126 protein-coding genes, 1 pseudogene, 1 riboswitch and 1 other annotated feature (2 of these 129 running past the window's edge) are annotated in these 115,343 nt (G+C 47.5%); of the genes and pseudogenes, 118 read left to right on the top strand and 9 right to left on the bottom strand.

Annotation, left to right across the window (positions count from 1 at the left end; translation table 11 throughout):
* The 7 genes from ctaD to HNY42_RS11695 all read left to right on the top strand — a co-directional run.
* Positions 1–63, top strand: the final stretch of a protein-coding gene (gene ctaD, locus HNY42_RS11725; RefSeq protein ID WP_026827913.1) for a cytochrome c oxidase subunit I. The gene continues 1,806 nt to the left of window position 1, outside the view; only the last 63 of its 1,869 coding nucleotides appear in the window; its start codon lies beyond the left edge, outside the window; its stop codon occupies positions 61–63.
* A gap of 1 nt (position 64) precedes the next feature.
* A complete protein-coding gene (locus tag HNY42_RS11720; protein ID WP_012370856.1) occupies positions 65–694 on the top strand; it encodes a cytochrome (ubi)quinol oxidase subunit III in 630 nt (209 codons plus the stop codon).
* Position 695: 1 nt separating this feature from the next.
* Positions 696–1,025 carry a cytochrome C oxidase subunit IV family protein gene (locus tag HNY42_RS11715; RefSeq protein WP_131972474.1) on the top strand — a complete coding sequence of 110 codons (330 nt, stop codon included), beginning with the start codon at positions 696–698 and terminating at the stop codon, positions 1,023–1,025.
* Between the two features lie 130 nt (positions 1,026–1,155).
* Positions 1,156–2,061 carry a cytochrome c oxidase assembly factor CtaG gene (gene ctaG / locus HNY42_RS11710; RefSeq protein WP_114595413.1) on the top strand — a complete coding sequence of 302 codons (906 nt, stop codon included), beginning with the start codon at positions 1,156–1,158 and terminating at the stop codon, positions 2,059–2,061.
* A gap of 18 nt (positions 2,062–2,079) precedes the next feature.
* Positions 2,080–2,541 carry a DUF420 domain-containing protein gene (locus tag HNY42_RS11705; protein ID WP_114595414.1) on the top strand — a complete coding sequence of 154 codons (462 nt, stop codon included), beginning with the start codon at positions 2,080–2,082 and terminating at the stop codon, positions 2,539–2,541.
* 12 nt (positions 2,542–2,553) lie between these two features.
* Complete coding sequence (locus tag HNY42_RS11700; protein ID WP_114595415.1) at positions 2,554–3,159, top strand: SCO family protein; 606 nt, start codon at positions 2,554–2,556, stop codon at positions 3,157–3,159.
* Between the two features lie 8 nt (positions 3,160–3,167).
* Positions 3,168–3,425 carry a hypothetical protein gene (locus HNY42_RS11695; RefSeq protein WP_114595416.1) on the top strand — a complete coding sequence of 86 codons (258 nt, stop codon included), beginning with the start codon at positions 3,168–3,170 and terminating at the stop codon, positions 3,423–3,425.
* A gap of 157 nt (positions 3,426–3,582) precedes the next feature.
* Here HNY42_RS11695 and HNY42_RS11690 read toward each other — a convergent pair whose 3' ends face one another.
* Positions 3,583–3,933, bottom strand: coding sequence for a YugN family protein (locus HNY42_RS11690; protein ID WP_012370850.1), 351 nt, complete (start codon positions 3,931–3,933; stop codon positions 3,583–3,585).
* A gap of 110 nt (positions 3,934–4,043) precedes the next feature.
* Entirely contained in the window at positions 4,044–4,811 is a 768-nt protein-coding gene (locus HNY42_RS11685; RefSeq protein ID WP_255508341.1) for an ATP-grasp domain-containing protein, read from the bottom strand.
* A 101-nt stretch (positions 4,812–4,912) separates the two neighbouring features.
* On the opposite strand from HNY42_RS11685, the gene HNY42_RS11680 reads away from it, so the two are divergent.
* Genes HNY42_RS11680 through HNY42_RS11660 form a run of 5 tightly spaced genes read left to right on the top strand, consistent with a single transcriptional unit; the run spans position 4,913 to position 7,746 of the window.
* Entirely contained in the window at positions 4,913–5,353 is a 441-nt protein-coding gene (locus HNY42_RS11680) for a YlbF/YmcA family competence regulator (protein WP_131972476.1), read from the top strand.
* Positions 5,354–5,378: 25 nt separating this feature from the next.
* Positions 5,379–5,636, top strand: a complete 258-nt coding sequence (locus tag HNY42_RS11675; RefSeq protein WP_114595418.1) for a YlbG family protein — start codon at positions 5,379–5,381, stop codon at positions 5,634–5,636.
* Positions 5,637–5,690: 54 nt separating this feature from the next.
* Positions 5,691–6,260, top strand: a complete 570-nt coding sequence (gene rsmD / locus HNY42_RS11670; RefSeq protein ID WP_131972477.1) for a 16S rRNA (guanine(966)-N(2))-methyltransferase RsmD — start codon at positions 5,691–5,693, stop codon at positions 6,258–6,260.
* Positions 6,257–6,751 (top strand): pantetheine-phosphate adenylyltransferase, encoded by a 495-nt coding sequence (gene coaD / locus HNY42_RS11665; protein ID WP_131972478.1) that lies wholly within the window; start codon positions 6,257–6,259, stop codon positions 6,749–6,751. Before rsmD ends, coaD begins: the two co-directional genes overlap by 4 nt.
* Complete coding sequence (locus HNY42_RS11660) at positions 6,748–7,746, top strand: SepM family pheromone-processing serine protease (RefSeq protein ID WP_131972479.1); 999 nt, start codon at positions 6,748–6,750, stop codon at positions 7,744–7,746. Before coaD ends, HNY42_RS11660 begins: the two co-directional genes overlap by 4 nt.
* Here HNY42_RS11660 and HNY42_RS11655 read toward each other — a convergent pair.
* A pseudogene (locus HNY42_RS11655) lies at positions 7,719–8,770 on the bottom strand (nucleotidyltransferase family protein). The gene HNY42_RS11660 and the pseudogene HNY42_RS11655 sit on opposite strands and share 28 nt — an antisense overlap.
* 161 nt (positions 8,771–8,931) lie before the next feature.
* Between HNY42_RS11655 and HNY42_RS11650 the strand changes: the two are divergent.
* The 35 genes from HNY42_RS11650 to HNY42_RS11480 all read left to right on the top strand — a co-directional run bounded on the left by HNY42_RS11650 (position 8,932) and on the right by HNY42_RS11480 (position 45,386).
* Positions 8,932–9,456, top strand: a complete 525-nt coding sequence (locus HNY42_RS11650) for a YceD family protein (RefSeq protein WP_114595423.1) — start codon at positions 8,932–8,934, stop codon at positions 9,454–9,456.
* A 47-nt stretch (positions 9,457–9,503) separates the two neighbouring features.
* The gene (gene rpmF, locus HNY42_RS11645) at positions 9,504–9,677 is read left to right on the top strand and encodes a 50S ribosomal protein L32 (protein WP_012370841.1); all 174 of its coding nucleotides are present in this window, start codon (positions 9,504–9,506) and stop codon (positions 9,675–9,677) included.
* Positions 9,678–9,764: 87 nt separating this feature from the next.
* On the top strand, positions 9,765–10,586 hold the full coding sequence (locus HNY42_RS11640) for a ketopantoate reductase family protein (protein WP_131972481.1): 822 nt from the start codon (positions 9,765–9,767) through the stop codon (positions 10,584–10,586).
* On the top strand, positions 10,583–10,939 hold the full coding sequence (locus tag HNY42_RS11635; RefSeq protein ID WP_131502647.1) for a DUF3397 family protein: 357 nt from the start codon (positions 10,583–10,585) through the stop codon (positions 10,937–10,939). Before HNY42_RS11640 ends, HNY42_RS11635 begins: the two co-directional genes overlap by 4 nt.
* Positions 10,940–10,964: 25 nt before the next feature.
* Entirely contained in the window at positions 10,965–12,524 is a 1,560-nt protein-coding gene (bshC, locus tag HNY42_RS11630; RefSeq protein WP_188004531.1) for a bacillithiol biosynthesis cysteine-adding enzyme BshC, read from the top strand.
* A 160-nt stretch (positions 12,525–12,684) separates the two neighbouring features.
* Positions 12,685–13,623, top strand: coding sequence for a 16S rRNA (cytosine(1402)-N(4))-methyltransferase RsmH (gene rsmH / locus HNY42_RS11625; RefSeq protein ID WP_114595427.1), 939 nt, complete (start codon positions 12,685–12,687; stop codon positions 13,621–13,623).
* Positions 13,624–13,636: 13 nt separating this feature from the next.
* Positions 13,637–14,023 (top strand): cell division protein FtsL, encoded by a 387-nt coding sequence (gene ftsL, locus HNY42_RS11620; RefSeq protein WP_114595428.1) that lies wholly within the window; start codon positions 13,637–13,639, stop codon positions 14,021–14,023.
* Entirely contained in the window at positions 14,020–16,158 is a 2,139-nt protein-coding gene (locus HNY42_RS11615) for a penicillin-binding protein (RefSeq protein WP_188004530.1), read from the top strand. Before ftsL ends, HNY42_RS11615 begins: the two co-directional genes overlap by 4 nt.
* Before the next feature lie 104 nt (positions 16,159–16,262).
* Complete coding sequence (murF, locus tag HNY42_RS11610) at positions 16,263–17,582, top strand: UDP-N-acetylmuramoyl-tripeptide--D-alanyl-D-alanine ligase (protein WP_188004529.1); 1,320 nt, start codon at positions 16,263–16,265, stop codon at positions 17,580–17,582.
* A gap of 22 nt (positions 17,583–17,604) precedes the next feature.
* Positions 17,605–18,567, top strand: a complete 963-nt coding sequence (gene mraY / locus HNY42_RS11605) for a phospho-N-acetylmuramoyl-pentapeptide-transferase (RefSeq protein WP_131502643.1) — start codon at positions 17,605–17,607, stop codon at positions 18,565–18,567.
* Positions 18,568–18,600: 33 nt separating this feature from the next.
* A complete protein-coding gene (murD, locus tag HNY42_RS11600; RefSeq protein WP_131502642.1) occupies positions 18,601–19,950 on the top strand; it encodes a UDP-N-acetylmuramoyl-L-alanine--D-glutamate ligase in 1,350 nt (449 codons plus the stop codon).
* Positions 19,947–21,041, top strand: coding sequence for an undecaprenyldiphospho-muramoylpentapeptide beta-N-acetylglucosaminyltransferase (murG, locus tag HNY42_RS11595; RefSeq protein WP_188004528.1), 1,095 nt, complete (start codon positions 19,947–19,949; stop codon positions 21,039–21,041). The genes murD and murG overlap by 4 nt, the downstream gene beginning before the upstream one ends.
* 61 nt (positions 21,042–21,102) lie before the next feature.
* Entirely contained in the window at positions 21,103–21,882 is a 780-nt protein-coding gene (locus HNY42_RS11590) for a cell division protein FtsQ/DivIB (protein ID WP_188004527.1), read from the top strand.
* Between the two features lie 229 nt (positions 21,883–22,111).
* Entirely contained in the window at positions 22,112–23,416 is a 1,305-nt protein-coding gene (gene ftsA, locus HNY42_RS11585; protein ID WP_131502639.1) for a cell division protein FtsA, read from the top strand.
* Positions 23,417–23,455: 39 nt separating this feature from the next.
* Complete coding sequence (gene ftsZ / locus HNY42_RS11580) at positions 23,456–24,613, top strand: cell division protein FtsZ (protein ID WP_114595436.1); 1,158 nt, start codon at positions 23,456–23,458, stop codon at positions 24,611–24,613.
* Between the two features lie 82 nt (positions 24,614–24,695).
* Positions 24,696–25,472, top strand: a complete 777-nt coding sequence (pgeF, locus tag HNY42_RS11575) for a peptidoglycan editing factor PgeF (RefSeq protein ID WP_114595437.1) — start codon at positions 24,696–24,698, stop codon at positions 25,470–25,472.
* Positions 25,459–26,130: a YggS family pyridoxal phosphate-dependent enzyme gene (locus HNY42_RS11570; protein ID WP_188004526.1), complete on the top strand. Its 672-nt coding sequence runs from the start codon at positions 25,459–25,461 to the stop codon at positions 26,128–26,130. The genes pgeF and HNY42_RS11570 overlap by 14 nt, the downstream gene beginning before the upstream one ends.
* 201 nt (positions 26,131–26,331) lie before the next feature.
* Positions 26,332–26,655 carry a cell division protein SepF gene (locus HNY42_RS11565; RefSeq protein ID WP_233494514.1) on the top strand — a complete coding sequence of 108 codons (324 nt, stop codon included), beginning with the start codon at positions 26,332–26,334 and terminating at the stop codon, positions 26,653–26,655.
* A 2-nt stretch (positions 26,656–26,657) separates the two neighbouring features.
* Positions 26,658–26,930, top strand: a complete 273-nt coding sequence (locus tag HNY42_RS11560) for a YggT family protein (protein ID WP_034769807.1) — start codon at positions 26,658–26,660, stop codon at positions 26,928–26,930.
* On the top strand, positions 26,930–27,703 hold the full coding sequence (locus tag HNY42_RS11555) for a YlmH family RNA-binding protein (protein WP_114595440.1): 774 nt from the start codon (positions 26,930–26,932) through the stop codon (positions 27,701–27,703). Before HNY42_RS11560 ends, HNY42_RS11555 begins: the two co-directional genes overlap by 1 nt.
* Before the next feature lie 26 nt (positions 27,704–27,729).
* On the top strand, positions 27,730–28,251 hold the full coding sequence (locus tag HNY42_RS11550) for a DivIVA domain-containing protein (RefSeq protein ID WP_131502637.1): 522 nt from the start codon (positions 27,730–27,732) through the stop codon (positions 28,249–28,251).
* Positions 28,252–28,480 (top strand) — a binding site (T-box leader).
* Between the two features lie 57 nt (positions 28,481–28,537).
* On the top strand, positions 28,538–31,273 hold the full coding sequence (gene ileS, locus HNY42_RS11545; protein WP_131972484.1) for an isoleucine--tRNA ligase: 2,736 nt from the start codon (positions 28,538–28,540) through the stop codon (positions 31,271–31,273).
* 72 nt (positions 31,274–31,345) lie between these two features.
* Complete coding sequence (gene lspA / locus HNY42_RS11540; protein ID WP_012370820.1) at positions 31,346–31,819, top strand: signal peptidase II; 474 nt, start codon at positions 31,346–31,348, stop codon at positions 31,817–31,819.
* On the top strand, positions 31,820–32,743 hold the full coding sequence (locus tag HNY42_RS11535) for an RluA family pseudouridine synthase (protein WP_188004525.1): 924 nt from the start codon (positions 31,820–31,822) through the stop codon (positions 32,741–32,743).
* 242 nt (positions 32,744–32,985) lie between these two features.
* The gene (gene pyrR, locus HNY42_RS11530; protein ID WP_012370818.1) at positions 32,986–33,516 is read left to right on the top strand and encodes a bifunctional pyr operon transcriptional regulator/uracil phosphoribosyltransferase PyrR; all 531 of its coding nucleotides are present in this window, start codon (positions 32,986–32,988) and stop codon (positions 33,514–33,516) included.
* Positions 33,517–33,567: 51 nt separating this feature from the next.
* On the top strand, positions 33,568–34,884 hold the full coding sequence (locus tag HNY42_RS11525) for a uracil-xanthine permease family protein (RefSeq protein WP_131502633.1): 1,317 nt from the start codon (positions 33,568–33,570) through the stop codon (positions 34,882–34,884).
* A 138-nt stretch (positions 34,885–35,022) separates the two neighbouring features.
* Positions 35,023–35,922: an aspartate carbamoyltransferase catalytic subunit gene (locus HNY42_RS11520; protein ID WP_188005446.1), complete on the top strand. Its 900-nt coding sequence runs from the start codon at positions 35,023–35,025 to the stop codon at positions 35,920–35,922.
* A 1-nt stretch (position 35,923) separates the two neighbouring features.
* Positions 35,924–37,195 carry a dihydroorotase gene (locus tag HNY42_RS11515; protein WP_188004524.1) on the top strand — a complete coding sequence of 424 codons (1,272 nt, stop codon included), beginning with the start codon at positions 35,924–35,926 and terminating at the stop codon, positions 37,193–37,195.
* The gene (locus tag HNY42_RS11510; protein ID WP_188004523.1) at positions 37,188–38,276 is read left to right on the top strand and encodes a carbamoyl phosphate synthase small subunit; all 1,089 of its coding nucleotides are present in this window, start codon (positions 37,188–37,190) and stop codon (positions 38,274–38,276) included. The genes HNY42_RS11515 and HNY42_RS11510 overlap by 8 nt, the downstream gene beginning before the upstream one ends.
* Positions 38,269–41,481 carry a carbamoyl-phosphate synthase large subunit gene (gene carB / locus HNY42_RS11505; protein WP_188004522.1) on the top strand — a complete coding sequence of 1,071 codons (3,213 nt, stop codon included), beginning with the start codon at positions 38,269–38,271 and terminating at the stop codon, positions 41,479–41,481. Before HNY42_RS11510 ends, carB begins: the two co-directional genes overlap by 8 nt.
* The gene (locus HNY42_RS11500) at positions 41,478–42,209 is read left to right on the top strand and encodes a dihydroorotate dehydrogenase electron transfer subunit (RefSeq protein ID WP_131972489.1); all 732 of its coding nucleotides are present in this window, start codon (positions 41,478–41,480) and stop codon (positions 42,207–42,209) included. Before carB ends, HNY42_RS11500 begins: the two co-directional genes overlap by 4 nt.
* A complete protein-coding gene (locus tag HNY42_RS11495; RefSeq protein ID WP_188004521.1) occupies positions 42,206–43,135 on the top strand; it encodes a dihydroorotate dehydrogenase in 930 nt (309 codons plus the stop codon). The genes HNY42_RS11500 and HNY42_RS11495 overlap by 4 nt, the downstream gene beginning before the upstream one ends.
* Positions 43,110–43,808 carry an orotidine-5'-phosphate decarboxylase gene (pyrF, locus tag HNY42_RS11490; RefSeq protein ID WP_131502627.1) on the top strand — a complete coding sequence of 233 codons (699 nt, stop codon included), beginning with the start codon at positions 43,110–43,112 and terminating at the stop codon, positions 43,806–43,808. The genes HNY42_RS11495 and pyrF overlap by 26 nt, the downstream gene beginning before the upstream one ends.
* Complete coding sequence (gene pyrE / locus HNY42_RS11485; protein ID WP_131972490.1) at positions 43,805–44,446, top strand: orotate phosphoribosyltransferase; 642 nt, start codon at positions 43,805–43,807, stop codon at positions 44,444–44,446. Before pyrF ends, pyrE begins: the two co-directional genes overlap by 4 nt.
* A 130-nt stretch (positions 44,447–44,576) precedes the next feature.
* Positions 44,577–45,386 carry a GNAT family N-acetyltransferase gene (locus HNY42_RS11480; protein WP_188004520.1) on the top strand — a complete coding sequence of 270 codons (810 nt, stop codon included), beginning with the start codon at positions 44,577–44,579 and terminating at the stop codon, positions 45,384–45,386.
* Between the two features lie 82 nt (positions 45,387–45,468).
* On the opposite strand, the gene HNY42_RS11475 is transcribed toward HNY42_RS11480, so the two are convergent.
* Positions 45,469–46,440, bottom strand: a complete 972-nt coding sequence (locus tag HNY42_RS11475) for a zinc-binding dehydrogenase (RefSeq protein ID WP_188004519.1) — start codon at positions 46,438–46,440, stop codon at positions 45,469–45,471.
* 1 nt (position 46,441) lies between these two features.
* Positions 46,442–46,933 carry a lactoylglutathione lyase family protein gene (locus tag HNY42_RS11470; protein WP_131502623.1) on the bottom strand — a complete coding sequence of 164 codons (492 nt, stop codon included), beginning with the start codon at positions 46,931–46,933 and terminating at the stop codon, positions 46,442–46,444.
* A 106-nt stretch (positions 46,934–47,039) separates the two neighbouring features.
* On the opposite strand from HNY42_RS11470, the gene HNY42_RS11465 reads away from it, so the two are divergent.
* The 4 genes from HNY42_RS11465 (at position 47,040) to HNY42_RS11450 (ending at position 50,084) form a co-directional block, all read left to right on the top strand.
* Entirely contained in the window at positions 47,040–47,339 is a 300-nt protein-coding gene (locus HNY42_RS11465; RefSeq protein WP_114595454.1) for a winged helix-turn-helix transcriptional regulator, read from the top strand.
* Positions 47,340–47,379: 40 nt separating this feature from the next.
* Positions 47,380–48,069: a metal-dependent hydrolase gene (locus HNY42_RS11460; RefSeq protein WP_131502622.1), complete on the top strand. Its 690-nt coding sequence runs from the start codon at positions 47,380–47,382 to the stop codon at positions 48,067–48,069.
* Positions 48,070–48,276: 207 nt separating this feature from the next.
* Positions 48,277–49,176 carry a DUF4097 family beta strand repeat-containing protein gene (locus tag HNY42_RS11455; RefSeq protein ID WP_131502621.1) on the top strand — a complete coding sequence of 300 codons (900 nt, stop codon included), beginning with the start codon at positions 48,277–48,279 and terminating at the stop codon, positions 49,174–49,176.
* Positions 49,173–50,084 (top strand): FUSC family protein, encoded by a 912-nt coding sequence (locus tag HNY42_RS11450; RefSeq protein ID WP_188004518.1) that lies wholly within the window; start codon positions 49,173–49,175, stop codon positions 50,082–50,084. The genes HNY42_RS11455 and HNY42_RS11450 overlap by 4 nt, the downstream gene beginning before the upstream one ends.
* 58 nt (positions 50,085–50,142) lie before the next feature.
* On the opposite strand, the gene HNY42_RS11445 is transcribed toward HNY42_RS11450, so the two are convergent.
* The gene (locus HNY42_RS11445) at positions 50,143–51,837 is read right to left on the bottom strand and encodes an Rqc2 family fibronectin-binding protein (RefSeq protein ID WP_188004517.1); all 1,695 of its coding nucleotides are present in this window, start codon (positions 51,835–51,837) and stop codon (positions 50,143–50,145) included.
* A 168-nt stretch (positions 51,838–52,005) separates the two neighbouring features.
* Here HNY42_RS11445 and gmk point away from each other — a divergent pair, with 168 nt between their 5' ends.
* From gmk to HNY42_RS11385, 12 genes are all read left to right on the top strand, one after another.
* Positions 52,006–52,623 (top strand): guanylate kinase, encoded by a 618-nt coding sequence (gene gmk / locus HNY42_RS11440; protein WP_188005445.1) that lies wholly within the window; start codon positions 52,006–52,008, stop codon positions 52,621–52,623.
* Between the two features lies 1 nt (position 52,624).
* The gene (gene rpoZ / locus HNY42_RS11435; RefSeq protein WP_012370799.1) at positions 52,625–52,828 is read left to right on the top strand and encodes a DNA-directed RNA polymerase subunit omega; all 204 of its coding nucleotides are present in this window, start codon (positions 52,625–52,627) and stop codon (positions 52,826–52,828) included.
* Positions 52,829–52,884: 56 nt separating this feature from the next.
* On the top strand, positions 52,885–54,075 hold the full coding sequence (coaBC, locus tag HNY42_RS11430; RefSeq protein WP_188004516.1) for a bifunctional phosphopantothenoylcysteine decarboxylase/phosphopantothenate--cysteine ligase CoaBC: 1,191 nt from the start codon (positions 52,885–52,887) through the stop codon (positions 54,073–54,075).
* Positions 54,072–56,396, top strand: coding sequence for a primosomal protein N' (priA, locus tag HNY42_RS11425; protein WP_188004515.1), 2,325 nt, complete (start codon positions 54,072–54,074; stop codon positions 56,394–56,396). The genes coaBC and priA overlap by 4 nt, the downstream gene beginning before the upstream one ends.
* 11 nt (positions 56,397–56,407) lie before the next feature.
* Positions 56,408–57,793 carry a methionyl-tRNA formyltransferase gene (gene fmt, locus HNY42_RS11420; RefSeq protein WP_188004514.1) on the top strand — a complete coding sequence of 462 codons (1,386 nt, stop codon included), beginning with the start codon at positions 56,408–56,410 and terminating at the stop codon, positions 57,791–57,793.
* Positions 57,790–59,130, top strand: a complete 1,341-nt coding sequence (rsmB, locus tag HNY42_RS11415) for a 16S rRNA (cytosine(967)-C(5))-methyltransferase RsmB (RefSeq protein WP_131502615.1) — start codon at positions 57,790–57,792, stop codon at positions 59,128–59,130. Before fmt ends, rsmB begins: the two co-directional genes overlap by 4 nt.
* Before the next feature lie 24 nt (positions 59,131–59,154).
* The gene (locus HNY42_RS11410) at positions 59,155–59,889 is read left to right on the top strand and encodes a Stp1/IreP family PP2C-type Ser/Thr phosphatase (protein ID WP_131972498.1); all 735 of its coding nucleotides are present in this window, start codon (positions 59,155–59,157) and stop codon (positions 59,887–59,889) included.
* 2 nt (positions 59,890–59,891) lie between these two features.
* On the top strand, positions 59,892–61,817 hold the full coding sequence (gene pknB / locus HNY42_RS11405; protein ID WP_131502613.1) for a Stk1 family PASTA domain-containing Ser/Thr kinase: 1,926 nt from the start codon (positions 59,892–59,894) through the stop codon (positions 61,815–61,817).
* Between the two features lie 37 nt (positions 61,818–61,854).
* The gene (gene rsgA / locus HNY42_RS11400; RefSeq protein ID WP_188004513.1) at positions 61,855–62,760 is read left to right on the top strand and encodes a ribosome small subunit-dependent GTPase A; all 906 of its coding nucleotides are present in this window, start codon (positions 61,855–61,857) and stop codon (positions 62,758–62,760) included.
* A 1-nt stretch (position 62,761) separates the two neighbouring features.
* Positions 62,762–63,418, top strand: a complete 657-nt coding sequence (gene rpe, locus HNY42_RS11395; RefSeq protein ID WP_131502611.1) for a ribulose-phosphate 3-epimerase — start codon at positions 62,762–62,764, stop codon at positions 63,416–63,418.
* A 23-nt stretch (positions 63,419–63,441) separates the two neighbouring features.
* Positions 63,442–63,548: riboswitch (TPP riboswitch) on the top strand.
* A 64-nt stretch (positions 63,549–63,612) separates the two neighbouring features.
* Positions 63,613–64,173 carry an energy-coupled thiamine transporter ThiT gene (thiT, locus tag HNY42_RS11390; protein WP_188004512.1) on the top strand — a complete coding sequence of 187 codons (561 nt, stop codon included), beginning with the start codon at positions 63,613–63,615 and terminating at the stop codon, positions 64,171–64,173.
* Complete coding sequence (locus HNY42_RS11385) at positions 64,173–64,781, top strand: thiamine diphosphokinase (RefSeq protein WP_131502609.1); 609 nt, start codon at positions 64,173–64,175, stop codon at positions 64,779–64,781. Before thiT ends, HNY42_RS11385 begins: the two co-directional genes overlap by 1 nt.
* A gap of 55 nt (positions 64,782–64,836) precedes the next feature.
* On the opposite strand, the gene HNY42_RS11380 is transcribed toward HNY42_RS11385, so the two are convergent.
* Both HNY42_RS11380 and rpmB read right to left on the bottom strand, forming a co-directional pair.
* Positions 64,837–66,240: an amino acid permease gene (locus HNY42_RS11380; protein WP_188004511.1), complete on the bottom strand. Its 1,404-nt coding sequence runs from the start codon at positions 66,238–66,240 to the stop codon at positions 64,837–64,839.
* A 140-nt stretch (positions 66,241–66,380) separates the two neighbouring features.
* Positions 66,381–66,569 (bottom strand): 50S ribosomal protein L28, encoded by a 189-nt coding sequence (gene rpmB, locus HNY42_RS11375; protein WP_012370787.1) that lies wholly within the window; start codon positions 66,567–66,569, stop codon positions 66,381–66,383.
* A 283-nt stretch (positions 66,570–66,852) separates the two neighbouring features.
* Between rpmB and HNY42_RS11370 the strand changes: the two genes are divergently transcribed.
* The 11 genes from HNY42_RS11370 (at position 66,853) to rnc (ending at position 77,031) form a co-directional block, all read left to right on the top strand.
* Positions 66,853–67,215 carry an Asp23/Gls24 family envelope stress response protein gene (locus HNY42_RS11370; protein WP_026827974.1) on the top strand — a complete coding sequence of 121 codons (363 nt, stop codon included), beginning with the start codon at positions 66,853–66,855 and terminating at the stop codon, positions 67,213–67,215.
* 25 nt (positions 67,216–67,240) lie between these two features.
* Positions 67,241–68,914 (top strand): DAK2 domain-containing protein, encoded by a 1,674-nt coding sequence (locus HNY42_RS11365; protein ID WP_370528937.1) that lies wholly within the window; start codon positions 67,241–67,243, stop codon positions 68,912–68,914.
* Between the two features lie 92 nt (positions 68,915–69,006).
* Positions 69,007–69,669 carry an L-serine ammonia-lyase, iron-sulfur-dependent subunit beta gene (gene sdaAB, locus HNY42_RS11360; protein WP_131972502.1) on the top strand — a complete coding sequence of 221 codons (663 nt, stop codon included), beginning with the start codon at positions 69,007–69,009 and terminating at the stop codon, positions 69,667–69,669.
* Positions 69,670–69,673: 4 nt separating this feature from the next.
* Positions 69,674–70,570 (top strand): L-serine ammonia-lyase, iron-sulfur-dependent, subunit alpha, encoded by an 897-nt coding sequence (sdaAA, locus tag HNY42_RS11355; RefSeq protein ID WP_026827977.1) that lies wholly within the window; start codon positions 69,674–69,676, stop codon positions 70,568–70,570.
* The gene (gene recG, locus HNY42_RS11350; RefSeq protein ID WP_131502605.1) at positions 70,554–72,584 is read left to right on the top strand and encodes an ATP-dependent DNA helicase RecG; all 2,031 of its coding nucleotides are present in this window, start codon (positions 70,554–70,556) and stop codon (positions 72,582–72,584) included. Before sdaAA ends, recG begins: the two co-directional genes overlap by 17 nt.
* An 85-nt stretch (positions 72,585–72,669) precedes the next feature.
* The gene (gene fapR, locus HNY42_RS11345; RefSeq protein WP_114595475.1) at positions 72,670–73,239 is read left to right on the top strand and encodes a transcription factor FapR; all 570 of its coding nucleotides are present in this window, start codon (positions 72,670–72,672) and stop codon (positions 73,237–73,239) included.
* Positions 73,236–74,231: a phosphate acyltransferase PlsX gene (gene plsX / locus HNY42_RS11340; RefSeq protein ID WP_131502604.1), complete on the top strand. Its 996-nt coding sequence runs from the start codon at positions 73,236–73,238 to the stop codon at positions 74,229–74,231. Before fapR ends, plsX begins: the two co-directional genes overlap by 4 nt.
* 13 nt (positions 74,232–74,244) lie before the next feature.
* Positions 74,245–75,165, top strand: coding sequence for an ACP S-malonyltransferase (gene fabD, locus HNY42_RS11335; protein ID WP_131972505.1), 921 nt, complete (start codon positions 74,245–74,247; stop codon positions 75,163–75,165).
* Positions 75,162–75,893 (top strand): 3-oxoacyl-[acyl-carrier-protein] reductase, encoded by a 732-nt coding sequence (gene fabG, locus HNY42_RS11330; protein ID WP_131502602.1) that lies wholly within the window; start codon positions 75,162–75,164, stop codon positions 75,891–75,893. Before fabD ends, fabG begins: the two co-directional genes overlap by 4 nt.
* A 69-nt stretch (positions 75,894–75,962) precedes the next feature.
* Positions 75,963–76,202: an acyl carrier protein gene (gene acpP, locus HNY42_RS11325; protein ID WP_012370777.1), complete on the top strand. Its 240-nt coding sequence runs from the start codon at positions 75,963–75,965 to the stop codon at positions 76,200–76,202.
* Positions 76,203–76,260: 58 nt separating this feature from the next.
* Entirely contained in the window at positions 76,261–77,031 is a 771-nt protein-coding gene (gene rnc / locus HNY42_RS11320) for a ribonuclease III (protein WP_034769816.1), read from the top strand.
* Positions 77,032–77,080: 49 nt separating this feature from the next.
* Here rnc and HNY42_RS11315 read toward each other — a convergent pair whose 3' ends face one another.
* On the bottom strand, positions 77,081–77,281 hold the full coding sequence (locus HNY42_RS11315) for a DUF1128 family protein (protein ID WP_026827983.1): 201 nt from the start codon (positions 77,279–77,281) through the stop codon (positions 77,081–77,083).
* 126 nt (positions 77,282–77,407) lie between these two features.
* Here HNY42_RS11315 and smc point away from each other — a divergent pair, with 126 nt between their 5' ends.
* From smc to flhB, 44 genes are all read left to right on the top strand, one after another.
* Entirely contained in the window at positions 77,408–80,977 is a 3,570-nt protein-coding gene (gene smc / locus HNY42_RS11310; RefSeq protein ID WP_188004510.1) for a chromosome segregation protein SMC, read from the top strand.
* Positions 80,974–81,978 (top strand): signal recognition particle-docking protein FtsY, encoded by a 1,005-nt coding sequence (gene ftsY / locus HNY42_RS11305; protein ID WP_114595480.1) that lies wholly within the window; start codon positions 80,974–80,976, stop codon positions 81,976–81,978. The genes smc and ftsY overlap by 4 nt, the downstream gene beginning before the upstream one ends.
* A 101-nt stretch (positions 81,979–82,079) precedes the next feature.
* Positions 82,080–82,400 (top strand): putative DNA-binding protein, encoded by a 321-nt coding sequence (locus HNY42_RS11300; protein ID WP_131502600.1) that lies wholly within the window; start codon positions 82,080–82,082, stop codon positions 82,398–82,400.
* A gap of 11 nt (positions 82,401–82,411) precedes the next feature.
* On the top strand, positions 82,412–83,764 hold the full coding sequence (gene ffh, locus HNY42_RS11295; RefSeq protein ID WP_026827987.1) for a signal recognition particle protein: 1,353 nt from the start codon (positions 82,412–82,414) through the stop codon (positions 83,762–83,764).
* 93 nt (positions 83,765–83,857) lie between these two features.
* Positions 83,858–84,133 (top strand): 30S ribosomal protein S16, encoded by a 276-nt coding sequence (gene rpsP / locus HNY42_RS11290; RefSeq protein WP_012370770.1) that lies wholly within the window; start codon positions 83,858–83,860, stop codon positions 84,131–84,133.
* 89 nt (positions 84,134–84,222) lie between these two features.
* On the top strand, positions 84,223–84,732 hold the full coding sequence (gene rimM, locus HNY42_RS11285) for a ribosome maturation factor RimM (RefSeq protein WP_026827988.1): 510 nt from the start codon (positions 84,223–84,225) through the stop codon (positions 84,730–84,732).
* Positions 84,729–85,457, top strand: a complete 729-nt coding sequence (gene trmD, locus HNY42_RS11280; protein ID WP_131972507.1) for a tRNA (guanosine(37)-N1)-methyltransferase TrmD — start codon at positions 84,729–84,731, stop codon at positions 85,455–85,457. Before rimM ends, trmD begins: the two co-directional genes overlap by 4 nt.
* Positions 85,458–85,569: 112 nt before the next feature.
* The gene (gene rplS, locus HNY42_RS11275) at positions 85,570–85,923 is read left to right on the top strand and encodes a 50S ribosomal protein L19 (RefSeq protein WP_012370767.1); all 354 of its coding nucleotides are present in this window, start codon (positions 85,570–85,572) and stop codon (positions 85,921–85,923) included.
* Positions 85,924–86,023: 100 nt separating this feature from the next.
* Positions 86,024–86,563 carry a signal peptidase I gene (gene lepB, locus HNY42_RS11270; RefSeq protein WP_131502599.1) on the top strand — a complete coding sequence of 180 codons (540 nt, stop codon included), beginning with the start codon at positions 86,024–86,026 and terminating at the stop codon, positions 86,561–86,563.
* Between the two features lie 214 nt (positions 86,564–86,777).
* Complete coding sequence (ylqF, locus tag HNY42_RS11265; protein ID WP_114595485.1) at positions 86,778–87,644, top strand: ribosome biogenesis GTPase YlqF; 867 nt, start codon at positions 86,778–86,780, stop codon at positions 87,642–87,644.
* A 59-nt stretch (positions 87,645–87,703) separates the two neighbouring features.
* The gene (locus HNY42_RS11260) at positions 87,704–88,456 is read left to right on the top strand and encodes a ribonuclease HII (RefSeq protein WP_131502598.1); all 753 of its coding nucleotides are present in this window, start codon (positions 87,704–87,706) and stop codon (positions 88,454–88,456) included.
* A gap of 13 nt (positions 88,457–88,469) precedes the next feature.
* Positions 88,470–89,348: a hypothetical protein gene (locus HNY42_RS11255; protein ID WP_131502597.1), complete on the top strand. Its 879-nt coding sequence runs from the start codon at positions 88,470–88,472 to the stop codon at positions 89,346–89,348.
* A complete protein-coding gene (locus tag HNY42_RS11250) occupies positions 89,345–89,605 on the top strand; it encodes an EscU/YscU/HrcU family type III secretion system export apparatus switch protein (RefSeq protein ID WP_026827994.1) in 261 nt (86 codons plus the stop codon). The genes HNY42_RS11255 and HNY42_RS11250 overlap by 4 nt, the downstream gene beginning before the upstream one ends.
* Before the next feature lie 88 nt (positions 89,606–89,693).
* Positions 89,694–90,854: an ADP-forming succinate--CoA ligase subunit beta gene (gene sucC / locus HNY42_RS11245; RefSeq protein ID WP_188004509.1), complete on the top strand. Its 1,161-nt coding sequence runs from the start codon at positions 89,694–89,696 to the stop codon at positions 90,852–90,854.
* A 13-nt stretch (positions 90,855–90,867) separates the two neighbouring features.
* A complete protein-coding gene (sucD, locus tag HNY42_RS11240) occupies positions 90,868–91,782 on the top strand; it encodes a succinate--CoA ligase subunit alpha (RefSeq protein ID WP_114595489.1) in 915 nt (304 codons plus the stop codon).
* Positions 91,783–91,846: 64 nt separating this feature from the next.
* A complete protein-coding gene (dprA, locus tag HNY42_RS11235) occupies positions 91,847–92,656 on the top strand; it encodes a DNA-processing protein DprA (RefSeq protein ID WP_188004508.1) in 810 nt (269 codons plus the stop codon).
* Positions 92,657–92,721: 65 nt separating this feature from the next.
* Positions 92,722–94,818, top strand: coding sequence for a type I DNA topoisomerase (gene topA / locus HNY42_RS11230; protein WP_131502595.1), 2,097 nt, complete (start codon positions 92,722–92,724; stop codon positions 94,816–94,818).
* A 3-nt stretch (positions 94,819–94,821) separates the two neighbouring features.
* Positions 94,822–96,126: an FADH(2)-oxidizing methylenetetrahydrofolate--tRNA-(uracil(54)-C(5))-methyltransferase TrmFO gene (trmFO, locus tag HNY42_RS11225; protein ID WP_131972510.1), complete on the top strand. Its 1,305-nt coding sequence runs from the start codon at positions 94,822–94,824 to the stop codon at positions 96,124–96,126.
* A gap of 171 nt (positions 96,127–96,297) precedes the next feature.
* Positions 96,298–97,176 (top strand): tyrosine-type recombinase/integrase, encoded by an 879-nt coding sequence (locus HNY42_RS11220; protein WP_131502593.1) that lies wholly within the window; start codon positions 96,298–96,300, stop codon positions 97,174–97,176.
* Complete coding sequence (hslV, locus tag HNY42_RS11215; protein ID WP_369835017.1) at positions 97,145–97,741, top strand: ATP-dependent protease subunit HslV; 597 nt, start codon at positions 97,145–97,147, stop codon at positions 97,739–97,741. The genes HNY42_RS11220 and hslV overlap by 32 nt, the downstream gene beginning before the upstream one ends.
* A complete protein-coding gene (hslU, locus tag HNY42_RS11210) occupies positions 97,734–99,104 on the top strand; it encodes an ATP-dependent protease ATPase subunit HslU (RefSeq protein ID WP_131502592.1) in 1,371 nt (456 codons plus the stop codon). The genes hslV and hslU overlap by 8 nt, the downstream gene beginning before the upstream one ends.
* A gap of 16 nt (positions 99,105–99,120) precedes the next feature.
* Positions 99,121–99,900, top strand: a complete 780-nt coding sequence (gene codY / locus HNY42_RS11205; protein WP_012370753.1) for a GTP-sensing pleiotropic transcriptional regulator CodY — start codon at positions 99,121–99,123, stop codon at positions 99,898–99,900.
* A gap of 246 nt (positions 99,901–100,146) precedes the next feature.
* Positions 100,147–100,512, top strand: coding sequence for a flagellar basal body rod protein FlgB (gene flgB, locus HNY42_RS11200; protein ID WP_251138585.1), 366 nt, complete (start codon positions 100,147–100,149; stop codon positions 100,510–100,512).
* Positions 100,513–100,515: 3 nt separating this feature from the next.
* Positions 100,516–100,914 (top strand): flagellar basal body rod protein FlgC, encoded by a 399-nt coding sequence (gene flgC / locus HNY42_RS11195; protein WP_131502590.1) that lies wholly within the window; start codon positions 100,516–100,518, stop codon positions 100,912–100,914.
* 15 nt (positions 100,915–100,929) lie between these two features.
* A complete protein-coding gene (gene fliE / locus HNY42_RS11190) occupies positions 100,930–101,217 on the top strand; it encodes a flagellar hook-basal body complex protein FliE (RefSeq protein WP_131502589.1) in 288 nt (95 codons plus the stop codon).
* Between the two features lie 28 nt (positions 101,218–101,245).
* The gene (gene fliF / locus HNY42_RS11185) at positions 101,246–102,814 is read left to right on the top strand and encodes a flagellar basal-body MS-ring/collar protein FliF (protein ID WP_131972511.1); all 1,569 of its coding nucleotides are present in this window, start codon (positions 101,246–101,248) and stop codon (positions 102,812–102,814) included.
* A gap of 4 nt (positions 102,815–102,818) precedes the next feature.
* Positions 102,819–103,826, top strand: coding sequence for a flagellar motor switch protein FliG (fliG, locus tag HNY42_RS11180; RefSeq protein ID WP_131972512.1), 1,008 nt, complete (start codon positions 102,819–102,821; stop codon positions 103,824–103,826).
* Positions 103,810–104,535: a FliH/SctL family protein gene (locus tag HNY42_RS11175; RefSeq protein ID WP_131972513.1), complete on the top strand. Its 726-nt coding sequence runs from the start codon at positions 103,810–103,812 to the stop codon at positions 104,533–104,535. Before fliG ends, HNY42_RS11175 begins: the two co-directional genes overlap by 17 nt.
* Positions 104,528–105,841, top strand: a complete 1,314-nt coding sequence (gene fliI, locus HNY42_RS11170; RefSeq protein ID WP_131972514.1) for a flagellar protein export ATPase FliI — start codon at positions 104,528–104,530, stop codon at positions 105,839–105,841. Before HNY42_RS11175 ends, fliI begins: the two co-directional genes overlap by 8 nt.
* Before the next feature lie 12 nt (positions 105,842–105,853).
* Entirely contained in the window at positions 105,854–106,288 is a 435-nt protein-coding gene (locus HNY42_RS11165) for a flagellar export protein FliJ (protein WP_026828010.1), read from the top strand.
* A complete protein-coding gene (locus HNY42_RS11160) occupies positions 106,285–106,839 on the top strand; it encodes a MotE family protein (RefSeq protein ID WP_131972515.1) in 555 nt (184 codons plus the stop codon). Before HNY42_RS11165 ends, HNY42_RS11160 begins: the two co-directional genes overlap by 4 nt.
* Positions 106,840–106,855: 16 nt before the next feature.
* Positions 106,856–108,028 carry a flagellar hook-length control protein FliK gene (locus HNY42_RS11155; RefSeq protein ID WP_188004507.1) on the top strand — a complete coding sequence of 391 codons (1,173 nt, stop codon included), beginning with the start codon at positions 106,856–106,858 and terminating at the stop codon, positions 108,026–108,028.
* Complete coding sequence (locus HNY42_RS11150) at positions 108,021–108,491, top strand: flagellar hook capping FlgD N-terminal domain-containing protein (RefSeq protein ID WP_131502582.1); 471 nt, start codon at positions 108,021–108,023, stop codon at positions 108,489–108,491. The genes HNY42_RS11155 and HNY42_RS11150 overlap by 8 nt, the downstream gene beginning before the upstream one ends.
* Positions 108,491–109,387, top strand: a complete 897-nt coding sequence (gene flgG / locus HNY42_RS11145) for a flagellar basal body rod protein FlgG (RefSeq protein WP_014970679.1) — start codon at positions 108,491–108,493, stop codon at positions 109,385–109,387. Before HNY42_RS11150 ends, flgG begins: the two co-directional genes overlap by 1 nt.
* Positions 109,384–109,620, top strand: a complete 237-nt coding sequence (locus HNY42_RS11140; RefSeq protein WP_026828015.1) for a flagellar FlbD family protein — start codon at positions 109,384–109,386, stop codon at positions 109,618–109,620. Before flgG ends, HNY42_RS11140 begins: the two co-directional genes overlap by 4 nt.
* Positions 109,595–110,044: a flagellar basal body-associated FliL family protein gene (locus tag HNY42_RS11135; protein WP_026828016.1), complete on the top strand. Its 450-nt coding sequence runs from the start codon at positions 109,595–109,597 to the stop codon at positions 110,042–110,044. The genes HNY42_RS11140 and HNY42_RS11135 overlap by 26 nt, the downstream gene beginning before the upstream one ends.
* A gap of 9 nt (positions 110,045–110,053) precedes the next feature.
* Positions 110,054–111,037, top strand: a complete 984-nt coding sequence (fliM, locus tag HNY42_RS11130) for a flagellar motor switch protein FliM (protein ID WP_012370738.1) — start codon at positions 110,054–110,056, stop codon at positions 111,035–111,037.
* 1 nt (position 111,038) lies between these two features.
* Positions 111,039–112,169, top strand: coding sequence for a flagellar motor switch phosphatase FliY (gene fliY / locus HNY42_RS11125; RefSeq protein WP_188004506.1), 1,131 nt, complete (start codon positions 111,039–111,041; stop codon positions 112,167–112,169).
* Between the two features lie 12 nt (positions 112,170–112,181).
* Complete coding sequence (locus HNY42_RS11120; RefSeq protein WP_026828018.1) at positions 112,182–112,547, top strand: response regulator; 366 nt, start codon at positions 112,182–112,184, stop codon at positions 112,545–112,547.
* 14 nt (positions 112,548–112,561) lie between these two features.
* Positions 112,562–113,038, top strand: coding sequence for a flagellar biosynthetic protein FliO (locus tag HNY42_RS11115; protein WP_251138584.1), 477 nt, complete (start codon positions 112,562–112,564; stop codon positions 113,036–113,038).
* The gene (fliP, locus tag HNY42_RS11110; RefSeq protein WP_114595506.1) at positions 113,035–113,703 is read left to right on the top strand and encodes a flagellar type III secretion system pore protein FliP; all 669 of its coding nucleotides are present in this window, start codon (positions 113,035–113,037) and stop codon (positions 113,701–113,703) included. The genes HNY42_RS11115 and fliP overlap by 4 nt, the downstream gene beginning before the upstream one ends.
* An 11-nt stretch (positions 113,704–113,714) precedes the next feature.
* On the top strand, positions 113,715–113,987 hold the full coding sequence (fliQ, locus tag HNY42_RS11105) for a flagellar biosynthesis protein FliQ (protein ID WP_012370733.1): 273 nt from the start codon (positions 113,715–113,717) through the stop codon (positions 113,985–113,987).
* Positions 113,984–114,751 (top strand): flagellar biosynthetic protein FliR, encoded by a 768-nt coding sequence (fliR, locus tag HNY42_RS11100; protein ID WP_188004505.1) that lies wholly within the window; start codon positions 113,984–113,986, stop codon positions 114,749–114,751. The genes fliQ and fliR overlap by 4 nt, the downstream gene beginning before the upstream one ends.
* Before the next feature lies 1 nt (position 114,752).
* On the top strand, positions 114,753–115,343 hold the 5' portion of the coding sequence (gene flhB, locus HNY42_RS11095; protein WP_131502578.1) for a flagellar biosynthesis protein FlhB. Its footprint extends 501 nt past the window's final position; the window shows 591 of its 1,092 coding nt (coding positions 1–591); its start codon is at positions 114,753–114,755; its stop codon lies beyond the right edge, outside the window.

Here is a 115,343-nt window from a genome sequence, read left to right as displayed (position 1 = left end):
TACATCCCGAAAGCGGAAATCGAAAAAGATCTACGCCTTGAAGCTGAAAAGGAGGCGAAGTAAGATGGGACATCATTCAGTACCAAACAACCCGATTACGGGTATTCCGGATCATGTTGAAAAAGCAACACTTGAGGGTAAGAATAAATATGTAGCCTTCTGGTTCTTCCTTGGAGGAGAGACGACATTGTTCGCTTCTCTCTTCGGGACGTACATCGGGTTGCACAACTCCGGTGCGAAAGAAGGATTACGCAGTTACGATATTTTTGAAATGGGTCTTGTCTTCATCATGACGATGCTCCTTCTCACAAGTTCACTGACAAGTGTTCTTGCGATGATGGCGATGAAACGTAATGATGTGAAGAAAATGAAAATGTGGTTGATCATCACGCTTGCACTCGGTTTAGGGTTCCTCAGCGGTGAGATTTATGAGTTCAACCATTACTACCACATCGGTCACACGTTTACTTCAAGTGCCTTTGGATCTGCCTTCTACACATTGGTTGGATTCCACGGAGCACACGTTTTGTTCGGTCTCCTCTGGATCTCTACATTGTTGATTCGGAACTGGAATCGCGGGATTACGGTCGTTAACGCACCGAAGTATTATGTTTCAAGTCTTTACTGGCACTTCATTGACGTCGTCTGGGTCTTTATCTTCTCAGTCGTCTATCTCATGGGGATGGTGAAATAAGATGGAAAAACACGAACCGCAATTAACACGTAATCAAGTTGAACTCGAGATGAAAGCAGATCGCAGCCGCGAGATGCAGTTGCAACTCACAAGTTTCGCTTTGATGATCTTTCTCACACTGATTGCTTTTGGTGCGGTCATGGCAGAACTCATGCCACATTGGGCAGCCGGTGGATTCCTGATCATCATGGCAATCGTGCAAGTGTACCTCCAACTTTATATGTTCATGCACATGAACAATAAAGGAAATACATGGATCAAAGTCATGATGGCACTCGGTATCTTCGTCGCCTTGACGATCGTCGCGACACTCCGTCTTTTGATCTGGTAATAAATTGTGACCATTCTGCTAACGTTTAGCAGGATGGTCTTTTATTTTGGAATCGTTTTATGAGAAACCTTTACAATGAAATAGGGGAACGGTAATCTTAATCTGTAGGAAAAAGGAACGGGGTGAAAACATGTTAGGCAACTTAAGGGGATCTTTATCACAATTCGACTGGACGGTTTTATGGAGTCCATATTATGCATTACTTTTGATTGGTATATATGTTTTATACGCTGTCTTGACGGAAAAGATCCGTCGACCCGATGAAGCTGAGACGACGCTAGGGCAGAAGTTTTCGATGCTTGCGGCATTATTCGTCTATTACATCGGTTTTGGCAGTCCGCTTGACGTCCTCGCGCACATCACATTCTCTGCCCATATGCTGCAGATGGTATTCGTGTATATGGTGGCGCCACCGCTCTTGATGATGGCGATTCCAGGGTGGGTATTCAAACGGTTGTTTGAGGTGCCATATCTCGGACGGACATTACGATTTTTCATTTTGCCGTTGATTGCACTGATTTTGTTTAATTCCTTGTTCACGTTTTACCACATGCCATTCATCTTTGATTATGTCTTGACGAATTATACGGTGCACCGGATTTTCCACGGAACACTGATTTTCCTCAGCATGACGATGTGGTATCCGATCATTGCACCCGTCAACGAAGAAGACAGTTTGTCGGACTTGAAGAAGATGGTGTATATCGTGGCGAACGGTGTATTGTTGACACCGGCGTGTGCGTTCATGATCTTTAGTCAAAGTTTTCAGTACGATGCCTATCAGGATCCGGCTACTTTTGCGAAAGTATTAGCATACTGTATGCCGAATAATGATTTAAGTGGACTCAACATGGAACGACTATTCGGAACAACAAAAGATTTGCTTGAGGACCAGCGTTTTGGCGGAGTTCTCATGAAACTCGGTCAAGAATTAGTGTACGGGCTGTTCTTTGGTCTGACGTTCTTTACATGGGTCAGACGTTCTAAAAGTACTGCTGTCGATGAAGGTATGTCCTTCTCGCCAAAAGCGGATTAAATTGGGGGAAGTTGGAACATGAGTTATTTGCCGTTGATTTGTGTCTCGTTGATTGTCATCAGTGCGATTTTTGTCGCAATCGGTTGGTTTTTGATTGCGCAGACACGCCGGAATATGAAAGCACACCAATTCGTGATGACGATTGCTGCTGCGTTAGCTTTACTCTTCTTCATCATGTATGCGTTACGAACGATTTTATTGGGCAACACTGCATTTGGAGGACCCGATACGATTAAACCGTACTATACTGGATTTTTGATTTTCCATATCCTGCTCGCCACATCAGGTGGTGTCCTTGGACTGATGGCTCTTTTCTTTGCTTATAAGAAAAACTTTGCGAAACACCGTAAAATTGGTCCGAAAGCATCGGTCATTTGGTTTTTAACGGCGATTACAGGTGTTATCGTCTACTGTCTTTTATACGTGGTCTACGAGCCGGGAGAGACAACAAATGTGTTTCGGGCAATCTGGAACCATTAAGGAGGTCTTGATTTGAAGAAAAACAGTTATTTGACTGTCGCCGCAGTCGTATTGATTTTAGTAGCTGCAGCAGGCGGATATTATTATTTTTTCATGAAAGAAAAATTACCTGTCATTGCGGAACCAACTCCGTTTGAATTGACGAATGCAGTCGATGGAAAGCAGTTTAGTTCGGAAGATGGAAAAGTCAAAGTCTTGACGTTTTTCTACTCGAACTGTCCGGACATCTGTCCGTTGACGTTAAACGATTACCGCAAATTAGAAAAACAGTTACGTGCTGAAGAATTGTACGGAACAGATGTTGAACTTGTTGCGGTTACGGTCGACCCGAAAGTGGATACACAAAAAGTCCTGAAAAAATATGCGTCCAACTTCGAGGCGAATGCAGAAGGCTGGAAAGTCTTGACGGGAGACGATGTCGTCATCGATCGTCTGACACGCCAATTGAATTTCTATTATTCAAAAGCAGAAAGCGGCTTGGTCACACACGGCACGCAGATGTTCATCCTTGATCGGGACAATAAAGTCCGGGCGATTTCTTCGATGGCAAAAACGACAGACGAACCGGTTGACTTAGAGGAAGTAATGACATCGGTCAAACAACTTGCGAAGGAGTGAATACCGTGATGGAACAGCAGTATGAAGTAACAGGCGAAGTGACGGTCTCCGTACAAGCGATTGAAGAACTTTTACTCTGTACAGTCCTTGATTTCGGCGCAACTGTAGCACGGATCAAACGATTATCCGGAGACTCGATTTCATTCAGCTTGAAAGTCCAGGTCGACGCCACCCGGCTTCCGGGTTTGTATCACTATTTGCGTGAACAAGTAAACCTCCAATTAGGGGAAGATGTGCTCGACTATCTTCAGTTGGTGGCCAAGTAACCGGAACCCATCGATTCCAGCGGGATGTCCGGAAAAAGTAAAGGAGGCACTTTCTCGGTTCATGAGAAGGTGCCTCCTTTTTACAACCTTTTTTAAGAAATGGATATGCAAAAAAAAATCAAAATCCACGAAAGGTGAATTTTGATTCGTTTGATGCTTATTTTTCGAGCGTTTCAAGTAGTGCAGTCAAGCGGCGTTCGCAGTCTTTGACGATTTCAGGAGGGAACTCCTCATCGTACTCGACGCCGTGCGGATAGTAATGTTTTCCAAGTAACGGTGTCAACATCCGAACGACTGCTTGACGGTCCTCGATCTCACCTTGAATGGCATAGACCGGAATACGGAGGTAAAATACCTCGCCCGTCGATTGTTTTTCGTACTTCATGTCATACATGGCACGCTCATAATCCCATTGTCCTTCACGGACGAAACGGTGATGCGCCATAATCGTTTCGAGTAACCCAAACTTCATTTCCTTATTTTCGATTCCGAACTGTTCAAACTTCATGTGTGAATCCCCCTATACCCCAGTTTGCTAGCGTACACTAGTCTTTCCAAGCTATCATACCATAATGAAACAACCGATAAAGAAAAAGTTGTGAAGTCAATTTGAAGAATTCATGAACTTCCGTATTTTCGCTCAACGTATTCAAGAATCGTATCCGGTGCATGGATGCCGAGATGATTTAACCCTTCTCCGCCAAAGAAAACGTTAAATTCAAGCACATAAATATGACCGTCCCGGAAAATGAGATCAAATCCGGCATGATCGATATCAAGTTGCTTAGCGAGCGTCAGCACAAAATCAAGTGCCTCCTGTGGAATGTTCTCGAAATCAAGGACACCCCCTTGAGCGACGTTATTTAAGAACTCGGTACCGCCGACCCGCCAGTAGGCAGCGAGAACGTGATCGCCGACGACGACGACACGTAAATCCTTTTCATTCGGAATATATTCCTGTACATAAAACGTATCATGTTGCGCCACGTATTTATCCCAGTCCGCGTCATTTTTGATCAGATGGACGCCTTGACCCATGGAACTGCGGACGGTCTTGGCGACGAACGGAAAACTGAACTGATCGAGTACACGGGAAATCGTGAATTCGTTTTTTCCGTAAATTTCTGTCCGGGGAATATTATTGGGAATAACGGTTTTGAAAATCCGTGTCATTTCGATTTTATCGTGACCCAAATGGAACGTCGCTGCTGAAGGAAAAATCGGTTTTTTCATTCCATAGATGATGGAATGAATCTGCCAGTATTCCGGGAACAAGATGACATCCGCCTGGGCGATTTTATTTAATGAATCAAAATGATAATCCGACTTCGCATGTTCGGTTTTGATTCCAATCGTCCGGAACATGTTAAATGATAAAAATTGCATACAATTCATTCCTTCCTTCTGAACAAATTATACACAATTCAGCGTGCTAGGAGCGAGATAAATGTTATGATATGATGGTTAAGTTAAGGAGGAGATTCGTTGTGATTTATTCAGATAAAACAGTCGACCTCATCAACGCAGCGGAAGACCTTGCATACTCTCTCTCGCAAAGCGAAACAGGTCAAGCATATAGATTAGCAAAACAGGCACGTGCAAACTCAAGACAAGCACAGGATGTGATTCGGGACTTCAACCGAATCAAGGAAGAGTACGAATTGGTGCAACGATTTGGCCGGTATCATCCGGATTATCAAACCATCACAAAAAAAGTACATGAAATTAAACGTGCACTGGATTTACAAGAGGAAGTCGCGCAGTTTAAAAAAGCTGAAAAACAATTGGAAACGCTTCTCGGACAAGTCAGTCTCGTCCTGGCAGGACAAGTCTCTCCTCAAATCAAAGTACCGACTGGAAATCCGTTTTTCGATCAAGGATGCGCAGGCGGATGTTCGACTGGAGGAAGCTGCAGCTGTAGCGGTTAAGAACGACACAAGGGAGGAACGGTGTGTGATCAAGGATCGAATTGGACTTATCGTCTATGTCAATGCATTGAAAGCATCACGTCAATTGCGTCGGTTCGGAAATGTCTATTTCACTTCAAAACGGGAACGATACGTCTTTTTATACGTTGATTTGGAACGACATGAACAGGTGGTTGAACGGATTACAGAATTACCGTTTGTCGAAAGCGTCATTCGATCAGAACGACCGTTCATCAGTGAAACTTATGCAAATAAAAAAGGTAAGATACAAGAAGAAGTCTAACAGGTAGAGCGATGAGGTCATCCTCGTCGCTTTTTTGTGAAAGGATGAGAATGCATGCGGGTCATATCAGGGGAACGAAAAGGGATGCGAATCAAAGCTGTACCGGGGGATCAGACACGACCGACGACAGATAAAGTCAAAGAGTCTTTGTTTAATGTCATCGGACCGTATTTTGACGGAGGAAAGGCACTCGATTTATTTGCCGGCAGTGGCGGTCTTGGGATCGAAGCATTATCACGAGGGTGTGATGAAGCAGTTTTTGTCGATCAACATTTCAAAGCGATTCAAACAATCAAAGAAAATTTAGAGATAACCCGCTTTACAGAGCGCAGCCGCGTCTTAAAGAAGGACGTGACGGTGGCATTATCGGAACTTTCGGGCGAGTCACCTTTTAAACTGATTTTTCTTGATCCACCGTATGCGAAGGAGCAACTTGCTGACCAAGTGGCGTACATAGATCAACATGACATGCTGACAGACAATGGCGTCATTATTTGTGAACATGGAACGGAGACGGAGTTACCGGATGAAATCGGTCGTTTACAGGTCATCAAACGTCTGCGGTACTCTACGGTCATCTCAATTACATTGTATGAATTTACAGAACTGGAGGAACAAGCATGAAACGAATCGCCATCTGTCCCGGGAGTTTTGATCCCATCACGAACGGACATCTTGATATCATTGAACGGGCAGCACCAATCTTTGACGAAATAATCGTTGCCGTACTGAACAATTCCTCCAAGCAACCGCTGTTTTCGGTGCGTGAACGAATGGAGCTGATTTCGAAAGTGACGGAACATTTACCGCACATTAAAGTCGATTCCTTTAACGGGTTACTCGTCGATTATGCTTCGGAGGTCGGAGCCGACGTCATCGTCCGTGGATTACGTGCCGTATCGGATTTTGAATATGAAATGCAGGTCGCCTCAATCAATAAAAAAATGAATGATCAAATCGAGACTTTGTTTATGATGACAAATAACCAATATTCGTTTTTGAGTTCATCAATTGTCAAGGAAGCCGCAAAATACGGAGCCTCCGTTGCCGGACTTGTGCCTCCTGCCGTCGAAGAAGCATTACGTCATAAATACAGCAAAGGAGAATTGAGATGAAAGCTTGGAAACCGGCACTGGCCGCTGTACTCGCAGCGATGATTGCTTTTTTTGTTCCGCTTCCGTATTTTATCTCTTATCCCGGAGATGCGACCTCGACGGAGCAATTGATTGATGTCGAAGGAGCGACGAAGGAGCCGGGGGATTTAATGATGTTAACGATTGCCCAGCGCCGGGCGACTCCGTATTTTCTCGTAGAGAGCCTATTTTTGCCGTTTGCGGATCGTTCGAGTGTCAGTGACTATTTGTATGACGGTGAGTCGGATACGCAGTATGAGAAACGTCAGAAGCTTTACATGGAAGAAGCCCAGCATAACGCGACGATTGAAGGGTATGAGCTCGCAGGGAAGAAGGCGACGGTCGATTTCAAGGGCATTTATGTATCTGGCATCATTCCGGACGGTCCGGCAGACGGGAAGTTAAAAGCGGGGGACCAAATCACGGCGGTTGGTGACGAAGCGATTACTTCATTGAGCGGATTCATGGAAACGATCAGCAGTAAAAAAGCTGGGACGGAAGTAGAGTTGACGTTCCTACGAAACAAAAAACAACGACAAACGAATATCAAAGTCAGTCAGCTGACGAAGGAATCAGAGCGAGTTGGACTGGGGATTTATGAGCCGCTTCCGATGTCTTCGGTAAAGACGGATCCAGAAGTCGATTTTAACGTCAAGGATGTCGGCGGTCCGTCGGCTGGGATGATGTTTACACTCGAGATTTACGACCAACTGACGAAGGGTGACTTAGCGAAAGGGTATAAAATTGCCGGGACAGGTACGATTGAAGAAGGTGGAAAAGTCGGTCCGATCGGCGGCGCCTGGCAAAAAGTTGTGGCAGCAGACGAAGCGGATGCAGAAATCATGTTTGTCCCGTCCGGTGAAAATTACAAAGAAGCTAAACCGTCCATAAAAAAAATCGAGACGAATATGAAACTCGTCCCGATCAAGACAGTGGAAGATGCACTGGATTATTTAGAAGCGTTGCCGGCGAAATGAGCAAAACGGCGATGCTCTTCGAGCGCGTCATAACGAGCCAAGGGCACAGCATAGGCTGCTGTGACTTGGCTTTCTTTGATGAGCCAAGGATGTTTCTCGAATGTCGAGATGACCGGGACCCGTTGTTTGATTTCGCGTAAAGCGAGGCGTCCTTTATCATTGAATGCTAACGGACGCACATAGTCAATCCGGTCAAATGCAATCTCGTCAATCTCATTTGCCTTAGTTGAAGTCAATACGTAAATCAGGGCGCGTTGAAGGCTCGTCCGGGTATAACGACGCGTTTTGACAGCAGCCATGAAGTCGTCAAACGTCTCGTTTTTGCGTGCTCCTTCAATCAATCGCGGAGCCAAGGAAGAATCAATCCCGTTAAATTGCGTTAAATCATCGAGACTGGTTGTCAGAAGGCGGTGGCGGATAAACGGATAGTAGGGCTCAAATGAAGCGAAGACCGCGTTCTGCAGCGTCTCAGCGGTCATTGCCGGCAAACCGATTAACGAGTGGTGTTTGGCATAGTAGGCGCGGATGGCCGTCGCACTCATGATGTCACCGATCGAAAGGTCATGATAGCCGCTCCCGATTCGTTTAGTCGTGTGTAAGGTAATCGTAGAGGCAGCCCGTGCGTAATAGTAGCCGAGGGTATTATTCGGCGTCGTCAAGTCCAGGGTTGTCGTCATTTCCCGAAATGCTTGGCTGGCGGCTGTTGCCGAAGACAGTCCGCGCGCTAATCCTTGTTGGACCAATTCTTGATAACGTGGACTCGCTTCATGATTTTCAGCAGCGGCATGGATGAAAGAGGCTAACTGACCACATTCGCTCCCGAACGATAAAATTTCGGCTCCGATGGTCTCCGCAATCGTTACCCCGCCGAGGGCGAACCGGTCAGCCCGTTGGACAGCGAAATAAAATGGAAGTTCGAGAACGAGATCGATTTCACCACTTGCGACAGCTGCTTGCGCGCGATTTTGGCTTGATAAAGGTGTCCATTGTGAAACGGATTGTACTCAGAAATAATTGCAGTCATTCTCATGAAACTTTCTCCTTTGCAAACCGAATTAAGTGCGGTAATATGGATGAAGACGTCCAAAAGTGTTCGTTCTCTAGCGATTTCAGTGTAAAGAAAAAACATTGACAAAACAAGATGTCCTCTCTATAATTCATATTGTTGCAATTGAGGTGATTCGGATGAAATGGTCCCTGATGCAATTGAATAAATTGCGCAATCTGGGTCAACTTCAGGTTAACGAGACGATTGAGCTTCCTGAGCTTATCGCCCTCCATCCGGATATCCGGGCGGTGCAACCTGTGCACGTTCGTGCAAATGCATCGTTTACATCGAATCAATTAATATTCAATCTCCGGATTACAGGTGAAATGACGCTTCCGGATGCCCGGACGCTGAGTGACGTCGCGTACCCGTTCGAGATTGAATCCATCGAGTCGTTCCTGCTCGAGGTTGATGCTGTTCCGAGTGATTCGGATGAGATCAACTTACCGAACGGGAATACGGTTGATCTTCAACCACTCGTGCAAGAATTGATTTTACTTCATGTGCCAGTGCAAGTGCATGGGGATGATGAAGAAAATCAGTTGGTTCAAGGGGAAGGCTGGACGGTTCTCTCTGAAGAAGCGCCAGAAGAAACTGAACCAAAAATTGATCCGCGACTTGCGGGTCTCGCTCAGTTCTTTAAAAAAGATCAGGATTCCTAATCTTTTCATAAAAAGACGAGTGTATTTTTTCAAGGAGGTGGACAACGATGGCAGTACCATTCCGCAGAACGTCGAAAACACGCAAACGTCTTCGCCGTACTCATTTCAAACTCCGTGTACCAGGTATGGTCGAGTGCCCAAACTGTGGTGAAATGAAACTTTCACACCGCGTTTGTAAAGCATGTGGCTCGTACAAAGGTAAAGAAATCGTCAGCAAGTAAGCTGAATGATCGGTATAAAAGCGACCCTAGAATCGAGCAATCGGTTTGACAGGTCGCTTTTTTTGATGAAAGAAGGAGCGTGAGCGGATGAGTAATATAGGAATCATCGGTGCCGGATCGATTGGATTGTTAATCGCGTCCTACCTTGCAGAACAACACCATGTGACACTCTATACGAGACAAACGACAGGGCACGACATCACCATCCTCCGGGATGACCAAGTCAGCCAACCGGTAGAGGTACGGCCACTTAGTCAATTCGAGTCACAAGACTTGGTGTTCGTGACGACAAAGTCGTATGATATAAAAAGTGTGATGCCTTACCTGACGACCGGAAAGATGCCGGTCATGTTCTTACAGAACGGAATGGGGCATGTGAAAGAAGCAGAGCGGGTACAGTATGCTTTGTTCGGAATCGTCGAACACGGTGCCATGAGAACGGGACGATACGCGGTGCAACATACCGGGATGGGACGCATCCGCTACGGACGAGTACCTGTTCCGATGCTTGAAGCCACACCGTTACAGTTTGAGTATGTTCCGAATATCGAGCAGGTCATGTTAACGAAATTATTCATGAATGCGGTCATCAATCCATTAACAGCCTATTACCGGATTACAAACGGTCAATTGTTGGAAGCGCCCTATGCTGAAAAGGCACACGGTATTTTTGAAGAGTTACGGAACGTCTTTCCAGAACATCCGATCAGTTATGAAGAAATCGCACAGGTCATCAGACGGACCGCATTAAATCGTTCGTCGATGCTTCAAGATCTAGAGCGGGGAAGACAGACAGAAATTGAACCGATTGTCGGTTTTGTCCTGGAACACGCGATGAATCCGACGCCCTTACTGACTTTTTATTTTCATCAGATTAAATCTCAGGAAAAAAGAGGGGATTCGATGTGACGTGGTTTATTATCTTTCCAGTCTTCAGCTTGGTTAGTCTATATATCATTTTTTTTGCTGTCTTTCGCCAACATGGAAAAGCAGTTCGGTTTGCACTTGATTTAGGTACATTCATCGTATTGTATGGGATTCATGTCGCGTTGATTGCACTGACAGGTCAAAATTACTTAGGATGGTTATTGATTGCCGTACTCTTGATTTTTGCGGTCAACGCCTTATGGCAACGCATCAAAAAAGTGGACGTGGATTATATACAAATGATACGACACAGTTGGCGGATTACAATCTTGATTGCTCTTCCAGTTCAGTTGATGCTGTTTGGAATCGGAATTCAACAACTGTTCATTCATTGATTTTGTCAGAAAGAAGGGATTTTGTTTGAAGGTACAATCATTTCATGCCTTGTATGACGAAGATTCATTGATGCATAAAGCCTCTCGCCAGGAATTTTCGAAATACGTTGATCATATTGGAACAGAAGGAATGCGGGCAAGGAGCAGCCTTTTACAAGAACGGCAGTATCCGCATCTGAACCCGCTTGTCGACGAACTGTTGCGGCAAAATCCTCGGTTGAACGACAGCTTGAAGAGCCGTCTCGAACTGTTGCGGACAGGTGAGGCGCAAGTTGTGATTACCGGTCAACAAACCGGAATCTTTGGCGGTCCGATGTACGCCGTTTATAAATTGCTGACCTGTCTAAAGGTTGCCCGCCAAACGGAAGAACTGATCAGTCGCCCGGTTTTCCCGATCTTCTGGTTGGCAACCGAAGACCATGATTTTGATGAAATCAATCATCTGATCGTCCCGACACATGATTTCCGGACGCGGAAGCTGGCCGTCCAGGCGCCGGACTCGATTTCGCGCTCTGTCAGCCGTTTGGCCTTTGATCAGACAGCCGTTAAGGAAATCGTACGTCAGGCATTATGTACTGAACGAGAGACGCCGTATACAAAAGAATTGTTGGCATTGTCGGACCGGTTAATCGAATCCAGTTCGACATATGGAGAATTTTTCGCTTCTTTCTTAGGAGAACTTGTCGATCACGATATCATCTTCTTTGACGCGGATACGCAAGCAGTCCGTCAACTTGAAATCCCGTTTTTCGAACGGCTGATTCAAGACAATACCGAAATCCGCCAAGCCTTATCAAAAGGTATCCAACAAACCACCGAATTGCCGGATACATTTCTAAATGAAGAAGCGGCCCACCTCTTTGTTGAGGATATCGGACGCGATTTGTTATACCCGGGCCAAGATTTTGTGACGAAACAAGGGAAGACCTATACGGAACTGGAACTGTTGGCATTGCTGTATGCAAGCCCGGAACGTTTTTCAAACAGCGTCGTCACACGTCCGTTGATGCAAGATTACTTATTCCCGACACTCGCTTATATCGGAGGACCGGGTGAAATTGCATATTGGACGAGACTACGACCATTATTCCATCACTTCGATTGGACGATGCCGCTGTTGCTTCCACGGATGGGGGCCGTCATGTTGCAGGCGAAGGAAGAGAAAGGGCTTCGGCGTCATGGTCTGAGCCTTGAACAAGCGCTTCAGGCAGGTGTCCCTCTCGCGGCGTTCGATGCGACTGCGATTAAACGCCAATTGCATGACTCGACCATGTTAGGTGCGGTCCTGGTCGAAGAAGTCACCCGGATTGAAAAACAGGAGTTGCAGACGACGGCTGTCGCAACGAAGCTCAATAAACAGCTGCAGCTTGCCTTGGAAACAATCGTCGAACAAAAACGGCGTCTTCATGAACAAACGAATCGGTCGGATCGGGCACTCCAATATCAATTGGCACCCGATTATGCACCCCAGGAACGGATTCATTCGATCTTACCTTGGCTGAATCGCTATGGTTTGAATTTAGTTCAGACCTTGCGGATGCAATATGAACAAACTGAGGCGGAACAATTGAAAATCATGCTATAAACCTGCGAAATCAGCAGGTTTTTTTGTTTTTTTAACGAAAGATACATAAAAGTTCAAAAAATCAAGGAAACTGTCTCATTTTCGTAACGTTTTCAAGAAAGAATATGATACATTGAAAAAGAGTAACGTCCAGTTTGGACAGTGAAAGGTGAGGCAGCACATGTTTGAGCATGAAACAGTATTAAAATGGGAGTCCATTAAAGGGCTGAATATCAAACCTGACGGGATTTATGTCGATTGTACGTTAGGTGGAGCAGGACACAGTGAAGAGATCGTCAAACAGTTAACGACAGGACATCTGTACGCGTTTGATCAGGATGATGTCGCACTGGCACATGCAGCAGAACGTCTCGCGGCGTATGAAGGTCGCTTTACTTTAATAAAAAGTAATTTCGTACATTTAAAAGAAGAATTAGCAGCACGATCTGTGACAAAAGTGGACGGGATTTTATTTGATCTCGGTGTATCTTCTCCACAACTAGACGAAGGCGAACGTGGATTCAGCTACAACTTTGATGCCCGACTCGATATGCGTATGGACCAAACGTCATCGCTATCGGCATATGAAGTCGTCAATGAGTGGCCGTATAACGACCTTGTTCGAATTTTGTTTACATATGGGGAAGAAAAGTTCTCCAAACAGATTGCACGCAAGATTGAGAAGGCACGCGAAATCGCACCGATTGAAACGACGTTTGAACTAGTCGAATTGATCAAAGATGCGATTCCGGCACCGGCCCGCCGCAAAGGGGGGCATCCGGCAAAACGGACGTTCCAAGCGATTCGGATTGCTGTAAATGATGAATTGAATGTCTTCGACCGCGCCGTCTATCAAGCAATTGATTTATTGGCTGTTGGTGGACGCCTATGTGTCATTACCTTCCATTCACTTGAAGACCGTATGTGTAAGCAAGCGTTCAAAGAGAAGTCATCGTTACCTGAGCTTCCGCAAGGGTTACCGATGATTCCTAAAGAGTTTGAACCGGAACTACGCCTGGTGACAAGAAAACCGATTACAGCAGGAGATGATGAACTCGATGACAATCGTCGATCACGCTCTGCCAAGTTACGAATCGTTGAAAAAATGAAGGAAAGTTGAGAGGAGCATTCAAATGGCAGAGCCACTTCGCAAGCCGATGCAAACCATGGAACCCGTTCGGCAGCAACCTATCCAAGAACCACGTAAGACGGAAGATATCGCACGTCGTGTTGCGGTTCGTCCGAAATATCGTCTATATCCATTTGAGAAGTTTTTGTACAGTGCGATGATTGGCGGAATCGTCCTTTTCGGTAGTATGACGATTGGCGCTCATAACGAAGCGTATAATGTAAGCCGGGATCTCGCGAAGGAAAATCAAGTCACGCAAGAGATGAAGAAAGAAAATGAACGTCTTCAACTCGAAGTGACCAACTTAAGCTCTCCAGAACGAATTTACAAGATTGCGAAAGAACAAGGTCTTGATATGCGAAAAGGGAACATCAAGGTGATTCCTAAATGAATCCACTATCTAAATCCCGACGGAGAGTAGCCATTGTCATGTTGATATTTGCTGCTCTCTTTTTGGTGTTCATTTCACGCTTTTTGTACTTATCGACGACAAAGAAATTCCACGGGGAAGACATGCTTGTCTACGCGGAAAAAAAACGTTGGGAGTCCCAGGCCACACTGCCGGCAGAACGTGGAGAAATCTTTGACCGACTGGGCTCGCCGATTGCGATTAACATCCCGTCCTATCATTTGGTCGCCGTCTACCGGTTAGGCGGGGAAAAAGATCCGGATGAGACAGTGGTCGACTTTAAGAAAACAGCGACCGGACTTGCGCCGATTCTCGGCATGTCGGTTAAAGAACTGGAAACCTATCTGATTGAAAATAAAAACCGTTCCCAAATCGAATTCGGTAAAAAAGGGAATGATCTGACGGTTGATCAGAAAGAACAGATTGATCGGTTGAAGCTGCCGGGGATTCGATTGATCGAAGAACCGAAGCGCTATTATCCGAACGGGATTTTCCTGTCCGATACGTTAGGGTTCGTCCAGAAAATCACAGAAGATAACGGACGGGTCGTCTTAAAAGGACAGATGGGTATCGAAAAACAGTATGATGAGGCTTTACGTGAATCGTTTGGTTCCCGTATCTTTGAAAAAGATCGCAGCGGCGGAGAACTGGTTCAAGGTACTTCGAAAATTTCAAATGAGCCGAAAGACGGATCGAACCTCTATCTGACCATCGATCATCGGATCCAGCAAGCACTCGAGAAACAGATGCAAAAGATGTACAACGAATACAAACCTAAAAATGCGACAGGAATCGTAATGGATGCCAAGACAGGCGAAATTTTGGCGATGACGGATCGTCCGTCGTTTAATCCGAATTTACGCGATATGACGGATTTTACGAATTTTGCTGTCTCCTCACGGTTTGAACCCGGATCGACAATGAAGATCTTTACGTTGGCTGCTGCCATCGATGCAGGTGTCTTCCGTCCGAACGAACCGTATAAATCAGGGAGTTACAATTATAAGGGAACTGTCATCAAAGACTACAATGATGTCGGTTGGGGAACAATCCCGATGATTGAAGGGGTCTACCATTCCTCAAACGTCATGTTCTCGATCCTGACAGCTGAAAAGCTTGGAATCGAACGGTATAAAGACTATTTCAAGAAGTTTCATTTTGATCAAAAAACGGGTATAGATATTTCGGGTGAAGTAAACAGCCAATCTGATCTGTCCAAACCGTTGAATACGTTGATTACATCATGGGGACAATCGACGGCAGTGACGCCGATGCAGATTCTCCAAGGGGCGACAGCAATTGCCGGAAACGGTGAGATGGTCAAACCGCATATTATCCAAAAAGCGGACCATACGGATAAAGCGCCGTATAAAGCAAAAACGGAAGTGGTCGGAAAACCGATTTCTGCGGAAGCGGCAAAAGCGACCCGTGAAGCGTTGGATGGTGTCGTCAACAGTAAAATCGGTACTGGACAAATGTATAAGCTGAAAGATTATCGTGTCATCGGAAAAACAGGGACGGCACAGATTTCAGAAAACGGAAAATACATCCAAGGACAGTTTATTCATTCCTTTATTGGAATGGCGCCAAAAGATGATCCCGAATTGATCATGTACATCGCTGTCGACCGGCCATCGAAAAATGAGTCTTCGGTTTCCGGACCGAGTATCATGAGTCCGGTCTTCAAAAGTGTCATGAATACCGCTTTGCAATATCGAAGCATCAAACCTGCGACTCAAAAAGAGTCGGTGGATGTCAAAGCTAAAATCATTCCAAGCTACATTGGGAAAAGTATGAATCAAGCAGAAGAGATGGCGAAGGAACAGGGGGCCGTACCGGTCGTTCTCGGTGACGGGGTTGAAGTCGTCTCACAAATACCGACGCGCGGACAAGAATTCGTCAGCGGGGAACGTGTCCTTTTTAAAACAGGACGGACGTTCAAAATGCCTGATATCACCGGTTGGTCACAACGGGATGTTAAAAAACTTGTCAGTCTCTACGATTTAAAGTTAGACGTGATTGGTAAAGGTTTTGTAACCAAACAATCGGCACGAACTGGTACACTAGTGAAAGAAAATGGAAAGCTGACGGTGGAACTCGCTGAACCAAAAGAGTAAGAAACAGCGGTCTCCTGATTTCTGCAGTGAAACGAGGACGGACCGGAGTCATTCGTTGACTTCTGTTCGTCCTCGTTTGCTGTAATCGAGTGGAGGAAATAGGGATGGTAACAATTGCACAGATCGCCCAGTGGTTGGGATTGGAAGAAACCGATACACGGTCATTAAGAAATTTTGCGACGGATTCAAGAAGTACACTCACGGAAGGGTTGTATATCCCAATCCAGGGAGCACGCGTCGACGGACATTCGTTCATCGAGGGAGCAGTTGCTCAAGGCGCGATTGCCACGTTGTGGAAAAAAGGCATTCCGCTTCCGGAGCTTGACATCACGGTTCTTGAAGTCGAAGATCCGTTAAACGCGTTACAAGTCATCGCACAACGGTATTTACAGCAAGTGGCACCAAAAGTCATCGCGATTACTGGATCAAACGGCAAGACATCAACAAAGGATATGATTGAAAGTGTCCTGAAACAGTCGTTTCGGACACATAAAACGGCAGGTAACTTCAATTCAGATATCGGAATGCCTTTGACGATCTTGATGATGCCGAACGAGACGGAAGTTGCTGTTCTCGAAATGGGAATGAACGGGTTTGGAGATATCGAACTCTTATCGAATCTTGCCGAACCGGATATTGCACTCGTGACGAACATTGGCGAGTCGCATGCCGAACAGGTGGGCGGACGAAGTGGAATCGCCCGAGCTAAACTAGAGATTCGATCTGGTTTAAAACCGAATGGCCATCTCTTTGTCGATGGAGATGAACCGTTGTTGGGAGAAGTGCCGGCTGAACGCATTGGGTATCATGCGACCAATACGTACATCATCGAACAGGCGGAAGCGACGTTCATCGGGACGACTTTCAAATTTGATGGTGCGACGTTCAACCTACCGGTCCTTGGCAAACACCAAATCCGGAATGCAGCGTACGCGATTGCGACAGCTCGAGCACTTGGTCTTACGGACGAAGTGATTCAGGCAGGATTGAACGAGGTACAATTGACACCGATGCGGATGGAACGATTAATGTATGGTCAAACTGCCATCATCAATGATGCATATAATGCCAGCCCGACTTCGATGAATGCAGCAATCGAGACGGTTGCAACGCTCGATGGATTTACGAATAAAGTCGTCGTTCTCGGCGATATGTATGAACTCGGTCAACAGGAACGCCTGTTGCATGCCTCTGTCGGGAAGAAGATTGCACTTCCTGTATCCCATGCTATCCTTGTAGGGGGGAAAGGGCGTTATATCGCGGATGGAATTGTTGATCCGACCGTCCAAGTCCAATTTGCGGACACGGTCGAAGATGCAGCCCGTCTGCTCCAACCGTTGCTCGGCAAGCAAACCGTTGTTTTGCTGAAAGCTTCGCGTGGACTCGCACTGGAACAAATCTTCACATATTTAAATGAAACTTAATCCTTAAAAGTAGGTGTTTGTAATGATTACATTATTCATCAGTTTAATTATTGCGTTTTTGGTTGTCGTACTCGTGATGCCAAAAGCGATTCCTTTTTTACACAGCCTTAAATTTGGTCAAGAGATTCGGGAAGAAGGTCCGGATTGGCACCAAGTGAAATCAGGGACGCCGACGATGGGTGGAATCGTCATTTTGCTGGCTATGATCGGCAGCCTGATTGTTCTCTTATTGATGGGAGACTTGGATCGGAGTCATCTGTCGTTGCTGTTCTTAACGCTTGCCTACGGGGCAATCGGTTTCATCGATGATTACATCAAGGTCGTCAAAAAACGTAATCTTGGTTTGAACTCGAAGCAAAAATTAGTTGGACAAATTGTTGTTGGTCTGTTGTTTGTCTGGTTGAGCGGTGGATTTTCGAGTCAGGCGACGTATCTGTCGATTCCATTTACGACCTGGTCGATTGATTTCGGTATCCTGTATCCATTAGTCGCGTTATTCTGGCTCGTCGGATTCTCGAATGCCGTCAATCTGACGGACGGACTGGACGGACTCGTATCCTTTACGGCTATTCCGACGTTTCTGTTCTTTGGCCTCTACGGATGGTTCATAGCCGATGAGCCAGGTGTTGCCTTATTTGCTTTTTCAGCTGTCGGTGCATTGATCGGGTTCCTCGTGTTTAATGTCTACCCGGCTAAAATCTTCATGGGTGATACCGGCTCACTTGCTTTAGGAGCAGCCCTTGCTGGTTTATCGATCTTATTGAAACTGGAATTATTGTTAGTATTGATTGGAATTGTATTCGTTGTTGAGACATTATCGGTCATCCTGCAGGTTATTTCCTTCAAGACGACAGGAAAACGTATCTTTAAGATGAGTCCGATTCATCACCATTTCGAAATGGTCGGTTGGAGTGAATGGCGAATCGTTGGAACATTTGCTTCGATTAGCTTAATCGTGGCGTTAATCGCCTATCTGTTCGTGTAATCGAAATTCGTGGTCAAGAAAGTGAGCGATTTAATGATGAAGAGTTCTGAACTGGAGAAGAAAAAAGTATTGGTCCTTGGGACTGCGAAAAGCGGAATTGCAGCAGCGACCTATCTTGTTAAGGCAGGAGCTGTCGTGACGGTGAATGATGGAGGGACTCCTTCGGAAGCCGACGTACAAACGCTTGAATCTTTGGAGGTCGAAACGGTTTTCGGAAGTCATCCGCTATCCTTACTGGATGGAACAGAATTAATCGTAAAAAATCCAGGCATTCCGTATCAGATTCCGTTATTACAGAGGGCAATCGAGCGTGGCATCCCGATTTGGACAGAAGTTGAACTGGCTTACCGTTCAACGAAAGCAGATTGGGTCGCAATTACCGGATCAAACGGTAAGACGACGACGACGACACTGGTCCATGAATTATTGAAACAGGGGTCAAGACGCGTTCATTTAGCTGGAAACATTGGTTTCCCGGCAGTTGAAGTTGCCCAGCAGACGGCTGCAGATGATGTCATCGTCATCGAGTTATCCAGTTTTCAATTGATGGGAATCGAATCATTCCAACCAGTCAGTGCAGCCTTCTTAAACTTGTCGCCGGCTCATCTTGATTATCACGGAGATGTAACGTCTTACGCGGCAGCAAAAGCACGGATCTTTTCAAACATGAATGAAGCTGGACGACTTGTCGTCAATGCAGACGATGAGGAAGTCATGCGCTTGAGCGAAACAGCGGCAGCGGAACGATTGACGTTTTCACGTCGTCAACCGGCCTATGCACATGTCGAAAACGGTATGATCTTCGTCGGTCAGACAAAAATTCTTCCGGTCAGTGAACTGGCGCTTGGCGGTGGACACAATCTCGAGAATGTCCTGGCCGCCTTGACATTGATTGAACCTTTTGGGATTGCCTTAACGGCGATTCAAGAGGTTTTGCGGACATTTGGTGGAGTCGCGCACCGGACAGAATACATCGGAGAATTTGCCGGACGAAAAGTCTACAATGACTCAAAAGCCACGAACAACGTGGCGACGGAAGCGGCCCTGTCCGGTTTTCACTCGTCTATCATCTGGATCTGTGGTGGACTCGAACGCGGTGCAGATTTGACACCGTTAAAAAGTGCGATGACCCATGTCAAACATGTCATCGGACTCGGTGAGACAGGTCAACGCTTCGCTGATCTAGCTGACGATCAACAGATCGCCTCTACGGTAACACGTGAGATGGAAGAAGCCGTTATCACAGCATTTGATGTTTCGAAGCCCGGTGATATCATTTTATTATCTCCGGCATCTGCAAGTTGGGATCAATATAAGACATATGAAGAGCGTGGCGAACATTTCATCCGTTCCGTTCAAAAAGTAGGGGGGACGGCGAAATGAGAATCGTAGTTTCAGGTGGCGGAACAGGCGGGCATATCTATCCGGCACTGGCCATGATCCGAGAAGTTGAGCGTCGTATGGCATGTGAAGTGTTATATATCGGTACTGAGAATGGACTCGAGGCGGACATTGTCCGCCGGGCAGGCATTCCGTTCGAATCAATTGAAATTTCAGGACTACGCCGTTCCTTGTCGTTTGAGAACGTCAAGACCGGTGTCCGCTTTTTGAAAAGTGTGGTCCGAGTCCGAAAGCTTCTGCGTGATTTTCAACCGGATATTGTTGTCGGAACAGGTGGTTTTGTTTGCGGTCCTGTCCTCTATACAGCAGCGAAGATGGGGTATAAGACGCTGGTCCATGAACAAAACAGCTTACCTGGAATCACCAATAAATTCTTGGCGCGTTATGTCGACCGGGTGGCATTGTCCTTTAAAGGGTCTGGTCATCATTTCGGGAAAAACGAAGGGAAAACGATTCTAATCGGAAATCCCCGGGCCTCAGAAGTTGCGATGTTGCAAATTGATCCAATCGAAGAAAAACAAAAATACGGTTTTGAACAAGATCGGCCTCTGATTGTCGTTTACGGCGGCAGCCGAGGAGCACCGGCCATCAATAAAGCGGTCGTCGAGATGATTCCCATGTTGACAGCAACTGACTGGTCGTTATTGTTCGTCACCGGCCAGGTCCACTATGAAGACATTCAGACGCAGTTAGGAACATTACCGGACCGGATTCAATTGCGTCCATTCATTTACGATTTGCCGTTGATATTAAAAGCGAGTCAACTGGTCATCTCGCGTTCCGGAGCAAGTACGTTAGCTGAATTGACGACGCTCGGTTTACCGAGCATCTTGATTCCAAGTCCATACGTGACGGAAAATCATCAGGAAGTGAACGCATCATCACTCGTCGAGACAGGAGCGAGTCTTTTGATCCGTGAATCCGAATTGACGGGAGACCGATTGTTCGAGGCGTGTACGAAGGCGATTGCCGATCAAGCCAACATGTCAAAAGCATCGCTCGCACTCGGCATGCCAAATGCGGCAAGTGATTTGGTCGATGAATTATTACGGTTGATTCAGCGAAATAACTAAAGCATTGCAGGAATAGACCGATAAGGTACTGAAATTAAACATAATGGAGGGAGAGGCTTACGTGAAGGAACAACAACCGGCAAGCCAGCCGAAGATGGATACGACTGTCCGCAGCTTAGAAGATAAAATTCCATATGTCCGTGAGCAGCGTCGGAAAAAGGCGAACCGGCGTTTAATCTATGTCCTCATCCTGATCGGTCTATTGATTGGTGTCGTCTTCTATCTTCAATCGAGTTTCTCGCGTGTCGCGACGTTTGACGTCACCGGCACCGTGAACGTCAAGAAGGAAGACATCATTCAAGCCTCACGTATTAAGGTGAAGGAGACACATGCTTTCAATGTGTCGGAAGAAGCCGTGTTGGAACGGATTGAAAATGTCCCGGGTATACGCGAAGCGACGATGAAAAAAACGTTTTTACATCATTACGAAGTTGACGTCGTCGAAGAAAAAGAGATTGCGTATGCCAAAGATAAACCGGGTGCCCGGATTGTCTTAGCGGATGGGACGATTCTTCCCGGAAAGTCGAAGGAAGAATTGTTTGATGCACCGATTCTAACAGGATTTACGGATCAGTCCCTGGAACGTCTGACAAAGGAACTCGTCAAAATCGAGCCGAAAGTCCGGAGCCGGATTTCGGAAATCGTAGCCAATGATCAGACGGACAAGGGGGGATTGAAGTTATTCATGACAGACGGAAATACCGTCTTATTGAGTACATCGGCTTTTTCTAACTCGTTGAATGAATATGTCAAGGTGATTTCCGCTTTGCCAAAAGGAAAGACTGGAACAATCACCATTGATGGAGGAATCTATTTCAAACCATATAAAGGTAAAAATTAGAAAATAACATCATGGATTAGATGGGTTTGACAAACGTTTGTTTTCATTAGTAGGAAAGCGGACACATCGTCATCAAATCGTAATCTATTAGATGGGTAAGTTAGACAATAACTTCTTTTCGTGAGGTTTTTTATAGTGTAGACTTAAACGAGAAGAAGATTGTCTCGATTCCTGTAAATATAAACAGGGACGATAGGATTAGTATTATGAAAGTGGAGGTGTCACTCCCATGGAAACGAAAGGTACGATTGCCGCACTAGATATTGGGACATCGGAAGTGAAACTCATCGTCGGTGAACTTCTAGGTGGAACACTGAATGTCTTAGCGGAAGGGTCTGCACCATCTGCAGGCGTCAAGCGAGGTGTCATCGTCGACATCGATCAAACAGTAAATGCCATTAAACAAGCGGTTGCAGAAGTGGAGCGCACACTCGGCGAACCAATTGGTGAAGTATATGTAGCAATTTCCGGTGAGCACATCCAAGTCAAAGATTGCCAAGGGATGACATCAATCAAAGGGGAAGATAACGAAATCACGGATGACGACGTGAAGGATGTCCTTCACTCAGCAATGGTGATGCGGATTCCAAACGAATTGAGCGTTGTCGATGTGTTACCTAAAACGTTTACTGTCGATCAGCAGACGGAGATCACAGATCCACGTGGCATGATTGGTTATCGTCTAGAAGTGACAGGGAAGCTGATTATCGGAGCGAAGACGATTCTACATAGCATCAAACGTTCCATCGAACGGGCTGGGTTGGAACTTGCGGGGTATGTGCTGGAAAGTTTAGCCGTCTCACGAATCGCAGCCTCGATTGATGAGTTGGAGCTGGGTGTCGGGATCGTTGATATCGGACATGAAACGACCACTCTTTCAATTTATGAAAAAAACGATTTAGTTTACACAACGACACTTGCGTACGGTGGAGATCACCTGACACGCGATTTGACGTATAAAATGAATTGTAAATACCAGGATGCGAAACTAGCCAAAGAAGAATACGGCGTCGCATTAGAAGCGTTAGGTGACCCGGAAGAGAAAGTCTCGTACGTGACAATCAACGGGGAACACCGTTTCGAACCACAGACGGAGATTGGCTTTGTCCTTGAAGCCCGTCTGGAAGAGATTTTTGAGATGATTCAGAAACGAATGACACAGGCTGGGTATACACAAATGAACAGTGGAATCATTCTTTGTGGTGGCAGTTCTTCCCTACCAGGAATTGACCAGCTCGGTAAGCGAATCTTTAAACAAAGCGTGAATGTGTATCAACCAGCCAGCTTGGGGATTCGTCATCCGAAGTATGCTGTCGCTGCTGGGATGTTACGATATGTTTTATCACGCAGTGCCGTTTCGAAGTCAGGATTTGACCGTGCGGACGAAAAGGGAGTAGCCGCACAAGGCCGTGAGCAAGAGGAGTTACTTGCACACCCTTCCCAACCTTCAGTACGCGAAGAGCGACCACAGAAGGAACAACCTCCAAAAGAGCGAAAGTCATTCAGCAGTTTCTTTGAGAAATTTTTCGGCTAAATAAAAAATTATCAGTAAAAAAAATAGGGGGCCCCTTTTATGTTGCATTTTGATGAAATGATGGACCAAGTAGCTAAAATCAAAGTCATCGGAGTAGGTGGCGGTGGATCTAACGCTGTCAACCGAATGATCGAACATGGTGTCCAAGGCGTAGAATTCATCGCTGTCAACACGGATGCACAAGCATTAAACATGTCACAGGCAGATGTAAAACTTCAACTCGGAGCTAAACTGACACGTGGTCTTGGTGCCGGAGCAAATCCGGAAATCGGTAAAAAAGCTGCCGAAGAAAGCCGCGAACAGTTGACAGAAATTTTATCTGGTGCCGATATGGTTTTCGTAACGGCAGGAATGGGTGGAGGTACCGGAACAGGTGCTGCACCGGTCATCGCAGAAATTTCTAAAGAAATCGGCGCATTGACAGTAGGTGTCGTCACAAAACCTTTCATGTTCGAAGGCCGTAAACGGATGCAACATGCTGTTTCAGGAGTTCAGAACTTTAAAGAAAAAGTCGATACACTCATCGTCATCCCGAACGATAAATTGCTTGAAATCGTCGATCGTAACACACCGATGCTTGAAGCCTTTAAAGAAGCCGATAACGTTCTTCGTCAAGGGGTACAAGGGATTACGGACTTAATCGCCGTTCCTGGTCTCATCAACCTGGATTTCGCGGATGTTAAAACGATCATGACGGAAAAAGGTTCAGCATTGATGGGTGTTGGTGTCGCAACCGGCGAACACCGTGCAACGGAAGCTGCGAAAAAAGCGATTTCAAGTCCATTGCTTGAAACATCGATTGAAGGGGCAAAAGGCGTCCTGATGAACATTACCGGTAGTGCGAACTTGAGCCTTTATGAAGTAACGGAAGCGGCTCAAATCGTTCAAAGCGCTGCGGATGAAGAAGTTAACTTAATCTTCGGATCAGTCATCAACGACAACTTGGAAGACGAAATCATTGTTACGGTCATCGCAACTGAATTCGAAAACGAACCACTCGATTTTGAAATCCCATCAGCACAAGAGATGATGAAAAACTTGCTTAAGAAAAAGCAAGCGGCACCATCACCGGTAGCTGAAGAACCTAAACCGCAAGTCGAAGAGACACCTAGTAGCTCGAACCAAGAATCAGCAAAAGGGTCAGATGTTGAAGAGACGATGGATATTCCTTCTTTCCTTCGCCGGAATAATCGTTAATCCGATATTCCAAAGACACGACTGCTAGATCAAGAGGTGTCGCGTAAGCGACACCTCTTTTTTTAAAAAAGGATGGGATGAAATGTTTGGTCAATGGATAAAATGGGATACGCCGACAGGTACTGTTCGCGCAGCGTTTACGACAAAATTTTCAGCCCCTCATGGCAAGGGCAACTTAGGACTGCACGTCAAGGATGATCCGGAAGGGGTCATCAAAAATCGTGAAGTCATCGTCCGACAACTGGATTTAGCTTTAGAAAACTCTGTTTGGGCTGAACAAGTGCACGGCAATCACGTGGAACAAGTAACGACACTCGAGTCCGGTCGTGGAGCTTCTGATTACGAAACGGCAATCAAGGGTACAGACGGACTGGTGACAACGGACTCAAACGTTTTATTGATGATGCTGTTTGCTGACTGTGTACCGCTCCTGTTCTGTGATCCGCGGACCGGTATCATTGCAAATGTTCACGCCGGTTGGCGCGGAACGGTCGCTAACATCGTCGAAGCAACTCTGACAAAGATGGAACAAGCCGGTGCCGAACGGTCTTCTATTCAGATGGTCATCGGACCCTCGATTCGTGAATGTTGTTATGAAGTCGATGGACCGGTCCTTGAAGCTGTAGATCAACTTGGTCTTGAAGAATCTCCTTACATCAAGAAAGAAGACGGGAAAGCCATGTTATCGCTTCAAAAAACCAATGCTATGTTAGCCGAACGCAGTGGTGTCGGCGATGTGCTCGATACAGGAATCTGTACGAACTGTCAGGCAGAAGACTATTTTTCCTATCGTCACGGAGATCATGGTGGACGGTTTGCCAGTTTGATTGTAAAGGAGTCTCTCGATGTCAATTTCTGAAAATGTACAACATGTCCGACAAAACATGAAACAGGCGTATGAAAAGACTGAGCAAAAAAAGCAGGTACAATTGATCGGCGTGACGAAATCAGTGTCAAGTGAAGTGGCAGCCGAGCTACTCGCTTCAGGGATAACGGCACTTGGTGAGAATCGTCCGGAAGGGTTGACCGACAAACAAACGGTCTTAGGACGTGAGGCTTGTGAGTGGCATTTCATTGGAACGTTACAGACTCGTAAAGTCCGGCAAATCATTGATCGGATTGATGTGTTGCATTCCTTGGACAGGCTGCATTTGGCGGAAGAAATCAACAAACGTGCGAAACGACCCGTCGATTGTTTTGTTCAAGTCAACGTCTCCGGGGAAGAATCAAAGCAAGGAATTGATCCGGAAGATGTCCATTCATTTTTGCATGAAGTCGGACAATATCCGATGGTCCGCGTCATCGGGTTGATGACGATGGCCCCATTGACGGAGGACGAGCAAGTACTGCGTTCAGTCTTTTATTCGCTGCGTGTGTTGCGGGATGAAGTGGCTTCCCGCCATCTACCGCACGCACCATGCACGGAGTTATCAATGGGTATGTCATCAGATTATCAGATTGCCATTGAAGAAGGTGCGACATACGTCCGAATCGGAACGACGTTAGTCCAATCATAAATTGTCTAGATATGCGAAAGGAGAATCGATATGGGATTCAAATCAAAAATGCAAAATCTATTTCTCGGTAACACAGACGATTTAGATGAACTCGAATATGAAAATGATGCTACAATAAATAAAGGTAGAGGTGCATCACAGCAAGAATACGACGAGTACTACGAGGAATCTACCCCGAGTGTTACTCAAAAGGAGGACCCTGTGAGACAATCGAACATCGTACCCATTCATACAAAAAAGACAAAATCACAAGTCATTCTCAGTGAACCGCGTGTGTTTAACGAAGCACAGGAAATTGGCGAACATCTTCGCCAAAATCGTGCTGTCATCGTTAACATGCAGCGGATGTCTAAAGATCAATCACGCCAAATGATCAATTTCTTGTCAGGTGTCGTGTTTGCCCTTGATGGAACGATTACGACAATCAGTCAAAATACACTCCTCTGTGTTCCAAACAACGTCGAGCTGGCCGGAAGTATTTCAAATCTGCTCGGTGAAGATGATATCAACCATAAGGGGTGGTAAGCATGGATTCGCAAGTCATGTACGCAATCGGTCGTACACTCAGCACGTTACTTCAATACTACAGCTACGTCATGATTGCCTATATTTTATTATCGTGGTTCCCAAACGCACGTGAATCACGATTCGGTCAAGTTCTCGCTATGTTAGTTGAACCTTTCCTCGCGCCGTTCCGACGGATTATCCCGCCCATCGGAGGTATGCTTGACATTTCACCTATTGTTGCCTTTCTTGTGCTTAATCTCGCACAGTCGGGTATTCGAGCAATCTTCCTGTAATGAGTGTCTATGATCATTATCGCGGACATGAGCGGGAGTTCGTCGATCTCGTCTTGAATTGGATCGACCATGTCGAAGCGACCTATACGTTTAAAGTGACAGATTTTCTGGATCCGCGTGAACAACAAATTACCCGAGAACTCGTCGGAACAAAATGTGCCCTCTTTTTTGAGGGCGGTTTTGAAGGCGCCGAACGACAGCGTGCGCTGATTGCCCCTGATTATTATGAGCTTGATGCCAACGATTTTGATATTGCCATTTATCGTATCCATTATCCCACCAAATTCGTGGAGCTCTCGCATCGCCAGGTGACAGGCACATTGCTGAATGTCGGATTAAAGCGAGGGAAATTCGGTGACGTGGTCATCCAAGATCAAGTCGTCCAATTTGCCGTTGCGAAAGAAGTGGCTTCTTATATCGAAGCAAATGTCGATCGTGCGGGAAAAACGAAGATTCGGTTGTCGCTCGTGGATTCAGAAGAACAGTTGAAGATTAAGGATCAAGAATGGCAAGAAGAACTGGGATTCGTCAGTTCGCTTCGTTTTGATACGGTTGTCAGTGAAATCCTTGGTTTTTCAAGACAAAAAGCGCAAAGCCTGATTAAACAAGGTGAAAGCAAAGTGAATTATAAAATCGTCGAAGATCCAAGTTTTTTGTTAGAGGAAGGCGACTTACTGTCCCTTCGCGGAACGGGACGTGTCAAGTTAATCGCCGTACTCGGCTCGACGAAACGGGATCGGATTAAATTGCAATACGGTCTGCTAAAAGGATAACCAACAAGCTGAGGGAGGATTTCATCATGCCATTGACGCCACTTGATATTCACAATAAGGAATTCACACGTAAGTTTCGCGGCTATGACGAAGATGAGGTCAATGAATTTCTTGATCAAGTCATCAAAGATTTTGAATTGTTGCTCCGGGAAAACCGTCAACAGCAAGAAGTCATTCAAAATATGCAGTCGCGTGTCGATTACTTCAGCTCGATGGAAGAAACATTAAACAAATCCATCATCGTGGCACAAGAAGCGGCAGAAGAAGTCAAAGCCAATGCGACGAAAGAAGCGAGCTTAATCGTCAAACAAGCGGAACGGGAAGCCGAGCAATTGCAAGATGCAGCACAACGTCGAGCACAGCGGACTGATTTCGAAGTCGAACAGATGCGTAAAAAAATCGAATTGTACCGGAATCGATTCAAAGTGTTGATTGACGCACAGATGGAATTGTTGACGAGCCATGACTGGGATGCATTCGATATTTCGACCCGGGGTGCGCTTGACGAGATTCCGGCAGTTGCGTATAATGACGACGATGTCATATAAGCTAAATCAATGAGAAGGACACGTCTTTTATCAGGATACTGTCAGCGAATCGGGGACTGGTGCGAGCCCGATCAGTAAATGAAAAAAGATATCCCCTTTGAGTGTGGGACTGAACATATTCATTAAGTTCCGCCGTTTCGCCTCCGTTATCGGGCTCTTAAGTGGTAATCTGTTTGTCAGGATTGCTAGTAGGGTGGTACCGCGAGTTCAAGCCAAGCTCGTCCCTATCAGGGGATGAGCTTGGCTTTTTTTGTACGTAAAATATAGACAAGTGAGGGAATGCCAAATGGAATACAAAGATACGTTATTGATGATGAAAACGGAATTTCTAATGCGGGGAAACTTACCGAAACGTGAACCAGATATGCAGGCACGCTGGAACGAGATGAATCTCTATGAAGCAGTTCAAGAAAAAAATGCCGGAAAACCTACATTCATCCTGCACGACGGTCCTCCCTATGCAAACGGGGACATCCATATGGGACACGGATTGAACAAAGTCTTAAAAGACATCGTCGTCCGTTATAAATCAATGAACGGATTCCGTTCTCCGTACGTACCGGGTTGGGACACACACGGACTTCCAATCGAGACGGCTCTTCAAAAAGCAGGTGTCGACCGTAAATCGATGTCGGTCGCGGAATTCCGTGAGCTGTGTGCGAAGTATGCGCTCGAACAGGTCGATCATCAACGTGAACAATTCAAGCGTCTTGGTGTTCTCGGTGACTATGACAATCCATACATCACGTTGCAACCGGAATTCGAAGCAGCACAAATTCGTTTGTTCGGCGATATGGCCAATAAAGGTTACATCTATAAAGGGAAAAAACCGGTGTACTGGTCGCCGTCATCGGAATCTGCTCTTGCAGAAGCCGAAATCGAATACCAGGATAAACGTTCTGCTGCCATCTACGTGGCGTTCCAAGTCATGGACGGAAAAAATATCTTGGAGCCGACAGATCATTTCGTCATCTGGACAACAACACCTTGGACAATTCCGGCAAACCTCGGAATCTCAGTCAGCGGTGAGTTGACATATGCACGCATCGAACACGAAGGAAAAGGCTATATCGTAGCCGAGACCCTCGTACCGGAAGTGATCGAAGCACTCGGCTGGGAAAATGCTACGGTTGGTCGTGTCTTTAACGGGACAGACTTTGAGTACATCAAAGCGAAACACCCGCTCTATGACCGGGAATCACTTGTCATGCTCGGCGATCACGTCACGGCAGAAGCGACGGGTGTTGTTCATACAGCACCTGGACACGGGGAAGATGACTTCAGAATCGGTCAAGCTTACGGTCTGGATGTGCTTTGTCCGGTTGACGATAAAGGTGTCATGACAGCAGAAGCTCCTGGTTTTGAAGGATTATTCTATGAAGATGCCAACAAAGAAATCGGTGTGGCGTTAGAAGAAGCCGGTGCTTTATTAAAACTGTCATTCATCAAACACTCGTATCCGCATGACTGGCGGACGAAAAAACCGGTTATCTTCCGTGCGACACCCCAGTGGTTCGCTTCAATCAAAGATTTCCGGGCTGAAATCCTCGACGAAATCAAAGAAGTCCAGTGGGTACCGGAGTGGGGCGAAACACGTCTTCACAACATGTTCAAAGACCGTGGAGACTGGGTCATTTCCCGTCAACGCGCGTGGGGTGTTCCACTGCCAATCTTCTATGCAGAAGACGGTACGGAAATCGTCACACCGGAAACAATCGATCATATCGCGAACCTGTTTGCGGCACACGGATCAAACGTCTGGTATGAGCGGGAAGCCGTTGATTTGTTACCGGAAGGATTTACCCATCCGGCAAGCCCGAACGGAATCTTCAAAAAAGAAACGGACATCATGGATGTCTGGTTCGATTCCGGTTCATCTCATGCCGGTGTTCTTGCTACACGTCCGGAACTCGAACGTCCGGCTGACTTGTATTTAGAAGGTTCTGACCAGTACCGTGGATGGTTCAACTCGTCTCTTTCGACAGCTGTCGCAACGACAGGGAAAGCACCTTACAAAGCTGTCGTCAGTCATGGATTCGTCCTTGACGGTCAAGGGCGGAAGATGTCGAAATCAATCGGAAATACGATTGCCCCGATCCAAATCATGCAACAATTCGGAGCAGAAATCCTTCGTCTTTGGGTCGCTTCTGTCGACTATCAATCGGACGTCCGGGCTTCAATGGATAACTTCAAACAAGTTTCGGAATCATACCGGAAAATCCGGAATACGGTCCGGTTCTTGCTTGGAAACCTGGATCAGTTCGATCATACGACGCATCGTGTTGCCTTTGCTGACTTACCGGAATCGGATCGCTTCATGCGGACGAAACTGGATCAACTCGTTGGCAAAGTAAAAGCGGCGTATGACGCGTATGACTTTATGGCGGTGTATCAATTGTTGCATAACTTCTGTGTCCTTGACTTGTCTTCGTTCTATCTCGATTATACGAAGGATATCTTGTACATCGAAAAAGCAGATGCACCAGCGCGTCGTGCCGTTCAAACGGTCATGTACGATACGGTCGTTACATTGTTACAACTGATGGCACCGGTCTTACCGCATACAGCAGACGAAGCATGGGAATTCGTTCCTGGCGTCGAGACGGCAAGCATCTTCTTGACGGATCTTCCGGAAGCACCGGAAGTGACAGAGGAAGGATTGGCATTGATTGCGAAATGGAACAGTTTCCTCGTCTTCCGTGATGATGTCTTGAAAGCACTCGAAGAAGCACGTGCCGAGAAACTTGTCGGGAAAACGCTCGAAGCGAAACTGGAACTGGCACCAAATGACGAAACGAAAGCATTGCTTGCGACAATCCATCATCTTGAGCAGTTATTGCAGGTTTCACAGATTGAGTTCGTCGCTTCGGCGGAGAAATCATACGGGACAACAGGTATCACTGTTCTGAAAGCAGATGGCGAAAAATGTGAACGCTGTTGGACATATTCGACTGAGCTTGGACAAGATCCGGCTCATCCGACACTTTGCCCACGTTGTACTGAAGTCGTCAATTCTTTATAATGAATCAGGGAGGGGCAGCTACGGCGACTTCGTAGCGGTCCCTCATTATTTTTGGATGTGGAGGAAAAAAGAATGTGGCTTTACTTAGCGATTGCTGCTGTACTCGTCGGAGTAGATCAATTGACGAAATGGATCGTCGTCCAACAGATGACGATTGGTCAAGCGATTGAGATCATTCCCAATTTCTTTTATTTAAATTCATACCGGAATCGTGGCGCTGCCTGGGGGATGCTTGAAGGGAAGTTTGGATTTTTCTTCGTCATCACGCTGGTCGTCGTCATTGGGCTGATTTATTTTCTTTACAAAGAAGGCACAAAAAACAAAGTATTTGCTTGGAGCGTCGCCTTATTACTCGGCGGAGCGGTCGGGAATTTCATCGACCGGATGGCACGTGGAGAAGTCGTCGACTTTTTTCATTTTTATCCGTTCGGGTATAACTTCCCGATATTTAATGTGGCAGACGTCAGTTTGACGTTTGGGGTTATTCTGATGCTGATCAGCGTCATGTTTGAAGAGCGTTTGACTAAGAAGGGAACGATTGATTAAATGAATGAACAAAATGAATGGGCTGTTAAAGCCAATGGTGCTACCGGTCGAATTGATAAATGGTTAGCGGAACAACAAGACTGGTCCCGGTCACAAGTCCAGGACTGGTTAAAAGCGGGACACGTCGAAGTGGACGGACGAATCGTCAAACCGAACTATAAGATGTCCGGTACGGAAGAGATCCTCGTCCGGATTCCGGAAGCCGTCGAGCTGGAAGTTTTACCGGAAGATATCCCGCTGGATGTCGTGTATGAAGACAGTGATGTCATTGTCATCAACAAACCAAAAGGGATGGTCGTGCATCCGGCAGCGGGGCACGTATCCGGAACACTCGTCAATGCCTTGCTCCATCATTGCCAGGATTTGTCCGGCATCAATGGTGTCAAACGTCCAGGGATCGTCCACAGAATCGATAAAGATACATCCGGTCTCCTGATGGTCGCTAAAAATGATTTGGCACATGAATCCCTGGCACAACAACTAAAAGACAAGACGACAGAGCGTCTGTATATCGCGCTTGTCCACGGCGAGATTCCGCATGAACTGGGAACGATTGAAGCACCGGTCGGCCGTGACAAAAATGACCGTCAACGGATGACCGTGACGGATAAAAACTCAAAAGCCGCTGTGACGCATTTCCGCGTCCTTGACCGTTACGAAGGGTTCACGGTTGTTGAATGTAAGCTCGAGACAGGACGGACGCACCAGATTCGTGTCCACATGCGTTATATTGGTTTCCCGCTCGCCGGAGATCCGAAATACGGACCACGGAAAACGATGAAAATGAACGGTCAAGCGCTTCATGCGGCTGTTCTTGGATTCAAGCATCCACGGACTGGTGAGATGTTACATTTCGATGCACCGTTGCCGGAAGAGATGACGTTCGAGATCAGTCAGTTGAAAAAACTTGAATTAGAGTCTTGACGTTTTTCTAATAAAACGGTAGAGTATCACCTAGAGAGCGATGCGAGACATCTGCCTCACACAACCGGTCGTCCGCGTTGACGATCCTACCCATAGCACACCTTTAAACGAGTCCGGAGAGGCTACGAAAGGGAGACACTTCATTTGTGTAGATACGTGTAGCGTGAGCTACCCACACTTATTGTCTTCAACAACCTCCTGCGACTTTACGCAGGAGGTTTTTTTGCAGAAAGGAGCAAGTGATGAAACCATCCGTCATTTTAGATGAAGCCGCAATCAGTCGGGCATTGACACGCATCGCCCATGAAATCATCGAACGCAACAAAGGAATTGATCAACTGATGATCGTCGGTATCAAGACACGTGGTGAGACACTGGCCCGCCGTCTGGCCCGCCGGATTGAAGAGATTGAAGGCAAACCGGTCCTGCTTGGTGTCGTGGACATCTCGATGTACCGGGATGACTTATCGAAAAAAAGTCTTGAGCCAGAAATCAAAGGCACGGACATGCCGGAGACGGTGACCGGAAAAATCATCGTCCTGGTGGATGACGTCCTATACACCGGACGCACCGTCCGCGCCGCGATGGATGCGCTCGTTGATCACGGTCGTCCGAGTATGATTCAACTCGCTGTCCTCGTCGACCGGGGACACCGGGAGCTTCCGATCCGACCAGATTTCATCGGGAAGAATGTCCCGACATCACGCGAAGAACAAGTCGTCGTCGCTTTATCTGAAGTCGATGACGCCGATCAAGTATTTATCAAACGTTAAACACAAATACCTTTAACGTGGTCCAGAGAGACCAGAAAGGGAGTTATCCTTATGAAAACCCACACAGCGATTCTTGATGTACAAGAACGGCCAAAACACCCCCTGCAATGGCTGATGCTCAGCCTCCAACATGTCTTCGCGATGTTTGGCGCGACGGTCCTGGTTCCGTTATTAACGGGATTAAACACATCCGTTGCCCTCGTCGCAAGCGGAGTCGGCACCTTGATTTTCCTCGCCGTCACACGCTTTAAAGTCCCGACGTACTTAGGTTCAAGTTTTGCTTATATCGTCCCGATCATTGCCGTCAGTGAACGCTGGGGAGTGGAAGATGCCCTTGTCGGTGGCATGGTCGCCGGGCTGGTCTACGGAATCGTTTCACTCGTCATCACATATACAGGGGTCGGTTGGCTGATGAAACTCTTGCCACCGGTCGTCATCGGACCAGTCATCATGGTCATCGGATTATCGCTTGCGCCGACAGCTGTCAACATGGCGATGAACGGAGCGGACGGAAAGTACAGCGGTACCTTCCTCCTCGTCGCCTTGACGACACTCGCCGTGACGTTACTTGCCATGACGTATTTCAAAGGCATGTGGAGTACGGTGCCGATCCTGTTCGGTATCTTGACGGGTTATCTGGTCGCTGTCGCGGCGGGAATCGTTGATTTCACTTCACTGAAACAGGCGAGCTTTTTCCAAATTCCTAACTTTACGGTACCGTTCCTGGATTACTCACCAACCTTGAACTGGGCAGCACTTGCACTCATCGTCCCGGTCACACTCGTCACATTAACAGAACACATCGGAGAACAAAAAGTGACATCACGGATTATCGGGCGCGAGACGCTTCTTGATCCGGGGATGCACCGGACGGTTCTCGGAGACGGACTGGCGAAGACGATTGCTTCAATGCTCGGCGGTCCGCCGGTGACGACATACGGTGAAAACAACGGTGTCATGGCCATTACCCGCGTATACAGCGTCTTTGTCCTCGGAGGCGCAGCCGTTCTTGCCATCAGCTTCGGATTCCTCGGCTATGTCGAAGGATTCATCAAAACGATTCCGACACCTGTCATGGGCGGCATCAGTATCCTGCTGTTCGGCGTCATCGCTTCAAACGGTCTGCGGACTCTGGTTGAAAGTAAAGTCGATCTTGCGGATAAACGCAATCTGACGATCACTGCTGTCATCCTGGTCATCGGAATCGGCGGGGCTGCTTTGAAAATCGGTAATTTCTCGTTAGAAGGAATGGCACTGGCGACGATTCTAGGAGTCCTTTTGAATCTGATCTTGCCGAAAACGAGTACCGAAGTGGCAGAACAAGAACAAGAATCATCACAACCGAAACGAGCAGCTAACGACTTTTAAGACGTTCCAGAGAGAACGATAAAGTGGAGGCCCTTCAGAAACAGATGGCGACATCTGTCTTCTTCAGCGCACCTTCACATCAGAAGGTGCGCTTTTTTGCGGCCCAAAGGAGAGAAGAACATGCAGACACGACAACGGATTGCCCATTTTACAAGTCTTGACGAGCTGTCGACAACTGAAATCGAACGATTGATAAAGCGGGGACTGCAACTGAAACAAGGCGCACCCGCCCGGCCGTTGCCGAAGAAAACCGTCGCTAACTTATTTTTCGAACATTCGACCCGGACCAAATGTTCATTTGACATGGCGGAATATCATCTCGGATTGCACGTCCTGCCATTCGAAACGGCGACCTCATCCGTTCAAAAAGGTGAAACGTTACTGGATACATGTAAGACGTTACAGGCGCTCGGCGTCGATGCGCTCGTCATCCGTCACGGAGAGACCGGTTATTACGAACCGCTGCAACACCATCTGTCGATTCCAATCATTAATGCCGGAGACGGCAGCGGACAGCATCCCTCACAATCCTTACTGGATTTGATGACCATGTACGAGACATACGGTCATGTCAGCGGGAAAACGATCGTCATCTGTGGGGATCTCCGGCATAGCCGGGTTGCCCGCTCCAATGCACACGTCTTACAGCGGTTGGGAGCGACCGTCATCGGTTCCGGACCGAGGGACTGGTTCGATGAAACGATGGGAATCACTTACCGGGAGATGGATGAGGCAGTAGCCACGAGTGATATCATCATGCTGCTCCGCGTTCAGCATGAACGGCATGCGGATAAGCATTCGTTTGCAACAGATGAGTATCACGAACGATACGGGTTAACGGAGGACCGGATGAACCGGATTCGACCGGATGCGATTGTATTACATCCCGCACCGGTCAACCGCGGCGTTGAAATTGCCGAAGAACTGGTTGAACATCCGCAATCGCGTATCTTTGATCAGATGACGAATGGTGTATTTGCGCGAATGGCGATTTTAGAACGGGCGTTTGAGACAGCAACGACAAAGGAGACGATATAAGATGGCAATCCGAATTGATCATGCGACATGGTATAAAAATGGGGAACGGCACGAGTCGAGCATTCGCATCGAAGAGGGTGTCTTGACGGAGCTCGATGCGACACCACGCGAGACGGATCAGGTGATTGATGCGACAGGTTATACGGTCGCACCAGGATTTGTCGATATTCATGTTCATTTACGCGAACCGGGCGGCGAACATAAGGAGACGATCGCGACGGGAACGGCAGCAGCGGCGGCAGGCGGGTTTACGACGATTTGTCCGATGCCGAACACGCGACCGGTTCCGGATGACCGGGAGACGCTGGATGCGCTCTTTAAAAAGATTGAAGAAACGGCATCTGTCCGTGTTTTCCCTTATGCGGCGATTTCAAAAAATCAGCTAGGGCAGGAACTCGTCGCATTTGAACAACTGACCGATGCCTTTGCTTTCACGGATGACGGAGTCGGTGTCCAAACTGCCGCTGTCATGCGGGAAGCGATGATACGCGCCGCCGCCGTCAATAAAAGTATCATCGCCCATTGTGAAGATGATTCGCTGAAGGCAGGTTGTGTCCATGAAGGAGCGTATAGTGCACGCGAAGGATTACAGGGAATCCCGTCACTGGCCGAAAGCGTTCATATCGCGCGGGATGTCTTGATTGCGGAAGCGACCGGCTGTCATTATCACGTTTGCCATGTCTCGACAAAGGAATCCGTCCGGGTGATCCGGGATGCAAAACGGGCAGGGATTCGGGTGACGGCGGAAGTCACGCCCCATCATCTGGTGTTAACGGAAGACGATATCGTCGGACGCGATCCAAACTTCAAGATGAATCCACCACTTCGGAGCGAAGCGGATCGCCAAGCATTGCTGGAAGGTTTGCTGGACGGGACGATTGATTGTATCGCAACGGATCATGCACCGCATGCAACAGAGGAAAAAGCACTCGGCATCGAGCGGGCTCCGTTCGGAATTACAGGATTTGAGACAGCATTTCCGTTGTTATATACGAAGCTGGTCGAACCGGGCATCGTCACGCTTGCCCAGTTGCTCGATTGGTTGTCACGTAAACCGGCTGATTTGTTTGACTTGCCATTTGGACGAATCGAAGTCGGAGCACCTGCCGATCTTGTCCTACTCGATCTAAAGACAGTTCGGACGGTTCAACCGGATCAGTTTTTCTCGAAAGGGAAAAACACACCATTTAGTGGAGAACGACTAACGGGCTATCCGGTCTTGACGCTCGTCGGTGGAGAAATTGTATTCAAGGGGGAAATGACACATGTCTAAACGGACGTTGATTTTAGAAGATGGAATGGTGTTTGAAGGAGAAGCATTTGGTGCAAGCGAGGTGACGATGGGGGAAGTGGTCTTCCAAACAGGCATGACCGGGTATCAAGAGATGTTATCCGATCCTTCCTACTGTGATCAAATGATCGTCTTAACCAATCCGTTGATCGGCAACTACGGCATGAACCGTGATGACTATGAAACGACCCGTCCGCTTGCGAAAGCACTGATTGTCCGGGAAGTCTGTCATACACCATCAAACTTCCGCTCCCAGACGTCACTTGCAGCGGCTCTAGAGGAATTCAACATTCCCGGTTTAACGGGAATCGATACCCGTCAGTTAACCCGACACCTGCGTTCAAAAGGAGTCATGCGGGGACTCCTCGTCGATGGCGCGTACGAGTTGTCCGAGCAACTGGACCGGATTCAACAGATGACGCTTGCAACCGATCAGGTCAAACGGGCTTCGACGGAACGCGCCTATGTCATCCCGGGTGCCGGTCCACGGATCGTCTTGGTCGATTTCGGTGCCAAACTCGGGATTATCCGTGAGCTTGTCCGACGCGGATGCGAAGTCGTCGTCGTCCCGCACGACGTGACGGCGAAGGATGTCTTGCGTTACGTACCGGACGGTGTCATGTTATCGAACGGTCCCGGGAATCCAAAAGATGTTCCGACCGCGATTCCCTTAATTCAGGAACTGACCGGTCAAGTCGTCATCTTTGGCATCTGTCTTGGTCATCAATTGATCGCCTTGGCGCATGGAGCAGATACGTTTAAATTACCGTTTGGTCACCGGGGAGCAAACCACCCGGTCAAAGATCTTCAAACGGGACAAGTCAGTATCACGTCACAAAATCATGGTTACGCTGTCGAGGAAGAGTCGCTGGTCGGGTTGAATCTCATGCTGACGCACCGGGCGATCAATGATGGGACCGTTGAAGGAATCCGGCATACGATCCACCCCGTCTTTTCCGTTCAGTATCACCCTGAAGCTTCTCCCGGACCGATGGATGCCAATGATTTATTTGATCAATTTTTAACAGAAATCACGAACCAACAGGAGGTCTCTCATGCCTAAACGTCAAGATATTCAAAAGATTCTCGTTATCGGATCCGGTCCAATCGTCATCGGACAAGCGGCGGAATTTGATTATGCCGGAACACAAGCCTGCCAAGCCTTAAAAGAGGAAGGGTACGAAGTCGTTCTCGTTAACTCCAATCCGGCGACCATCATGACGGATCCGACAGTAGCGGACCGCGTGTACATCGAACCGTTACAAGCAGAGTTTGTTTCCCGGATCATCCGGAAAGAACGTCCCGATGCGTTACTCGCGACTCTCGGCGGACAAACGGGTCTGAATCTTGCTGTTGAACTGGATCGACTGGGTGTTCTTGCCGAATATGGCGTCGAGCTGCTCGGGACGAAGCTGACGGCAATCGAGGAAGCGGAAGATCGTGATTTGTTCAGAAAATTGATGTTTAGACTCGGGCACGGTGTTCCGGAAAGTGAGATCGTGCATACAGTCGAAGAAGCCGAACACTTTTGTGCGAAAATCGGTCTTCCAATCATTATTCGACCGGCATATACGCTTGGTGGAACCGGTGGCGGCATCGCTGAAACGATGGATGAGTTCATCCGGATTGTCGAAGGTGGACTCAAAGTCAGTCCGGCGACACAGGTTTTACTTGAGAAATCAATCGCCGGGATGAAAGAAGTCGAATTTGAAGTCATGCGTGACGCGACGAACCAGGCAATCATCGTCTGTGCGATGGAAAACTTTGATCCGGTTGGTGTCCATACGGGTGACTCGATCGTCTTTGCTCCGACACAAACGTTATCCGACCGCGATTATCAGATGATGCGTAATGTATCGCTCGATATCATTCGTGCACTCGGGATCGAAGGTGGGTGCAATATCCAATTCGCACTCGATCCGGTGAGTTTCACGTATTATGTCATCGAAGTGAATCCGCGTGTATCGCGTTCTTCGGCACTGGCTTCGAAAGCGACAGGATATCCGATTGCTAAACTGGCCGCGAAAATCGCCGTCGGGTATGCCTTATCCGAGTTGAAGAATCCGATTACGGAAACAAGTTTTGCTTCGTTCGAACCGGCACTTGACTATGTCGTCGCCAAGATTCCCCGTTGGCCGTTTGATAAGTTTGAGTCGGCGGACCGGACACTCGGGACGCAGATGAAAGCGACGGGTGAAGTGATGGCCATGGGACGGACGATGGAGGAAGCCTTGCTGAAAGCAGTCCGTTCGCTTGAAATCGGTCAATCCGATTTACACATGACACGTTTTGCTGAAATGAATGAAGCCAATCTGCACCGTCAAATCGTCAAAGCGACGGATGAACGATTGTTTGCCCTCTATGCCGGCATCGAACGCGGTTATACCGTCGAACAGTTGCACGAATGGACAAGCATCGACCGGTTATTCTTAGAAAAACTGCATCACATCCACCGAATTGAACAGGACATCGTCAAGAATGGATTGACACAGGAACGCCTGCGTCATGCCAAACGCTATGGCTTCAGTGACCAAATGCTTGCCCGGATTACGGAACAAACCGAGACAGCTGTCCGGTCCATCCGTAACGAAGCGGGACTGCATCCAGTTTATAAGATGGTCGATACGTGTGCAGCGGAATTTGCATCCGACACACCGTATTACTACGGCACGTACGAAGTTGAAAACGAGGCGACACCAACAACACGGGCGTCGATTCTTGTCCTCGGTTCCGGACCGATCCGGATCGGGCAAGGGGTGGAGTTTGATTATGCAACGGTCCATTCCATTCAAGCGATTCGTGAAGCGGGATATGAAGCCATCATCGTCAACAATAACCCGGAGACGGTCTCAACTGACTTCTCGATTTCTGACCGGCTCTATTTTGAACCCTTGACGACGGAAGATGTACTCGAAGTCATCCGAAACGAACAGCCGATCGGGGTCATCGTGCAATTCGGCGGACAGACGGCAATCAATTTAGCTGAATCGCTGGAAGCGGAAGGGGTGAAGATTCTTGGAACGGCTCTTGAGGATCTCGACCGGGCAGAAGATCGGAAACAGTTTGAAGCGGCCCTGACACAGCTTGAAATTCCGCAACCTCCGGGGAAAACAGCTGTCACAGTAGCTGAAGCGACAGAAGCGGCAAGCGAGCTCGGGTATCCGGTTCTCGTCCGCCCGTCTTATGTCCTGGGCGGACGTGCGATGGAGATTGTCTACGGACAGCAGGAGCTGGAACATTATATGAAACACGCCGTCATTGCCTCGCCGGAACGTCCGGTTCTCGTCGACCGTTATTTGACCGGAATGGAACTTGAGGTGGATGCGATTTGTGACGGAGAAGATGTTGTCATTCCGGGCATCATGGAACATATCGAACGGGCCGGCGTCCACTCCGGGGATTCCATCGGCGTTTATCCGCCGCAACGGGTACCGCAAGCGATCAAGGATTTGATTGTCGATTATACGACGCGGATTGCCAAAGCCTTCCGGATCAAAGGATTGCTTAATATCCAATTCGTCTTTGCAGACGGAGAACTGTATGTGCTCGAAGTCAATCCGCGGGCAAGTCGGACCGTCCCGTTCATCTCAAAAGTCACCGGCTTACCGGTTGCACGCCTGGCGACGAATGTCATCTTGGGAGATACGCTCGCATCTTACGGATTGACGAGTGGCGTCTTACCGGAAGAAGAACTGGTCTCTGTAAAAGTACCGGTCTTCTCGTTTGCGAAGCTGAAGGAAGTCGATCCGTCGCTCGGACCGGAGATGAAATCGACCGGAGAAGTCATTGGAACGGACCGGACACTCGAAAAAGCGCTTTATAAAGGGTTGCTTGCCTCCGGTATGGCGATTCCGGAACACGGCCGTGTCTTGTTGACGGTCGCTGATCAGGATAAACAGGAAATGCTCGATCTCGCCAAACGCTTTACGGCACTCGGCTTTACACTTCTTGCCACGGCCGGAACAGCCGGTGTCTTGGCGGAGCACGGTCTGCGTGTCCAAGTCGTCGGTAAGCTCGGTTCGGAACAAGGGTCAATGCTCGAATGGATTGAAAAAGCGGAAGTTGAATATGTCATCAATACGATGAGTCGGGATTCGCAAGTCACGAAAGACGGCTTCATCATTCGCCGGGCAGCAGCAGAAAACAATGTCGTCTGTCTGACTTCTCTTGATACCGCGGAAGCCTTATTACGGGTCATTGAAAGCCTGTCCTTTGAAGCCAGTGCCATTCAGCCATTCGACTATATGAAAAAGGTGGTGACTCGATGATTCAACTTTTGACGGTCGTGACACGACGACAAATTGCTTCAGGCGCGACAGAATTAGTCTGTCGCCGTCCTGACGCGACGCCTATCGAACCAGGGCGGTTCATGCATTTGCGGGTCGGTCCATTATTACGTCGCCCGATCTCGATTGCTAACGTCGAAGGAGATTTAATCACATTTTTGTTCAAGGAAATCGGTCAAGGTACAAAAGAACTGGCGCGTCTTCGGGCGGGGGATCAAATCGATGCACTCGGCCCACTCGGAAACGGGTTTCCGGTCGAACATGTCGCGCGTGATGCCAAAATTGTGTTGGTCGGGGGAGGTATCGGGGTTCCACCGCTCTATTACACGATGCGTCGACTGGTCGAACGGGGAATTGCCTGCGAAGCAATTTTGGGATTCGATACGGCAGACAGTGTCTTTTATGAAGACGAGTTTCGAAAACTTGGTCCGACGACGGTGACGACCGTCGACGGGACAGCAGGAATTCAAGGATTCGTGACCGCCGCACTCGACAGCAAGCGGTTCGATACACTGTTCGCCTGTGGACCGGAACCGATGTTACGCTCGATTCAACAGGTTCCGATCGAACATAAGTTTTTATCGATTGAAAACCGGATGGGGTGCGGCATTGGCGCCTGTTTCGCTTGTGTCTGTCCGACACCTGACGGACATTATGTCAAAACCTGTTCCGATGGTCCGGTCTTCCGGGCAGAAGAGGTGATTCTATGAACCGTCTACATGTGACGTTACCCGGTCTGAATTTAAAAAATCCGATCATTCCGGCGTCCGGATGTTTCGGATTCGGTGAAGAGTTTGCCAAACTGTACGATTTATCCATGCTTGGAGGCATCATGATCAAAGCGGCGACCGGGGAAGAACGGTATGGCAATCCGACGCCGCGGGTTGCAGAGAGCGGTATGGGCATGCTGAATGCGATCGGTTTACAAAATCCGGGTGTTGAAGGAATCATCGCACAGAAATTACCGTTTCTCAGTCAGTTTGATACAGAAATCATTGCGAATGTGGCCGGCTCGACACCAGAAGAATATGAGGAAGTCACGAGACGGATCAGCCGGGATCCGGTCGTTAAAGCAATCGAGTTGAACATCTCCTGTCCAAACGTCAAGTCCGGCGGGTTGCAGTTCGGAACGGATCCGAAGATGGCGGCTGAGCTGACACGGCGCGTCAAAGCGGTTTCCGAAAAACCGGTCTATGTCAAATTATCTCCAAATGTCACGTCGATTGTTGAGATGGCCCAAGCAGTTGAACAGGCGGGTGCGGATGGACTGACGATGATCAATACACTTGTCGGGATGCGGATCGACGTTCGGACCGGTCAACCGATTTTGGCTAACCGGATCGGCGGATTGTCCGGACCAGCCATCAAACCGGTTGCCATTCGGATGATTCACGATGTCGCCCAAGTCGTCTCGATTCCGATCATCGGGATGGGAGGCGTCATGGAAGTGGATGATGTACTCGAGATGATTTACGCAGGCGCGTCAGCGGTAGCGATTGGAACGGCAAATTTCGTGAATCCGTTCATTTGTCAGGAACTGATAACGGCATTGCCGAAACGAATGGACGAGTTAGGCATTGAACACATTTTGGACATCAGGGGGAAAGCATATGGAGCAACTTTACATCGCGCTTGATTTTGAGTCAGCCAACCAAGTCGAACGATTTTTAGAAAAATTGGCACCACACCGTCCGGCAGTCAAAATCGGGATGGAGCTGTATTATGCGGAAGGTCCCGCTTTTGTCCGGCATTTGGTCAAACAAGGACATGCTGTTTTTCTCGATTTAAAAGTCCATGATATTCCAGAAACTGCCCGACGGACGATGCGGATCATTGGTCAACTCGGTGTTGAACTGACGAACGTCCACGCAGCAGGTGGAAAAACAATGATGCAGGCGGCCCTTGCAGGATTACGTGAGACGTCGGCCGATACACGGTTGATTGCCGTCACCCAACTGACATCGACCGATCAAGCGATGTTAACCGAACTGATGATTCCACACACGATGGACGAGGTGGTTGCGCACTATGCACGCGAAGCCGAACAGGCCGGTCTTGACGGAGTCGTGTGTTCCGCTCTCGATACGACGCACATCAAGGCCATCTGTCGACCCGGATTCCAACTGGTCACTCCGGGAATCCGGCCGAACGGGACGGCAGCAAATGATCAAAAACGGATTGCGACCGTGACGGACGCCGGACGAAACGGGGCGACGGATCTCGTCATCGGACGTGCCATCACACAGGCAGAGGATCCGAAAGCCGTCTATGAAGCATTACTCTCAGAATGGAAGGGGATCAGATCATGAATCAACTGGCAAAGGCTTTACTCGAAATCGAAGCGGTCACGTTAGCACCGACGACACCGTATACGTGGGCGAGCGGGTTACGGTCGCCCATTTATTGTGACAACCGGCTGACTTTATCCAGTCCGGCCGTTCGGACGCTGATTGCCGACAAATTAGCGGAACGCATCCGGCTCTTAAACGTCGATGTCATCGCCGGGACGGCAACAGCCGGTATTCCGCATGCGGCGCTCGTCGCGGAACGACTCGGTCTTCCAATGATTTATATCCGAGGGAGTGCCAAAGGACACGGAAAAGGGAATCAGATTGAAGGACGTTTGCAAGCTGGACAACGTGTCATCGTCGTCGAAGACTTATTGTCGACGGGGACGTCCTCGATTGAAGCCACCCAAGCAGTTGAAGCAGCCGGGGCAACCGTTGTCCGGATTCAAGCCATCTTCTCTTACGGCATGACACGACTGAAGGAAAACTTAACGGCGGCCGAAGTGGAAGCGGATGCGTTACTGACTTTTACAGAATTGCTGGAGACAGCTGTCGAGACGGCCTACATTTCCAAAGAAGAACAGGACGCTTTGCGGACCTGGTCGGTGGATCCGGTGAAGTGGAGTAAAGCGTTCCTGGCGGTCGCAAAACAGAATTAATTACGACAGCATGAGTGAAGTGAGCCGAGCATGAGTGAAGTGAGCCGAGCATGACGGAAATGATGAGAATCATCCGTCATGCGTTCTTTTTTTTGATACACTGAAAACAAAGAAAAGGAGCTGTTTTCAGATGTTGACCCATTATCGTGATTATGAGAGCTTCAAACAGGTTGCGGTCCCGTTGCTTGAACGACGACCTGATGTCCATCAGTTGCCGCTCGGGATACTCGAACGGGGGGATGTCCCGATTTTGATGGCGATTGCAGAAGAGGGAGACCGGACGATTGTCGTCCTGCAAACAATTGAAGAACAGGCAATCCTGGCAGGGGATGTGTTTACATACGAAGGAATTCGAAAGTTATCACGGATTTTGAACTGCCCCGGATATGTCGGCGAGCAGGCAATCATTAAACCGTTGCTGGCTTCGCACAGTCCGTTTCAAATCAAGATGGATCAAGGGATTTACGCATTGACGACGGTGATTCCTCCGGTAACGCTCGACTATGAGTTCCGTCTAATCGAGGAACGGTTTGCTGATCAGGCTGTTGCGTTCGGCTGGTCATTCATCCAAGAGACCGGCGCCTTACCCGCGACAGAACGCAGTCGTTTGAAAAATAAACAAACGATCCTAAAACATATTCAAGCAGATACCTTGTTTGGTCTGTTCGACGGGGAGCAGTTACTCGCGATGGCGTCTTCCAGTCGACCAACTGCTTCGGGTGTGACGATTTCGTATGTCTTCACCCCGCTAAAATGGCGGAAACAAGGGATTGCTTCTTACTTAGTGGCATGTTTGTCCGAGCATTTATTACAGCAGTATCCGATGGTGTCATTGTACACGGACTGGTCGAATCCGACGTCGAACAAGATTTATCAAGCAGTCGGCTTTAAACTCGTCGGACGTTCGGTACAAATTACGAAACGTCCGAAATACCAATGACCGGATGACAGCATGAAAAAGCAGCAGTGCTTTCCTGAATCATGAGGAAGTACTGCTGCTTTTGTTGTAGAAATAAGATATGTTAAAACGTCGCGATGATTTTTCCGCGGACGTGGCGCTCTGACAAACGTTGTAAGCCTTTGACGATGTCTGCCGCCGGAATTTCTTCCGTGACGAGCGGATTCAGTTCTTTTGCTGCAACGAGTTTTAGAAGCTCACTTGCCATATGACCGAGATTCCGGATGGCACGGTCATCTTCGCTCGCATAAGCAGCAGCGAGTGCGACTTCATGAACGGACGGAGAGAGCGTAAACGGTTTGACGACCGATTGATCGGGTCCACCGGCGATGAAGGCAAGTTGACCGGAAAAAGCGAGGCGTCCGAAATCCGCTGTTGCTTCATCACGACCTACCGTGTTGAAAATCAAATCAGCACCGCGACCGTTCGTCCAGTTTCGGATGGCTTCTGTCACGTTTTCTTTTTTATAGTCGATGGCAAGATCCGCACCGAGTTTCTTGACCCAATCGTGATTTTCCTTTGAGGCCGTCGTCGCAACGGATAACCCGAGACGTTTGGCAAGTTGAATACCGATTCCGCCGACACCACCTGCACCGGCATGGATGAGGATCGTTTCTTTACCGGTCGTGTTCATCTTTTGAACGATTGCTTCATAGGAGGTCATCCCGGCACACAAAATCGCCGCTGCCTCGGTGAAGCTGACAGCATCCGGAATTTTGGCCAGGGCACGGGCATCGACGACTGCATATTCCGCAAAGGCTCCGTTTTTTTGGAGGTTCGTATGGATTGCCACCCGGTCACCGGGCTCGACACCCGTTACGTTTTTCTCCACTTGTTCAACGATACCGGTTAAATCAACACCCGGAATATGCGGGTACGTCCAAGCCGGATTTTTCGTCGCTTTATAATCAACAGGATTCAAGGCGGCGGCTTGGACGCGAATCATGGCCTGCCCTTCACCCGGTGTGGGTGTTTCGACTTCTTCAAATGTCCATTGATCGATAGTGTCGCCTGCGTGATTTAGCCATGCTTTCATTTTAATACGCTCCTTCCGAGTAGGTCAGTTCATACGAATGGGAGTACAGTTCAACGAGGTTGCCGAACGGATCTTCACAGTACACCATCCGGTACGGTTTTTCGCCCGGATAATATTCACGGATCGGCATCCGTTGTTTGCCGCCGTGCGCGACGATTTTTTCGACCATGCCTTCGATGTCCGGATCTTGAATCGCATAGTGGAAAATGCCTGTTTTCCAGAATTCAAAGTTGTTTTCCGGTTTTTCGTTGTTCGGGAACTCAAATAACTCGATCCCGACCCGGTCACCCGTCGCCATATGCGCAATGCGGAATTTTTCCCAGCCGGCTCCGAAGACATCCGTACACATGACACCGATTGGTGAATCGTCTTCTACGACATCGGACGGTTCCATGATGATATACCAGCCCATGACCTCCGAGTAAAACGAAATGGCTTGTTCTAAATTTGGGACAGACAGTCCGATGTGCGAAAAATTACGTGGATATGTCATAACATCCAACTCCTTTGCATTTTGATTTACGACAACGATAACTTACGATACACTCGACTGCATAGTACGCACTTTGAAGTAACTACCTGAAGGAGAGACGGAAGTAATGACGACAGAACAATTTCCAGTCAATCGGGCGCTCGCCATCATCGGCGGGAAATGGCGTCCACAGTTATATTGCACGCTAGAGGACGGTCCGAAACGTTTTTTAGAGTTACAACGCGCGATTCCCGGTATTTCCCGGAAAGTCTTGACCGATCAGTTAAAGGAACTCGAACGGCTCGGGATGGTCGAACGGATTGAATTTGATGAAGCCGTCCTGCATGTCGAGTACCGCTTGACAGACGCCGCTTATACGTTGCAACCTGCGGTAAAAGGTTTATGTGCCTGGGGAGAAGGGAACTAAATCTTCTGTTGATACCATTAATCTCAGGAGGTCATTTTAGATGAAGTTGACTTATCATGGACAGTCTACTGTCACCATCGAAACGAACGGGCACCATATCGTGATTGATCCGTTTTTCAGCGGTAACGATCACGCGATGACAAAACCGGAAGACGTCAAAGCAGATTTTATCTTGCTGACGCATGCACACGCTGATCATATGCTGGATGCAGAAGCCATCGCAAAAGCGACCGGCGCAACGATTGTCGCAACACATGAACTGGCGACTTACCTCAGCTTCAAAGGATTGAACGTGCATCCGATGAACCTGGGCGGACAGTTCGAGTTTCCGTTTGGTAAAGTCAAAATGACGCAGGCATTCCACTCTTCAAGCATCATTGACGAAGAAAAACAGACGATCACGTATATGGGGATGCCAGCCGGTTTCTTATTGACGATTGAAGAAAAAGTCATATATCATGCGGGAGATACAGCACTGTTTGGTGATATGGCGCTCTACGGTGCGCATTATGATATCGACCTCGCCTTCTTGCCAATCGGGGATAACTATACGATGGGACCTGATGATGCGTTAGTTGCAGCAGACATGCTGCAAGCGAAAGCGGTCGTTCCGGTTCATTACGATACGTTCGATTTAATCAAACAGGACGCCGAGGCATTTTGTGCGAATCTCGAAGCACAAGGGCAGACGGGTCATGCGTTAAAAATTGATGCATCCATCGAACTCTAAAATACAGTGAGCCCTTCCATGCGAAGGGTCTTCGATAATCGAAACGGACACTTTTTCTGATAAAGCAGGAAGAGGTGTTCGTTTTTTGTTGTGCTCCAACCTCCGCCCGATGGCAATATGTGAACAATTTCGTATGATAAAGAAGGAATGTTGACAGACGAATCATAAATTCGGAATAATGGGAGAGAATTGGATGGAGGTAGACCAATGGAAGAGAACACAAGCAGAACAGAACGAAAACGCAAACAATCCTCGTTTACGCGGCTAAAGGACAAACGACGGAAAATGACGGCATCATTTGATCGGATTGGTACCCGCAAACCGATCCGGCGTCCACTGATTGTGTATGGATCGGTTCTTTTAAGTTTGCTGGTTTTATATACGGTGACGTTGTTTTTGACGACGGATTCCTTATCGCGGGGCGAAGCATTTAAAACGACGAAGCGGTATAAAACGTTGCAAATCGATGCCCCGAACGGCACGATCAACTTTGTCCGGAGTACGGACGGAAACGTTCAATTGAAATTGGTCGATAGTGCGTCAAGTCAAAAACGATTAAAGATCGGGACGTCAGGAAATACATTGACGGTGACAGGGCGAGACGGATTTGCAGCACGACTCGGGAACCGTCCGAGTGAGAAGCCGGGTGATTTTTCGATTCAAGTCGGATTACCGAACTATATGAATCGTATTGATGTCGACGCCGAGTCGATCAAAGGGATGGGTGTTTATGCCAAATCAATTAATCTGTCAGCCGAGACGATGGACTTAAATAAAATGGACGCCGACGATATTGTTCTGACAGGTAAAGGCAATGTCAAAGCATCGAATATGAATGCCGTCCATGCTGAAGTGACGGCAGAATCGGTCAGTTTATCGGAATACGGTGCAAAACTCGATTTGACCGTCTCAACGATTGATGGTCCGATTCGATTGAAACCAACGAAAGCAGCGGGAACGATTGCTGTAACGACAGAGGGAGACATTAAAGCCTCCGACCGGTATACGAAACAAAAAGACGACGATGTGGCTTTATTCGAGTTATCCAAACAAGAAAAACCGGAAGTGACTGTCGAGAGTGAAGTCGGGCAGGTGACGCTCGAGTGAAATTCCAGTTTCGTATTGGTCTCCGGACGATCAAGACCGGAATCGCTGTAGCGATTGCCCTCAGCTTTTCCTGGTATGTCTTCGGGATCTATTCAGGTATGGGCGCCGTCGCTGCCATCGTTGCGATGCAACCGACGATTCACCGGTCGTTTAAAATCGTCTTCAATCGGATTTTAGGAACGATTCTTGGATTAGTTTGTGGACTGGCGGTCGTCGCTACGCTTGGAGCAAATCCGTTGACGATTGGTCTCGCGGTCATCGTTTCGCTTGTCTTCAACTCGATGATTGGACGGACCGACATGTCGACGTTTGCCGCTTTTGCGATCGTCCTGATGTTTGAGAGTCCGACAGCTGACTATGTCCATTACGCGTTGACTCGGTCTTTATTGACGGTCGTCGGCGTCTTATCCGCTGTCGCCGTCAACTATATCGTCTTCCCGCCGCACTACGAAGACCGCTTGTTGTTGTTCGTCAAAAAGACGACCAAACAATTGATGGAGGACTGGCGGAGTCTGGTCAAAGACGATGCGAAATTACTGACGGTCCGTAAACAGGTCTTAAAACATGAGGAAATGATCATCATGTTGCAAGAAGATCAGAAATATCCACTGGTTGCCAGTGGTCAGAGTAAAGCGTTCATTCAATTGAAACAGCTTGTTGATCTGGAAGATAAATTTCTGTTGCTTCTCGAGAGTATCGCCAGTCATCGTGACTTGCCGATGTCAGACGAGCAGGAGAAGATACTTGGACAAGAAATCGATTTTCTGCTCAGCCATCATTATGATGTGATCTTTTCACATGAACGCGATCAGCCGATGTTCAGCTTTGACCAGGAAGTCAGTGAGGTCAAAGACATCATCAACGGACACTTGCTAGATTACCGGGAACAACTCGAAAAAATGAAATAAAAAACGTCGTCCTCGAGACCCTTTTTCAATCGAAAAAGAGTGAGGGCGACGTTTTGGTTTAAGGTGTCCGCAATGACTGGACGAGATCGGCGTCCGGTGTGACGTAAAGTGTCGTTTGATCCGTATAGATGACGAATCCCGGTTTTGCACCACTCGGCTTTTTGACATGACGGAGTTCTGTGAAATCGACCGGGACCTGACTCGATTCACGTGCTTTTGAATAGTAGGCGGCGACAATTGCTGCTTCTTTCAGGGTAGTCTCATCCGGCTGTTCACTGCGAATGATGACGTGTGAACCGGGAATATCTTTTGTATGCAACCACGTCTCGGACCGACGTCCAAATTTAAAGGTCGCATAATCATTTTGTTTATTGTTTTTCCCGACGAAAAATGGAATACCGGTCGAAGATTGATACGACTCGAGTTTCGGGACGAGCGGTTTCTTTTTCTTTTTACTACGCTCCCGAACATAACCTTCTTCGACGAGCTCTTCCCGCATCTCCCGAATATCTTCCGGGGAAGCGACCTCGAGTTGCGCCAGCAATGACTCAAAATAATTGATTTCGAGCTGATTTTTCTCAAGTTGCTTCGCCACTTCGATTTTAGCGGTCTTCAGTTTGTTGTACCGTTTGTAATAGCGCTGGGCATTTTCATTCGGTGAAAAGCGGGGATCAAGGGCAATCGTAATTTCCTTGCCGTCTTCCTCATAATAATCGACGACCGTTGCTTCTTTCATCCCGCGTTCGAGCTGGTACAGGTAGGTCGTCAATAATTCCCCTTTATGTTTCAACTCGTCCATCTTTTCAGTGGCGGCGAGATCACGCTCTAGTTTCGTTCGTTTGAGAATATTTTTATCGTATTCACTTTTGATGAACCGTTCCAGGTCGGCAGCCTGCTGTTTGACGCGATCCCGATTCGATTTCTGGTGGAAAAACGCATCGAGGACGTCTCCGCTAGTTGCGAACGTCTTTTCTTCAACAATCTCTCCATGATGGAGCGCGACAGGCGAGAACCGTTCTTTTCCGTTTGCGAGACGCTGGAAATAATAAGGTCCTTTCAGTTCGCCCAGTATGGAATGAATTGCCTGCGCCAGTGACGTCCGGTTTGAATGTCCGGCCCGTGATACGATCTCGGCAGTGATTTGTGGTGAAAAACCACTGAACAATCCTAATAATTGACGATCGATTTTCCCGGCATTCCAATCAATCCGGTGTAACGTCTGTTCGATGTCACCGGTCAACGGATCGACTTTATCCTGTTCCGGTGGCAATTGATACTGTAAACCCGGCATGATAGTCCGGAATGTATTTTGGCTGAGCGGAAGATGTTTGATGGCATCTAAAATTCTATCCTGTCCATCTGTTAGCAGGATGTTGGAGTGGCGGCCCATCAGTTCGATGTACAGTTTCTTGGCTTCTTCGTCTCCGAGTTCGTTTCGTGAACGGACGCGCATTAAAATGACCCGGTCACGTCCGAGTTGTTCGATCGATTCGATGAATCCACCTTCAAGATGCTTCCGGAGCATCATACAAAACATCGGGGGTTCGCTTGGATTGCTGGTCGACTCCGATGTCAGATGAAGCCGTGCGTACATGGCATTGGCCGATGCGAGCAACATCACGTTTTTTCGTTCTGCCCGGACACTGAAAATCAAATCGAGTGCATACGGTTGATGTATTTTATTAATCCGTGCTCCAACGAGCGGTTGGAGTTCCCGGACGACACGTGTCGTCATTAGTCCATCAAAAGCCATGATATTACCTTCTTTCTTGATTTCGTTTCCACTTTCTAAAGGTAACAGAAAGTGCACGTTTATGGTATGATTAAGCAGTCGAGCTGAAAAAGACCACTTGCGAACTTCCTGTCTCTACTGCTAATATGAAACAATGTGAAGTTTGTTAGATGGAGGGGTTCTGAAGTGATTTTTAAAGAGCGTGGCTTATTACTCGTATTGTCTGGTCCGAGTGGTGTCGGTAAAGGAACAGTTTGCCGTGCTTTACGCGAAGACGAAGACAACAATTTGCACTATTCGGTGTCATGTACGACACGCAAACCGCGTGAGGGAGAAGTGGATGGTGTCCATTATTTCTTCAAGACACGTGAAGAATTCGAAAGTATGATTGCCAATAATCAATTGCTCGAGCATGCGGAATTCGTCGGCAATTACTATGGTACACCCGTCGATTGGGTCAACAAAATCTTGGATGAAGGAAAAGACGTCATCTTAGAAATTGAAGTGCAGGGTGCGATGCAGGTTAAGGAACATTTTCCGGAAGCTGTTTTTCTGTTTTTGGCTCCGCCAAGTCTACAGGAACTTCGTAACCGACTTGTTGGACGTGGAACGGAATCAGAGGAAGTCATCAAACAACGTCTTCTTGTCGCGAAAGAAGAGATTGAGATGATGGATGCTTATGATTATGTCGTCACGAATGATGAGATCCACAAAGCATGTGACAGAATTCAAGCAATCGTCACTGCAGAACATTGTAGCCGGGAACGCGTTGCGTCCTTGTATAAAAAAGCCATGGAGGTCAAATAACATGTTATATCCATCAGTAGACAAGCTTCAAAAGACGGTGCCTTCGAAATACACAATCGTGACGGTCGCAGCAAAACGTGCGCGTCAAATCCAAGACGGGAAACGCGTGAAAGTAGCGAACCCGAAATCATACAAACCAGTCGGAAAAGCGCTCGAAGAACTCTTTTCTGGTGAAGTCGTGGTTACGAACCAACCGCAAGACTAATTTTGAAGCAGCCACTCCTCATTGTGGCTGTTTTTTTCAATAAGGAGGAATTCATCATGCTAACGAATCGTAACATCCTATTATGTGTCGGAGGCGGAATCGCTTCATATAAAGCAGCGGCTTTGGCATCGAAGCTCGTTCAGGCCGGAGCGAACGTTCAAGTCGCGATGACGAAGAATGCCCAACAATTCGTCGGGAAAACGACGTTTGCCGCACTGACGCGGAAACCGGTCTATGATGATGTCTTCATTGAGCATGATGCATCCAAGATTGCCCACATCGATTTAGCAGATGAAGCCGATTTGATTGTCGTTGCTCCTGCAACAGCGAATCTGATTGCGAAACTTGTCCACGGGATTGCCGACGATTTTATCACGACGACCATCTTGGCTGCGACTTGTCCCGTCGTTGTCGCTCCGGCGATGAACGTCAATATGCTCGAACATCCGGCGACGGTACGAAATATGGACCGGCTGATGGCAGACGGAGTCCATTTGATTGCACCCGGCGTCGGGAATTTGGCATGCGGTTGGGTCGGAAAAGGGCGGTTGCCTGAACCGGAAGAATTGGTCGAGACATTATCCGGTCTTTTCGAAACCAAAAAACTGGGAAATCGTCATGTCTTGATCAGTGCCGGTCCGACGGTGGAACGAATTGATCCGGTTCGTTATTTGACGAACGATTCATCTGGAAAGATGGGCATCGCGCTTGCGGAAGCGGCTCGGGATGCCGGAGCGACCGTCACACTTGTTCACGGTCCGGTCCGTGGGACAGTGCCGACCGGTATGACGACGATTGCTGTCGAATCCGGTGAGGAGATGCTGGAAGCGATGTTAGCCGTCTATGACAAACAAGACTTGGTCATCATGGCAGCGGCGGTCGCAGATTATCGCCCGACTGTCCAGTATGATCGCAAACAAAAGAAAATCGACGGACCGTTACGGATTGAACTGGAAGAGACAACTGATATCTTACGAACACTTGGTGAGCGGAAGACCAAACAGATTTTAGTTGGTTTTGCAGCAGAGACGGAAAACCTGGAAACACATGCGAAACAAAAATTAATTCGAAAACAGGCGGATTTCATCGTGGCGAATGATGTCTCACGTGCGGATATCGGTTTTTCAAGTGATGAAAATCAAGTCACGGTCTACGGTAAAAGTAATGGAGCCGTCCATTACGATCAACAATCGAAGACCCGATTAGCAACCGCATTAATCGAACAGTTCGCGGAGGCCTTACGATGATTGCTGAAGTCATCGTCGATGTCGCCGCTGCGACGGTGGATCGGCCATTTGACTATGAAGTACCGGATTTATGGCGTGATCTCGTCGTTCCCGGTATGCGTGTCGAAGTTCCGTTTGGTCCGCGCTCCTTACTCGGAATCGTCGTAGCCGTGAAGGATGAGACCAATCTCGCACGAATCAAACCGATCGTACGTGTTCTCGATGAGACTCCGACGTATACGGAAGAATTACTTCGACTGTCGGGTTATTTATCAGAGACGACACTTTGCTATCAGGCGACAGCGCTCCTCGCGATGTTACCTGCTGCTTTGAAAGTCAGTTATGATAAACTGATTTTGGCGGAAGACCCGCGACTGGTTCACTGGAATCAGAAGAAAATCAGCCAGTTTCCGAGTGAGGTCCAGCAACAGATTTTAGTAGCTGCTCAAAAGGGAGAGGTGCACCTCCAACCGGTTGTCAAAGAAAAGAAAACCTCTAAAACGGACAAACGGATCCGCCTGCTTGATGAGACGATTGAATTATCAAAACAAGCTACCAAGCAGATCCTGTTTCGTGATTATCTGATGGAACGTCCGGAGGTGTTATGGAGTGAAGTGATGCATGAACTCGATTTGACCGTCAGCATTCTCAATAGTCTGGAGAAAAAAGGCGTCATTACGGTTGAGACGATTGATGTGAACCGGAATCCGTATGAACATCTTGTCCAGGATATCTTTGTTCCTTCTACGTTGACGACGCACCAGCAGGATGCCGTCGATGCGATTACGGCACCGGATGAAACGAATACGTTTTTACTCCATGGGGTGACCGGGAGCGGGAAAACGGAAGTGTATCTCGAATCGATTCATACCATGCTTGAACGGGGACGCCAAGCCATTCTGCTCGTACCGGAAATCAGTTTGACACCGATGATGGTCAAACGTTTTAAACGACGGTTCGGAGACCGTGTCGCCGTGCTGCACAGCGGGTTGTCGTTAGGTGAAAAATACGATGAATGGCGCAAGATTTCGCATGGAGAAGTGGACGTCGTCGTCGGAGCACGATCTGCGATTTTTGCACCGTTAACGAACATCGGTGTGATCATTTTAGACGAAGAACATGAAACGACCTATAAACAAGAAGAAAATCCGCGGTATCATACCCGGGACGTGGCAACATGGCGAGCGGCATACCATAAATGTCCCGTCGTCCTTGGAAGTGCGACGCCGATTCTAGAGACGTATGCACGCTCTCAGAAAGGGGTCTATCGTTACCTCCCTCTGACAGAACGATTCGGAGGCGAACTTCCACCGGTCGAGATCATCGATATGCGAAAAGAACTAGAACGCGGCAATCGAACGCCGTTCAGCCTCGCGCTTGTCGAAGGAATCAAACAGCGCATCGAGCGGGGCGAACAGACGGTCTTGCTCCTCAATCGACGGGGATACACGACATTCGTGCTGTGCCGGGATTGTGGAGAAACGCTTCAATGTCCTCATTGCGCTGTCAATCTGACTTATCATCAACACCAAGATTGTCTGAAGTGTCATTATTGTGGATTTGAAGCAGCGATGCCGAAAACGTGTCCGTCGTGTGAATCGAAAAAAATTCGGCAGTTCGGTACCGGAACGCAAAAAATCGAAGAAGAACTGGCACATTTAATTCCGGAAGCCAAAATCATTCGGATGGATCAAGACACGACGTCACGTAAAGGGGCGCATGAAAAATTACTAAATGCGTTTGAGCGCGGCGAAGGAAATATTTTGCTCGGGACACAAATGATTGCAAAAGGACTTGATTTTCCGAATGTGACACTGGTCGGTGTCATTGCTGCGGATGCCACACTCGGAATTCCCGATTTTCGGGCGAGTGAACGAACGTTTCAGTTGATCACACAGGTTTCAGGGCGGGCCGGTCGGGGAGCACTTGCCGGTCAATCGATCATCCAGACGTATAACCCGGATCATTACGTCATCCAGACGGCAAAACGGCATGACTATGAAGCGTTTTATAAGCGGGAAATGCAGTTGCGCAAATTAGGGGGGCACCCGCCCTTCTGGTTTTTAGGATTGATCACGATTTCAGCGGCCCATCCGCTTGAAGCCCAAGCAGAAGCAGAAGCGATTGCCGGACAACTCCGGCATTTGGAATCAGACGATTTAATTGTCAACGGTCCGCTCGAAGCCCCGCTCGCACGGTTGAAAAACATGTATCGCCAACAGGTGATTTTAAAACATAAAGGTCAAGAAGAAGTACGGGAGGCACTCCGTGCGATGCTTGCATTACGCATCAAACAAAAAGTCCAAGTAACAGTGGATTTAAATCCATTTGTATTCATGTGAGGTGGCAAACTATGTATAAAGTTGTAGAAGTACCAAATGAAGTATTGCGTCAAAAATGCCAACGAGTAACGAAGTTTGATAAGAAATTAGGGAAAATGATTGATCGTATGTTCGATACGATGTACGAATATGACGGCGTCGGACTCGCTGCGCCGCAAATCAATCAGCCGATTCGTGTCGCCGTCGTCCATACGGATGATGAAACGGGACCAATCGAGCTGATTAACCCGGAAATTATCGAAGCATCCGGTTCAGAAATCGATGACGAAGGATGTTTGAGCATGCCGGGAATTTTCGGACCGGTCGAACGGTTTGAGCAAATCGTTGTCAAATCACAAGACCGTCTAGGACGGAGTGTCAAAATTAAGGCGAATGGTTTTTTTGCACGGGCGATTCAGCACGAAATGGATCATCTGGACGGTGTATTGTTTACGGATAAATTAGTCGAAACAGAAGCATCTCCTCGCGTCGTCTTCATGGGGACGCCGGACTTTGCCGCAAAAACGCTCCGGGAAGTGATTGATGCCGGCTATGATGTCGTCGGTGTCGTCTCCCAGCCGGATAAACCCGTCGGACGCAAACGTGAAATCAAGCCGACACCGGTGAAAGAAGTAGCATTGTCTCACGAAATCCCGGTGTTACAACCAATTAAAATCCGTGAAGACTATCAAGAGCTGCTTGATTTAAAACCGGACTTAATCATTACGGCTGCTTACGGACAAATCGTTCCGACGGCAGTGCTCGAAGCCCCACAATACGGCGCGATTAATGTCCACGCGTCCTTATTACCGAAGTATCGCGGCGGAGCCCCGATTCATCAGGCGATTATCGACGGGGAAACAGAAACAGGGGTCACGATCATGTATATGGTCGACAAGCTGGATGCTGGAGATATGTTATCAAAAATCATCGTACCGATTGAAGAGCGTGACACGGTCGGAACGATGTTTGACAAGCTCAGTGCTGCCGGTGCCCGATTATTAATCGAAACATTACCGCAGTTGATTGCAGGTACGTTGACACCGGAAGCGCAACGGGAGGAAGACGTCACGTTTTCTCCGAATATCAGCCGGGAACGGGAACGACTTGATTTTTCACGTCCCGGAGAAGCGTTATACAATCAAATTCGCGGAATGAATCCCTTCCCGAGTGCGTATACGATGCTTGGTTCAGACCGTCTGAAAGTCTACTTTGCTGAAAAAGTCCCGGGTCACGGACCGGCGGGCGAAATCATTGCCCTCGAAGCCGACGGACCGGTCATCGCAACCGGATCTGATGTCGCATTGAAATTAGTAGATGTACAACCGGCCGGAAAAAAACGGATGGACGGTGCCACATTTATGCGTGGTGTCGGACAGACATTGACGATTGGACAGAAAGTAGGCGAACAAGCATGAATGTCAGAGATGCAGCAGTAACAACTTTATTAAAAATTGGTCAAGGTGGGGCTTTCTCCACGATTTCCGTCCACCAGATGCTTGAAAAACGTGCTATCTCAAAAGCGGATGTCGGCTTATATACGGAACTGGTGTACGGAACGCTCAGCCGTGAATTGACACTCGACTATATTTTAGAACCGTTCTTAACGAAACAAAAGAAGCTGGACCCATTCATGCGTCCGTTATTACGGATGAGTGTCTATCAACTGTTTTATCTCGACCGGATTCCGGATCACGCCGTCATCAACGAGGCAGTCGAGATTGCCAAGACACGAGGTAAACCGCATATCGCGAAAGTTGTTAACGGTGTGTTGCGGAACGTCCTTCGACAAGGAAAACCTGATTTCTCAGCGATTCCTTCAGTGGTCGACCGAATCAGTATCGAAACAAGCCATCCGGCATGGCTCGTCGAACGGTGGATTGAATTATTCGGAGAAGAAGAAACGTGGCAGATGTGCCGACTGAACAATGAACCGGCCCCCGTTACCGTACGTGTCAACCGGACCCGGACAGACAGACAAGAAGCGATTGAATTACTGGAAGCCCAGGGCGTCAGTGCGAAACCAGCCCATGCGGCACCAGACGGTCTAGAAATCATCAGTGGCAGTGTGCAACAGACGGATTTATTGGAACGTGGTTACCTGTCGCTCCAGGACGAAAGTTCGATGCTGGTTGCTGCAGCGTTAGGCGCACAACCAACAGACCGTGTCTTGGACAGCTGTGCGGCCCCAGGCGGGAAAGCGATGCATATCGCGGAAGGTTTGGCGAGCGGCTCGTTGTTGGCACTGGATCTTCATCCACACAAAGTGAAATTACTAGAAAAACAGGCAGTTCGTCTTGGACTTGAAAATGTTCAGGCGGAAGCACTGGATGCCCGTCAAGCGGGAACACGTTTTGAGGAGGCGTCGTTTGACCGGGTGTTGGTCGACGCACCGTGTTCGGGACTCGGTGTCATTCGCCGGAAACCCGATATCAAGTGGACGAAACGTCCGGAAGACTTAACGCAGTTGCCGGTCATTCAGCGGCAGATTCTGGAAGCGGTTCTTCCGCTGGTCAAACTGGATGGAACATTCGTTTATTCAACCTGTACGATGGATCCGCTCGAAAATGAGCAGCAAACGGACTATATTCTCAGCCAAGGATTTGTTTTTGACGAGACATTCAAAACACGGATGCCGGAAGCCGTTCAATCGCTGATTGGTGAACGGGCTGAATTAAAATTACTCCCGACATCACTTGGTACAGATGGTTTTTATATCGCTGCATTCAAAAAAGTGAATGAACCAACAGGATAATAAAAAACGATGAGGAGGACGGGTATGGAGTTAGCTTATTTGACGACGACTGGAAAGGTCCGTTCAAAAAATGAGGACACGGTCTTATTGGTAGGCGATGCGACACAAGGATTAGCTGTCGTCGCTGACGGCATGGGGGGACATGCAGCCGGTGAAACGGCGAGTGCCATCGTCAAGCAGATTTTTGCCGAAGCATACGCAGATATGCCAAACCGCCCGATGGAGTTATCTTCCTGGATTGAACGATTAGTGAAAGAAGCCAATGCGCAGATTCAACGTTTTTCTCAAGTCGAAAATTTGTCGATTGTCGGCACGACGATGGCCTGTGTCTGCTGGTCGGATGATTTACTTGTCATTGGACACGTAGGGGACAGCCGCGTCTATGCCCTGGAAGAAGGACAATTAAAACAGCTGACGGATGACCATTCCTATGTCAACATGCTCAAACAATTAGGGGAATTATCGGAAGCAGAGCTTGAAAATCATCCCCGTCGTAATGTCATTACACGATCCGTCGGTTCGAACGAGTCCGTGGATGTCGACATTCAAGTCCGGGATGCACCGGACTATGATATCGTGTTAGTGTGCAGCGACGGCTTGTCGGATGAGGTGCCTCATGAAGTCATCGAGCGGTTGCTTCAAGAAGATGCACCGCTCGATACGATTGTCGAACGTCTCGTGTCCGAGGCGAATGACCGGGGAGGCGCAGACAACATTACGATTGCTGCAATCCGTTTTAAAGAAAGAGAGAGGATCTGAATATGCGTTACGGAGATCGATTGAACGACCGCTACCGCATAGAACGGTTAGTTGGAAATGGCGGGATGGCAAACGTTTATCAGGCATATGATGAAATCTTGAATCGAACTGTCGCAATCAAAATTTTACGTACAGAGTTTTCGCATGATGAACAATTCATCCGTCGATTTGAACGAGAGGCACATGCTGCGACGAGTTTAAATCATCCCAACATCGTCGCGGTTTATGACGTAGGAGAAGAAGAAGCGATTTATTATATCGTAATGGAATATATTGATGGCATGACACTGAAAACGTATTGTGAAGGGCGAGCATTGCCGGTCGCAAAAGCGATTGACATCATCAGCCAAATTTGTGATGCAATTGATCATGCCCATGCACACCGGATTATTCATCGCGATATCAAACCGCAAAATATGCTGGTCCGTGAGGATGGGACTGTCAAGGTGACCGATTTCGGCATTGCGGTCGCCATGTCGAATGCGACCCTGACCCACACGATGTCAGTCCTCGGATCCGTGCATTACTTTTCGCCGGAACAGGCAAAAGGAAAATTTGCGGATGAAAAATCAGATATTTATTCGCTGGGAGCCGTTTTGTACGAACTCGTGACGGGGCAAGTTCCGTTTGAAGGCGATTCACCGGTTGCTGTCGCACTGAAACATCTGCAAGATACTGCCCGTCGTCCGACCTCGTTAAATCCGGCTGTGCCGCAAGCTTTAGAAAATTGCATCATGCAAGCTCTCTCGAAAGCGCCGCATGATCGGCAACAAACGGTCGCTGCCTTCAAAGAAGACATGGTGACCGCGATGTCAGCTGAACGGGCAAGTGAAGGCATTCGCGGTGACGATTTGATGGAAAAAACGATGGTGCTCAGTCCAGTGTCCCTGCCAACAGCAGACATCGAACACACAGCACCGGTTCCGAAGGTCGCTACCGTCATGTCAAAACCAGAAAAGAAAAAGAAACGTGCGTGGTGGATCATCTTATTATTGTTATTCATAATGGCTGGAGCCGCAACGACTTTTGCCATGTGGCCTGACCCGACGGTCGTCGTTCCGGATGTAACGGGGAAAGATGCCGACGACGCGGAAACGAAGCTTGAAAAAATGGGATTCATCGTGGAATCGACCGAACGCTCAAGTGATACGGTGGAAGAAGGGTTCGTCATCAGTCAGTCACCGCGTGAACAGGCGACGGTTAAAAAAGGATCGACGGTGGATTTGATCGTTTCGACAGGAAGCGATCCGGTCGAGGTGCCGGACGTCTCAGATGAGACAGAGAAAAAAGCGATCGCCATCTTAAAGGACAGCGGTTTTGAAAAAGTGGATGTCGAACGGGAAGACTCTGAAGACATCAAACGTGGGAATGTCATCCGGCAATCCATTTCAGCTGGAACGGAAGTCATCGCGAAAGAACAGATGATTACCATCACGGTCTCAAATGGATCACCCGTATTCGTTCTGAAAGATTTGACTGACTTATCGAGTGCTGAAGCAAAAGCTTATTTGGATGAGATGGGACTGGACGGGACGTTTGAACAGGAGTTCTCAAGTGAGGTCGCGCTCGATCAGGTCATTCGTCAATATCCGCAAGCCGGTGCGCAAGTCGAACCGAACGATTCGGTAACGGTCTTTATTTCTCGCGGAGAGGAAGAAAAGACCATCACGGCGACGTTCCCCGAGAAAGTAGTCTATGATGGCGTCAGTGAAGACGAGGAGCCTGCGCCACGTCAACTCGTCCGGATTGAGACGGAAGATGCCAAAGGAAAACGAACCGTCATCGAAGAATCGATTGATCAGGATGAAACGTTTGATGTTCCATTGACGATTGATCCGGGAGAAGAAGGCAAGATTACGATTTATAAAGATGACGAAGTTTACCGGGCGAAGACGATTACGTACAATCAGGCAAAATCACAAGAATAACGAGCAGGACGTTAATCCTGACAAAGGAGGGCATAGGATGGCAGAAAATCGAATTGAAGATAATCGGGATGGAACGATTATCCGTTTACAGGGTGGCTTTTATGATGTCATGACGCCTCAAGGTGAAATCCGTTCACGGGCACGCGGTAATTTCAGAAAACGGGGCATCAGCCCTGTCGTCGGCGATGAAGTCGTGTTACACATCGAAAGTGAGACCGGATATATCCTGGAAGTAAAAGACCGTCAAAATTTCTTGGTCCGCCCACCAGTTGCCAATATCGATCAAGCTTTGTTGGTCGTATCGGCAGCAGAACCTGATTTTTCTGCCCATCTGTTGGACCGGTTTTTAGTGTTGATTGAAGCAAAGGAAATTCAACCGATCATCATCTTGACGAAGATGGACTTGTTACAAGGTGAAGCCGAACAAGGGGTATTGGAAGCCATTGCCGCTTACCGGACCATCGGATATCACGTCATCGAAACTTCAAGTGAGACATTGGCCGGAGTCGAATCTGTCCGTCCGTTGTTAAAAGATAAAACGAGTGTCCTGGCCGGACAATCCGGTGTAGGGAAAAGTTCGTTGTTGAATGCCTTGGAACCTTCGTTGGCACTGGAAACGAGTCATATTTCGAAGGCACTTGGTCGTGGACGCCATACTACCCGTCATGTGACATTGATTCCGCTTGGCGAAGGCTTAATTGCAGATACCCCGGGATTTTCGAATCTCGATTTTCCGCACGAAATGGAACTCGAGGAGTTACGATGGTGTTTCCCTGAATTTGTTGCTTTACAGGACGAATGCAAGTACCGTGGCTGTCTGCACTTGAATGAGCCCGGTTGTGCCGTTAAAAAAGCCGTCGAGGCCCATGAAATCATGGCTTCCCGGTATACGAATTATGGTATGTTTGTAGAGGAAATCAAGAATCGGACGCGGAGGTATTAAGATGATTAAAATCGCACCATCAATCTTATCAGCAGATTTTGCAAATTTAGAGCGGGATGTCAAAGCAGTTGAAGCGGCGGGAGCCGATTATATCCATTTTGATGTCATGGATGGTCAATTTGTTCCGAACATTTCCTTTGGACTCCCTGTATTAAGCAGTTTACGTCAAAAAACAGATATGGTTCTCGACGTCCATCTCATGATTGATCGTCCGGAAAACTTTGTCGAATCCTTCGTTGCAGCAGGTGCTGATATCGTAACCTTCCACGTGGAGGCGACGAATCATGTCCATCGTGTGTTGCAACAAATCAAAGCAGCTGGAGCGAAAGCAGGAGTAGTACTCAACCCGCATACGCCGCTGTCGACGATCGAACACGTGCTTGAAGATGTGGACATGGTCTTATTGATGACGGTCAATCCGGGATTCGGCGGACAAGCGTTCATTCCAGGTGTGATGAAGAAATTAAATCAACTGGCTGCAATGAAAGCAGAACAAAATCTATCCTTCGAGATTGAAATCGATGGTGGAGTTAATGCGGAAACAGCAAAATTATGTATCGAGAATGGGGCAAACGTACTTGTTGCAGGTTCCGCTATCTACAATGCACCGGATTATTCAGAAGCAATCACTAGTATTCGGAATGCTGCTCACGTATAATAGGGGCAGAATCAAAATTAAATGATGACCGCAAGGGGTGTCGCGTCAAGCGGCTGAGAGAAGTGATTGGACTTTAACCCTTCGAACCTGTTCCGTTCAGACGGACGTAGGGATGTGGCGCACGCAGGCAGTACGGCGTTCGTCGTACTGCCTTTTTGCCGTCCTGCGATTTTATTTTTTAGGAGGAAAAAAGGATGAAACGGCTACAAATGTTAATGGAAATTGCAATCTTTGCAAGTCTTGGTGTGGTGTTCGATTTATTGATCCCATTTAAAATGCCGCAAGGTGGTTCAATTAGTTTAGCGATGTTACCGATTTTCGTCATGGCGTTTCGTCACGGCGTTGTCGGTGGGGTCGTGACGGGAGCGCTCGTCGGAACGATTCAACTGATGTTCGCTCCACAAATCCTGACGGTCGTCCAGCCGTTACTCGATTATACGATCGCGTTTGGAGTCGTCGGACTGAGCGGACTGTTCGCACGGAAAGTCAAAAAAGCAGCAGCAGCCGGGAAAAATGGCCGTCTAATGGCGATTGTACTAGGTGCGACATTGCTTGGTGCAGGTTTCCGTTATGTCTGTCACGTCATTAGTGGAATCGTGTTCTTCGCTGAGTATGCGGAAGGTCCGGTCGTCCCGTATTCGTTGATCTATAACGCGACGTATATGGTTCCATCGTATCTGTTATGTGGTATTGTCGCAGGACTCCTGTTTACGACAGCACCACGACTTCTTCGTTATTCAGCACGGGGTGTCTGATGCGGGTTGTGATTGTAGCGGCCGGTCCGGCGGAAGACATCCCGTCCCTGAAACCGTTTATGGATGAGAAGACGGTTGTCATCGCTGTTGACGGAGGTGTCACCGTTTTGGCACAGCAAGGTTTCGCTTTTGACTTGGCGATTGGGGACTTTGATTCTCTCGGATACAAACCGGAAGGAGCGATCATCCATCCGGCTGAAAAGGATGAGACCGACTTGGAACTGGCTTTACGACATGTCAGTCAACAGTATGAAGCAACGGAAGTGTTAATATTCGGTGCGACCGGAGGACGACTTGATATGACGCTTCAAAACGTCTATCTGCTAAAACAATTTCCGGCAGTCCGCTTGATGACGAAGCGGGAAGAGGTTCGTTTCTTACAGCCGGGGACGTATGAGATCGAGGCAGATGGATTTCACTATCTCTCTTTCATCCCGCTCGTTCCGACATGTTTGACCCTCCGCGGGGTCAAGTACCCGTTGACGAATCATGACGTGCCGGTCGGCGGATCATTGACCGTCAGCAATGAATGGACACATCACGGAGTGGCGAACGTGACGGTGCATACCGGTGAAGTGATTGCTTTAAGAAGTTTGTCAGACCACTAAAAAACGTGATCGGCTTTAGGATATCCTAAAAGTCGATCACGTTTTTTGTAGTTTTTTAAGATTCCAATGTCGAGCTGGCTGCCTGACGTTCAGTTTGAGCCGCAATATGTTTTCCTTTGACGAACAGGTGGTAAGAGGCCCACGTCAAGAGGAAGAATGGAACACCTATATACAGCGCAATCCGTTGATCCGCTTGGAATGCCAAGCTGATCAGTACAAGCATGTTTAAAGAGAACGAGATAATCGGCAAGACCGGGAAGAACGGAGTCTTGAATTTCAATTCACTGACAGCATGTCCCTCTTTGATGAATTGACGACGGAAGGCGATCTGTGAAGCAGAAATCGAAATCCAACCGACTTGCGCACCGAGTCCGGCGAGTGACAACAACCAGATGAAGACGGTATCTTCCGCGAAAAAGGCAGTCAATAGTGATAACATCGCAAACAGCATCGTAAAGCACAAAGCGCGCATAGGTACTCCGCGTGAGTTGACGATGGCAAGTTTTTTCGAAATCATGCCTTCTTGTGACATCGACCATAACATCCGAGTAGCAGCGTACAACCCCGAGTTCCCGACCGACAGTAAGGCTGTCAACACGACGATGTTCATTAAATCAGCTGCATAAGGAATTCCGATGGCATCAAATACCATGATGAACGGACTGCTGATGCCGCCGGCTGTTTCGTAAGGAATCAAGGCGCCGACAATCGTAATCGAGAGGACGAAGAAGATGAACGTCCGCCAGACGGTATTACGGATTGCTTTTGGAATCGATTTTTCTGGATCGTTTGATTCTCCGGCAGCAACCCCAATCAATTCGGTTCCTTGGAACGCAAAGTTGACGGCAATCATCGTCGTCAATACCCCCAGGGCGCCGTTCGGGAATAATCCGTTTGAAGTAAAATTGGCGAACAAACTTTCCGGACGTGCTGCCGCCATATCAATCCAGCCAAACCAAGCCGCTCCCCCGAGCACGATGAAAAATAGAATGGCAAGGACTTTCAGGCTCGAGAACCAAAACTCAGCCTCCCCGAAGGCTTTTGCGGAGACCGCATTGAGACCGAATAAAAGGACGGTGAAAATCGCACACCAGATGACGATTGGTGTATCCGGAAACCATCGATCCATCAGACTGCCGGCTGCCGTGATTTCGAGCGCCACCGTGACAGCCCAACCGAGCCAGTAAATCCAACCGACGGCAAATCCGATACCCGGTCCGATGAACCGTGTCGTATACGTTTGGAAAGATCCTGAGACCGGCATATGGACAGCCATCTCCCCTAAACATAACATCGTCAGATACATGATGGTCCCACCCACGATGTAACTGAGAACCGCCCCGAGCGGTCCCGCTTGCGAAATCGTCAATCCAGAACCGAGGAACAGTCCCGTACCGATAATCCCTCCGAGTGAAATCATGAAGAGATGTCGGCTTGTCATTTCTCTTTTTAACTGCATGTTGACCCTTCCCCCTTGAAAAAAATAACTGCTCACTTATTGTAAGCGTTTTCAATTATTCAGACAATTAGTTTATAAGAAAAATAAAAAAAGAACAAAAAAAGAACCGGAAGGGAAGATTCCCATCCGGTTACTGCGCCTTATACGCGTTCGACTTTACCTGATTTGAGCGCTCGAGCTGAAACCCAAACCTTTTTAGGTTTACCGTCAACGAGGATACGTACTTTTTGTACGTTGATTCCCCAAGTGCGTTTCGTTTTGTTCAATGCGTGTGAACGGTTGTTTCCCGACTTCGGCGATTTCCCAGTAACGTAGCATTTACGTGCCATGTGTTCCGCCTCCTTTTATGTTGTTTTGCGTTCGTCCTAATAGACACTTTGCTATCTTAGCATGCTGTTAAGACGGTTGCAACATAAAAAAAGTAGCTGACAAGAAAAAAACTTGACAGACAACCTCAAAATTTAAAATAATGAATGAGGATGATGGTAAAAGTTCATTTGACCGCTACTATTTTTCACATATTCATTGTATAGTCAGTACGGCGACTTTTCAATAGTAGGTCCTTATAGTAGAATTATGAGAAGAACACAATTAACAAAGGGGGCTACTCAAGTGGCGATCGAGATGAAAACGACTTATGGAAAAATTGACGTAGACAATGATGTCGTTGCGCAACTTGCAGGCGGAGCAGCGATGGAATGTTTTGGTGTCGTTGGTATGGCATCCCAGTCGCAAATCAAAGACGGACTGGCTGAACTGCTGAAACGCGAAAACTTTGCCCGTGGTGTCATCGTGCGGCAGGTATCAGAACAAGTTCACATCGATATGCATATCATCGTGAGTTACGGTACGAAAATCTCAGAAGTCGCAAACAACGTCCAGAGCCGTGTGAAATATTCACTCAGCCAGGCACTTGGTTTAGAAGTGACATCTGTGAATATTTTTGTCCAAGGAGTCCGCTTGACGAATGTCTAAGGCGGGAATAGAGGAGGAAACTTTAGTGAGCGTAGATCGTTTAACAGGAGCGCAACTGGTCAAGATGATCCAGAATGGCGCAGCGAATCTCTATCAAAATGCGGATTTTGTCGATTCGCTGAACGTTTTCCCGGTCCCAGACGGTGACACGGGAACAAACATGAATTTGACGATGACATCGGGTTCGAAAGAAGCCGCAAAAACAACGACAGACTCGGTCTCAGAAGTTGCCACGGTTTTTGCACGTGGTCTTTTAATGGGAGCACGCGGGAACTCAGGCGTTATCTTAAGCCAATTGTTCCGTGGTTTCTCGAAATCAATCGAAGGAAAAGATGCGATTGATACAAAGGAATTCGCAGATGCCCTGCAAAAAGGGGTCGACACAGCGTATAAAGCAGTCATGAAACCTGTCGAGGGAACGATTTTGACAGTAGCACGCGAGACAGCTGTTGCAGCCATTGCCCAGTCAGAATCAACGACCGATCTGCTTGAGTTGATGCGCGGTATCGTTGAAGCGTCAAAAGTATCACTTGAAGGCACACCAGACTTGTTACCTGTACTTAAAGAAGTCGGCGTCGTCGATTCCGGTGGTCAAGGTCTTGTTTGTATTTATGAAGGATTCCTTGCGACACTTGAAGGGAAAGAACTTGAAAAACCGCATGCACCGGTCATGGAAGCACTCGTCGAAGCAGAGCATCACAAATCGGCTCAAAGCTTCATGTCGACGGAAGAAATTCATTACGGCTACTGCACGGAAATCATGGTTCGTTTCCAGGACGATAAACTGGCGAAAACACCATTTAGCGAAGAAACCTTCCGGAATGAGCTCGCGGAATTCGGGGATTCATTACTCGTCGTCGCAGACGAAGAGTTACTGAAGGTCCATGTTCACGTCGAAACACCGGGTGAAGTCATCACGAAAGGTCAACGTTTTGGTGAACTCGTTGCCGTCAAGATCGAAAACATGCGTCAACAGCACTCGACGATCCTTGAAGAAGAGGGCGTCAATCAAGTGGCAGCTCCAGTCGCGACGAAAGCAAAAGCGCAGTCGGCACTTGTGACGGTAGCGATGGGTGAAGGAATCAGCGAACTCTTTAAATCACTGGGTGTCAGTGTCGTCATCGAAGGCGGACAAACGATGAACCCGTCAACGGAAGACATCGTTAAAGCGATCGAAGATGCCCATGCGGAACATGTCTATGTCTATCCGAACAACTCAAACATCATCATGGCGGCCGAACAAGCGGCATCAGTGGCCTCTTGTGGTGTGACAGTCGTGAAATCGAAAACAGTTCCTCAAGGACTTGCCGCGACAATCGTCTACAATCCGGAAGCGACAGTCGCTGAAAACGAACGTCATATGATGGATGCGATCGCAGCAGTCAAATCTGGTCAAGTCACATATGCCGTCCGCGATACGAGTATCGATGGTGTCGAAATTAAAAAAGATGATCATATGGCGATTGCTGAAAAGCAAATCATCGCAACGGATCGTTCGAGTCTCGGTGCGGTCAAGAAACTCGTTGACACACTCGTGACGGACGAAGATGAAATCATCACAGTCCTGTTTGGTGAAGGCGTGGCGCAAGCAGAGGTTGACGAACTTGTTGCTTACATCGAATCCATCAATCCGGAAGCGGAAGTAGAAGTGCATGACGGCAAACAGCCACTCTACTCGTATATCCTGAGCGTCGAATAATATAAAACGTGAACGTACCTTTTCACACATCCCACCATCTGCGATAATAGAGGTGGGATTTTTGTTTAGTTGGAAGAGAGGGGAAAAAGAAGATGAAGTACCGAAGTGTATTTGATATCATCGGACCGATTATGGTCGGACCATCCAGTTCGCATACAGCGGGGGCAGCGCGAATTGGATTAATGGCAGGGAAACTGTTTGGCGAACAACCGACGGATATTACGATTACGTTTTATGGATCATTTGCGGATACGTACCGGGGACACGGAACGGACGTCGCCATTATCGGCGGTGTCCTTGGCTATGACACGTTTGACGACCGGATTCCGGAATCGATTAAGATTGCGGAACAAAAAGGGATCCGGATTCATTTTGAAACAAGTGAGGCGTTGACGGACCATCCGAATACGGCTCGCGTTCATTTGACGGATGGACAGGCGGAGTTTGAACTCGTGGGTATTTCAATCGGCGGGGGAACGATTGAGATTACCGAGTTGAACGGTGTGCCGTTAAAGTTGTCAGGCGGTGGACCGGCCTTGATCGTCCTGCATCATGACCGCTTTGGTGCGATCGCAGCCGTCACAAGTATTTTGGCCGATTATGAAATCAATATCGGACACATGGAAGTATCGCGTCATGAAAAAGGTAAACAGGCATTAATGGCCATAGAAATCGATGACCGGATGCCGATTGCTGTACTTGAAGAAATCAACCGGTTACCACAAGTCGAGCGTTCTGTCATGATGGGAGAGTGAAGAGATGTTTAAATCCGTAAAAGAACTCGTCGCACTGGCGACTGAAAAAAATGTACCGATTTCAGAAATCATGATTGAACAGGAAATGACCGTTAGGCACCTCGAGCGGGATGAAGTCCTCGGGATGATGGAACGGAATCTCGAAGTAATGGAAGCGGCGGTCGAACGTTCGTTGACAGGGGACGGCGTCGAGTCCGTCACCGGTCTGACCGGCGGCGATGCGGTCTTGCTGCAACGATACCGGGCGAGCGGTCAAGGCTTATCCGGTGATCTGTTGTTAGATGCCGTCAGCAAGGCGATTGGAACGAATGAAGTCAATGCCGCGATGGGCAAAATTTGTGCAACACCGACGGCTGGTAGTGCGGGCGTCGTCCCGGGAACATTATTCGCAGTTCGGGAACGCTTGAATCCGAGTCGCGAACAGATGCTACGTTTCTTGTTTACATCCGGAGCATTCGGCTTCGTTGTCGCGAACAATGCGTCCATTTCCGGCGCAGCGGGCGGATGTCAGGCGGAAGTCGGTTCGGCAACGGCAATGGCGGCGGCGGCAATCGTTGAAATGGCGGGCGGAACACCCGATCAATCGGCCCATGCGTTTGCAATCGCCCTTAAGAATATGCTCGGACTCGTCTGTGATCCGGTTGCCGGACTTGTCGAAGTACCGTGTGTAAAACGAAATGCCATGGGCGGAGCGAATGCGCTTGTTGCAGCTGATATGGCGTTAGCCGGTATTACGTCACGGATTCCGTGTGATGAAGTCATCGGAGCGATGTATGAAATCGGTCAAATGATGCCATCCGCTTTACGGGAGACGGCCAAAGGCGGACTTGCCAACACACCGACCGGACGCTGGCTCGAATCAAAAATCTTTGGGGAACTCTCGAATGAATCCATTAAGTAAAGTGACTGCACTAAAAGGAGTAGGGCGTGATTTAGCCCGTAAACTCGAAGAAATGGATATGCTGACGATTGCGGACGTGCTTGAGCACGTCCCGTTTCGTTATGACGATTTTGTGACCGGCAGTCTGACAGAAGCGATCCATGAAGACAAAGTGAAATTCACGGGGCAGGTTCAATCGGAAGCGCTTGTCCGTTATTATGGAAAAGGAAAAAACCGGCTCACATTCCGTCTGCTTGTCGAAGACCGTTACAGCGTCACCGTGACGATGTTCAACCGTGCTTTTTATAAAGATCAGTTAAAACTCGGCGAAGAAGTGACGGTCAGTGGCAAATGGGATTTACACCGAATGACGATTTCGGCGACGGAATTACAATTCGGAGCGATTGAGGGGGAATTGACGCCGGTCTATTCGCTAAAAGGAGATATGCGGATGAAGACATTCCGGCGGGTTGTCGAACTGGCTTTTGCCGAAAGCGAAACACTCGAAGAACGCGTTCCGGATAACATTCGCAAAACGTACCGGTTACTTGATCGCATGACGATGTTGCGTCGGTTGCATTTCCCGACGACCCGGCAAGATTTGACGACCGCCCGGAGAAGTTATGTGTATGAGGAATGCCTGTACTTCCAACTGAAGTTACAGACGTTACGTCTCGGAAAACGAAAGGGACAAGGTCTTGCTTTGCCGTTGTTCCAGCAAGAAATCGACCAATTCATCGCAGCGTTACCTTTTCCGCTCACGGGAGCACAGCAACGTGTGACGGAAGAAATCTTAGCCGACATGCATCGACCGGAACGGATGAACCGGCTTCTCCAAGGGGACGTCGGAAGCGGGAAGACGGTAGTGGCAGCTATCGCCCTCTTCACTGCAGTCCGTGCCAATAAACAAGGGGCATTGATGGTGCCGACAGAGATTTTAGCGGAACAGCATGCTTCATCACTGGCTCCATTGCTCGAGCCGCTGGGAATCAAAGTAGGATTACTGACGAGCTCCGTCAAAGGAAAAAACCGGGTGCTCCTACTGGAAGCATTAAGGCAAGGGGAAATTGATGTGTTGGTCGGGACACATGCCTTGATTCAAGATACGGTCATTTTTAAGGATCTTCATCTTGTCATCACGGATGAACAGCACCGGTTTGGTGTCGAACAACGAAAACGTCTCCGGGCGAAAGCGGAGAAGGCGGATGTTCTTTATATGACGGCAACACCGATTCCACGGACACTTGCGATTTCCGTGTTTGGTGATATGGATGTCTCAATCATTGACGAGATGCCGGCAGGAAGAAAAGAAATTGAAACTTATTGGGCAAAACCGGAACAAATGGAACGTGTCTTTGGATTTGTCGAAAAAGAGTTACTGCTCGGTCATCAAGCGTATGTCATCACGCCACTGATTGAGGAATCTGAATCACTTGATGTTCAAAATGCAATCGAACTGCATTTGCTTTTGACAGAACGGTTTTCCACGCAACGTGTCGGATTGATGCACGGTCGTCTCAGTTCGTCAGAAAAAGACGACGTCATGCAAGCCTTTAAGGAAAATCAAGTGCAAGTCCTGGTTTCGACAACCGTCGTCGAAGTCGGTGTCAACGTCCCGAATGCCTCGATCATCGTCATTTATGACGCGGAACGATTTGGTTTGGCCCAATTGCACCAGTTACGTGGTCGGGTCGGGCGGGGAGCAGCCCAATCGTTTTGTATCCTGATTGCCGATCCGTCTTCCGACACAGGAAAAGAACGGATTAAAACGATGACAGAGACAAACGACGGATTTAAGTTGGCTGAAAAAGATTTGGAATTACGCGGAGCCGGAAACTTCTTTGGAACCGAGCAAAGCGGATTGCCCCGATTCGTGCTGACGGATCCGGCACTCGACATCCAAGTGATGGAGACTGCACGAAACGACGCAGTTCGTCTGTTACGTTCCGATGCCTTTTGGCAACAACCGGAGTACGCAGTTTTACGGCAATACATCGAACAGCAGGGACTGCTGGACGGAGAAAGAATCGAATAATACTTGAAAGTGAACAACAAGGGATATATACTACTATTAGTACCAGGTGATAATGGTAAACATCCTTCTTGTGGGAGGAACGTACATGCGGGTACCTAAAAAAGAGCGACAAACTGAATTACAGCATACAATTGAACAAAATCCGTTCATTACGGATGAAGCATTAGCGACTCATTTCAACGTCAGTATCCAGACGATTCGTCTGGACCGAATGGAAATGAAGATTCCGGAACTACGTGAACGTATTAAACACGTCGCGACGGAACGGTTAGATGATGTGCGTACATTGACTGAAAATGAAGTCATTGGTGATATGATTGACCTGAAACTGGATACATCGGCGATTTCGATTTTAGAAATCCTACCGGAACACGCGTTCAGCCGAAATGCGATCGCCCGCGGACATATTTTGTTTGCCCAAGCGAACTCATTGGCAATCGCCCTGATTGATGATGAACTGGCCTTGACGACAAAAGCCAATGTCCAGTTTACGCGATCCGTCCACGTTGGTGAACGTGTCGTGGCGAAAGCATTCGTCAGCTCGCATCGACAAGATGGACGATCGGACATTAACGTCGAGAGTTTTGTCGGCGATGAGTGTGTGTTCATCGGTGAATTTACGGTGTATCGAAGTAGTAAGGAGGAGTCAAGATGATTTTAGCAGTAGACGCAATGGGAGGAGATCATGCTCCACGCGCCATCGTAGAAGGAGTCGTCCAATTTTTAGCGGAACGTCCAACGGAACAGGTTGAAATTCGGTTGGTCGGCGATGAATTAAAGTTACGTTCGTATGACATCAAGGATCCACGTGTGAAAATCGTCCACGCTGCATCCGTCATTACCGGGGAAGACGAGCCGGTCCGCGCAATCCGTCGCAAGAAAGATAGCTCACTCGTGGTGGCTGCAAACCTGGTGAAATCAAAAGAGGCAGATGCTTTGATTTCAGCAGGCAACACGGGTGCACTCATGACAGCCGGATTGTTCGTGATCGGTCGAATCGAAGGAATTGACCGTCCGGCATTAGCGCCGACTTTCCCGACACGAAATGGAAAAGGGGTCGTCATCTTAGATGTCGGTGCCAATCCAGATGCAAAAGCAGAACATCTTTTGGATTATGCGATCATGGGGTCGGTCTACGCAGAACAAGTCAGAGGAATCAAACAGCCAAAAGTGGCGTTGCTGAATATCGGATCAGAAGCCGGTAAAGGGAACGCACTGACGAAAGAGACATATCCCCTGCTTGAGGCCGCTCCAATCCATTTTGTCGGGAACGTTGAGGCGCGAGAAGCGATGAGCGGTGAAGTGGATGTCATCGTAACGGAAGGATTTGCCGGAAATACGCTCTTAAAGAGTACAGAGGGTGCCGCCAGCATGATCATGGGCGTCATGAAAGAACAATTCATGAGTTCGTTCAGTTCAAAAATTGCGGCCTTGATTCTAAAGCCGAAACTGAAAAAAATGAAACAACTGCTTGCCTATGAAGAATACGGCGGAGCCGGATTGTTCGGGATTGCCGCTCCGGTCATCAAAGCACACGGCTCAAGTAATGCCTATGCATTCAGCCGGGCATTGGCACAAGCAGAACAAATGGTTGAACAGCAGGTAGTCACAAAAATCATCGAGGCAAAGACAACGAAAGAAATCTAAAGGGGTGAGACGGATGGGTAAAACAGTTTGGATGTTTCCAGGTCAAGGTTCACAAATGCCAGGAATGGGACAAACGCTTCTACATCATGAAGAGTCACGTCAAGCATTGATGGACCTTGGGACACGGATTGGTCTCGATTTAACGGATTTATTGACGACGGGGACAAAAGAAGATTTGAAGCCGACAGAAATAGCACAACCTGCCATCGTTGCACACAGCACGTTGCTTGCGAATCGTTATGCGGCACTTGGTCATCGACCGGACTTTGTACTCGGACATAGTGTCGGAGAGTACAGTGCACTCGTTGCAGCGTCTGTGTTAACAGCAAGTGAAGCGGTTTACCTCGTTCGCGAACGAGGTAATCTGATGAATCAAGTGACAGGCGGTACGATGGCAGCTGTCATCGGGTTGAACGATGTCGAAGCCGCACATCATGCGGTCGAGTCCATCGCGGCAACAGGAGAGATCGTCCAAATTGCAAACTACAACTGTCCGGGACAATTCGTGATTTCAGGACAAGTTGCAGCTGTCGAGGTGGCGACTGCGAAATTAAAAGAGTTGGGTGCGAAACGTGTCCTACCGCTTGATGTATCGGGAGCGTTCCACTCGTCGTTAATGACTCCATTCGCCTCACGATTTGAAGATATCTTGGTTTCTTCACCTTTCCAGGCGGCGAAAACAAAATTCATCTCGAACGTCGATAGTGATTTTCACGATCAGCCGGATGAATTGATTCGTTTACTGGTTCAACAATTGTATTCACCGGTTCGTTTTGAATCTTGTGTGGAAAAATTGATTGAAGAGGGTGCGGATACATTTATCGAATTCGGTCCGTCGTCACCACTTAGTGGGCTCGTCAAGCGGATTAAAAAAGATGTCAAGATCGTCAGCATCACGACACTTGAACAATTGGAAGCGGAGGCGATTCGTTGAATAAAGTAGCACTCGTAACCGGTGCATCACGCGGAATCGGAGCCGCTATCGCCAAACGTTTGGCGACAGACGGATTCCGGATCGTCGTGAACTACGCCGGTAATACAGCAAAAGCAGAAGAAGTCGTATCATCTATCGTTGATGCCGGTGGTGAAGCCATCGCCGTCCAAGCAGACGTTGCAGACGCTGAACAGGTGAAAGCATTGCTGAAGACGACAATGGATACGTACGGCCAGTTGGATTGCGTCGTCAACAATGCCGGTATCACGCGGGATGGTCTGTTGATGCGAATGAAAGAAGCCGATTTTGACGCCGTTCTGAATACGAACTTAAAAGGTGCGTTTCTTGTGACGCAAGCAGCGACGCGCCCCTTGTTGAAATCGAGCGGCCGCATCATCAATATCGCTTCCGTCGTCGGAATCACCGGTAACCCGGGTCAAGCCAACTATGTGGCGGCAAAAGCCGGTCTGATCGGATTTACGAAGTCGGTCGCACGTGAACTGGCGAGCAAAGGCGTTACGGCAAATGCGATTTGTCCCGGTTTCATTGAAACCGATATGACGGATGAATTGACAGAAACACAACGCAATCAGACACTCGACCAAATTCCGTTAAAACGATTTGGTCAGACGGAAGATATCGCGTCGCTTGTCAGTTTTATCGCGTCAGACAATGCCCGTTACATCACTGGTCAAACTTTGGCAGTCGATGGCGGCATGACAATGTAAGTGAACTGTGGTACTACTTTGCCAAATTGGCAATCATCTTATATACTCAACTCATGGAGGGATTTTCAAATGACAAAAGAACAAATTTTAGTAGACGTGCAAGAAGCAATCGCAGAGAAATTAGGCAAAGAACAGAGTGAAATCACACTCGACAAATCGTTCAAGGACGATCTCGGAGCAGATTCACTTGAAGTCATGGAACTCGTTATGGATCTCGAAGACAAATTCGAAATCACAATCGAAGATGACCAAGCAGAAAACTTAAAAACAGTTGGCGATGTCGTCAGCTACATCGAAACACAAGTCTAATACATGAAGCTGGACCCACCGTGTTTTTGCGGTGGGATTTAGCTGTTTAGGAGGCATTATGACGAATCAAAAGGGACGTCGTGTCCGAAAAGGACCGTATGTAAAGCGACGGAAAGACTCACGGGCTTTGGCGCAAATTGAACAGAAGTTCAGCCAGTTGCAAGAACGGCTGGATATTCATTTTGCGAATGTAGAACTATTGAAGCAAGCATTTACGCATTCTTCTTTCGTAAATGAACAACGTGAATCAGATGGAGATAACGAACGTCTGGAGTTTTTAGGCGATGCCGTATTAGAATTGACGGTCTCCAGGTATTTATTTCAGCACTATCCGGAACGTTCCGAGGGGGAATTAACAAAGCTGCGTGCGGCCATCGTGTGTGAGCCGTCACTGGTCCAGTTCGCGAATCATTATGAGTTTTCTGAAATGATTCTACTTGGCAAAGGGGAGGAACTGACAGGGGGAAGAAATCGTCCGGCGTTACTTGCGGATGTGTTTGAAGCCTTCATCGGAGCCTTGTATTTGGACCAAGGGATTGAAGCTGCAGAACGATTCCTCGCCGAAGCGGTTTTTCCGAAAGTGGCGTCTGGATTTTTTGAAGAACAAACTGATTTTAAAAGCCAGCTCCAAGAAGCCATCCAACGGGTCGGACTTGGACAAATCGAGTATGAAATCATTGAGGAACGTGGTCCGGCGCACAGCCGTGAGTTCATCTCGCGCGTACACATCGCGGATAAGCTGGAAGGCATCGGGACCGGTCGTTCGAAAAAAGAAGCCGAACAGCAAGCAGCTAAACAAGCATTGCTGGAACTTAAAAACAGCTTCTGACATGGAAAAGGCACCCATTTTAAAATGGAGTGCCTTTTTTTGAGGAATCTTAAACGGTTTTGAGTGATTTCAGTTCGTCGACGATAGCATCGACTTCTGCTAACGTCAAGGACTCACGCATCATGACGAAGTCATAAATCTCTTTTAAATCATCATTTTTTGTTCCGTCGAATTGTTCCGCCTTGATGACGCCTTTGTTGATAATGTTTAATTTATCCAAAATGTCTACAATCATTTGTTCAATTGTCATGTCTTAAAATCTCCTCTTCATTTCTTTAAGCCTAACATTACCATAAAAGCTACCATTTTGTAGACCTTTCGGCTATGGTAAACTAAAAGAAAATCAAAAAGAAATTTAAACATATGGGTGGTCAAGATGTACTTAAAACGAATTGAAATCAATGGCTTCAAGTCATTTGCCAGTCGGACGGAGCTCGACTTCCTTCCGGGAGTCACAGCCGTCGTCGGACCAAACGGCAGTGGGAAGTCCAATATATCGGATGCTGTGCGCTGGGTGCTCGGTGAGCAATCAGCTAAATCATTACGCGGTGGGAAAATGGAAGATGTCATCTTTGCCGGAAGTATCACGGAACACCGGAAACAATTTGCGGAAGTCACGCTCGTGCTCGACAATGAGTCGGGGACTGTTGCCTTGCCGTATCAAGAAATCAATGTAACGCGGCGTGTCAGCCGGAACGGCGACAGTGATTATTTTTTAAATAAAAAACCATGCCGATTAAAAGATGTTCTGGATTTATTCATGGATACCGGATTGTCGCGTGACGCGTTCGCCATCATCGGTCAAGGACGGGTCGAACAAGTGATTTCCGGAAAGCCGGAAGAACGACGCGCGGTCATCGAAGAGGCAGCAGGCGTCTTAAAATACCGGAACCGTAAAAAACAAGCCGAACGAAAGTTAACGGATACAGAAACAAATTTGTCACGGGTCGACGACATCTTATTTGAACTGGGTGGACGAATTGAGCCATTACGGGAACAAGCATCACTGGCAAAAGAATTTTTAGTTGCACGGGAACGGTACGACTTCTTGGAACGGGGCATCATTGTAACCGAAATTCAACAATATAAGACACAGCTTGCTGACGTGTCGACGGAAATCGAATCGTGCCAAGCTCAGTTATTGATGGAACAAGACCGGTTGCAAGATACGATTGCAACACGGGAAACGCAAGAAACGTCGCTAGAAGAGACACGGCGACTTGAGACGGAGATGCAGGATCGTTTACGGCTTGTCTCGAATAAACTCGTTGAAATCGAAGGGGCTTTGAACCTGGCGAAAGAGCGGGAAAAACACGGGGCGGAAATGAAGGCGCGTCTGGAACGGGAAGTAGCAGTTGCCGAACAACGCGTAGCGCAAATCGAGCAAGAGGAACAGGCGGTGCTGAAACAACAGCAACAGACACAGCAATTGTACCTCGATACTGTTGCGCAACGGGAACAAGCCGATGCTGCCTTGTCTTACTCCGATCGGGATTTTGAAAAAGAAGCCGAACAATTACGTTCGGAAGCCTTTGAAGTGGCCAGCCGTCTGGCGGCGGCAACGAATGCTTACCACCGTGCCAAACAAGATCTTCTTCATGCAGAAGAACAGCAAATCAGCTTTTCTGAAAATGTCGGGTCAAAACAAACGGACCGCTCGACGTATGAAGCCGAAACGATCCGTCTGGGGCAACAGGCGGAAGAGTTGCGGAACCGTTTAGAAACGTTGCGTCAAGAAGAACACGCACAACAAGACCAGCACCGTCAGCAACAAGAGACGTTGCGGCAAATGGAGCAATCCATCATCGATCTCCACCGGCGTCGCGATAAGACGGAAGACCGGATCGAGTTTTTGGAATCGGTCAAAGCGGACTACAGTGGCTATTTCGGAGCCGTCAAAACCGTTTTGAAACAACGTGACCGGATTGCAGGGATCCATGGCGCTGTTGCGGAACTGATTACCGTTCCTGCCCGTTTTGAGGCGGCAATCGAAACTGCTTTGGGCGGAGCGATGCAAAATGTCGTCGTCGATACAGATGTCACAGGCCGGAAACTGATTCAAGAACTACGTCGATTGAATGCCGGTCGGGCGACATTCATGCCGCTCGCGTCCATTCAGCGTCGTGAACTGAGTGCTTCCGTGCAAGAAAGTCTATCCGGCATGTCCGGCTACCTCGGCGTTGCGAGCAATCTGGTCACGACACGAGAAGACTTCACAAAACTGAAAGAGAATCTGCTGGGGACGACTTTGGTCGTTGAATCGCTTGAACAAGCGAATACGATTGCCCGTTCGACAGGACACCGTTACCGGATCGTGACGCTCGAAGGCGATGTCGTCAACGTCGGGGGATCGATGACGGGAGGCAGCCGGAAAAAAGGAACACCTCTCTTCAGCCAGTCGCGTGAACTGGAAGAGTTGCAGACAGGATTAAAACAAGGTCAGGATGTTATTCGGGAACAAGAGCGACGCCGTGATGAAATGAGAACGGCTAACGCACAACTTGCCGGTTCACTTGAAGAAAATGTCCGCAACATTCAACTGGTCCAGGCGCAATTGGAAAGTGTCCGTGAAGCCTTTACAGAGGCGAAGCGCAGTCTTGCCGTCACCGCCTCGGAATTATCGGTTCACGATGGTCAGCTGAATCGTCTTGCTGAAGAAGCGACCGAAGCAAAAGCAATCATTGCAACATCAGAGCAGGACATGGAACAGTTGACGAAACGCCAAGTGAAACTGCGCCAGGCTCTCGATCAACTGAAAGAAGCGCAGTCACGCGGGGCTGTTGCAGTCGAGGAATTGAAACAACAACAAGCTGAAGCATTGCTTGAGGAACGGACGGTCAGTATGACACGCGATCAAATCGACCGTGAAGTCATGCGTCTCCGGGAGACACTGAGTCATGCGAAATTAGAAAGAAGCCATAAAAGGCGTGATTTGAAGCATATTCTGGAAGGATTCGATGAAGCGAAGATTGATGCGCTGCACGTTGAAAAAATGCAGATGCAACAAGAACAAACTTCAGTCGAACATGAATTGACGCTTGTGACAAAAAAAATCCGGCAGGCAGCAGAAGATTTGCGTCTGTTACGGATTCAGGAAGCGAAATTGACGGAAGCACGTCAGGGGACGACGCAACGTCTCGATCAAGCCCGACTCGCCCAGGGACGACTCAGCACACGTCTTGAGACACGTCATGAAATACTGGAAGATATGGGGCTGGTCGCGGACTTGATCCAACCATTGACCACTTCATTCGAGGAAGCCAAGGAAGAATTACATCTCTTGAAACGGCAACTCGAGGAAATCGGGATTGTCAATCTCGGTGCCATCGATGAATTTGCTGAAGTCGATCAACGCTTTACGTTCTTGGCGACGCAGCGTGACGATTTAGTCAATGCGAAAACTGATTTGTATGCTGTCATTGAAGAAATGGACCGGGAAGTCGTCCGATTGTTCAAACAGACATACACCGCCGTTCGGGAACATTTCCGGGAAACCTTCCGTGAACTGTTTGGCGGCGGGGAAGCCGACTTGATTTTAGTGGATCCAACCGACCTCTTGACAAGCGGTATCGATATCGTAGCCAAACCACCCGGCAAAAAGTTACAAAATCTGTCCCTATTGTCCGGTGGGGAACGTGCCTTGACTGCGATTGCACTGCTATTCGCCATCTTAAAAACACGACCGGTCCCATTCTGTGTTCTCGATGAGGTCGAAGCGGCCCTCGATGAGGCGAACGTCGCCCGATTTGGAGAGTTCGTCCATCAACTGGCACGCGAGACACAGTTCATCATCATTACCCACCGAAAGGGAACGATGGAGTCTGCCGATGTCCTGTATGGCGTTACGATGCAACAAAACGGTATTTCTGAAGTATTATCCGTTAAACTGGAAGAAGCGAGACGGACACTCAGTGAAGAAGTAGAACCAAAGGGGATAAAAAAATGAGTTTCTTTAAAAAATTAAAAGATCGTCTGACGACATCCACGCAAGAAGTGACGTCGAAGTTTACAGAAGGCTTGACGAAAACACGGGACGGGTTGGCGAATGCCGTCAACGATCTCGTCTACCGTTTCCGTGAAGTCGACGAAGATTTTTTCGAAGAGTTGGAAGAAGTATTGATTCAGGCCGATGTCGGTGTCACGACAACGATGGATCTTGTTGAAAAGTTAAAAGTTGAAGTCAAACGTAAAAACGTCAAGGATACAAAAGAAGTGCGTGACGTACTGGTCGAAGTCGTCGCGAGCATGTTGGTGGAAGAGGAAGAGTCGGAACTGGATCTCAGTCACGAACTCAATGTCATCTTATTTGTCGGTGTCAACGGCGTCGGGAAAACAACGACGATCGGTAAACTGGCGAACCGTCTGAAAAACGAAGGCAAAACGGTCATGCTCGCAGCCGGAGATACGTTCCGGGCCGGTGCCATCGATCAACTACAAGTCTGGGGTGAACGTTCCGGTGTGCCTGTCATTCGTCAAGGTGAAGGGTCGGACCCGGCGGCAGTCATCTATGATGCGGTTCAAGCCGCTAAAGCACGAAAAGTCGACGTCCTGATTTGCGATACTGCCGGTCGACTGCAAAACAAAGTCAATTTAATGAATGAACTCGAAAAAGTAAAACGTGTCATCGAACGGGAAATTCCGGGGGCGCCGCATGAAGTATTGCTTGCGCTTGACGCGACGACCGGTCAAAATGCGATGGTTCAAGCAAAAGCCTTTAAACAAGCGACGGATGTCAGCGGGATCGTTTTGACGAAGCTCGACGGAACAGCGAAAGGCGGAATCGTCCTTGCGATTAAGAACGAGTTGGATTTGCCGGTGAAATTCGTTGGTCTCGGTGAAAAAATTGATGACTTACAACCGTTCGATGCTGAACAATTCGTATATGGATTATTTGGAGATGTCTTTGAAGAAAAAGAAACGGTCGAAGAAGTCCGAGAAGAGGACTGACCACGATTTCCTTGTAAAGAAAAAAACTTGACAACACACTGTGAGGGCTGTACTATACTATCTGTAAAGGAATTTCACTTAACAACCGCGGAGGTGTTCGAATGACACTTGATAAGACGAACCGGATGAATTATCTGATTGACTTTTATCAGGAGCTTTTGACGCCGAAACAACGGAATTATATGTCACTCTATTACTTAGATGACTTTTCGTTAGGTGAAATCGCCGATGAGTTTGAAGTCAGCCGACAAGCAGTCTACGACAACATAAAACGTACGGAAGCGATGCTTGAACAATATGAAGAACGACTGAGTTTGTTCGCAAAGTATGAACAGCGAAAGATACTTCTTGATCAGTTGAAGCAACTAGACCTTCCGAGCGAAGCTCACGTGACCATTATGGCACTCGAGCAATTAGAGTAGGGGGCAATTTCATGGCATTCGAAGGATTATCGGAACGGCTTCAAGCCAGTCTCGCTAAAATGCGGGGTAAAGGTAAGATTTCTGAAGCGGACGTAAAAGAAATGATGCGTGAGGTTCGCCTTGCGTTATTAGAAGCTGACGTCAACTTCAAAGTCGTCAAACAATTCGTAAATGATGTGAAAGAACGTGCAGTCGGGCAAGATGTCATGACGTCTCTCACGCCAGGTCAGCAAGTCGTCAAAATCGTCCATGACGAATTGACGAAACTGATGGGGTCAGAAGTTTCTCCATTGACGTTATCGAACCGTCCGCCAACCGTCATCATGATGACCGGTTTGCAAGGGGCAGGTAAGACGACGACAGTTGGAAAACTTGCGAATCATTTACGGAAGAAACAAAATCGCAGTCCACTGCTCGTTGCAGCGGATATTTACCGACCGGCTGCGATCAAACAGCTCGAGACATTAGGAAAACAACTCGAACTGCCTGTTTTCTCAATGGGAGATCAGGTCAGTCCACAAGAGATTGTCACTAATGCCCTCGACTATGCAAAAGAGCATCACCACGATATCGTGTTGATCGATACGGCGGGACGCTTACATATCGACGAGGACCTCATGCAGGAACTGGTTGATGTGAAAGAAATCGCCAAACCGAATGAAATCTTCCTTGTCGTCGATTCGATGACGGGTCAGGATGCCGTCAATGTCGCCGAAAGCTTTAATGAAAAGCTCGGTGTGACAGGTGTCATCTTGACGAAGCTCGACGGGGATACTCGAGGCGGAGCAGCACTCTCCATCAAGGCAGTCACCGGAGCACCGATTAAGTTCGTCGGTCTTGGAGAGAAGCTGGACGCAATCGAGCCATTCTATCCGGAGCGGATGGCGTCACGGATTCTCGGCATGGGAGATATGCTGACGCTGATTGAAAAAGCGGAGTCTCAAATGGACGCGACACGCGCCAAAGAGCTCGAAGGCAAAATGCGCGATGCATCGTTCACGTTTGACGATTTCATCGAGCAGTTACAGCAAGTGAAACAGATGGGTCCTTTGGATGAGTTGTTAGGAATGATTCCGGGTGCCGGTAAAGGAAAGATGAAGGGTCTGAAAAATGCCCAAATCGATGAGAAGCAACTTGTTTATGTCGAAGCGATTATTCAATCGATGACAAAACGAGAGCGGACTGAACCGGAAATTCTCAATGCGAGTCGTCGGAAACGGATTGCGCGCGGCAGTGGTCGTAGCATTCAAGAAGTGAACCGATTGATCAAGCAATTTGAAGACATGCGGAAGATGATGAAACAATTCTCCGGCCAAATGGGCAAAGGGAAAAAGAAAGGCGGCTTTGGCCTCCCATTCTTCTAAAAGTCTTTTCACTTTTGCTGGAACGTTGTATACTAGTGAAGTTGTCAATTTGACTAAACCAAAAAATTATTTATTATCTGGAGGGACTTACGAATGGCAGTTAAAATTCGTCTTAAGCGCATGGGCGCAAACAAATCACCTTTCTACCGTGTGGTAGTAGCAGACTCACGTGCACCACGTGATGGCCGTTTCATCGAGCAAATCGGATACTACAACCCGGTTGCTAAACCAGAAGCAGAAGTAAAACTTAACGAAGAGCTTGCTCTTAAATGGCTCGCTGAAGGTGCTAAACCTTCAGACACAGTTCGTAACCTCTTCTCAAAAGCTGGTATCATGGAGAAATTCCACAACGCGAAACTCGCGAAGTAAGACGATTGGAGGTGAGCGAAAGCTTACCTCCTTTTTGTATGGCAAAATAATAACGGGAAACAAGACTTGTGAATAAGGAAGTGGAACAGATGGAATGGTTGGAAGTCGCAAAAATCGCCAACACGCACGGCTTGAAAGGCGAATTGAAACTACTGGCAAGCACAGATTTTCCGGAACAGCGCTTTAAAGTCGGCAATGATGTATTTTTAGAATCAAACGGAACATACACACCGTTTACGATCAGCAGTTACCGGAAACACAAACAGTTCATTATGGTGACGTTCAAAGGAATGCAACACATCAATGATGTCGAGAAATATAAAGGCTCGAAGTTGTATGTTCAGCCGGAAGCCTTACAGGAGCTCGGAGAACATGAATTTTATTATCATGAAATCATCGGCTGTACGGTCTTCGACGGTGAGAACGAAATCGGTGTCGTCTCTGATATTTTAGAAACGGGAGCGAATGACGTTTGGACAATCAAACGTCCTGGTAAAAAAGATGTTCTGATTCCCTATATCGAACAAGTCGTCGCCTCAATCGACGTCGAAGCAAAACGGATTCAAATCACACCGTTACCGGGTTTGATCGAAGGATGAACATCACGGTCCTGACGCTATTTCCGGAAATGTTCACGGCGCTCAATCACTCAATTGTCGCCCGTGCGCAAGAGGAGAAGCGGATTGAACTCAACTATGTCAATTTCCGGGACTATTCGACGAATCGTCATGGGCGCGTCGATGATTCTCCATACGGTGGAGGAGCCGGAATGTTATTGACTCCCCAACCGGTGTTTGACGCGATTGCGGCATTGCCAGAAGCCAACCGGCGAATCATTGCTCTGACACCGACGGGGCGGCGATTTGATCAGCGTCTTGCGGAAGAATGGTCAACCGAAACGGAGCTCGTCTTTTTGTGCGGTCATTACGAAGGCTTTGACCAACGGATCCATGATGAGCTCGTGACGGACGAAGTGTCGCTCGGTGACTTTGTTTTGACGGGCGGGGAACTTGCCGCGATGACGATGATTGACGCCACCGTACGCCTGTTACCGGATGTCCTTGGGAAATCAGCCAGTCATGAAGACGACTCGTTTTCGACCGGATTGCTCGAGTATCCGCATTATACGCGTCCGGCTGACTTTCGGGGTTTAGTGGTTCCGGATGTCTTATTGTCCGGCAATCATGCCCGGATCGAAACATGGCGACGTGAACAGGCATTGAAACGTACGCTTGAACGGCGACCGGATTTACTTGAACAGGCCGATTTGTCCGAGGCTGACCGTCGTTACTTGCAATCAATTTCAGGATTGTCAAACGACTGAAACTGTGATAAGTTAAAACATGTGGCAAAAGCCACCTATTAACGATGTTCCGCTGTTGGATGCCAAGGGCAAATGAAGATACGAACATTGGTGAAAAAAGGAGAAATCATTCATGAACACACAACAATTGTTCCGTGAAATTACACAAGAACAAATCAAGTCAGACGTCCCTGCATTCCGTCCTGGTGATACAGTCCGCGTCCACGTTAAAGTCGTCGAGGGTACGCGTGAGCGGATCCAGCTTTTCGAAGGCGTAGTCATCAAACGTCACGGTGGCGGCATCAGCGAAACGTTTACAGTTCGTAAGATTTCTTACGGAGTTGGCGTTGAGCGTGCATTCCCGCTTCACTCACCACGTGTTGCGCAAATCGAAGTCGTTCGTTACGGTAAAGTCCGTCGTGCGAAACTTTACTACCTCCGTAACCTTCGCGGTAAAGCGGCTCGTATTAAAGAAATTCGTCGTTAATCATGTGAAAAAGTGGCTTGTCTCCGGACAAGCTTCTTTTTTTTACCGTTTATGCGTATACTAGGTTTAGGCAAGAGATTGAGTTGAAGGAGTGGAACGCGTGAAGGAGTTATTTAGTTGGATCAAGGCGCTGGTCGTGGCGCTCGTAATTGCGTTCATCATCCGAACGTTTTTATTCGTTCCGGTCATTGTAGACGGCGAATCGATGATGCCGACGTTACACAATTCGGACCGAATGATTGTCAATAAGGTTCCTTATTATTTCAATGAACCGGAACGGGGAGACATCGTCGTCTTCCATGCAACGGAAACACGGGATTACATCAAACGTGTGATTGCTGTTCCAGGTGATACGATGTACTACAAAGATGATACGTTATACGTCAACGATAAAAAAGTCGAGGAACCTTATTTGAACGAGTTTAAGGCGCAGATGAACGGTGTTCCGTTAACAGAAGACTTTACATTGGAAGAAAAAACAGCACAAACGACCGTTCCCAAAGGAAAAGTATTTGTAATGGGAGATAATCGTCAAAACTCGAAAGACAGCCGGGACATCGGTTTTGTAGACGAAGACCAAATCGTCGGTACGACGAACTTCGTTTTTTATCCGTTTAATGATGTTCGATCGGTCAATTGATGATTTCAGCAAGTAATTAAGAAACGGAGTTCACTGCATGTGGACTCCGTTTTTTTGTTCGGACCGGCACAGGGTTCTTTTCTGGCGAAAAGTTGCGTATACTAGAGAATGGATCGTTTCTCTCGAACAGGCAGTGGATCGGTCACACGAGACACGATGTATAAATCGTTCATTATTAGCAGTCCAAGCACTATGAAAACTTGAGGTGGAAGAAATGACAATACAATGGTTCCCGGGACACATGGCGAAAGCACGCCGTGAAGTCACGGAAAAATTAAAGTTGATTGATGTCGTCATCGAATTGGTGGATGCGCGGTTACCGATGTCGAGCCGTAATCCGATGGTCGAACAAATCACAGCAGGAAAACCGCGACTGATCGTCCTGAATAAATCAGACATGGCTGATGCCCGTCTGACCGAAAAGTGGATGCAGGCACTGCGGAAGGATGGTGTCGACGTCATCGCAGTCGATGCGAAGCATAACAAAGGGTTAGGACAGATTCATGAAGGTGCCTTACGCCTGATGAAAGACAAACATGACCGGATGCGGGATAAAGGGCGGAATCCAAGTGCGATTCGAGCTTTGATCATCGGAATTCCGAACGTCGGGAAATCAACGTTGATCAATCGGTTGGCTGGACGGAACATCGCGATTACAGGCGACCGTCCAGGTGTGACGAAACGTCAACAATGGATCAAAATGAAGACGGGTGAGATGGAACTGCTTGATACACCGGGAATTCTCTGGCCGAAGTTTGATGACCAGCTTGTCGGCTACCGGTTAGCGGCAACGGGCGCCATTAAGGATGATATCCTGAATATTGATGATATTGCCTTGTTTGCAATCCGTGAGTTGATGACTCGTTATCCGGAACAATTAAAACTGCGTTATCGTCTCAAGGAAATCACGGGAGAAGCTGTTGATGTATTAGAAGCCATCGGAAAAAACCGTGGTTTCGTAACCGGCGGCTATGTCGACTTTGAGCGGACAAGTGAAATGTTACTTCACGAGCTCCGAACGGAGAAAATTGGTCGGGTTACGCTCGAGACCGTCGAAGAGTGGGCGACTGTTACAGAATAAGACAGGCTTGGACTTCTCGAGATGAGAAATCCAAGCTTTTTTCGAAAAGGAGTCAAATCATGAACATTACTGAAATCAAAGCACGATTAGCAATCGTCTCACAGGGAGAATTTGAACAAGTAAAAATCGAATTCGCACAAGATACCCGAAAAGGAGTCGTCGCTGCCCTGAAACAAGCAGAACGCCGGTTGTTAAACGAAGAGCAACAACGACTTCAGTTTCAAGAACGATCGTGTTTTGAAGACCAGTACCGCGCGCAAGGTCACCAGCGTATTGCTGGAGTGGATGAGGTCGGTCGGGGACCGCTTGCGGGTCCGGTCGTCGCAGCAGCTGTTATTTTACCAGTGGATTTTTATCATCCCGGGCTGACAGATTCAAAACAGATGTCGAAAAAACAACGACTTGCTGCATATGAGCATATTCAGGAAGTCGCAGAAGTCGCAATCGGTATCGTCGAACCGGAAGAAATTGACCGGATCAACATTTACCAGGCCTCTAAACAGGCTATGCAGCAGGCTGTCGCTCAATTGACGCCGGATGCCCTGTTAGTGGACGCGATGACGCTTGATGTCGATCTCCCACAGGAATCCTTGATCAAAGGGGATGCCCGGAGCATCTCGATTGCAGCAGCAAGTGTCGTCGCGAAAGAAACACGGGATACGATGATGGAACAATACGCCATGATCTACCCGGAATATGGCTTTGACCAACATGCCGGATACGGGACGGCACAACACTTACAGGCACTCGACCGTGTAGGTGTGACGCCGATTCACCGGAAGACATTTAAACCGGTCCTCGACCGACTTTAGGAGGTGAGCTATCGTGCAGATTGAGCATCGTGCCTTATTGCCCTTTAAAATTATTGATTCGGCTAACCAACCGTTGCGTGAAGGGGCAAACGTCATCGGTAAAGTATTGAAACTGCTTCCGGACGGTCTGATGGAACTGCAAGTCGGACAACGTGTCTTGACGGCGGGAACGACAGCCGAGCTAAAAGAAGGAGCGACCTACCGGTTTCTGGTCACGAGTACAGATGGACAGCCCGTTTTAAAAATTGTTTCACAGGAAACCAGTTCTCCGAAATTACCGGTGCTTCCGACATTTGATCGGATTGCTCCACTTTCAGCGGAATCCGTCCCGCAAACGACACGAGAGGTGTTGCAACAGCTGGGTCAAAAAGTGATGGAGGGATCCGGAACAGCCTTCAAACAAGCCATCATCGAGTTGGTTCAACTCGCTCGGAGTGCGGATGGTACAACAGAGGGGCAGCTCGACCGGAAGACGAGTGATCAGGTGCTGGCCCAACAGGTCATTCAAGCAACGAATGAAACCGGACGCGGTATATTTTTGTTTCAATTACCGCAATTTGGTCCTTTCGAAGAAGTCGACGTCACGATGGAGGCACCCTTTGATCAAAAAGAATTTAATCCGGATCACGCACGAATTGCTTTTTACTTAAAACTGCCGAAAGTCGGCGAAATTGCATTGGATTTATTAATCACGGATCGAAAAATCGCGATTTCCGTTTTTCATCCGGATGACCGGATTGCCGCTTTTATGTCCCACTATCAGCCGACCATCGAACAACGTTTGTACGAGCAGGGATATGATTTGATCCGCTTCGAACAAATAGAAGCGGAAAAAGAACGGATATCGTTCCAACCGACGGATCGAAACGGAAGGGTGGATTATCAGATATGAAAAAAGCCATCGCCTTATCATATGAAGAACAGATGCAGGCTCCTAAGGTCGTCGCGAAAGGATCAGAACGGGTGGCGGAGCGAATTCTCGAAGAAGCTCTCCAACACGGTATTCCGATACGGCAAGACGAGACGTTGGTCACATTGCTCGACGCCGTCCAAGTCTCAGAGCAAATTCCAAATGAATTATATGGGGTCATTGCCGAGTTATTCGCCTTTTTATATCAACTCGATCAAACAGGAATTTCGAAGAAATAAATGCTTTCGGTCGATAACGATAGACAGCGCTTCCAATTTTAACTACAATGAAAGAGCCGAAACTAAAGGGGTTAAGGGGGATTTTTTCATGAATGTACATGAATATCAGGCAAAAGAGTTACTTCGTTCGTACGGTGTACCTGTTCCGAACGGAATTGCAGCATTTACAGTTGAAGAAGCAGTCGATGCAGCAGAACAATTGTCAGGTCCGATCAAAGTCGTAAAAGCACAGATTCACGCAGGGGGTCGCGGTAAAGCCGGTGGTGTTAAATTGGCAAAATCGCAAGAAGAAGTGAAAGCATTCGCGACAGAGTTACTCGGCAAAACACTCGTCACGCATCAAACAGGTCCAGAAGGTAAAGTCATCCAACGTCTTCTTGTTGAGGAAGGTTGCGCGATTGACAAGGAATACTATCTCGGGATTGTCCTTGACCGTGTAACGGGACGTGTCGTCATCATGGGTTCAAGTGAAGGCGGAATGGATATTGAGGAAGTCGCAGAAGCAACTCCGGAAAAAATCATCAAAGAAGTGGTTGATCCGGCAGTTGGTTTACAAGCCTTCCAAGCGCGTAAATTGGCGTTTGCAATGGGTGTTCCGGTTAAACTTGTCAATAAATTCGTCGGTATGGTCACGAAATTGTATACATTCTTCGTCGATAAAGACTGCTCGATTGCTGAAATCAATCCACTCGTCACAACAAAAGACGGTGATGTCTTGGCACTTGATGCAAAACTCAACTTTGATTCAAACGCGTTATACCGTCATGCGGATGTCGTTGCACTCCGTGACGAGTCAGAAGAGGATCCACGTGAAGTGGAAGCTTCTAAAAATGACTTAAACTATATCGCACTCGACGGAAACATCGGATGTCTCGTCAACGGTGCAGGTCTCGCGATGGCGACGATGGATATCATCAAGCATTTCAGCGGCGATCCAGCAAACTTCCTTGATGTCGGTGGCGGTGCGACAAAAGAAAAAGTAACAGAAGCCTTTAAATTGATTTTATCGGATGAGAACGTCAAAGGGATTTTCGTTAACATCTTTGGTGGAATTATGAAGTGTGACGTCATTGCAGAAGGTATCGTTGCCGCAACAAAAGAAGTGGGCTTAGAATTGCCACTCGTCGTCCGTCTCGAAGGAACAAATGTCGATGCCGGGAAACAAATTCTCAAAGATTCAGGTCTAGCGATTACAGCAGCTACATCAATGGCAGACGGCGCAGAAAAAATTGCTGCGCTCGTGAAGTAAGGGGGAGCTAAGGATGAGTATTTGGGTAAATGAATCAACAAAAGTCATCATTCAAGGAATTACAGGGAATCAAGGGATGTTCCACGGCGAACAGATGATTGATTACGGAACGAACCTCGTCGGTGGCGTGACACCAGGTAAAGGTGGAACGGAAGTATTAGGAGTACCGGTCTTCGATACAGTAGCTCAGGCAGTCGAAAAGACAGCTGCCAATGCTTCAATCATCTATGTACCGCCTGCATTTGCAGCGGATGCCATCATGGAAGCAGCGGATGCAAACATCGCTTTGATCATTTGTATCACGGAAGGAATTCCGGTTCTTGATATGGTTAAAGTAAAACGTTATCTAGACGGAAAACCAGTCCGTCTGATCGGACCAAACTGTCCGGGTGTGATTACGCCAGGCGTTGCGAAACTTGGGATCATGCCAGGATACATTCATACTCCAGGTCACGTTGGAATCGTTTCACGTTCTGGAACATTGACGTACGAAGCAGTTCATCAATTGACGACAGCAGGAATTGGTCAATCAACAGCAGTAGGAATCGGTGGCGATCCGGTCAACGGAACAGATTTCATTGATACGCTTAAAGCGTTTAATGAAGATCCGGAAACAAAAGCCGTCATCATGCTGGGTGAAATCGGTGGAACGGCAGAAGAAGAAGCGGCTGAGTGGGTCAAAGCCAACATGACGAAGCCGGTCATCGGATTCATCGGTGGACAAACAGCACCTGAAGGCAAACGGATGGGTCATGCCGGTGCAATCATTTCAGGCGGTAAAGGAACTGCTGCAGAAAAAATCAAAACACTTCGTGCCAATGGTATCGAAGTAGCAGAAACGCCAGCTATCATCGGTGAGACGTTGATTCGTGTCATCAAAGAAGCCGGTATTTACGATGAATGTGTCACAGGTTCAACTGTGAACTAAACAAGATGTCAGCTGTCCTGATTTAATCAGGACGGCTTTCTTCTATATAAAAGGAGCGTAATGAATGGACAGAGAACTGTATGCACGTTTTGCGACTTGCCGGGTTCCGTATTCAATCGTTGTCTTGATCGAGCAGTACGGTCTTTTACCGGTAGAGGATTTACCCGTGTCAAGATCCATCAAAAACCGTTATCAGCAAGCCTTACAATTGGATCAAGTCCCAATGAACCTTCTTGTCCCCGGAGACCCGTGTTTTCCGATGTCGTTACTTCAGATTCCTCAGCCCGTTTATGGTCTTTTCTTCAGCGGTGATCCTTCCCTATTACAACAGCCGATGATCAGTATCATCGGAAGTCGTCAACCTTCTCCTTCTCACTCAAAACGTTTATCTTTCTTACGTCCCTTTTTTGAGTCTCCATTCGTCACGGTGTCAGGTGGCGCCCTTGGCATTGATTCTCTTGTACATCGTCTTTCCCTTAAACATCATCAAGCGACGATTGCTGTGTTAGCGAGCGGGTTTGATTACTTGTACCCCGTCCGGCATTCACGACTGTTCCAGCGCATTCAACAAGCCGGACTGCTTTTATCTGAGTATCCCGCTTCAACCCCAGTCAAGAAATATCAGTTTTTGGAACGAAACCGGATCATCTCGGGACTGGCGTCAGGATTGATTATCGTTGAGGCAACCCGGAAAAGCGGAACGATGAACACGGCAGGTCACGCGCTGGAACAGGGAAAAGACGTGTATTGTATCCCTGGTTGTCCAACAGAAAAACACTTTCAAGGGACAAATCAACTGATTGCGGAAGGGGCGATTCCGCTCTTGAATCCGGAAGAAGTTTCAAAAAGTATCTTGATGAACGTTGACAAATAGGAATCGAGACTACTATGATAAGTGAGATTAAAATACGAGTACGCCTCTAATAGGGAGCGATTGTAATGGCAAAATATTTAGTAATTGTCGAATCACCTGCAAAGGCAAAAACCATCAAACGTTATCTCGGTTCAAACTATACCGTGAAAGCTTCGATGGGACATGTCATCGACTTACCGAAAAGTCAAATGGGTGTTGACGTAGAACATGATTATGAACCAAAGTATATTACGATTCGTGGTAAAGGTCCGGTTTTAAAAGAATTAAAAACGGCCGCTAAAAAAGCACAAAAAATCTATCTCGCAGCCGACCCGGACCGCGAAGGGGAAGCAATCGCTTGGCATTTAGCGAAAGCCCTCGGTGTCGATGAATCGACAGAATGCCGGGTCGTCTTTAATGAAATCACGAAAGACGCCATCAAAGATTCGTTCAAGAGACCCCGCAAGATCAACTACGATCTTGTCGATGCACAACAGGCACGGCGTATCTTGGACCGTCTCGTCGGTTACAGCATGAGTCCGTTACTCTGGAAGAAAATTAAAAAGGGCTTGTCAGCAGGACGTGTTCAATCGGTTGCCGTGAAGATGATCATTGACCGCGAGCAAGAAATCAATGCCTTTTTACCAGAAGAATATTGGACGATCAAACTAGAGCTTGATGCCAATGGTGAAAAGCTCGAAGCCAACTTCTACGGGATTGACGGGAAGAAACGTGAATTGCACTCAGAAGAGGAAGTCAATGAAGTATTGGCAAAACTTTCAGAGTCCTTCACGGTCGACTCCGTCACGAAAAAAGAGCGTCGCCGGAATCCAGCCTTGCCGTTTACGACGAGTTCGCTCCAACAAGAAGCAGCCCGCAAGCTGAACTTCCGTGCGAAGAAGACGATGATGATTGCCCAGCAATTATATGAAGGAATCGAGCTCGGCAAAGAAGGAACGGTCGGTTTGATTACGTACATGCGGACCGATTCAACCCGGACATCCGAAACCGCCAACATCGAAGCGCAGGGGTTCATCGAAAATGCATACGGGAAAGAATACATCGCTGTCGAAAAACGGAAAGAGAAAAAAGCAGCGAATTCGCAAGATGCCCACGAAGCTGTTCGTCCGACATCGACGATGCGTGACCCGCAACTTGTCAAATCGTATTTATCCCGCGATCAGTTCCGGTTATACAAATTGATTTGGGAACGGTTCGTTGCGAGTCAAATGGCTCCGGCTGTTCTCGATACAGTCAAAGTCGACTTGGTCTCAAATGATGTCATGTTCCGGGCAAACGGTTCGACGGTCAAATTTGCCGGATTCATGAAAGTCTATATTGAAGATACAGACGATGAGACGGTAACGGACGTCAAGGACGGTTTGTTGCCGCCGCTTGAAGACGGTGAAGTCTTGGAGCAGGAAATGATTGAGCCGAAACAACACTTTACGCAACCACCACCGCGGTATACCGAGGCACGCCTCGTCCGGGCGATGGAAGAACTTGGGATTGGTCGTCCGTCGACGTATGCGCCGACACTCGATACGATCCAAAAACGTGGTTACGTGACGCTCGAAGAGAAAAAATTCCTGCCGACCGAACTCGGGGAACTGGTCATCGATATGATCAGTGATTATTTCCAAGAATTCATCACCGTTCAATTTACGGCGGATATGGAAGCGTTGCTCGATGCAATCGAAAAAGGGGACATGCAGTGGACGGAAGTCGTCGATCCGATTTATAAATCGTTCGAAAAGCGTCTGACACGTGCAGAAGCCGAAATCGAAAAAATCGAAATTAAAGACGAACCGGCCGGAGAAGATTGTGAAGTCTGCGGACACGCGATGGTCATCAAGATGGGCCGTTATGGAAAATTCATGGCGTGCTCAAACTTCCCGGAATGTCGGAACACGAAGCCGATTCAAGTTGAGATTGGTGTTAAATGTCCGACGTGTGGAACAGGTGAGATCGTGGAACGCCGGAGTAAAAAAGGACGCTTATTCTACGGCTGTTCGAATTATCCGGAATGTGAATTCGTCTCATGGGATAAACCGGTCGAAGAACCATGTCCGGTTTGTAGCAGTATGATGGTACAAAAGAAAATCAAGAACGGTGTGAAAGTAGAATGTACGTCTTGCGGACATCATGAAACACGCATCGATCAGGAGCAAGAGGAGGAATGACCGATGAAACGGGTAACCGTAATCGGCGCCGGTCTCGCAGGTTCTGAAGCAGCATGGCAACTTGCGAAACGTGGTGTACAAGTAGATTTATATGAAATGCGACCAGTCAAGCAGACACCTGCTCACCATACCGATCAATTTGCAGAACTCGTCTGCTCGAACTCACTTCGAGCTAATCAACTGACAAATGCAGTCGGTGTATTAAAAGAAGAAATGCGACAACTCGACTCACTTATCCTCAAGGCTGCCGATCTTGCGAGTGTGCCGGCAGGTGGTGCGCTTGCTGTCGATCGACATGACTTTGCCGGATACGTGACGGAAACGTTAAAAAATCATCCGAACGTCACGGTTCATCATGAGGAACTTGAAGCGATTCCGGATGGTCCGACCATCGTCGCGACAGGTCCTTTAACAAGTGCCTCCTTATCCGAATCCCTTAAGCAGTTCACCGGAGAAGATTACCTGTACTTCTTTGATGCTGCCGCACCGATTCTTGACGGCGATACGATTGACCGCGATAAAGTATATTTAAAGTCACGTTATGATAAAGGGGAAGCAGCTTACTTGAACTGTCCGATGACAGAAGAAGAGTTTATGCATTTCCACAATGAGTTGATTCAAGCGGAAGTCGTTCCGTTAAAAGAATTCGAGAAGGAAATCTACTTCGAAGGATGCATGCCATTTGAAGTATTAGCGTCACGCGGACCGAAGACACTTTTATTCGGACCGATGAAGCCGGTTGGTCTTGAAGATCCGAAAACGGGTGAACGTCCGTATGCCGTCGTTCAACTTCGTCAGGATAACTCAGCCGGGACATTGTTTAACCTCGTCGGATTCCAAACGCATCTGAAGTGGGGCGAACAAAAACGGATCATCCGTTTGATTCCAGGTCTTGAAAATGCTGAAATCGTTCGTTATGGTGTCATGCACCGGAATACGTTTGTCAATTCACCGAACTTGTTGCAACCGACGTATCAGACACGAACACGTCCGGATCTATTCTTTGCCGGTCAGATGACAGGTGTCGAAGGATACGTCGAATCAGCTGCTTCCGGTTTGACGGCAGGTATCAATGCGGCTCGTTTAGTTAATGAAGCGGAGCCGATCGCCTTCCCGAAGGAAACGATGATGGGTGCGATGGCGCATTACATCACGACGACGGAAGGAAAGAACTTCCAGCCGATGAATGCAAACTTCGGACTTGTACCGGGACTTGCCAACCAAACCGGTCGAATGAAGAAACCAGAAAAATATGCGCTTCTTGCCGAGCGGGCATTGGAAGCAATCAAAGACTTTACCGATATGTAAGTAAGATGGGGGAGAAGGCGCAATTCAGCGTTCTTTTCTCCCATTTCTTAATTTGTCATAAAAGCGTGATAATTTTGTTATTTTTCCGGTTTTTGGTCTATTGTCAGACTACTTACGGTGTGCTATGCTAAGGGCGATTCGAGTATGAAATGGTTAGAAGGGGGCTCATCAATGGGAGTAGACTCAGAGTTTGACGTACTGCGAAAATCGTTTTTACGGTATGTACACATCGAGCGTCAATTATCTCCAAATACGGGCCGCTCTTATGATCAAACACTTCGACAATACGCCGCTTTTTGCCTCGATCATCAGCTGAGATCGATTGAATTGGCAACTGCACGGCGTTATTTGTTTGCTCTTTATGATCAAAAAGCATCTAAATCAACGATCGCTCAAAAAGTATCTTGTTTGAAACAGTTCGGACGTTTTGTGACGCGGGATACGAATGACGTCAATCCTTTTGAGGGATTGAAGGCACCCAAACGTGTCCAAACGCTACCGACGTTTTTAGTACCATCAGAATACGAACGATTTTTAGAAGTTTTCCGAACGTCGGATTCATTAGGGGTACGGAATGTGGCATTGATTGAGTTGCTGTATGCGTCAGGAATGCGTGTCAGCGAATTAGCCGGATTGAACGTAAAAGATTTAGATCCGGACTTGGAATATGTGCATGTATACGGAAAAGGACGAAAAGAACGGATTACACCAATCGGATCATTTGCGAGAAAAGCCTTATCCGAGTATTTGATGAAACGACAACCGGCCGAGGATGAAGCACAAGCCGTTTTTCTTTCTCGTTCAGGTCGCCGTTTGACAACGGACGGGATTCGGAAAATCTTAAAAAAGGCAGATCCCTTTTTATCGAAACATGTGACACCACATGCTTTACGACATAGTTTCGCGACCGATTTACTGGAACGTGGAGCAGATTTACGAGCGGTGCAAGAATTGCTTGGGCATGCTTCATTATCGACGACAGGGCAATATACACACGTCACGACGGAGCGGCTACGACATGTTTATCAGCAAGCGCATCCGCGTGCCTAAGGGAGGAAATAGCATGTTTCATGCAACGACGATTTTTGCGATTCAACATAACGGTCAATCTGCAATGAGCGGGGATGGACAAGTGACTTTTGGTAATCAAGTCATCATGAAGAAAAGTGCAAAAAAAGTCCGACGTCTCTATGGTGGAAAAGTGATTGCAGGGTTTGCAGGAAGTGTAGCCGATGCTTTTACATTATTCGAAAAGTTTGAAGCAAAACTTGAGATGTACAACGGGAACCTGCAACGAGCTGCCGTGGAATTAGCAAAGGAATGGCGGGGCGATAAAATGTTACGCCAGCTGGAAGCTTTGTTACTTGTCATGGATGGAACACATTTACTTCTTGTTTCAGGTAACGGAGAAGTCATCGAACCCGATGACGGGATTTTGGCCATCGGTTCAGGCGGAAACTATGCGCTTGCCGCGGGTCGGGCACTGGCTCGGCACGCTGCACACATGACGGCCGAGGAAATCGCCCGCGCTGCTCTTGAAACAGCAGGGGAGTTATGTGTATTCACGAATGATCAAATCATTTTAGAAACGATTGGGGGAAGTGCAGATGCATGAATTTACACCGAGACAAATCGTGGAAAAACTAAATGAACATGTTATTGGTCAAGCGGACGCGAAACGAGCCGTCGCGATTGCACTCCGAAATCGTTACCGCCGTCAGTTGCTCGATCCGAGTCTGCGTGATGAAGTGACACCGAAAAACATCTTGATGATCGGACCGACAGGAGTCGGGAAAACGGAAATTGCCCGTCGACTTGCTAAACTGGTCCGTGCACCGTTCGTTAAAATCGAAGCTACGAAATTCACGGAAGTCGGTTATGTCGGACGTGACGTTGAATCAATGGTCCGTGATTTAGTCGAAGCTTCACTACGGCTTGTCAAAGACGAGAAAAAGGAAGCTTTGAAAGAGCGTGCTGAAGCGGTTGCGAATGAACGAATCGTCGATGCCCTTGTCGGTAAAAAAGCTTCGACTGGTCTTGGCGGAGGAAATCCGTTTGAGATGCTGTTCGGTGGAACTCAAAAACCGCCCGAGCAGGAAACTGCCAGCGATACAGCCGATCGATCCGTCATTCGTCAACAATTGTTTCAAGGTCAACTAGAAGACCGCATGATTGATGTGGACATTGAAGAACGCCAAATGGATTTGTTCTCCGGACAACAAGGTATGGAAGGTCTTGCGAATCTGCAGGATATGCTCGGACAAGTCATGCCGAAAAAAACAAAGAAACGTCAGCTGAGTGTCAAAGAGGCACGTCCGATTTTGACAGCAGAAGAAGCGGAACGATTACTCGATTTAAATGAAGTCCACGATGAAGCTGTTCGTCGTGCTGAACAGATGGGAATTATCTTCGTCGATGAAATCGACAAGATTGCAACGAAGGGGCAAGATAGTGCTGGTGTATCACGTGAAGGCGTGCAGCGTGATATCTTACCAATCGTCGAAGGATCGACTGTCGTGACGAAGTATGGTCCTGTGAAGACGGATCATATGTTATTCATTGCAGCCGGGGCTTTCCATATGGCAAAACCATCCGATTTGATTCCGGAGCTGCAAGGACGTTTTCCGATCCGGGTGGAACTCGACAGTCTGACCGAAGATGACTTTGTTAAAATTTTGACGGAGCCTAATCAAGCATTGCTGAAACAATACAAGGCTTTGCTTGGAGCGGAGCAAGTCCATGTCACGTTTACCGAAGACGCGATTCGTCAAATTGCACGGATTGCGGCACAAGTAAATGATGAAACAGATAATATCGGTGCTCGCCGTTTATATACCATCATGGAACGTGTATTAGAAGAATTATCGTTTGAAGCGGCAGAGATGCCAGAGACAGACGTCACCATCACACCACAATATGTCATGGACCGCGTCGGAAAAGTAGCAGATGATCGTGACTTAAGTCAGTTCATCTTATAAGTGGAGGAAGAAAATCATGAATTTATTGGCAAAAACACGAAAGCTCAACACGATGTTACAACAAGAAGCAAGCACACATGTCGACTTTAAGGTCATGGCAGATCGTTTAAGTGAAGTTATGGAATCAAATACCTTTATCGTCAGCCGTCGTGGAAAGTTATTAGGAATTGCGATTAAACAACAAATCGAGAATGCACGGATTCGTGGATTCCTTGAAGAGCGTCAGTTTCCGGAAGATTATACGAAAAAATTGTTTAATGTGACGGAAACGACAGCGAACATCGCAATCGACAGTGAGCATACAGCTTTCCCGATCGATAACCGCGATATGTTCGAGACATCAAAAACGACGATTGTTCCGATCATCGGTGGCGGTGAGCGACTTGGAACACTTGTCCTTGGCCGGATGCTCGAAGATTTTAATGAAGAGGACTTGGTGCTTGCGGAATACGGAGCAACAGTTGTCGGAATGGAAATCTTACGTGAGAAAGCTCATGAAGCGGAAGATAAAGCGCGGAAGAAAGCCGTCGTTCAAATGGCAATCAATTCTTTATCGTATTCGGAACTTGAAGCCATCGAACATATCTTCGAAGAGTTGGACGGAAACGAAGGATTACTCGTGGCCTCTAAAATTGCCGATCGTGTCGGCATCACGCGTTCAGTCATCGTCAATGCGTTGCGGAAACTTGAAAGTGCCGGCGTCATCGAGTCCCGTTCGCTTGGTATGAAAGGGACATATATCAAGATTTTAAATGACAATTTCCTCTATGAGTTAGAGCGCATTAAATCGAACTAAAAAAAGGAAGAATTAGAATTTAAAAGAAGACCTAGTAAAGTACTAGGTCTTCTTTTTTTTATAGGTATTATTTATCATTTTTATAAGAAAAGGGTTTAAAAAGCGAAATACTAACATCTCATTCCCCTATTTTTCAAAAAACTTCTTTTCAAACATTGACCTATTTGTTTCAATTATTTCAGATATGTTACTAACCGCTTACTTTATAATACTAATTTTTACCAGATAAATAGAGGTGGAGGTTGAATGATGAACTGGCTTGGTTCAGATTATGCAACAATGACACAGGCCGTCGATCGGACGGTAGCTGCGCAGAAAGTAATTTCAGCAAATATTGCGAACGTCGATACGCCTGGATATAAATCAAAGCGCGTAGTGTTCGGAGATGTCTTGGATTCTGAAATGAAAATGAGTTTAAAACGACACGCGACGATCGGTACGTCAGGAAGTATCGTCGAACAATCGTCTGCTATGCGTAACGATGGGAATGGGGTCGATATTGACCTCGAAATGTCTGAATTATCACGCAATCAAATTGAGTACGAAGCATTGGTCGAACAATTGAACCGGAAATTTTCCGGAATCCAGTCTGTCATCCGGGGAGGACGTTAATTCATGAGTATGTTTTCAGGTTTTCATACGTCCGCAACGGGATTGACGGCACAGCGTCTGCGACTCGATACCGTCTCTGCGAATATCGCCAATGCTCAGACGACACGCGGTGAGCTAGTTGACGGAGAATGGCAACCATATGCCCGCAAATTAGCCGTTTTGAAAGAAACAGGCAACGGGGTGACAGTCAGCGAGATTCGAAAAGATCAAGAACCATTCAAATTGGAATACAATCCGAATCATCCAGATGCGGATGAACTGGGATACGTTAAAATGCCGAACGTCGATCTACTGAAGGAAATGGTCGACATGATGGGGGCGACACGTTCTTATGAAGCGAACGTCACGGCGTTGAATGCAACAAAAGCAATGTTGGTTAAAGCGATGGAAATCGGCAAGTAAGAAGGAGATGACACGATGGCGATTCAACCGATTCAAAGTATGCAAATGGTCTTACCGTCTCAATCGGTTACCAAAACGACACCAAGTGATTTCAGTGAAGTATTGAGTCAGGCCATGAACGGTCTGAACGAGGCGCAACAAGCCTCTTCGCAAGCACGAGTAGATCTTGCGACTGGAAAAACGACAGACTTACATAACATCATGATCAAAACAGAAGAAGCATCGCTTTCTATGCAACTCGCTATCGAAGTCCGGAATAAAGGCATCGAAGCATACCAAGAAATGATGCGTATGCAACTGTGATTGTTGAGGAAAGCGTGGGAGATGTTTGATGAATGAAGGACTAAAAACGCGCTTTGGCGCATTAAAAATGACATGGCAGGAATGGTCGCTCGTTAAAAAAGCAACGATCATCGGAATTATCTTATTTCTAATTGCAGCTATCATTGTTGCAGCCATTTGGTTAAGTAAACCAACGATGACACCGCTCTACTCAAAGTTGTCACCACAAGAGGCTGGGCAAGTGACTGAGAAATTAAATGAAGATGGTGTACAGTCCGAAGTCGTCAGTGGGACAGACGGTGTAACGATTCTTGTACCGGAAGAAAGTGCCGAAAACTTAAAAGTGGAGTTGGCGACAGCTGGAATACCTAAATCAGGTCAAATCGATTATTCATTCTTCAGCGAAAACGCCGGATTTGGAACAACAGATAAGGAAATGAACATTCTCGAGCGGGACACGATGCAGACGGAATTAGAAAATCTGATTACGCAAGTCAACGGGATTGATGCTGCGAAGGTCATGATTACATTACCGGAAAAAAGTGTTTTCTTATCAGATAAAGAAGAGACGTCAACTGTCTCAGTCGTCTTGACATCAAGCGCCGGCAGCGACTTGAATCAGCAGACGGTTCAAGGTCTGTATCATCTGATTGCGAAAAGTATCCCGAATCTAAAAGAAGAAAACATTACCATCATGGATCAGTACTTTACGTATTATGAGCCGGGTAAGGGAGCACAGACTGCAGGAGGAACGGATCCGATGCAGCTGAAGAAAACGACGGAAAAAGATTTACGCCAACAAATTCAGCAGATGCTGTCAGTCGTTCTCGGTCCACAAAAAGCACTGGTTTCTGTTACCGCAGATGTCGATGTCACGCAACGGCAAGAGGAACAAAAATTAGTTGAACCGGTTGATCCTGATAAAATCGAGGGAATCGTGACATCGGCAGAGAAAGTCGCTGAAGCGTATACGGGAGCGGCAAATGAAGGAACTGCAGGAACGGGTGAGAATGAGACCATTAACTTCCCGCAAGGTACAGGTACGGCAGGAGACACAAGTGAGAAGACGCACGATATCATCAATTACGAAGTCAATCGAATCACAAAACAGATTACCGGTGCGCCGTATGAAATTCGGGATTTAGGAATTCAAGTCATCGTTGAGCCACCTAAAGGACAAAATCAAATTGATCCGCAACTTCAAACAGATTTACAGACTATGATGTATTCGATCATTCGTACTTCACTGACGAAGACGGATGCGAAGACGACCTTAACCGATGCAGAGCTTGCGAATAAAGTCGTCGTCATGTCAAGACCATTTGCCGAGACACCGAAACAGACAGTAACAACGGAAACAACACCGATGTGGGTCTGGTTTGCATTAGGTGCCGCAGCACTGGTCGTAGTAGGAGCCATCTTCCTGTTGATGCGTAGAAGAAGAACAGCTGAAATTGAGGAACTGGAAGAATGGACTCCGATTGAGACAGAGATTCCTGAACTGTCGACAGAGGACACAAGTGAAGGAACGGTCAAACGGAAACAGCTTGAGAAGCTTGCCGCATCCAATCCGGATGAATTTGCGAAGTTGTTACGCACCTGGTTAGCGGAGGATTGATGAGATGAAGAAGTTAGAGATGAGTAGTCGGGAAAAAGCCGCCATTTTAATGATTTCGCTTGGTCCGGAAGTCGCGGCCAGCGTATACAAACATTTGTCTGAAGAAGAAATGGAATGGCTGACATTACAGATTTCGAGCATGAAACGGATTGATCCGGATGAGAAGCTCGAAGTGTTAGAAGAATTCCATGAATTAGCGACAGCGCAAAATTATATCACGCAAGGTGGTATCGGATTCGCCAAATCCGTGTTGGAAAAAGCATTAGGTGAAGAGAAGGCGATGGAACTCATTTATCGTTTGACGTCGACGCTTCAAGTGAGACCGTTTGAATTTGCCCGCAAAGCGGATCCGAAACAATTGCTGAACTTCATTCAAAATGAACATCCGCAGACCATTGCCTTGGTCTTGGCGCATCTGGATCCGGTCAAATCGGGACAAATTTTATCAGAACTTCCGGCAGAAGCCCAGTCAGATGTCGCCCGACGGATTGCAACGATGGACCGGATGAATCCAGAAATCATCAGTGAAGTCGAACAAATTCTTGAACGGAATTTATCGCAAGCAGGAATGCAGGATTATGCCCAATCTGGCGGAATCGAGGCAGTAGTTCAAGTCTTGAACGGTGTCGATCGGACGACGGAACGAACGATTCTCGATACGCTTGAAATTCAGGATCCAGAGTTGGCGGAAGAAATCAAAAAGCGGATGTTTGTCTTTGAAGATATCGTTACGCTCGACGCACGTGCCATCCAACGGATTATCCGGGAAGTTTCGAATGAAGACTTATTGCTTTCACTTAAAGTTTCATCGGAAGATGTCAAAGAAATGGTGTACCGCAATATGTCCCAGCGAATGGTCGAATCGTTCAAAGAGGATATGGAATTCATGGGACCTGTACGCTTACGGGATGTCGAAGAAGCACAAAGTCGTATTGTTGGCATCATCCGTCGCCTAGAAGATATGGGTGAGATCGTGGTAGCCCGTGGTGGAGGAGATGATATCGTTGTCTAACGTCATTAAGCGTCAAGTTGTTTTCGACCGGACGCAACGAACGATTTTCCATCAGACGGAATCCGAGCAGGTGACTGAAACCGAACCGCTTGTTTCTTATGACGAGATGATGCGGGAAGGACAAGCCCAACTAAAGCAACAGCAGCTGTTGATCGAACAACAAGAACAAACACGGCGGGCTGATTTGGAGCAAGAGCGGCTTCTCGTGTTTGAAGAAGCGAGACAACAGGGTTACAAAGAAGGGTATCAGTCGGGTCAACAAGCTGGACAAACACAATACGAACAACGGATTGAGGAAACAAATCAACTTGCGAACCGGCTCGAACAGATGTTTTCAGAACGAGTCCTCCTGATGGAAGATGAATTGTGTGCACTGGCCCTTCAATTGACACATCAGTTTTTGGAGCAGCTTCACGATAAGGATGAAGAAGCACTTTATCAGACGATTCAACAGTTGATTCTTCAATTTAGAGATCGCGAAAAATTGATTGTCTATACATCAGCTGAAGATTTTGAACGGGTTGTCTTACTGGATGAACGGTTACAGACCATTTTAGGAGGGACGGCAACAATCCGTTTACGGATTGATCCCGAGCTTCCTGCACGAGATTTCCGGATTGATTCAGAGAACGGTGCCATCACGGGTGGATTGTCAATCGGTTATCAACGATTAATGGAGCAACTCACCGAGGTGTTACACGATGTATAAACTCAAACAGTTACAAGCAGCGATTCGAGATGTTCGTCGGGAAGAACTTGTCGAGCATTCTGGTAAAGTCGTTCAAGTCATTGGCTTGATGATTGAATCACGTGGTCCGACAGCTGTTGCCATCGGCGAGCGGTGCTTGATCCGGATTCATCGTGGAGACGAGATTGAGGCAGAAGTCGTTGGATTTCGAGAAGGACATGTACTATTGATGCCTTATGGTGAAACGACGGCCATTGCACCGGGATCGATTGTCATCGCAACAGGAAAACCGCTTCATGTTCCTGTCGGAGATGATTTGATCGGGAAAGTCCTGGATGGTCTCGGACGTTCGCTAGACGGGAAATCACTGGCGCATTTACGGACGACTTCAATTGTCCGTAAGCCGCCAAGTCCACTCGATCGTCCGCGGATCGATCAAGTGTTATCGACAGGTATTCGTGCCATCGACGGTTTATTGACCGTCGGACAAGGGCAACGAGTCGGACTATTCGCAGGATCGGGTGTCGGTAAATCGACATTACTCGGTATGATTGCCAAACGATCGACGGCTGATATTAATGTCATCGCCTTAATCGGTGAACGGGGCCGTGAAGTGAAGGAATTCATTGAGGCGGAGTTAGGTGAGGAAGGCATGAGCCGTTCGATCATCGTCGTAGCGACGAGTGATCAGCCGCCACTCGTTCGACTCAAAGGAGCGTATACGGCAACGGCAATCGCTGAATATTTTCGGGATCAAGGAAAAAATGTCGTATTGATGATGGACTCCGTCACACGTTTTGCCATGGCTCAACGTGAAATTGGCCTGGCGACCGGTGAACCACCTGCTTCGAAGGGATATACACCGAGTGTATTCGCCTTACTTCCACAACTGTTGGAACGAAGCGGGAAAACGACAGAAGGTTCCATTACGGCATTTTATACCGTACTGGTTGACGGCGATGATATGAATGAACCGATTGCGGATGCGGTCCGCGGAATTCTTGATGGTCATTTTGTCCTCGACCGAAATCTCGCTAATAAAGGACAATATCCGGCGATTCACATCTTACGCTCCATCAGCCGGGTCATGAATCAAATTACTTCGACCGAACATAAAGATAGTGCGATTACGTTCAGACAGTTATTGTCGACATACCTCGATGCCGAGGATTTAATCAATATCGGTGCTTATAAAAGTGGTACAAACCCTGACATTGATCGGGCTGTTGAAAAATATCCTGAATTGATCGGTTTTTTAAAACAACGGGTGGAAGAAAAAAGCCATTTCGAAGATGGCATGGATCGTCTGATTTCGACAATCCGTTAAGGGAGGGCGCGAATGAAAACCATATATGAACGTATTATTCCTTTAGCGGAAGCGGAAAAGGATCGTGTTTCAAAACATACTGCTGAAAAAAAGAAGCAATATGAAGTCGAGGTCGAGAAACTGTACCATCTTCTCGTTCGTTATGAAGCTTTTTTAAAAGCACAAAATGAAACAGGAACGGTTGAGCTGCTTGCTTCTCAATACCGTGAACGTGCACGTGATGTCGTCAAACAACAGATTGAGCGACAACAGCTATACGTGACCCAGGCGAAAAATCAGTATGAACGGGCTCAAGTCGATTTAAAAGAGGCTTTGATTGAAGAAAAGAAATTTACACGACTGCAATCAAATCAATTAGAAGAAAATCGGCGGACACTCGCTTTGGTGGAACAGAACCAAATGGATGAATTAGCATTATTGCAGTTTGGAAGAAGGCGAACGACATGAGTGAGAACAAGTCATCAAAACAATGGATTTTGCCCTTATTAATCATCCCGTTGTTATTGTTATTATTTACAGCCTATCTCGTATTAAATTACGCTAATGGGCGGCCGATTTTTTCATTGCCTTTTGCGTCAGAAGAAGTAACGAACACGAAGGTAACGTCTTCAAAAAGTTCGGAGATCGAACAACGTTTGAAATTAGCAAACGCTGAAATCAAAAAACTACGGGCAAAGACGACTGATCAAGCAGAACTCATCCAAGCGAAAGAACAGGAAGTCGTCCGGTTGATTGCGGAACGGGATCGGTTGAAAAACACGCCGGCTACACCTGCAACGACAGTGACAGATAAGTCTGCGTCGAAAAAGACTGCTGATGTGACAGATGTCTATGCGGAGATGACGCCGAAAGATGCAGCCAATATTTTTAACGAATTGAGTCCGACGGAAGTCGTTGCAATCATTAAAGAAATTGATGCTGAACAACAGGCGGCCATCATGGCAAAGATGGATCCTAAAAAAGCTGCAGCGTTGACACAATTGTTGGCAGTCCAATAAGGGGTGAGAAAATAAAATGAACTTGACGACGGATGTACAGCAAGCACAAACAGCTAAACCGGTTACGAAGTGGAACGGGAAAGAGCTCCCAGCGAATGGCGTTGGAAATTTTGCTTCGTTACTTCAATACTTAGTGCAACCTCTAGCTGAGGGCGTACAGAATCCTTCACTGGATCAACAGACAATACCAACTGAAGTGGAGACGAATCTTGAAGTCAAACCGCTGTTGGAACAATTGACCGCACAGCCGGAAAAAGTCTTAAAACTTTTGGAGCAACCCGAAGTAGAAGGTATGATACATGATCCAAAAAAAGCGACGGAGCTGATTCAGTTCATCAAGTTGATACAAGACGGACAACAAGGACAAGCGATGGAGTTATTCGAACAATTTCCTGTCTCGGTCCAACAAGTACTCGCAGCGGCCGTTTCAACTGTCATCGGAGTCGATAAGGAAAATGTGAAATCAAATGAATTACCGGTCGGAATGAATACTCCGGTTATACGGATGACTGACACTCCAGGAATTGCCTTGTCAACTCCACCGGTGAGTAATCCCACGTTGGTTGATTCTACAGGCATCAAAAAAGATGCAGTTGTGACTCCGTTTTCGAACCGTCTTGTACTTCCTGAACAAAATACACCAACACTGAAAACAAGTGTCATGACTAAAAAGGTGATTGAATCCATTCAGATAGCTGCTGATCCGGAAGGGAAAGACCAACCATCAGCACTAACCGGTTTGAAATTTGAACGAATGAACAGTGCATTAGGAGTAGGCGTTCGGCCATCCGTCATGCAGCCAAGTGTCGATGATCAACTCACGTCACGGATTGAAGCGGCGATGAAACAAGCACCATTTTTAAAAGGCGCGGACGGTTCGACAAGGATGTCCATCCGATTATATCCAGAACAGTTGGGTGAGGTCGTCATCCAATTGGATAAAAAAGATGGTTTATTGACGGTAAAGCTTTTCGCAGCGACGGAACAAGCGAAACAAATGCTGGATCAGCAACTAGGAAAGTTACATACTTCGTTGCAGCCGCAAGCACCATTCGTCAAAGTCGAAACCGGGATGTTAGCATCGAGTGTCAAAGACTTTGAACAAGGTTTACCGCAAGAACGACGAGAGCGTCAGCAAGAAGAACCTGCACCGTACGAAGAAGAACTAGAGGAGGATGAAGATGACTGAATCCATCAAAAATGATGCGTCGTCCTATCAGTTACCGGAGAAAACGAAAGTACCATCCAGTAACTCGATGGACAAAGACATGTTCATGAAAATCCTGATTGCCCAACTGTCCAATCAAGATCCGACGGCACCGATGGAAGACAAGGAGTTCATTTCGCAGATGGCTCAGTTTTCTTCTCTTGAACAGATGCAAGCGATTGGAAAAGGGATGGATACGATGATGCTCAATCAGCATGCGGCGGCTCTGATGAACTATAGTAATTTGATTGGAAAAAGTGTCAGCTATGAAGGTGAGACTGTCACGAAAGATGCGACAGGAGCAGATGTGACATCGACCGGTAAAGTGACGGCAAACGTCCTCAGTGTAAAGCGTGACGGGGTCGATGTCATTGCCGAGTTATCGAACGGAAAAAGTGTCAGTGTCTACGAATTGACTGAAATTAAAACAAAGGAGGAAAAATAATGTTACGTTCAATGTATTCAGGAATCAGTGGGTTAAAGAACTTCCAAACAAAGTTAGACGTCGTCGGGAATAACATCGCCAACGTCAATACATTTGGTTATAAAAAAGGCCGTGTCACGTTTAAGGATCTTGTCAACCAATCAGTTGGTTCCGCATCAGGTAATGGTGGAGGTGTCGGTGGGACAAACCCGAAACAGGTAGGACTCGGGGCCTCGATGTCAACGGTCGATAACGTTTACAATCAAGGAGCGTTACAAAATACAGGTCGAACGCTTGATGTCGGGATTTCCGGTGAAGGATTCTATCAAGTCTTAACGGCAGACGGTGTGCGTTATTCTCGTTCCGGTAACTTTTATACAGATCTTCAAGGGAATATCGTAACGGGAGATGGAAATTATCTCGTAGGATTGTCTGATCCACCGCCTGCCAACCCTGGACAGCCACCTGCCGATCAAGCAAACCTACCTGCCAACCAATACGATGCTCAAGGTCAAATCACAAACAAAGTAAATAATGGCTACATGAAGTTACAAATTCCGACAGGAGCACAGAACCTTGCAATCGGAAAAGATGGACTAGTCACGTTTGTCGATGGAACGGGTAACTTGCAACGAGTTGGTTACGTATCAATGGCTAATTTTGCTAACCCGGGTGGTCTTGAAAAATCAGGAGTGAACTTATTTGCCGCTTCTCAAAACTCGGGTATCGCAGCGACTGGAACGCCAAGCACAAACGGTCTTGGTCAATTAACATCCGGAACACTTGAAATGTCAAACGTCGACTTATCGGAAGAGTTTACGGAAATGATCATCGCCCAACGCGGATTCCAGGCGAACACCCGGATCATTACAACATCAGATCAGATTTTAGAAGAACTCGTTAACTTGAAACGATGATTACTTTAACGACATTACGTGAAACACCGCTTGTCTTAAATGCAATCTTAATCGAAGCGGTCCGGTCGACACCCGATACGACGATCCAGTTGGTCGGGGGACAGACTTATGTCGTCAAAGAAACATTGGAAGAGGTAAAAGCAGCCACAATCGATTTTTACCGACAAGTCGGTTTAACGGGCTTGAACAGTGCTAGGAGGCTCGAAGATGGCAGAAGAAAAGAAGAAGAGTAAGTTGAAATTACCACTCATCATGGTCGTCGTCGCGATTATGATGGTAGGCGCGGGCTACATGCTTTCAAAATATTTGTTAACGAGTGATCCGACCGAAGCGAAAGTCGAACAACCGACAGGAGCGGAACTCGAAGAGCGAAGTTTTCAAACAGATGATTTAACGACGAACATTGCAGACGAACGATTCTTAAATGTTCAGTTTACAATCGTCACGGATGACGCGGCGACGCGGGAAGAACTGGAGTTACGCAAGTTTCAAATCAACAATATCATCTTAGGGGATTTAGCTTCGATGAAAAAACAAGATTTAGATTCTAAACAAGACATGGCGAAACTCGAAGAAAAATTACGGGGGCAATTTAAAAAGCTCCTGCAAGAAGGCGATGTTCAACGTGTCTACACGACGAAAAAAATCATCCAGTGAGGTGGCCGCATGAGCGAAGTATTATCACAACATGAAATTGACGCCCTGCTATCAGCCATTTCAAGCGGAGATATGGAAGTCGAGGAAATACGCAGTCAAGAAGAAGAACGTCGTGTGAAAGTCTATGACTTTAAACGGGCGTTGCGATTCTCAAAAGACCAAATGCGGAACTTAACGCGGATTCATGAACAATTCGCCCGAGTCTTGACGACCCATTTCTCAGCACAGCTTAGAACATACGTCCAGTTTACGGTCAATACGGTCGAACAGCTGCCTTATGATGAATTCATTCATTCCATTCCGAACATGACCTTGATTAATTTAGTGAATCTTCATCCGTTAGACGGACGGGTCATCTTCGAAGTGAATCCGAACATCGCGTATGCGATGCTCGATCGATTGCTCGGCGGACCGGGTGAAGGCATGAATAAGATTGAGAACTTGACGGAAATCGAAACCCGGATCTTGACGCAGTTATTCAAACGCGCCTTTGTTCAATATGGGGCAGCGTGGGAATCGATTGCCGAAATCGAAGCCGAGTATGATGATTTGGAAATCAATCCACAATTTCTTCAACTCGTCTCACCGAATGAAACGGTCATTCTCGTCTCGATTTACGTGACGGTCGGAGAAGTAAGCGGAACGCTTAATGTCTGTCTGCCGTTCGTAACACTCGAACCAATCATTCCGAAACTTTCGAGTCACTTTTGGATGCAACAAGAGAAACGAAAGTCAGCCGATAACCAAGAGTCAGAACATATGCAAACACAGTTGATGGGATCAATCGTCGATTTGAAAGCAGTGCTCGGCCAGACGGAACTTTCGTTTGGAGAATTGTTACACCTCGAGGTAGGCGATTGCCTGTCCCTCCAGACACGTACATCCGATCCGGTTGAATTGTTCGTCGATGATCGGAAAATGTTCAAAGCGCGGCCTGGTCTGAACGGGAAGCATCTCGCTTTACAAGTCTTACAACGAATTGAGGAGGAATAACATGAGCGATATGCTTTCGCAAGATGAAATCGATGCATTATTACGTGGAACCCCATCGGCTGAAGAACCAACCGATACCCAATCAATAGACGATTTACATCAATTGGATGAGATGGAAATTGATGCGCTTGGAGAAGTCGGGAATATCTCGCTAGGGAATTCCGCGACGGCTCTGTCCGCGTTATTGAATCAAAAAGTCGAAATCACGACACCACACGTGCGGATGATTACGATGGAAGAATTGCGGAGTCGTTATCCGATTCCCCACGTCGCCCTTCGTGTCGGATATACAGAAGGATTCAAGGGAGAAAACGTTTTAATTTTGACACAACGGGATGCTTCCGTCATTGCGAATTTGATGATGGGCGGCGATGGTGTCGTTGACGAGAGTCTTGAAATGGAACCGATTGCGTTATCTGCCGTCCAGGAAGCGATGAACCAGATGATGGGAGCGGCTGCGACCTCAATGTCGACCGTTTTCTCAATGCGTATCGATATCTCGCCTCCAGCGGTCGAAGTTTTTGATTTCTCGCAAGAAAAAAGTATCGTGGATAGCTTCTCGTTATGGGAAAGCATGGTCATCATCGAGTTTGATTTGAAGATCGGAACGCTGATCGATTCAAAAATCGTACAATTGGCACCACTTGAATTTTCCAAACAACTGATTCAGAAATTATTCAGTGCCAGTACGACAACGACCGAACCGGCACCCACAGCTCAAGTCCCTACACCAGAACCGGTCCGGGAACAGCCGGCCGCGCCACAGCCACAACCGGAACCCCGGTATGAAGCACCGCCGGAATACAAAAAAGAGCCGGTTGGTGTCAGTCCTGTCCAATTCGGTCAGTTCTCTGAAGTGCAACAAGAAGGTCCGCCCGGAAATATCGGCATGCTCTACGATGTACCATTGAATGTCACAGTCGAACTGGGACGGACACGCCGGTCAGTCCGGGACATTTTGGAACTGACGCAAGGTTCAATCATTGAACTGGATAAATTAGCAGGAGAACCCGTTGACGTGTTCGTCAATAATACATTGATTGCAACGGGTGAAGTCGTCGTCATCGAAGAAAACTTCGGTGTCCGGATTACAGAGATTGTCAATAAAAAAGAACGTCTGCGGATGTTCTAAGGAGGAAATAGGATGAGTGCAAAAGTTTTGATTGTAGATGATGCAGCTTTCATGAGAATGATGATTAAGGAAATTTTATCGAAGAACGGCTATGACGTCGTCGGTGAGGCGGAAAACGGACGTGAAGCAGTTTCGAAATATAAAGAGTTAGCGCCGGATCTCGTCACACTTGATATCACGATGCCGGAAATGGACGGGATTTCAGCATTAAAAGAAATCAAAGCCTTTAACCCGGCTGCCAAAGTCATCATGTGTTCTGCAATGGGACAACAATCGATGGTCATCGATGCGATTCAAGCCGGAGCAAAAGACTTCATCGTTAAACCGTTCCAGGCAGACCGTGTACTCGAAGCCGTTTCGAAAACCATTTCATCATGAGAAGACTGACCTGTTTGACCTGTCTTCTCCTGTTCCTGCTGACGCATCAGGTCGGTGCCGAAACAGTGGAAGAGAAGCTCAACCCATCTAAGAAAAATGAACCTACAACACAACAGGTCGACGGGTCATCGACAGTCGTCACGGTCGTAAAAATCGTCGTGACACTCGCAGTTTTGATTGGTGGATTCCTTCTTGCCGTCCGTTTCATCAATGAACGGACAAAGGGAGTCCGTCAATCGAGCCGACTGTCGCATCTCGGTGGTGTCCCGCTTGGCAAAGATCGATCCGTTCAGCTCGTGAGGGTTCACGGTAAGATTTATGTTGTCGGTGTCGGTCAGAACGTTGAACTGCTTGATACGATTGAAGAAGACGACGAATGGTTAGCAACGGATACATCCGACAGCCTACCACATCCGTCAGCCGCATCCCCGTTTCTGGAATCATTTAAGCAACAGCTCGATCAGTTCCAGAAGAAACGAGGACGGTCATGACGACGATTGAAAACTTGATTTCCTTGGATACGCCGTCCGGGACGGCGACTTCCATCAAATTACTGGTCTTACTTACGCTTTTATCATTAGCACCGTCGTTACTGATTTTGATGACTTGTTTCACACGCGTCATCGTCGTCTTATCCTTTGTTCGTTCTGCTTTAGGAACACAACAAACACCGCCTAACCAACTGCTCGTCGGACTGGCGTTATTCATCACATTGTTCGTTATGGCACCTATTTTAACAGAATTGAACACGACGGCATTACAACCGTACATGGACGACAAAATCAGTCAAGAGGAAGCCTTTGATCAAGCCGGAGGAACGATGAAACGTTTTATGTCTCAATACACGCGGAGCAATGACTTAGAACTGTTTTTGAAGTATGGCAATTACGAGAAGCCCGAGAAGGTGGAAGATATTCCGCTCGTCGCGTTAGTACCGGCCTATGCCATCAGTGAGTTAAAGACGGCGTTTCAAATCGGATTTATGATTTTCATTCCGTTCCTCGTCATCGATATGGTCGTTTCGAGTGTCTTGATGTCGATGGGGATGATGATGTTACCACCGGTCATGATTGCCTTACCGTTTAAATTATTATTGTTCATTTTAGTAGATGGTTGGCATTTGATTGTCGAATCACTACTCGTCAGCATGCGATAGGGAGGGACGACATGACGCAGGAAATGATTATTCAATTAGCCAGTTCGGCCGTCTGGACCTTGTTAAAGGTGTCAGCTCCGCTCTTGCTCGTCTCACTCGTCGTTGGACTTCTCGTCAGCATCTTGCAGGCGACGACTCAAATTCAAGAGCAGACCTTATCGTTTGTTCCGAAGATTGTTGCCGTTTTTTTAGCACTCGTCTTTTTTGGACCATGGATCATGGAAGAACTCAAAACGTTTACGATTGAAATCTTCAAACAGATTGCCGAGGTTTCGCGAAAATGACGTTACTGTCCTTTGTCAGTGTTTTTTTACTTGTATTTGGCCGACTTGTTGGATTTTTAGTGGCTGCTCCTTTGTTTTCATCGAAGCAGTTACCCGCTCAGCATAAGTTGGCAATTGCTGCAGGACTTGCCTATTTTGCCAGTTACGCGGTCAAGACAACGGTTCAAGTCGATGACATCGATTTCTTTTTTCGAATGGGAACAGAAGTCATCATTGGGCTCGCCCTCGGTTTGCTCGCCAGTTTTTTACTGTATGCGCCACAAATGGCCGGATCAATCATTGATTTACAGATGGGGCTGGCGATGGCTTCCGCATATGATCCGATGTTTGGTGGTCAATCGCCGATCGTCGGTCGATTTTTTTACATGTTGACACTGCTCGTGCTGCTGGCGTCAGATATGCATTTGATTTTACTGGATGGCATCTATACGAGTTTTAAAATCTTTCCGCCCGGCAGTGCGATTAACGTTTCCGGAGAAGCCGGCATGAGCTTAGTCGTTCGTGTCGTCGGGCTCGCGATGCTCACGGCTCTTCAAATGGCGATGCCACTTGTGGTTGCCTTGTTTTTAGTCGATTTGGCGCTTGGTTTTTTAGCGAAAACCGCACCCCAGTTCAATATTTTTGCGATTGGATTTTCCGTCAAGTTATTGATGGGTTATGCGATTTTGTTTTTACTCGCCGGAGCGACCATTACCGGGATTTCCCGATTTGTTCCCTTATTACAAAACGTACTGTCCGATGCGATTCAATTACTAGGAGGTTGAGATGAAAAAATACACATTAACGCTTGACCTCCAGTATTTTGCGGGCGAAAAGACGGAAAAGGCATCACCCCGAAAACGTGATGACTCTCGGAAAAAAGGTCAGGTCGCAAAGTCGGCTGATTTAACGAGCAGTTTGATGTTGTTCGGAATGTTCTTGATTCTATTTTTCTTTGGTCCGTTTTTAGGGAAACGGTTCGTCATGGTATTAGAAGATGGGCTGAGCGCCCAAACGGTTTTAGTCGCTGTCGAAGAAGGACGCGTCCAGGAAGTCATGATTGAAATGCTGGTCCAAATGAGTATTCTTGTTGCACCATTCTTTCTGACGGCTGTCGTCATCGGCATTTTAGGGAATTTTGTACAAATCGGAGCATTGCTTAGCACCGAATCGATTCAACCGAAACTCGACCGGATCAATCCGTTGCAAGGCGTCAAACGAATCGTCAGCATGAAAGCATTAATTGAATTCTTAAAATCTGTTTTTAAATTACTTGTCATCGGTGTGACGAGCGGAACTGTCTTATGGAATAACAAAGTAGAAATTTCACGTTTGACGTCAGAACCGATTGGTGACGCCTTGGCGATTATCGGTCAT

The organism is Exiguobacterium sp. Helios (assembly GCF_014524545.1).
In the GTDB taxonomy this organism is placed as follows: Bacteria; Bacillota; Bacilli; order Exiguobacteriales; family Exiguobacteriaceae; genus Exiguobacterium_A.
The sequence above is the reverse complement of the archived record's forward strand: the minus strand, read 5'-3'. Positions and strand labels throughout refer to the sequence as shown.

Excerpts from the sequence above, each read along its gene's own strand:
- HNY42_RS11720 (WP_012370856.1), top strand. The coding sequence starts at position 65 with ATGGGACATCATTCAGTACCAAACAACCCGATTACGGGTATTCCGGAT.
- HNY42_RS11715 (WP_131972474.1), top strand. The coding sequence starts at position 696 with ATGGAAAAACACGAACCGCAATTAACACGTAATCAAGTTGAACTCGAG.
- ctaG (WP_114595413.1), top strand. The coding sequence starts at position 1,156 with ATGTTAGGCAACTTAAGGGGATCTTTATCACAATTCGACTGGACGGTT.
- HNY42_RS11705 (WP_114595414.1), top strand. The coding sequence starts at position 2,080 with ATGAGTTATTTGCCGTTGATTTGTGTCTCGTTGATTGTCATCAGTGCG.
- HNY42_RS11695 (WP_114595416.1), top strand. The coding sequence starts at position 3,168 with ATGGAACAGCAGTATGAAGTAACAGGCGAAGTGACGGTCTCCGTACAA.
- HNY42_RS11690 (WP_012370850.1), bottom strand. The coding sequence starts at position 3,933 with ATGAAGTTTGAACAGTTCGGAATCGAAAATAAGGAAATGAAGTTTGGG.
- HNY42_RS11685 (WP_255508341.1), bottom strand. The coding sequence starts at position 4,811 with ATGCAATTTTTATCATTTAACATGTTCCGGACGATTGGAATCAAAACC.
- rsmD (WP_131972477.1), top strand. The coding sequence starts at position 5,691 with ATGCGGGTCATATCAGGGGAACGAAAAGGGATGCGAATCAAAGCTGTA.
- coaD (WP_131972478.1), top strand. The coding sequence starts at position 6,257 with ATGAAACGAATCGCCATCTGTCCCGGGAGTTTTGATCCCATCACGAAC.
- HNY42_RS11660 (WP_131972479.1), top strand. The coding sequence starts at position 6,748 with ATGAAAGCTTGGAAACCGGCACTGGCCGCTGTACTCGCAGCGATGATT.
- HNY42_RS11650 (WP_114595423.1), top strand. The coding sequence starts at position 8,932 with ATGAAATGGTCCCTGATGCAATTGAATAAATTGCGCAATCTGGGTCAA.
- rpmF (WP_012370841.1), top strand. The coding sequence starts at position 9,504 with ATGGCAGTACCATTCCGCAGAACGTCGAAAACACGCAAACGTCTTCGC.
- HNY42_RS11640 (WP_131972481.1), top strand. The coding sequence starts at position 9,765 with ATGAGTAATATAGGAATCATCGGTGCCGGATCGATTGGATTGTTAATC.
- rsmH (WP_114595427.1), top strand. The coding sequence starts at position 12,685 with ATGTTTGAGCATGAAACAGTATTAAAATGGGAGTCCATTAAAGGGCTG.
- ftsL (WP_114595428.1), top strand. The coding sequence starts at position 13,637 with ATGGCAGAGCCACTTCGCAAGCCGATGCAAACCATGGAACCCGTTCGG.
- HNY42_RS11615 (WP_188004530.1), top strand. The coding sequence starts at position 14,020 with ATGAATCCACTATCTAAATCCCGACGGAGAGTAGCCATTGTCATGTTG.
- murF (WP_188004529.1), top strand. The coding sequence starts at position 16,263 with ATGGTAACAATTGCACAGATCGCCCAGTGGTTGGGATTGGAAGAAACC.
- mraY (WP_131502643.1), top strand. The coding sequence starts at position 17,605 with ATGATTACATTATTCATCAGTTTAATTATTGCGTTTTTGGTTGTCGTA.
- murD (WP_131502642.1), top strand. The coding sequence starts at position 18,601 with ATGATGAAGAGTTCTGAACTGGAGAAGAAAAAAGTATTGGTCCTTGGG.
- murG (WP_188004528.1), top strand. The coding sequence starts at position 19,947 with ATGAGAATCGTAGTTTCAGGTGGCGGAACAGGCGGGCATATCTATCCG.
- ftsA (WP_131502639.1), top strand. The coding sequence starts at position 22,112 with ATGGAAACGAAAGGTACGATTGCCGCACTAGATATTGGGACATCGGAA.
- ftsZ (WP_114595436.1), top strand. The coding sequence starts at position 23,456 with ATGTTGCATTTTGATGAAATGATGGACCAAGTAGCTAAAATCAAAGTC.
- pgeF (WP_114595437.1), top strand. The coding sequence starts at position 24,696 with ATGTTTGGTCAATGGATAAAATGGGATACGCCGACAGGTACTGTTCGC.
- HNY42_RS11570 (WP_188004526.1), top strand. The coding sequence starts at position 25,459 with ATGTCAATTTCTGAAAATGTACAACATGTCCGACAAAACATGAAACAG.
- HNY42_RS11560 (WP_034769807.1), top strand. The coding sequence starts at position 26,658 with ATGGATTCGCAAGTCATGTACGCAATCGGTCGTACACTCAGCACGTTA.
- HNY42_RS11555 (WP_114595440.1), top strand. The coding sequence starts at position 26,930 with ATGAGTGTCTATGATCATTATCGCGGACATGAGCGGGAGTTCGTCGAT.
- HNY42_RS11550 (WP_131502637.1), top strand. The coding sequence starts at position 27,730 with ATGCCATTGACGCCACTTGATATTCACAATAAGGAATTCACACGTAAG.
- ileS (WP_131972484.1), top strand. The coding sequence starts at position 28,538 with ATGGAATACAAAGATACGTTATTGATGATGAAAACGGAATTTCTAATG.
- lspA (WP_012370820.1), top strand. The coding sequence starts at position 31,346 with ATGTGGCTTTACTTAGCGATTGCTGCTGTACTCGTCGGAGTAGATCAA.
- HNY42_RS11535 (WP_188004525.1), top strand. The coding sequence starts at position 31,820 with ATGAATGAACAAAATGAATGGGCTGTTAAAGCCAATGGTGCTACCGGT.
- pyrR (WP_012370818.1), top strand. The coding sequence starts at position 32,986 with ATGAAACCATCCGTCATTTTAGATGAAGCCGCAATCAGTCGGGCATTG.
- HNY42_RS11525 (WP_131502633.1), top strand. The coding sequence starts at position 33,568 with ATGAAAACCCACACAGCGATTCTTGATGTACAAGAACGGCCAAAACAC.
- HNY42_RS11515 (WP_188004524.1), top strand. The coding sequence starts at position 35,924 with ATGGCAATCCGAATTGATCATGCGACATGGTATAAAAATGGGGAACGG.
- HNY42_RS11510 (WP_188004523.1), top strand. The coding sequence starts at position 37,188 with ATGTCTAAACGGACGTTGATTTTAGAAGATGGAATGGTGTTTGAAGGA.
- carB (WP_188004522.1), top strand. The coding sequence starts at position 38,269 with ATGCCTAAACGTCAAGATATTCAAAAGATTCTCGTTATCGGATCCGGT.
- HNY42_RS11500 (WP_131972489.1), top strand. The coding sequence starts at position 41,478 with ATGATTCAACTTTTGACGGTCGTGACACGACGACAAATTGCTTCAGGC.
- HNY42_RS11495 (WP_188004521.1), top strand. The coding sequence starts at position 42,206 with ATGAACCGTCTACATGTGACGTTACCCGGTCTGAATTTAAAAAATCCG.
- pyrF (WP_131502627.1), top strand. The coding sequence starts at position 43,110 with ATGGAGCAACTTTACATCGCGCTTGATTTTGAGTCAGCCAACCAAGTC.
- pyrE (WP_131972490.1), top strand. The coding sequence starts at position 43,805 with ATGAATCAACTGGCAAAGGCTTTACTCGAAATCGAAGCGGTCACGTTA.
- HNY42_RS11480 (WP_188004520.1), top strand. The coding sequence starts at position 44,577 with ATGTTGACCCATTATCGTGATTATGAGAGCTTCAAACAGGTTGCGGTC.
- HNY42_RS11475 (WP_188004519.1), bottom strand. The coding sequence starts at position 46,440 with ATGAAAGCATGGCTAAATCACGCAGGCGACACTATCGATCAATGGACA.
- HNY42_RS11470 (WP_131502623.1), bottom strand. The coding sequence starts at position 46,933 with ATGACATATCCACGTAATTTTTCGCACATCGGACTGTCTGTCCCAAAT.
- HNY42_RS11465 (WP_114595454.1), top strand. The coding sequence starts at position 47,040 with ATGACGACAGAACAATTTCCAGTCAATCGGGCGCTCGCCATCATCGGC.
- HNY42_RS11460 (WP_131502622.1), top strand. The coding sequence starts at position 47,380 with ATGAAGTTGACTTATCATGGACAGTCTACTGTCACCATCGAAACGAAC.
- HNY42_RS11455 (WP_131502621.1), top strand. The coding sequence starts at position 48,277 with ATGGAAGAGAACACAAGCAGAACAGAACGAAAACGCAAACAATCCTCG.
- HNY42_RS11445 (WP_188004517.1), bottom strand. The coding sequence starts at position 51,837 with ATGGCTTTTGATGGACTAATGACGACACGTGTCGTCCGGGAACTCCAA.
- rpoZ (WP_012370799.1), top strand. The coding sequence starts at position 52,625 with ATGTTATATCCATCAGTAGACAAGCTTCAAAAGACGGTGCCTTCGAAA.
- coaBC (WP_188004516.1), top strand. The coding sequence starts at position 52,885 with ATGCTAACGAATCGTAACATCCTATTATGTGTCGGAGGCGGAATCGCT.
- priA (WP_188004515.1), top strand. The coding sequence starts at position 54,072 with ATGATTGCTGAAGTCATCGTCGATGTCGCCGCTGCGACGGTGGATCGG.
- fmt (WP_188004514.1), top strand. The coding sequence starts at position 56,408 with ATGTATAAAGTTGTAGAAGTACCAAATGAAGTATTGCGTCAAAAATGC.
- rsmB (WP_131502615.1), top strand. The coding sequence starts at position 57,790 with ATGAATGTCAGAGATGCAGCAGTAACAACTTTATTAAAAATTGGTCAA.
- HNY42_RS11410 (WP_131972498.1), top strand. The coding sequence starts at position 59,155 with ATGGAGTTAGCTTATTTGACGACGACTGGAAAGGTCCGTTCAAAAAAT.
- pknB (WP_131502613.1), top strand. The coding sequence starts at position 59,892 with ATGCGTTACGGAGATCGATTGAACGACCGCTACCGCATAGAACGGTTA.
- rsgA (WP_188004513.1), top strand. The coding sequence starts at position 61,855 with ATGGCAGAAAATCGAATTGAAGATAATCGGGATGGAACGATTATCCGT.
- rpe (WP_131502611.1), top strand. The coding sequence starts at position 62,762 with ATGATTAAAATCGCACCATCAATCTTATCAGCAGATTTTGCAAATTTA.
- thiT (WP_188004512.1), top strand. The coding sequence starts at position 63,613 with ATGAAACGGCTACAAATGTTAATGGAAATTGCAATCTTTGCAAGTCTT.
- HNY42_RS11385 (WP_131502609.1), top strand. The coding sequence starts at position 64,173 with ATGCGGGTTGTGATTGTAGCGGCCGGTCCGGCGGAAGACATCCCGTCC.
- HNY42_RS11380 (WP_188004511.1), bottom strand. The coding sequence starts at position 66,240 with ATGCAGTTAAAAAGAGAAATGACAAGCCGACATCTCTTCATGATTTCA.
- rpmB (WP_012370787.1), bottom strand. The coding sequence starts at position 66,569 with ATGGCACGTAAATGCTACGTTACTGGGAAATCGCCGAAGTCGGGAAAC.
- sdaAB (WP_131972502.1), top strand. The coding sequence starts at position 69,007 with ATGAAGTACCGAAGTGTATTTGATATCATCGGACCGATTATGGTCGGA.
- sdaAA (WP_026827977.1), top strand. The coding sequence starts at position 69,674 with ATGTTTAAATCCGTAAAAGAACTCGTCGCACTGGCGACTGAAAAAAAT.
- recG (WP_131502605.1), top strand. The coding sequence starts at position 70,554 with ATGAATCCATTAAGTAAAGTGACTGCACTAAAAGGAGTAGGGCGTGAT.
- fapR (WP_114595475.1), top strand. The coding sequence starts at position 72,670 with ATGCGGGTACCTAAAAAAGAGCGACAAACTGAATTACAGCATACAATT.
- plsX (WP_131502604.1), top strand. The coding sequence starts at position 73,236 with ATGATTTTAGCAGTAGACGCAATGGGAGGAGATCATGCTCCACGCGCC.
- fabD (WP_131972505.1), top strand. The coding sequence starts at position 74,245 with ATGGGTAAAACAGTTTGGATGTTTCCAGGTCAAGGTTCACAAATGCCA.
- acpP (WP_012370777.1), top strand. The coding sequence starts at position 75,963 with ATGACAAAAGAACAAATTTTAGTAGACGTGCAAGAAGCAATCGCAGAG.
- rnc (WP_034769816.1), top strand. The coding sequence starts at position 76,261 with ATGACGAATCAAAAGGGACGTCGTGTCCGAAAAGGACCGTATGTAAAG.
- HNY42_RS11315 (WP_026827983.1), bottom strand. The coding sequence starts at position 77,281 with ATGACAATTGAACAAATGATTGTAGACATTTTGGATAAATTAAACATT.
- smc (WP_188004510.1), top strand. The coding sequence starts at position 77,408 with ATGTACTTAAAACGAATTGAAATCAATGGCTTCAAGTCATTTGCCAGT.
- ftsY (WP_114595480.1), top strand. The coding sequence starts at position 80,974 with ATGAGTTTCTTTAAAAAATTAAAAGATCGTCTGACGACATCCACGCAA.
- HNY42_RS11300 (WP_131502600.1), top strand. The coding sequence starts at position 82,080 with ATGACACTTGATAAGACGAACCGGATGAATTATCTGATTGACTTTTAT.
- ffh (WP_026827987.1), top strand. The coding sequence starts at position 82,412 with ATGGCATTCGAAGGATTATCGGAACGGCTTCAAGCCAGTCTCGCTAAA.
- rpsP (WP_012370770.1), top strand. The coding sequence starts at position 83,858 with ATGGCAGTTAAAATTCGTCTTAAGCGCATGGGCGCAAACAAATCACCT.
- rimM (WP_026827988.1), top strand. The coding sequence starts at position 84,223 with ATGGAATGGTTGGAAGTCGCAAAAATCGCCAACACGCACGGCTTGAAA.
- trmD (WP_131972507.1), top strand. The coding sequence starts at position 84,729 with ATGAACATCACGGTCCTGACGCTATTTCCGGAAATGTTCACGGCGCTC.
- rplS (WP_012370767.1), top strand. The coding sequence starts at position 85,570 with ATGAACACACAACAATTGTTCCGTGAAATTACACAAGAACAAATCAAG.
- ylqF (WP_114595485.1), top strand. The coding sequence starts at position 86,778 with ATGACAATACAATGGTTCCCGGGACACATGGCGAAAGCACGCCGTGAA.
- HNY42_RS11260 (WP_131502598.1), top strand. The coding sequence starts at position 87,704 with ATGAACATTACTGAAATCAAAGCACGATTAGCAATCGTCTCACAGGGA.
- HNY42_RS11250 (WP_026827994.1), top strand. The coding sequence starts at position 89,345 with ATGAAAAAAGCCATCGCCTTATCATATGAAGAACAGATGCAGGCTCCT.
- sucC (WP_188004509.1), top strand. The coding sequence starts at position 89,694 with ATGAATGTACATGAATATCAGGCAAAAGAGTTACTTCGTTCGTACGGT.
- sucD (WP_114595489.1), top strand. The coding sequence starts at position 90,868 with ATGAGTATTTGGGTAAATGAATCAACAAAAGTCATCATTCAAGGAATT.
- dprA (WP_188004508.1), top strand. The coding sequence starts at position 91,847 with ATGGACAGAGAACTGTATGCACGTTTTGCGACTTGCCGGGTTCCGTAT.
- topA (WP_131502595.1), top strand. The coding sequence starts at position 92,722 with ATGGCAAAATATTTAGTAATTGTCGAATCACCTGCAAAGGCAAAAACC.
- trmFO (WP_131972510.1), top strand. The coding sequence starts at position 94,822 with ATGAAACGGGTAACCGTAATCGGCGCCGGTCTCGCAGGTTCTGAAGCA.
- HNY42_RS11220 (WP_131502593.1), top strand. The coding sequence starts at position 96,298 with ATGGGAGTAGACTCAGAGTTTGACGTACTGCGAAAATCGTTTTTACGG.
- hslV (WP_369835017.1), top strand. The coding sequence starts at position 97,145 with ATGTTTATCAGCAAGCGCATCCGCGTGCCTAAGGGAGGAAATAGCATG.
- hslU (WP_131502592.1), top strand. The coding sequence starts at position 97,734 with ATGCATGAATTTACACCGAGACAAATCGTGGAAAAACTAAATGAACAT.
- codY (WP_012370753.1), top strand. The coding sequence starts at position 99,121 with ATGAATTTATTGGCAAAAACACGAAAGCTCAACACGATGTTACAACAA.
- flgB (WP_251138585.1), top strand. The coding sequence starts at position 100,147 with ATGATGAACTGGCTTGGTTCAGATTATGCAACAATGACACAGGCCGTC.
- flgC (WP_131502590.1), top strand. The coding sequence starts at position 100,516 with ATGAGTATGTTTTCAGGTTTTCATACGTCCGCAACGGGATTGACGGCA.
- fliE (WP_131502589.1), top strand. The coding sequence starts at position 100,930 with ATGGCGATTCAACCGATTCAAAGTATGCAAATGGTCTTACCGTCTCAA.
- fliF (WP_131972511.1), top strand. The coding sequence starts at position 101,246 with ATGAATGAAGGACTAAAAACGCGCTTTGGCGCATTAAAAATGACATGG.
- fliG (WP_131972512.1), top strand. The coding sequence starts at position 102,819 with ATGAAGAAGTTAGAGATGAGTAGTCGGGAAAAAGCCGCCATTTTAATG.
- HNY42_RS11175 (WP_131972513.1), top strand. The coding sequence starts at position 103,810 with ATGATATCGTTGTCTAACGTCATTAAGCGTCAAGTTGTTTTCGACCGG.
- fliI (WP_131972514.1), top strand. The coding sequence starts at position 104,528 with ATGTATAAACTCAAACAGTTACAAGCAGCGATTCGAGATGTTCGTCGG.
- HNY42_RS11165 (WP_026828010.1), top strand. The coding sequence starts at position 105,854 with ATGAAAACCATATATGAACGTATTATTCCTTTAGCGGAAGCGGAAAAG.
- HNY42_RS11160 (WP_131972515.1), top strand. The coding sequence starts at position 106,285 with ATGAGTGAGAACAAGTCATCAAAACAATGGATTTTGCCCTTATTAATC.
- HNY42_RS11155 (WP_188004507.1), top strand. The coding sequence starts at position 106,856 with ATGAACTTGACGACGGATGTACAGCAAGCACAAACAGCTAAACCGGTT.
- HNY42_RS11150 (WP_131502582.1), top strand. The coding sequence starts at position 108,021 with ATGACTGAATCCATCAAAAATGATGCGTCGTCCTATCAGTTACCGGAG.
- flgG (WP_014970679.1), top strand. The coding sequence starts at position 108,491 with ATGTTACGTTCAATGTATTCAGGAATCAGTGGGTTAAAGAACTTCCAA.
- HNY42_RS11140 (WP_026828015.1), top strand. The coding sequence starts at position 109,384 with ATGATTACTTTAACGACATTACGTGAAACACCGCTTGTCTTAAATGCA.
- HNY42_RS11135 (WP_026828016.1), top strand. The coding sequence starts at position 109,595 with ATGGCAGAAGAAAAGAAGAAGAGTAAGTTGAAATTACCACTCATCATG.
- fliM (WP_012370738.1), top strand. The coding sequence starts at position 110,054 with ATGAGCGAAGTATTATCACAACATGAAATTGACGCCCTGCTATCAGCC.
- fliY (WP_188004506.1), top strand. The coding sequence starts at position 111,039 with ATGAGCGATATGCTTTCGCAAGATGAAATCGATGCATTATTACGTGGA.
- HNY42_RS11120 (WP_026828018.1), top strand. The coding sequence starts at position 112,182 with ATGAGTGCAAAAGTTTTGATTGTAGATGATGCAGCTTTCATGAGAATG.
- fliP (WP_114595506.1), top strand. The coding sequence starts at position 113,035 with ATGACGACGATTGAAAACTTGATTTCCTTGGATACGCCGTCCGGGACG.
- fliQ (WP_012370733.1), top strand. The coding sequence starts at position 113,715 with ATGACGCAGGAAATGATTATTCAATTAGCCAGTTCGGCCGTCTGGACC.
- fliR (WP_188004505.1), top strand. The coding sequence starts at position 113,984 with ATGACGTTACTGTCCTTTGTCAGTGTTTTTTTACTTGTATTTGGCCGA.